At 63.6% G+C, this 109,481-nt stretch carries 114 protein-coding genes and 1 riboswitch (2 of these 115 running past the window's edge); of the genes, 64 read left to right on the top strand and 50 right to left on the bottom strand.

The genetic code is table 11. The annotated features are described in order from the left end of the window. The 4 genes from mltG to fabG form a co-directional block, all read right to left on the bottom strand. Positions 1-1,278: the 5' portion of an endolytic transglycosylase MltG gene (gene mltG, locus EHO51_RS14500; protein WP_124739479.1), read on the bottom strand. Its footprint begins 1,446 nt before the window's first position; 1,278 of the gene's 2,724 nt are visible here — the first part of the coding sequence; the start codon lies at positions 1,276-1,278; its stop codon lies beyond the left edge, outside the window. A gap of 159 nt (positions 1,279-1,437) precedes the next feature. After that, the gene (gene fabF / locus EHO51_RS14495; protein ID WP_124739478.1) at positions 1,438-2,700 is read right to left on the bottom strand and encodes a beta-ketoacyl-ACP synthase II; all 1,263 of its coding nucleotides are present in this window, start codon (positions 2,698-2,700) and stop codon (positions 1,438-1,440) included. A 91-nt stretch (positions 2,701-2,791) separates the two neighbouring features. Then, the gene (locus EHO51_RS14490; RefSeq protein ID WP_014891668.1) at positions 2,792-3,031 is read right to left on the bottom strand and encodes an acyl carrier protein; all 240 of its coding nucleotides are present in this window, start codon (positions 3,029-3,031) and stop codon (positions 2,792-2,794) included. Between the two features lie 299 nt (positions 3,032-3,330). Next, positions 3,331-4,068, bottom strand: a complete 738-nt coding sequence (fabG, locus tag EHO51_RS14485) for a 3-oxoacyl-[acyl-carrier-protein] reductase (protein WP_124739477.1) — start codon at positions 4,066-4,068, stop codon at positions 3,331-3,333. A gap of 424 nt (positions 4,069-4,492) precedes the next feature. Between fabG and EHO51_RS14480 the strand changes: the two genes are divergently transcribed. Next, on the top strand, positions 4,493-5,269 hold the full coding sequence (locus EHO51_RS14480) for an outer membrane protein (protein ID WP_124739476.1): 777 nt from the start codon (positions 4,493-4,495) through the stop codon (positions 5,267-5,269). 99 nt (positions 5,270-5,368) lie between these two features. Here the strand turns inward: EHO51_RS14480 and fabD are convergent, their stop codons facing one another. Then, entirely contained in the window at positions 5,369-6,316 is a 948-nt protein-coding gene (gene fabD / locus EHO51_RS14475) for an ACP S-malonyltransferase (RefSeq protein ID WP_124739475.1), read from the bottom strand. Positions 6,317-6,422: 106 nt separating this feature from the next. On the opposite strand from fabD, the gene EHO51_RS14470 reads away from it, so the two are divergent. Next, positions 6,423-6,998: a nucleoside deaminase gene (locus tag EHO51_RS14470; protein WP_245434611.1), complete on the top strand. Its 576-nt coding sequence runs from the start codon at positions 6,423-6,425 to the stop codon at positions 6,996-6,998. 163 nt (positions 6,999-7,161) lie between these two features. Here the strand turns inward: EHO51_RS14470 and EHO51_RS14465 are convergent, their stop codons facing one another. Further along, positions 7,162-7,377, bottom strand: coding sequence for a hypothetical protein (locus EHO51_RS14465; RefSeq protein ID WP_124739474.1), 216 nt, complete (start codon positions 7,375-7,377; stop codon positions 7,162-7,164). Between the two features lie 220 nt (positions 7,378-7,597). Further along, a complete protein-coding gene (locus EHO51_RS14460; protein WP_124739473.1) occupies positions 7,598-8,173 on the bottom strand; it encodes an SOUL family heme-binding protein in 576 nt (191 codons plus the stop codon). Between the two features lie 276 nt (positions 8,174-8,449). On the opposite strand from EHO51_RS14460, the gene EHO51_RS14455 reads away from it, so the two are divergent. Then, positions 8,450-9,649 (top strand): sensor histidine kinase, encoded by a 1,200-nt coding sequence (locus tag EHO51_RS14455; RefSeq protein WP_124739472.1) that lies wholly within the window; start codon positions 8,450-8,452, stop codon positions 9,647-9,649. Positions 9,650-9,664: 15 nt separating this feature from the next. Here EHO51_RS14455 and acs read toward each other — a convergent pair whose 3' ends face one another. Then, positions 9,665-11,599: an acetate--CoA ligase gene (gene acs, locus EHO51_RS14450; RefSeq protein ID WP_124739471.1), complete on the bottom strand. Its 1,935-nt coding sequence runs from the start codon at positions 11,597-11,599 to the stop codon at positions 9,665-9,667. Positions 11,600-11,784: 185 nt separating this feature from the next. Beyond that, on the bottom strand, positions 11,785-12,417 hold the full coding sequence (locus EHO51_RS14445) for a Crp/Fnr family transcriptional regulator (RefSeq protein ID WP_124739470.1): 633 nt from the start codon (positions 12,415-12,417) through the stop codon (positions 11,785-11,787). Positions 12,418-12,541: 124 nt separating this feature from the next. Here EHO51_RS14445 and EHO51_RS14440 point away from each other — a divergent pair, with 124 nt between their 5' ends. From EHO51_RS14440 to EHO51_RS14415, 6 genes are all read left to right on the top strand, one after another. After that, entirely contained in the window at positions 12,542-13,051 is a 510-nt protein-coding gene (locus tag EHO51_RS14440; protein ID WP_124739469.1) for a DUF2243 domain-containing protein, read from the top strand. A 119-nt stretch (positions 13,052-13,170) separates the two neighbouring features. Beyond that, positions 13,171-13,776: a 3-isopropylmalate dehydratase small subunit gene (gene leuD, locus EHO51_RS14435; protein ID WP_124739468.1), complete on the top strand. Its 606-nt coding sequence runs from the start codon at positions 13,171-13,173 to the stop codon at positions 13,774-13,776. Positions 13,777-13,900: 124 nt separating this feature from the next. After that, entirely contained in the window at positions 13,901-14,893 is a 993-nt protein-coding gene (gene lptB / locus EHO51_RS14430; RefSeq protein WP_124739467.1) for an LPS export ABC transporter ATP-binding protein, read from the top strand. A gap of 277 nt (positions 14,894-15,170) precedes the next feature. Further along, positions 15,171-16,736 carry an RNA polymerase factor sigma-54 gene (gene rpoN / locus EHO51_RS14425; protein ID WP_124739466.1) on the top strand — a complete coding sequence of 522 codons (1,566 nt, stop codon included), beginning with the start codon at positions 15,171-15,173 and terminating at the stop codon, positions 16,734-16,736. Between the two features lie 252 nt (positions 16,737-16,988). Next, on the top strand, positions 16,989-17,582 hold the full coding sequence (gene hpf, locus EHO51_RS14420) for a ribosome hibernation-promoting factor, HPF/YfiA family (protein WP_029651872.1): 594 nt from the start codon (positions 16,989-16,991) through the stop codon (positions 17,580-17,582). Between the two features lie 168 nt (positions 17,583-17,750). Continuing rightward, positions 17,751-18,215, top strand: coding sequence for a PTS sugar transporter subunit IIA (locus EHO51_RS14415; RefSeq protein ID WP_124739465.1), 465 nt, complete (start codon positions 17,751-17,753; stop codon positions 18,213-18,215). A gap of 12 nt (positions 18,216-18,227) precedes the next feature. Here EHO51_RS14415 and EHO51_RS14410 read toward each other — a convergent pair whose 3' ends face one another. Both EHO51_RS14410 and EHO51_RS14405 read right to left on the bottom strand, forming a co-directional pair. Beyond that, positions 18,228-18,506: a general stress protein gene (locus EHO51_RS14410; protein ID WP_014891685.1), complete on the bottom strand. Its 279-nt coding sequence runs from the start codon at positions 18,504-18,506 to the stop codon at positions 18,228-18,230. A 155-nt stretch (positions 18,507-18,661) separates the two neighbouring features. Further along, a complete protein-coding gene (locus EHO51_RS14405; RefSeq protein ID WP_124739464.1) occupies positions 18,662-19,477 on the bottom strand; it encodes a response regulator in 816 nt (271 codons plus the stop codon). 173 nt (positions 19,478-19,650) lie between these two features. On the opposite strand from EHO51_RS14405, the gene EHO51_RS21325 reads away from it, so the two are divergent. The 8 genes from EHO51_RS21325 to EHO51_RS14365 all read left to right on the top strand — a co-directional run bounded on the left by EHO51_RS21325 (position 19,651) and on the right by EHO51_RS14365 (position 28,351). After that, on the top strand, positions 19,651-20,043 hold the full coding sequence (locus tag EHO51_RS21325; protein WP_124739463.1) for a NepR family anti-sigma factor: 393 nt from the start codon (positions 19,651-19,653) through the stop codon (positions 20,041-20,043). Continuing rightward, on the top strand, positions 20,040-20,609 hold the full coding sequence (locus EHO51_RS14395) for a sigma-70 family RNA polymerase sigma factor (protein ID WP_124739462.1): 570 nt from the start codon (positions 20,040-20,042) through the stop codon (positions 20,607-20,609). The genes EHO51_RS21325 and EHO51_RS14395 overlap by 4 nt, the downstream gene beginning before the upstream one ends. Positions 20,610-20,672: 63 nt before the next feature. Beyond that, positions 20,673-22,070: a class II fumarate hydratase gene (gene fumC, locus EHO51_RS14390; RefSeq protein WP_124739461.1), complete on the top strand. Its 1,398-nt coding sequence runs from the start codon at positions 20,673-20,675 to the stop codon at positions 22,068-22,070. Positions 22,071-22,295: 225 nt separating this feature from the next. Continuing rightward, complete coding sequence (locus EHO51_RS14385) at positions 22,296-23,684, top strand: M20/M25/M40 family metallo-hydrolase (protein ID WP_124739460.1); 1,389 nt, start codon at positions 22,296-22,298, stop codon at positions 23,682-23,684. A 45-nt stretch (positions 23,685-23,729) separates the two neighbouring features. After that, a riboswitch (cobalamin riboswitch) is annotated at positions 23,730-23,934 on the top strand. 110 nt (positions 23,935-24,044) lie between these two features. Further along, the gene (locus tag EHO51_RS14380; protein WP_124739459.1) at positions 24,045-26,123 is read left to right on the top strand and encodes a TonB-dependent receptor plug domain-containing protein; all 2,079 of its coding nucleotides are present in this window, start codon (positions 24,045-24,047) and stop codon (positions 26,121-26,123) included. A 24-nt stretch (positions 26,124-26,147) separates the two neighbouring features. Beyond that, a complete protein-coding gene (locus EHO51_RS14375) occupies positions 26,148-26,735 on the top strand; it encodes a DUF7676 family protein (protein ID WP_245434609.1) in 588 nt (195 codons plus the stop codon). A 55-nt stretch (positions 26,736-26,790) separates the two neighbouring features. Beyond that, positions 26,791-27,345: a hypothetical protein gene (locus EHO51_RS14370; protein WP_124739457.1), complete on the top strand. Its 555-nt coding sequence runs from the start codon at positions 26,791-26,793 to the stop codon at positions 27,343-27,345. A 328-nt stretch (positions 27,346-27,673) separates the two neighbouring features. Beyond that, the gene (locus EHO51_RS14365) at positions 27,674-28,351 is read left to right on the top strand and encodes a sensor histidine kinase (protein WP_124739456.1); all 678 of its coding nucleotides are present in this window, start codon (positions 27,674-27,676) and stop codon (positions 28,349-28,351) included. Positions 28,352-28,507: 156 nt separating this feature from the next. On the opposite strand, the gene EHO51_RS14360 is transcribed toward EHO51_RS14365, so the two are convergent. Beyond that, positions 28,508-29,473 carry a LysR family transcriptional regulator gene (locus EHO51_RS14360; RefSeq protein ID WP_124739455.1) on the bottom strand — a complete coding sequence of 322 codons (966 nt, stop codon included), beginning with the start codon at positions 29,471-29,473 and terminating at the stop codon, positions 28,508-28,510. A 244-nt stretch (positions 29,474-29,717) separates the two neighbouring features. Between EHO51_RS14360 and EHO51_RS14355 the strand changes: the two genes are divergently transcribed. The 4 genes from EHO51_RS14355 to EHO51_RS14340 are packed head-to-tail and all read left to right on the top strand — an operon-like array spanning position 29,718 to position 32,608. After that, entirely contained in the window at positions 29,718-30,377 is a 660-nt protein-coding gene (locus EHO51_RS14355) for a DUF938 domain-containing protein (protein ID WP_124739454.1), read from the top strand. Positions 30,378-30,408: 31 nt separating this feature from the next. Further along, positions 30,409-31,155, top strand: a complete 747-nt coding sequence (locus tag EHO51_RS14350) for an SDR family NAD(P)-dependent oxidoreductase (protein ID WP_124739453.1) — start codon at positions 30,409-30,411, stop codon at positions 31,153-31,155. Positions 31,156-31,189: 34 nt separating this feature from the next. Next, entirely contained in the window at positions 31,190-31,813 is a 624-nt protein-coding gene (locus tag EHO51_RS14345; protein WP_124739452.1) for a DUF1326 domain-containing protein, read from the top strand. Positions 31,814-31,816: 3 nt separating this feature from the next. Beyond that, entirely contained in the window at positions 31,817-32,608 is a 792-nt protein-coding gene (locus tag EHO51_RS14340) for a DUF2182 domain-containing protein (RefSeq protein ID WP_124739451.1), read from the top strand. 38 nt (positions 32,609-32,646) lie between these two features. Here the strand turns inward: EHO51_RS14340 and EHO51_RS14335 are convergent, their stop codons facing one another. Continuing rightward, positions 32,647-33,186, bottom strand: coding sequence for a cob(I)yrinic acid a,c-diamide adenosyltransferase (locus EHO51_RS14335; protein ID WP_245434608.1), 540 nt, complete (start codon positions 33,184-33,186; stop codon positions 32,647-32,649). 317 nt (positions 33,187-33,503) lie between these two features. On the opposite strand from EHO51_RS14335, the gene hemA reads away from it, so the two are divergent. Further along, on the top strand, positions 33,504-34,790 hold the full coding sequence (gene hemA, locus EHO51_RS14330; RefSeq protein ID WP_124739450.1) for a 5-aminolevulinate synthase: 1,287 nt from the start codon (positions 33,504-33,506) through the stop codon (positions 34,788-34,790). A 109-nt stretch (positions 34,791-34,899) separates the two neighbouring features. Here the strand turns inward: hemA and EHO51_RS14325 are convergent, their stop codons facing one another. The 3 genes from EHO51_RS14325 to EHO51_RS14315 form a co-directional block, all read right to left on the bottom strand. Further along, on the bottom strand, positions 34,900-35,286 hold the full coding sequence (locus tag EHO51_RS14325; RefSeq protein ID WP_124739449.1) for a YybH family protein: 387 nt from the start codon (positions 35,284-35,286) through the stop codon (positions 34,900-34,902). A gap of 25 nt (positions 35,287-35,311) precedes the next feature. Next, positions 35,312-36,616: a UDP-glucose dehydrogenase family protein gene (locus EHO51_RS14320; RefSeq protein ID WP_124739448.1), complete on the bottom strand. Its 1,305-nt coding sequence runs from the start codon at positions 36,614-36,616 to the stop codon at positions 35,312-35,314. A gap of 148 nt (positions 36,617-36,764) precedes the next feature. Continuing rightward, complete coding sequence (locus tag EHO51_RS14315; RefSeq protein WP_205788967.1) at positions 36,765-39,059, bottom strand: NADP-dependent malic enzyme; 2,295 nt, start codon at positions 39,057-39,059, stop codon at positions 36,765-36,767. Between the two features lie 304 nt (positions 39,060-39,363). Between EHO51_RS14315 and EHO51_RS14310 the strand changes: the two genes are divergently transcribed. Further along, positions 39,364-40,290, top strand: a complete 927-nt coding sequence (locus EHO51_RS14310; RefSeq protein WP_124739447.1) for a hypothetical protein — start codon at positions 39,364-39,366, stop codon at positions 40,288-40,290. Between the two features lie 135 nt (positions 40,291-40,425). Here EHO51_RS14310 and EHO51_RS14305 read toward each other — a convergent pair whose 3' ends face one another. After that, positions 40,426-41,442: a DUF3616 domain-containing protein gene (locus EHO51_RS14305; RefSeq protein WP_164479406.1), complete on the bottom strand. Its 1,017-nt coding sequence runs from the start codon at positions 41,440-41,442 to the stop codon at positions 40,426-40,428. Between the two features lie 123 nt (positions 41,443-41,565). On the opposite strand from EHO51_RS14305, the gene mutS reads away from it, so the two are divergent. Continuing rightward, positions 41,566-44,244 carry a DNA mismatch repair protein MutS gene (gene mutS, locus EHO51_RS14300; protein ID WP_124739445.1) on the top strand — a complete coding sequence of 893 codons (2,679 nt, stop codon included), beginning with the start codon at positions 41,566-41,568 and terminating at the stop codon, positions 44,242-44,244. Between the two features lie 247 nt (positions 44,245-44,491). Then, on the top strand, positions 44,492-44,905 hold the full coding sequence (locus EHO51_RS14295) for a hypothetical protein (protein ID WP_245434894.1): 414 nt from the start codon (positions 44,492-44,494) through the stop codon (positions 44,903-44,905). Between the two features lie 191 nt (positions 44,906-45,096). On the opposite strand, the gene rsmD is transcribed toward EHO51_RS14295, so the two are convergent. Together rsmD and EHO51_RS14285 are read right to left on the bottom strand one after the other, a co-directional pair. Continuing rightward, the gene (gene rsmD / locus EHO51_RS14290; RefSeq protein ID WP_124739443.1) at positions 45,097-45,654 is read right to left on the bottom strand and encodes a 16S rRNA (guanine(966)-N(2))-methyltransferase RsmD; all 558 of its coding nucleotides are present in this window, start codon (positions 45,652-45,654) and stop codon (positions 45,097-45,099) included. 3 nt (positions 45,655-45,657) lie between these two features. After that, entirely contained in the window at positions 45,658-47,664 is a 2,007-nt protein-coding gene (locus tag EHO51_RS14285; protein ID WP_124739442.1) for a pseudouridine synthase, read from the bottom strand. Positions 47,665-47,721: 57 nt separating this feature from the next. Here EHO51_RS14285 and EHO51_RS14280 point away from each other — a divergent pair, with 57 nt between their 5' ends. Continuing rightward, positions 47,722-48,168 carry a nucleoside deaminase gene (locus EHO51_RS14280; RefSeq protein WP_124739441.1) on the top strand — a complete coding sequence of 149 codons (447 nt, stop codon included), beginning with the start codon at positions 47,722-47,724 and terminating at the stop codon, positions 48,166-48,168. Here EHO51_RS14280 and EHO51_RS14275 read toward each other — a convergent pair. Continuing rightward, positions 48,153-49,013 (bottom strand): patatin-like phospholipase family protein, encoded by an 861-nt coding sequence (locus EHO51_RS14275; RefSeq protein ID WP_018406362.1) that lies wholly within the window; start codon positions 49,011-49,013, stop codon positions 48,153-48,155. The genes EHO51_RS14280 and EHO51_RS14275 overlap by 16 nt on opposite strands. Beyond that, on the bottom strand, positions 49,010-49,894 hold the full coding sequence (locus EHO51_RS14270) for an alpha/beta fold hydrolase (protein WP_124739440.1): 885 nt from the start codon (positions 49,892-49,894) through the stop codon (positions 49,010-49,012). Before EHO51_RS14270 ends, EHO51_RS14275 begins: the two co-directional genes overlap by 4 nt. 212 nt (positions 49,895-50,106) lie before the next feature. On the opposite strand from EHO51_RS14270, the gene EHO51_RS14265 reads away from it, so the two are divergent. After that, positions 50,107-50,691: a carbonic anhydrase gene (locus EHO51_RS14265; RefSeq protein WP_124739439.1), complete on the top strand. Its 585-nt coding sequence runs from the start codon at positions 50,107-50,109 to the stop codon at positions 50,689-50,691. A gap of 124 nt (positions 50,692-50,815) precedes the next feature. Here EHO51_RS14265 and EHO51_RS14260 read toward each other — a convergent pair whose 3' ends face one another. The 5 genes from EHO51_RS14260 to EHO51_RS14240 all read right to left on the bottom strand — a co-directional run bounded on the left by EHO51_RS14260 (position 50,816) and on the right by EHO51_RS14240 (position 56,079). Further along, complete coding sequence (locus tag EHO51_RS14260; RefSeq protein WP_029649493.1) at positions 50,816-51,157, bottom strand: rhodanese-like domain-containing protein; 342 nt, start codon at positions 51,155-51,157, stop codon at positions 50,816-50,818. A 17-nt stretch (positions 51,158-51,174) separates the two neighbouring features. Continuing rightward, a complete protein-coding gene (locus EHO51_RS14255; protein ID WP_018406358.1) occupies positions 51,175-51,528 on the bottom strand; it encodes a carboxymuconolactone decarboxylase family protein in 354 nt (117 codons plus the stop codon). Further along, positions 51,525-54,761: an efflux RND transporter permease subunit gene (locus EHO51_RS14250; protein ID WP_124739438.1), complete on the bottom strand. Its 3,237-nt coding sequence runs from the start codon at positions 54,759-54,761 to the stop codon at positions 51,525-51,527. The genes EHO51_RS14255 and EHO51_RS14250 overlap by 4 nt, the downstream gene beginning before the upstream one ends. After that, positions 54,758-55,735 (bottom strand): efflux RND transporter periplasmic adaptor subunit, encoded by a 978-nt coding sequence (locus EHO51_RS14245; protein WP_124739437.1) that lies wholly within the window; start codon positions 55,733-55,735, stop codon positions 54,758-54,760. The genes EHO51_RS14250 and EHO51_RS14245 overlap by 4 nt, the downstream gene beginning before the upstream one ends. Positions 55,736-55,842: 107 nt before the next feature. Beyond that, complete coding sequence (locus tag EHO51_RS14240; protein ID WP_124739436.1) at positions 55,843-56,079, bottom strand: high-potential iron-sulfur protein; 237 nt, start codon at positions 56,077-56,079, stop codon at positions 55,843-55,845. A gap of 160 nt (positions 56,080-56,239) precedes the next feature. Here EHO51_RS14240 and EHO51_RS14235 point away from each other — a divergent pair, with 160 nt between their 5' ends. The 12 genes from EHO51_RS14235 (at position 56,240) to xth (ending at position 65,445) form a co-directional block, all read left to right on the top strand. Continuing rightward, a complete protein-coding gene (locus tag EHO51_RS14235) occupies positions 56,240-56,599 on the top strand; it encodes an ArsR/SmtB family transcription factor (RefSeq protein ID WP_124739435.1) in 360 nt (119 codons plus the stop codon). Further along, positions 56,596-56,796 (top strand): YgaP family membrane protein, encoded by a 201-nt coding sequence (locus EHO51_RS14230; RefSeq protein WP_018406353.1) that lies wholly within the window; start codon positions 56,596-56,598, stop codon positions 56,794-56,796. Before EHO51_RS14235 ends, EHO51_RS14230 begins: the two co-directional genes overlap by 4 nt. 62 nt (positions 56,797-56,858) lie before the next feature. Next, complete coding sequence (locus tag EHO51_RS14225; RefSeq protein ID WP_124739434.1) at positions 56,859-57,548, top strand: Crp/Fnr family transcriptional regulator; 690 nt, start codon at positions 56,859-56,861, stop codon at positions 57,546-57,548. Positions 57,549-57,645: 97 nt separating this feature from the next. Then, entirely contained in the window at positions 57,646-58,929 is a 1,284-nt protein-coding gene (locus tag EHO51_RS14220) for an NAD(P)/FAD-dependent oxidoreductase (protein ID WP_124739433.1), read from the top strand. A 38-nt stretch (positions 58,930-58,967) separates the two neighbouring features. Next, entirely contained in the window at positions 58,968-59,126 is a 159-nt protein-coding gene (gene cydP / locus EHO51_RS14215; protein ID WP_124739432.1) for a cytochrome oxidase putative small subunit CydP, read from the top strand. A gap of 19 nt (positions 59,127-59,145) precedes the next feature. Further along, positions 59,146-60,717 carry a cytochrome ubiquinol oxidase subunit I gene (locus EHO51_RS14210; RefSeq protein ID WP_124739431.1) on the top strand — a complete coding sequence of 524 codons (1,572 nt, stop codon included), beginning with the start codon at positions 59,146-59,148 and terminating at the stop codon, positions 60,715-60,717. Positions 60,718-60,731: 14 nt separating this feature from the next. Beyond that, positions 60,732-61,871: a cytochrome d ubiquinol oxidase subunit II gene (gene cydB / locus EHO51_RS14205; RefSeq protein ID WP_124739430.1), complete on the top strand. Its 1,140-nt coding sequence runs from the start codon at positions 60,732-60,734 to the stop codon at positions 61,869-61,871. Between the two features lie 17 nt (positions 61,872-61,888). Next, positions 61,889-61,990: a cytochrome bd-I oxidase subunit CydX gene (gene cydX, locus EHO51_RS14200; protein ID WP_018406347.1), complete on the top strand. Its 102-nt coding sequence runs from the start codon at positions 61,889-61,891 to the stop codon at positions 61,988-61,990. A gap of 93 nt (positions 61,991-62,083) precedes the next feature. Next, a complete protein-coding gene (locus tag EHO51_RS14195; RefSeq protein WP_018406346.1) occupies positions 62,084-62,269 on the top strand; it encodes a YgaP family membrane protein in 186 nt (61 codons plus the stop codon). 130 nt (positions 62,270-62,399) lie between these two features. Continuing rightward, positions 62,400-64,016, top strand: a complete 1,617-nt coding sequence (locus EHO51_RS14190; protein WP_124739429.1) for a sulfite exporter TauE/SafE family protein — start codon at positions 62,400-62,402, stop codon at positions 64,014-64,016. A gap of 70 nt (positions 64,017-64,086) precedes the next feature. Next, positions 64,087-64,635, top strand: coding sequence for a cytochrome c (locus EHO51_RS14185; protein WP_124739428.1), 549 nt, complete (start codon positions 64,087-64,089; stop codon positions 64,633-64,635). Positions 64,636-64,659: 24 nt separating this feature from the next. Continuing rightward, positions 64,660-65,445 (top strand): exodeoxyribonuclease III, encoded by a 786-nt coding sequence (gene xth, locus EHO51_RS14180; protein ID WP_124739427.1) that lies wholly within the window; start codon positions 64,660-64,662, stop codon positions 65,443-65,445. On the opposite strand, the gene EHO51_RS14175 is transcribed toward xth, so the two are convergent. Next, positions 65,424-66,239 carry a sulfite exporter TauE/SafE family protein gene (locus EHO51_RS14175; protein ID WP_124739426.1) on the bottom strand — a complete coding sequence of 272 codons (816 nt, stop codon included), beginning with the start codon at positions 66,237-66,239 and terminating at the stop codon, positions 65,424-65,426. The genes xth and EHO51_RS14175 overlap by 22 nt on opposite strands. A gap of 132 nt (positions 66,240-66,371) precedes the next feature. On the opposite strand from EHO51_RS14175, the gene EHO51_RS14170 reads away from it, so the two are divergent. Further along, positions 66,372-67,259 (top strand): MBL fold metallo-hydrolase, encoded by an 888-nt coding sequence (locus tag EHO51_RS14170; RefSeq protein WP_124739425.1) that lies wholly within the window; start codon positions 66,372-66,374, stop codon positions 67,257-67,259. A gap of 10 nt (positions 67,260-67,269) precedes the next feature. Here EHO51_RS14170 and EHO51_RS14165 read toward each other — a convergent pair whose 3' ends face one another. Beyond that, positions 67,270-68,157 (bottom strand): tetratricopeptide repeat protein, encoded by an 888-nt coding sequence (locus EHO51_RS14165; protein ID WP_124739424.1) that lies wholly within the window; start codon positions 68,155-68,157, stop codon positions 67,270-67,272. A gap of 393 nt (positions 68,158-68,550) precedes the next feature. Between EHO51_RS14165 and EHO51_RS14160 the strand changes: the two genes are divergently transcribed. From EHO51_RS14160 to EHO51_RS14110, 11 genes are all read left to right on the top strand, one after another. Continuing rightward, entirely contained in the window at positions 68,551-68,928 is a 378-nt protein-coding gene (locus EHO51_RS14160) for a c-type cytochrome (RefSeq protein ID WP_124739423.1), read from the top strand. Positions 68,929-69,085: 157 nt separating this feature from the next. Then, on the top strand, positions 69,086-69,718 hold the full coding sequence (gene queE / locus EHO51_RS14155) for a 7-carboxy-7-deazaguanine synthase (protein ID WP_124739422.1): 633 nt from the start codon (positions 69,086-69,088) through the stop codon (positions 69,716-69,718). 2 nt (positions 69,719-69,720) lie between these two features. Next, positions 69,721-70,095 carry a 6-pyruvoyl trahydropterin synthase family protein gene (locus tag EHO51_RS14150; protein ID WP_124740173.1) on the top strand — a complete coding sequence of 125 codons (375 nt, stop codon included), beginning with the start codon at positions 69,721-69,723 and terminating at the stop codon, positions 70,093-70,095. A gap of 291 nt (positions 70,096-70,386) precedes the next feature. Further along, positions 70,387-72,348 (top strand): acyl CoA:acetate/3-ketoacid CoA transferase, encoded by a 1,962-nt coding sequence (locus tag EHO51_RS14145; protein WP_124739421.1) that lies wholly within the window; start codon positions 70,387-70,389, stop codon positions 72,346-72,348. A 575-nt stretch (positions 72,349-72,923) separates the two neighbouring features. Beyond that, a complete protein-coding gene (locus EHO51_RS14140) occupies positions 72,924-73,934 on the top strand; it encodes an ArsR/SmtB family transcription factor (RefSeq protein ID WP_029649453.1) in 1,011 nt (336 codons plus the stop codon). Continuing rightward, a complete protein-coding gene (gene metF / locus EHO51_RS14135) occupies positions 73,934-74,833 on the top strand; it encodes a methylenetetrahydrofolate reductase [NAD(P)H] (protein ID WP_124739420.1) in 900 nt (299 codons plus the stop codon). The genes EHO51_RS14140 and metF overlap by 1 nt, the downstream gene beginning before the upstream one ends. Next, positions 74,830-78,552 (top strand): methionine synthase, encoded by a 3,723-nt coding sequence (metH, locus tag EHO51_RS14130; protein ID WP_124739419.1) that lies wholly within the window; start codon positions 74,830-74,832, stop codon positions 78,550-78,552. The genes metF and metH overlap by 4 nt, the downstream gene beginning before the upstream one ends. Positions 78,553-78,697: 145 nt before the next feature. Further along, positions 78,698-79,129: a DUF1810 domain-containing protein gene (locus EHO51_RS14125; RefSeq protein WP_124739418.1), complete on the top strand. Its 432-nt coding sequence runs from the start codon at positions 78,698-78,700 to the stop codon at positions 79,127-79,129. Between the two features lie 48 nt (positions 79,130-79,177). Beyond that, entirely contained in the window at positions 79,178-81,271 is a 2,094-nt protein-coding gene (locus tag EHO51_RS14120; RefSeq protein WP_124739417.1) for a carbon starvation CstA family protein, read from the top strand. After that, a complete protein-coding gene (locus EHO51_RS14115; protein ID WP_123174565.1) occupies positions 81,237-81,464 on the top strand; it encodes a YbdD/YjiX family protein in 228 nt (75 codons plus the stop codon). The genes EHO51_RS14120 and EHO51_RS14115 overlap by 35 nt, the downstream gene beginning before the upstream one ends. 52 nt (positions 81,465-81,516) lie before the next feature. After that, positions 81,517-82,359 carry a uracil-DNA glycosylase gene (locus tag EHO51_RS14110; protein WP_124739416.1) on the top strand — a complete coding sequence of 281 codons (843 nt, stop codon included), beginning with the start codon at positions 81,517-81,519 and terminating at the stop codon, positions 82,357-82,359. Positions 82,360-82,569: 210 nt separating this feature from the next. On the opposite strand, the gene ispG is transcribed toward EHO51_RS14110, so the two are convergent. The 7 genes from ispG to EHO51_RS14075 all read right to left on the bottom strand — a co-directional run bounded on the left by ispG (position 82,570) and on the right by EHO51_RS14075 (position 88,693). Next, entirely contained in the window at positions 82,570-83,868 is a 1,299-nt protein-coding gene (gene ispG, locus EHO51_RS14105) for a flavodoxin-dependent (E)-4-hydroxy-3-methylbut-2-enyl-diphosphate synthase (RefSeq protein WP_124739415.1), read from the bottom strand. A gap of 156 nt (positions 83,869-84,024) precedes the next feature. Further along, a complete protein-coding gene (locus tag EHO51_RS14100; RefSeq protein ID WP_124739414.1) occupies positions 84,025-84,435 on the bottom strand; it encodes a VOC family protein in 411 nt (136 codons plus the stop codon). Positions 84,436-84,499: 64 nt separating this feature from the next. Beyond that, positions 84,500-85,345: an SDR family oxidoreductase gene (locus EHO51_RS14095; RefSeq protein WP_124739413.1), complete on the bottom strand. Its 846-nt coding sequence runs from the start codon at positions 85,343-85,345 to the stop codon at positions 84,500-84,502. Continuing rightward, positions 85,342-86,712: a thiamine phosphate synthase gene (locus EHO51_RS21320; RefSeq protein WP_348629943.1), complete on the bottom strand. Its 1,371-nt coding sequence runs from the start codon at positions 86,710-86,712 to the stop codon at positions 85,342-85,344. Before EHO51_RS21320 ends, EHO51_RS14095 begins: the two co-directional genes overlap by 4 nt. Before the next feature lie 3 nt (positions 86,713-86,715). Next, the gene (locus EHO51_RS14085) at positions 86,716-87,507 is read right to left on the bottom strand and encodes a thiazole synthase (RefSeq protein WP_124740171.1); all 792 of its coding nucleotides are present in this window, start codon (positions 87,505-87,507) and stop codon (positions 86,716-86,718) included. A gap of 9 nt (positions 87,508-87,516) precedes the next feature. Beyond that, complete coding sequence (gene thiS, locus EHO51_RS14080) at positions 87,517-87,660, bottom strand: sulfur carrier protein ThiS (RefSeq protein WP_332310760.1); 144 nt, start codon at positions 87,658-87,660, stop codon at positions 87,517-87,519. After that, the gene (locus EHO51_RS14075) at positions 87,635-88,693 is read right to left on the bottom strand and encodes an FAD-dependent oxidoreductase (protein WP_124739412.1); all 1,059 of its coding nucleotides are present in this window, start codon (positions 88,691-88,693) and stop codon (positions 87,635-87,637) included. Before EHO51_RS14075 ends, thiS begins: the two co-directional genes overlap by 26 nt. Before the next feature lie 322 nt (positions 88,694-89,015). On the opposite strand from EHO51_RS14075, the gene EHO51_RS14070 reads away from it, so the two are divergent. Next, positions 89,016-89,612 (top strand): hypothetical protein, encoded by a 597-nt coding sequence (locus tag EHO51_RS14070; protein ID WP_124739411.1) that lies wholly within the window; start codon positions 89,016-89,018, stop codon positions 89,610-89,612. Positions 89,613-89,615: 3 nt separating this feature from the next. On the opposite strand, the gene EHO51_RS14065 is transcribed toward EHO51_RS14070, so the two are convergent. Next, positions 89,616-90,011 carry a cell division protein ZapA gene (locus EHO51_RS14065; protein ID WP_124739410.1) on the bottom strand — a complete coding sequence of 132 codons (396 nt, stop codon included), beginning with the start codon at positions 90,009-90,011 and terminating at the stop codon, positions 89,616-89,618. Position 90,012: 1 nt separating this feature from the next. Then, positions 90,013-90,336, bottom strand: a complete 324-nt coding sequence (locus EHO51_RS14060; RefSeq protein WP_124739409.1) for a DUF4164 family protein — start codon at positions 90,334-90,336, stop codon at positions 90,013-90,015. A gap of 225 nt (positions 90,337-90,561) precedes the next feature. On the opposite strand from EHO51_RS14060, the gene gap reads away from it, so the two are divergent. Further along, positions 90,562-91,569, top strand: coding sequence for a type I glyceraldehyde-3-phosphate dehydrogenase (gene gap, locus EHO51_RS14055; RefSeq protein WP_124739408.1), 1,008 nt, complete (start codon positions 90,562-90,564; stop codon positions 91,567-91,569). 72 nt (positions 91,570-91,641) lie between these two features. Next, positions 91,642-92,847: a phosphoglycerate kinase gene (locus EHO51_RS14050; RefSeq protein WP_124739407.1), complete on the top strand. Its 1,206-nt coding sequence runs from the start codon at positions 91,642-91,644 to the stop codon at positions 92,845-92,847. A 41-nt stretch (positions 92,848-92,888) separates the two neighbouring features. Here EHO51_RS14050 and EHO51_RS14045 read toward each other — a convergent pair whose 3' ends face one another. Further along, positions 92,889-93,374 (bottom strand): peroxiredoxin, encoded by a 486-nt coding sequence (locus EHO51_RS14045; protein WP_124739406.1) that lies wholly within the window; start codon positions 93,372-93,374, stop codon positions 92,889-92,891. A gap of 394 nt (positions 93,375-93,768) precedes the next feature. Here EHO51_RS14045 and EHO51_RS14040 point away from each other — a divergent pair, with 394 nt between their 5' ends. Next, positions 93,769-94,071, top strand: a complete 303-nt coding sequence (locus EHO51_RS14040; protein WP_124739405.1) for a hypothetical protein — start codon at positions 93,769-93,771, stop codon at positions 94,069-94,071. Between the two features lie 10 nt (positions 94,072-94,081). Here EHO51_RS14040 and EHO51_RS14035 read toward each other — a convergent pair whose 3' ends face one another. Both EHO51_RS14035 and tlpA read right to left on the bottom strand, forming a co-directional pair. Then, positions 94,082-94,516 carry a GlcG/HbpS family heme-binding protein gene (locus EHO51_RS14035; protein ID WP_018406311.1) on the bottom strand — a complete coding sequence of 145 codons (435 nt, stop codon included), beginning with the start codon at positions 94,514-94,516 and terminating at the stop codon, positions 94,082-94,084. Positions 94,517-94,608: 92 nt separating this feature from the next. Continuing rightward, on the bottom strand, positions 94,609-95,337 hold the full coding sequence (gene tlpA, locus EHO51_RS14030; protein ID WP_124739404.1) for a thiol:disulfide interchange protein TlpA: 729 nt from the start codon (positions 95,335-95,337) through the stop codon (positions 94,609-94,611). Between the two features lie 24 nt (positions 95,338-95,361). On the opposite strand from tlpA, the gene argH reads away from it, so the two are divergent. From argH to EHO51_RS14010, 4 genes are all read left to right on the top strand, one after another. Then, complete coding sequence (gene argH, locus EHO51_RS14025; RefSeq protein ID WP_124739403.1) at positions 95,362-96,747, top strand: argininosuccinate lyase; 1,386 nt, start codon at positions 95,362-95,364, stop codon at positions 96,745-96,747. Next, positions 96,744-97,355, top strand: coding sequence for a thiamine phosphate synthase (locus EHO51_RS14020; RefSeq protein WP_018406308.1), 612 nt, complete (start codon positions 96,744-96,746; stop codon positions 97,353-97,355). Before argH ends, EHO51_RS14020 begins: the two co-directional genes overlap by 4 nt. Positions 97,356-97,465: 110 nt before the next feature. Further along, positions 97,466-98,344 (top strand): tetratricopeptide repeat protein, encoded by an 879-nt coding sequence (locus EHO51_RS14015; RefSeq protein ID WP_164479405.1) that lies wholly within the window; start codon positions 97,466-97,468, stop codon positions 98,342-98,344. After that, on the top strand, positions 98,341-99,240 hold the full coding sequence (locus EHO51_RS14010) for an alpha/beta hydrolase (protein ID WP_124739401.1): 900 nt from the start codon (positions 98,341-98,343) through the stop codon (positions 99,238-99,240). The genes EHO51_RS14015 and EHO51_RS14010 overlap by 4 nt, the downstream gene beginning before the upstream one ends. A gap of 26 nt (positions 99,241-99,266) precedes the next feature. Here the strand turns inward: EHO51_RS14010 and EHO51_RS14005 are convergent, their stop codons facing one another. From EHO51_RS14005 to EHO51_RS13985, 5 genes are all read right to left on the bottom strand, one after another. Further along, the gene (locus EHO51_RS14005; RefSeq protein ID WP_245434606.1) at positions 99,267-99,698 is read right to left on the bottom strand and encodes a DUF2023 family protein; all 432 of its coding nucleotides are present in this window, start codon (positions 99,696-99,698) and stop codon (positions 99,267-99,269) included. After that, positions 99,677-100,159 carry a flavodoxin FldA gene (gene fldA, locus EHO51_RS14000; RefSeq protein ID WP_124739400.1) on the bottom strand — a complete coding sequence of 161 codons (483 nt, stop codon included), beginning with the start codon at positions 100,157-100,159 and terminating at the stop codon, positions 99,677-99,679. The genes EHO51_RS14005 and fldA overlap by 22 nt, the downstream gene beginning before the upstream one ends. A 380-nt stretch (positions 100,160-100,539) precedes the next feature. Beyond that, positions 100,540-101,658, bottom strand: coding sequence for a M48 family metallopeptidase (locus tag EHO51_RS13995; RefSeq protein ID WP_124739399.1), 1,119 nt, complete (start codon positions 101,656-101,658; stop codon positions 100,540-100,542). A gap of 35 nt (positions 101,659-101,693) precedes the next feature. Next, on the bottom strand, positions 101,694-102,077 hold the full coding sequence (locus EHO51_RS13990; RefSeq protein ID WP_164479404.1) for an endonuclease domain-containing protein: 384 nt from the start codon (positions 102,075-102,077) through the stop codon (positions 101,694-101,696). 140 nt (positions 102,078-102,217) lie between these two features. After that, complete coding sequence (locus EHO51_RS13985; RefSeq protein WP_029648168.1) at positions 102,218-102,778, bottom strand: LemA family protein; 561 nt, start codon at positions 102,776-102,778, stop codon at positions 102,218-102,220. 164 nt (positions 102,779-102,942) lie between these two features. Between EHO51_RS13985 and def the strand changes: the two genes are divergently transcribed. From def to truA, 3 genes are all read left to right on the top strand, one after another. Next, positions 102,943-103,509, top strand: coding sequence for a peptide deformylase (gene def, locus EHO51_RS13980; protein WP_018406301.1), 567 nt, complete (start codon positions 102,943-102,945; stop codon positions 103,507-103,509). Between the two features lie 15 nt (positions 103,510-103,524). After that, positions 103,525-104,451 carry a methionyl-tRNA formyltransferase gene (gene fmt, locus EHO51_RS13975; protein ID WP_124740169.1) on the top strand — a complete coding sequence of 309 codons (927 nt, stop codon included), beginning with the start codon at positions 103,525-103,527 and terminating at the stop codon, positions 104,449-104,451. Between the two features lie 179 nt (positions 104,452-104,630). Next, on the top strand, positions 104,631-105,371 hold the full coding sequence (gene truA / locus EHO51_RS13970) for a tRNA pseudouridine(38-40) synthase TruA (RefSeq protein WP_124739397.1): 741 nt from the start codon (positions 104,631-104,633) through the stop codon (positions 105,369-105,371). Between the two features lie 21 nt (positions 105,372-105,392). Here the strand turns inward: truA and EHO51_RS13965 are convergent, their stop codons facing one another. The 4 genes from EHO51_RS13965 to EHO51_RS13950 form a co-directional block, all read right to left on the bottom strand. Further along, on the bottom strand, positions 105,393-105,608 hold the full coding sequence (locus EHO51_RS13965; RefSeq protein ID WP_124739396.1) for a hypothetical protein: 216 nt from the start codon (positions 105,606-105,608) through the stop codon (positions 105,393-105,395). Between the two features lie 264 nt (positions 105,609-105,872). Next, a complete protein-coding gene (locus EHO51_RS13960) occupies positions 105,873-106,061 on the bottom strand; it encodes a hypothetical protein (protein ID WP_124739395.1) in 189 nt (62 codons plus the stop codon). A 112-nt stretch (positions 106,062-106,173) separates the two neighbouring features. Further along, positions 106,174-106,914, bottom strand: a complete 741-nt coding sequence (locus EHO51_RS13955) for a molybdopterin-dependent oxidoreductase (RefSeq protein ID WP_124739394.1) — start codon at positions 106,912-106,914, stop codon at positions 106,174-106,176. Continuing rightward, the gene (locus EHO51_RS13950; protein ID WP_124739393.1) at positions 106,911-107,528 is read right to left on the bottom strand and encodes a cytochrome b/b6 domain-containing protein; all 618 of its coding nucleotides are present in this window, start codon (positions 107,526-107,528) and stop codon (positions 106,911-106,913) included. The genes EHO51_RS13955 and EHO51_RS13950 overlap by 4 nt, the downstream gene beginning before the upstream one ends. A gap of 130 nt (positions 107,529-107,658) precedes the next feature. Here EHO51_RS13950 and EHO51_RS13945 point away from each other — a divergent pair, with 130 nt between their 5' ends. Next, positions 107,659-108,669, top strand: a complete 1,011-nt coding sequence (locus tag EHO51_RS13945) for an NAD-dependent epimerase/dehydratase family protein (protein ID WP_124739392.1) — start codon at positions 107,659-107,661, stop codon at positions 108,667-108,669. Positions 108,670-108,722: 53 nt separating this feature from the next. Here EHO51_RS13945 and EHO51_RS13940 read toward each other — a convergent pair whose 3' ends face one another. Continuing rightward, on the bottom strand, positions 108,723-108,998 hold the full coding sequence (locus EHO51_RS13940) for a DUF3303 domain-containing protein (RefSeq protein ID WP_124739391.1): 276 nt from the start codon (positions 108,996-108,998) through the stop codon (positions 108,723-108,725). A 280-nt stretch (positions 108,999-109,278) separates the two neighbouring features. Here EHO51_RS13940 and EHO51_RS13935 point away from each other — a divergent pair, with 280 nt between their 5' ends. Next, a protein-coding gene (locus tag EHO51_RS13935; protein ID WP_124739390.1) for a regulator crosses the window boundary here: on the top strand, positions 109,279-109,481 show its 5' portion. The gene runs 226 nt beyond the window's last position; 203 of the gene's 429 nt are visible here — the first part of the coding sequence; its start codon is at positions 109,279-109,281; its stop codon lies beyond the right edge, outside the window.

Below are 109,481 nucleotides of genomic sequence, written 5' to 3'. Positions count from 1 at the left end.
TTCGCCGGGCTTCAGCTTGCCGAGCTTGCCGTCGAGAAGCGTTCCGAACTGCATGAGCGTCGAATTGGCGATGACGCCTTCGCGCTCGAGTTGAGAGATGATCTCAAGCAAGTCGCTGCGCGGCGGAATATAGACGACCTTGTCGGCCGCCAGCGGCCCCGGTTCTTTCAGCTTGTGCATAACGGCGATGACGCCGAAGACGCCGGCGACAAGCGCGACGAGCACGAAACTCAGGAAGCCGCTCGCCACGGAAAGCGTTCCCTCGCGGCGCTTACGCTTTTTCGGCGGAGGCGCGGCTTCTGCCGGCTTAGCGCTTTGACGCGCAGCGCGCCGCCCGAATATGCCGGCGCCCGGCGCCGCGGCGCCCGGCTTTGCCGCCGAGGGCGGGCCGGCAGGTCCGAGTGCTGGCGCTTCAGCCCTGATCACGGGGCGCGGCGGCGGGGTCCAGGACGGGGGAGCCGGCGATGCGGGTCCCGCCGGCGGCGCAGCAGACGGTTTTGCGGTTTCGCTGGCAGGCGCAACGTAGGCAGTCGGCGCGGGCGCTTGCGCCAATGGCGGCTGCGGCGACGCCCCCGGGGCTGAAGCGGGAACCTGCGAAAGGGGCGCCTCGGCCTTCGCCGCAATGGGCGGCTGCGGCGCTGGCGGGGGAATCACGGCGGGTTGGATGGGCGCCGCCGGAACCGGGGTGGCGATTTCAGCCGCTGGCGGGGCGGGCGCTTTCGGAGTCTCGGGCGGAGGCGCTTCGACCTTCGCTGCGACGGGCGGCTGCGGCGCTGCGGGCGGCGGAACGACCGCGGGTTGGAGGGGCGCTGCCGGAATCGTCGCGACGATATCAGACGCTGATGGGGCGGGAGCTTTCGGCGGCTCGGGCAGAGTCGGTTCGACCTTTGTCGCGAGCTGCGGCTGCGGGGTGGGCGGCGGAACCACGGCGGGTTGGAAGGGCGCGGCGGGAACCGGCGTGGCGAGGTCGGCCGCTGGCGGGACGGGAGCCTTCGGCGGCTGGGCCGGAGTCGCTTCGGCCTTCGCGATCGGCGGCTGCGGCATTGGCGCAGACGCGACCGCGGCCGGCTCTTTCACCAGCGCGGCGTCAGGCGGCGAAATTCCAATCGGCGGCGCCCCAGAGTCCTCTGCGGGCGCGTTCAAGCTTGGTTGCGCTGGGAGGTCTTCGCGCTGTAGCGCGGCGGCTTCGGCGTTTTCGGCCGAGGTCGGCGCGCTCGGCGCCGCCGCTACGGCGTCTGTCGGCTTTTCGGGCGCGCCTTTATTGTCCGGTTCGCTCATCGCACTACGCCCATCAAACGCTCGAAGATTTCACGCCGATTATCGCCGAGGACTTACACTATGCCTCATTGTGGCGAATTCAGGAATGCGCCGCTTAGGTTCGCAGGCTCCGGCGCATCGCGCGATAGACGTTCGAATGCGCCGGTTGAGCGCCCCTGCTCAGGAGGCGCGGCGAAACAGCAGCGAGGCGTTCGTGCCGCCAAAACCGAAGGAATTCGACAAAGCGATATTGATTTCCTTCTCGCGGGCTTTGTGCGGCACGAGGTCGATCGTCGTTGCAACTGAGGGATTGTCGAGGTTGCGCGTCGGCGGCGCGACATTCGCCTGCATCGCCAGGATCGAATAGATCGCTTCGACGGCGCCGGCGGCGCCGAGCAGATGGCCGATCGCGGATTTCGTCGATGACATGGCGAGCTTGGGTTCGACGTTGCCCAGAAGACGTTCGACGGCCTTGAGTTCAATCTCGTCGCCGAGCGGCGTCGACGTGCCGTGCGCATTCACGTAATCGATGTCGGTGACGGAAACGCCGGCGCGCTTCAGCGCGGCCTTCATGCAGCGATAGGCGCCGTCGCCATCGGGTGCCGGCGCGGTGATGTGATAGGCGTCGCCCGACATGCCGTAGCCGATAAGTTCGGCGTAGATTTTCGCGCCACGCGCCTTGGCGTGCTCATACTCCTCGAGCACGACGCAGCCAGCGCCTTCGCCAAGCACGAAGCCGTCGCGGTCCCTGTCATACGGCCGGGAGGCGGCTTCAGGACGATCGTTGAAGCCGGTCGACAGCGCGCGGCACGCGGCGAAGCCAGCGACGCCGATGCGATTGACGGGCGATTCGGCGCCGCCGGCGACCATCACGTCGGCGTCGCCCATGGCGATGATGCGCCCCGCGTCGCCGATGGCGTGCGTGCCGGTGGCGCAGGCCGTCACCACCGCATGATTCGGGCCCTTCAGGCCGTGCATGATGGAGACATAGCCCGCCACGAGATTGATGATTCGGCCCGAGACGAAGAAAGGCGACACGCGGCGCGGTCCCTTCTCCCTCAAGGTGACGGAGGTTTCGTAGATGCCGCCGAGTCCGCCGATGCCGGAGCCGATCAGAACGCCAGTGGATTCCTGCTTCTCTGGGGTGTCGGCCACCCAACCGGAGTCTTTTAGCGCCTGGGTCGCGGCGCTCGCGCCATAGATGATGAAATCATCGACCTTGCGCTGCTCTTTGGGATCGAACCAGTCGTCAGGATTGAACGTGCCGTCCGCGCCGTCGCCGCGCGGCACGACCGCCGCAATCTGGCAAGCGAGGTCGGAGGCCTCGAATGTGTCGATACGTTTGAAGCCGCATTCTCCGGCGGCGAGACGGCGCCAATTGGTCTCCACGCCGCAGCCCAAAGGAGATACGACGCCAAGACCGGTGACGACCACCCTGCGCATGGCTCTACTCTCGAACTGTTATGTTGTCGGAAATGGCGGCGTCGGCGAAGCCTCGCGAGAGGATCCGCCGCGCGCTTGGTTCTTCAGTTCGTCAGGCGGCTTTCGCCTTTTCGAGGAACTTCACTGCATCGCCCACAGTGAGAATCGTCTCGGCGGCGTCGTCGGGAATCTCGACGCCGAATTCTTCCTCGAAAGCCATGACGAGTTCGACGGTATCGAGCGAATCGGCTCCCAGATCGTCGATGAAATTGGCTTTGTCGACGACCTTGTCGGCTTCGACGCCGAGATGCTCGACAACAATCTTTTTCACGCGCTCGGCGACATCGCTCATCTTCTTTTATCCCTGTCTGCGTTTGGCGCCTCACGCGCCGTGTGGCGATTTAGAGCAGGCCTGCTGGCGCGCTCCGTGATCGCCCTTCATCCCTTTAACGTGCAATCGCGCGCCGATCGCCCTGATGTGTGCGAGACGCGTTGCGACTTGCTCCACCGGGTTTAAATCGCGGCGACGCCGCCCCTCAGCGGCGAGGTCTGGTAGCATACTTCCCTGAGCATGGCGAGAGGCGCCCCCGCGTTCCCGCGGACGCGGCGAAAAGGTCGCCGCAGACGCGTTTTCCAGGCGATTCGCCTCTCCTAGATCATGGCCATGCCGCCATTGACGTGCAGGGTCTGCCCGGTGACATAGGCCGCCTCGGCGCTGGCCAGATAGACGCAGGCGGCGGCGACGTCGGCGCCGGTCCCGAGCCTACCGGCGGGCACCATGCGAAGGATCGCCTCCTTCTGCGCGTCGGTCAGCGCCTCGGTCATCGGGCTTTCGATGAATCCGGGCGCGACGCAATTGACGGTCACGCCGCGCGAGGCGACCTCGCCGGCCAGCGACTTCGACATGCCGATCATGCCCGCCTTGGCGGCGGCGTAATTGCCTTGCCCGGGATTGCCGGTCACGCCGACGACCGAGGTGATCTGGATGATCCGGCCGAAGCGCTTTTTCATCATCCCGCGCAGCGCCGCGCGCGACAGGCGAAAGGCCGACGTCAGATTGACGTTGATGACGGCGTCCCAGTCCTCGTCCTTGAGGCGCATGAACAACATGTCGCGGGTGATGCCGGCGTTATTGACGAGAATGTCGAGTCCGCCCATCGCCGCCTCCGCCGCCGGCACGAGCTTCTCGGTCTCGTCCTTTTGCGAAAGATTGCAGGGGAGAATGTGCGTGCGGCCGTTCAATTCGCCGGCAAGCGCCTCCAGCGCCTCTTTCCTCGTCCCGGAAAGCGCCACGACGGCGCCGGCGGCGTGAAGCGCGCGCGCGATCGCCGCGCCGATTCCGCCGCTCGCGCCCGTGACGAGCGCAGTCTTGCCGTTGAGATCAAACATGTCTTCCCCTCTCCTCCGTCGCGCCGATGGCGTGAGCCTTATAGCCTCAGTTCGGGGAGTGGCCTTTTTTCAGCCGCGGTTCAACTTCAAACGACCGCCTCCACAACGGCGGACGCCGCCGGCGTCCAATCGGAAATTGGGAGAAAGTGGGCGTCAGTTCGGCTTCGTTTCGCAAGCGACGGATTCGAGACTGAATTGCTCAACAACACATCGGAAGCTGCGTCAAATTCCATTGTGGCGTAACTGCAACAGTCGAAATCTTTTGGGTCTTTTGGGCCCGATTTTACCTTCTGTTTGTTGTTTCCCGCGAGAAATTTGCGCACAGTCCGCCGTGCTTGGGGGTCAGCGTCCTTGAACGTCCGAAAGAGTCACGGGACTGACGCGCACCTATTAATTTAAGTTGGCTCAAATGAAGGATAGAGAGATGAAGACAGCGATCTCGGCCCTGGCTCTGGCGACGGCGCTTTTCGCCGGCGCCGCGAACGCCGCCGATCTACCCTCCCACAAGGCTCCTCCGCCGTACATCCCCCCGCCGCCGATCATGACCTGGACCGGGTTCTACGCCGGTCTTAACCTCGGCGGTGGCTTCTTCGCCAGCAATTCCTCCAATCAGGGTTGGAACTGGGGCTGGAACAACGGCAACAACAGCACCGGCGGTGTGATCGGCGGCGGTCAGATCGGCTATAACTTCCAGGTTACGCCGATGTTCGTCGTCGGCGCCGAGACCGACTTCCAGGGCACCAGCCTTGGTTCGGGCGGCGGCAACAACAACAACTGGTGGTTGTTCGGCGGCTTCGGCGGCGGCGGCGCAGGCACCGCGCGTCTGAACTGGTTCGGCACCGTTCGCGGCCGCGTCGGCATCACCCTGCTGAGCCCGCAACTGCTGGTCTACGGCACGGGCGGCTTTGCCTATGGCGAAGTGCAGCGCAACAGCTGGTGGAACCAGAACTCTGCGGTGCAGACGGGCTGGACCGCTGGCGGCGGCGCCGAGTGGATGTTCTTCCCGAACTGGTCCGCGAAGGTCGAGTATCTGTATACGCAGATCAGCGGCACCGGGAACAACAACAACTGGCTGTGGGCGTTCAACCCGGGTTGGGGCCTCAACAGCACCAACAACCGCACGCGCTTCCACACGATCCGCGCTGGCATCAACTATCACTTCAACTTCGGCTCCCCGGCGCCGGTGTTGGCCAAGTACTGATCTCACTAATCCGACGGATCGACCTTACGGTCGAGAGAATGGGCCCGGTCTTCGCGACCGGGCCTTTTCTTTTTTGGCTCTCTTTTGGTTCTGCAGCCTCTACGCGAAGGCGCGATAGGCGTCGAAATCCGCGGGCGCGCCCACCGAAATGCCCGCTGCCTGCGGCGCGATTCGCTTCAAAAGCCCGGCGAGCACCTTGCCCGAGCCGCATTCGACGAACTTCGTCACACCGTGACTCGCCATATAGGCGACGCACTCGCGCCAGCGCACCGCGCCGGTGACCTGCTCGATGAGCAGTCGGCGAATCGCCTCCGGGTCTTGCGTCGGCTCCGCCGTCACATTGGCGACCACCGGAACGCGCGGGGCGCTGATCGCCGCTCCGGCGAGCGCCTCGCGCATCGCGTCGGCGGCGGGCTGCATCAGCGAACAATGGAAGGGCGCGGAGACCGGCAGCAGCAGCGCACGCTTGATTCCCTTCTCCTTGGCGATGTCGATCGCCTTGTCGACGGCGGCCTTGCCCCCGGAAATCACCACCTGGCCGCCGCCATTGTCATTGGCGACCTGACAGACGCCGTTGGCGGCGGTCGCCGCTTCCTGCGCTACGGTGCGCGCTTGATCGAAGTCGGCGCCGAGCAGCGCCGCCATGGCGCCTTCTCCGACAGGGACCGCTTTCTGCATGGCGTCGCCGCGAATGCGCAGCAGCCGCGCTGTATCGGAAATCGTCAGCGCGCCCGCGGCCGCGAGAGCGGAATATTCGCCGAGCGAATGGCCGGCGACGAAGGCCGCGTCGCGCGGAAGATCAAGGCCGCATTCCGCCTCGAGCGCCCGAATCGCAGCGAGCGACGCCGCCATCAGCGCCGGCTGGGCGTTGGCGGTGAGCGTCAGCTCGGCGTCAGGGCCTTCGAACATGAGTTTGGAGAGCGGCTGCGACAGCGCATCGTCGACCTCGGCAAAAACCGCGCGCGCGGGCGCGAAGGCGTCGAACAGCGCCTTGCCCATGCCGACCGCCTGAGATCCCTGACCGGGAAAAATGAAAGCCTTCTGCATGCGTAACCGTCCCTACTTTATTATTGTTTGGGTCGCCGCGTGTGGCGCAGGGGGGTTCGCCGTGTCAAGTTGGCGCCTGAAGCCGAAACGCGCGCTGGAGCGGGAAATGAGCCAAACGACATGCGGCTGCGACGGCGGCCGCCTCAATCGGCGCGCGGCGCTGGCGACGATCGGCGCAGGTTTTGGGTTCGCTTTTGGCGCCGCGCCGGCGCAGGGCCATGCGAAGCGGGCGCCCGTCCTGCCGGAAGACGAAGGCTTTATGCGCTTGGCGATCGCTGAAGCCGCGAAGGGCGACTTTCCCTTTGGCGCCGTCATCGTGCGCGACGGCAAGGTCGTCTCGACCGGACGCAATCTCGGCGTGACCAACAACGATCCAACCGCGCATGGCGAGATGGTGGCGATTCGCCGCTTCATCGCCGACAATCCGGCCAAGGATCTCAAGGGCGCGACGCTTTACACGTCGGGCGAGCCCTGCCCGATGTGCATGGGCGCGATCGTCTGGTGCGAAATTGGGCGTGTCGTCTACGCCGCGTCGATCGAGCAGCTTGAGAAGCGAATCGGTCAGATCATGATCACCAGCAAAGCCGTGGCGCAGGCCGCGCCCTTCGCAACGGTCGAGATCACCGGCGGCGTCCTGGCGACGGAGGCGCTGGCGCTCTTCGACAAAAAGAGCGGCCGCTAGCGCCGAGCTTGATCATTCCGGCGATTTGCTAAGGCCCCCCTCTTTTGAAGAGGGGCCTAAGGCTTGGAAACAGCTCTAGCCGTTTCGCGAACCGTCACGAATACGTCCTTGCTGCTTATAAGCGATGGGCGGACGCGTGACGGGCGGGGCGCGGCAAGGGCGATTATGAGCCCCTGCCCCATCGGCGCTTCTGCTTGAGGCAGCCGTTGCCGAACGTGCCCCACGACGCCGGATTCTTCTTGCCGCAGCGCCAAGAGAGGGCGGCGTTCTCGGCAGATTCGCCCGGCGCCTTCAACGAAACGCCTATCGGCGCGGCGTTCGCGTCGACGCTCAAAGAGCCGGCCGCGATGGCGGCGGCAAGGAACAATGCGGTCTTCATAAAATTTCTCCATAAATGAGTCTTAACATTTGCGACGAACACCAAGGTTCTGCGCAAACGCTTGTCTTGCGATTGCAAGACGAGACGACCTTACGACTCGACGTGGGGGATGAACGTGCGCCGGCGCACGGCGGCGATGAGATCTGCAAGTGCGTAAAATCCGCCTGATCGACTCGCCAATCGCTGACAGGGAGCGTGCAGACTCGTCAGAGTCGCGCGCTCACTCGCGGGCGATCTCGACCATGACTTCGTTGCGCCGGTTCCAAGGCAGCGTCCATGGCGGGTCGTAGAAGGCGTATTGCGGATCGCCCTTGGGCGAGATCCCCTGGCGTTTCAGATAATCAAGCAGCTTCGCCTGGTTTTCGGCGAGGGCGTCGTCGCCGGCGAGTCCGGAGAAGCGAATCGCCGCCATGCGCTTGCCCGGCGCGGCGGCGAGTTTGACGTCCGCGCTGTTGGGCTTGGGCAAGTTCGCCATGTTGTATTCGGCGGGCATGGTGAAGCGCACTTTCCAATCGCCGCCCTTCCACTCCTGTCCGACAGGGGCGGTCATGGCGATTTTCCGCTGCGGGGAATTGTCGCCGAAAATATAACCGGCGAGGCGGCGGAAGCCTTCGCTAATGGCTGCGCCGCGCTCGCCGGCGACCGTCGTCTCCGCGACGATCTGCGGCGCGTAGTCGCGAATTTCGATGGCCCCTGTCGAGGCGACCACCGAATATCGTGCATGCTCCACATCGGAATCCGCGCGTGCGGGGGCAGCCGCGATGAGCCCGACGAGGATGGCAAGAAAGCGCCGCATCTCCTGGGTCCTCTTTTCTAAAGGTAAGATGAGGCGCGGCAGGGCGTCGGAACAGTCGGCAGGGCGCCAATGAGGGGCGTTTTTTCGCCAGTGTTTGTGGGCTCGACGACATGGCTTGGAGGTCGGCATGATCTGTGCGGGCTCAAATCGGAGGCCGGGCAGTCCGCGACATCGCCCTCGAGCGCGTTGCCGAGCGGGCAATCTGCGCCGCTCATCCGCATTTCGATTTTCACCATCCGAGGCCGGATGTAGAATAGCGCGACCTTGAGGCTGACGATGAAGCTGGAACGGCGGCAAGATTGGGCTATCTCGGACGTCTTCATCACCAAGGAGCTGGATCGCCGCGCTCCGAAGGAGACTGATTCACTTCAAGAAAAGCTGGCGCTTCAAGAACTCGCCGGACGCATGGCCGACCATCCGGCGGAGGTTCTGCCTCGGTTTGTCGACCTGGCGATGGAAATGACCGGAGGCGTATCGGCAGGACTCAGCCTTTACGAGCCAGATCCCGCCCCAGGCGTATTTCGGTGGCGCTATCTGCGCGGGCGGCTGGCGCCGTTCGAGCACGCTACGACGCCACGAAATTCTAGCCCCTGTGGGGTCACTCTCGACTGCAATAGACCAGTGTTATCGTCGCACCCGGAGCGCGTGTATGACTGGATTTCGGATGCCGGCATCGTCGTGCCCGAAGTATTGCTAGTGCCGCTTTATCTTGGCGGCAAGGAGCCGCTAGGAACGCTTTGGATTGTTTCCGACAAGGAACGTCATTTCGACAGCGGCCATGCTCGTGTGATGACTGAGCTTGCATGGTTTGTGGGGATTGCGCTGCGAATGCTGGACTCGGAGCGGCAGCTTAAGGCAGCCCTGGAGCAGCAGGAGAGACTGACCAGCGAGATGAGCCACCGCGTGAAGAACCTCTTCGCGCTCACCGCCGGCATTGTCCGGGTGAGCGAGAAGGCGGCGAAGACTCCGGCAGAGATGTCAAAGATGGTTTCGGGCCGCCTGGACGCGTTGGCGGAAGCCGATGCTCTGGTGCGCCGTAGTTTCGCAAACAAAGCACAGGCCGAAATGGTCGACCTGGCGGAACTGGTCGCCAAGATCATGCGGCCGCATGCGCCGCCCGACACGCGAAGCCACTTCGTTGTGGAAGGTCCACCGATTTTGTTGGGCCAGCGCGCCACAAATGGCCTTGCGCTGGTGTTGCACGAACTTGCGACCAATGCGGCGAAACACGGCGCGCTCAAATCACAAGAAGGCGTGGTGGCGCTTTCTTGGCGTGCTGAGGGGGAGCAACTCGTCCTGTGTTGGTTGGAGCGTGGCGGGCCCAAGATTGCGCGCCCGCCAGAGAGCAGCGGCTTCGGCACACGATTGTCGCAGTCGACTATCATCAGCCAATTCGAAGGCGAGCTTGGCTATGGATGGAATCCTGACGGCTTGGTTGTTTCGATGAAAATTCCTGTCGTCGCCCTGTCTAAGTAGCGCCCTTTCGGGGCGCTATTTTCCCGCCCTCTCCCGCACCAACTCCTCAACCACCCCCGGGTCGGCGAGCGTCGAGGTGTCGCCGAGCGCGCCGAACTCGCCCTCCGCGATCTTGCGCAAAATGCGCCGCATGATCTTGCCCGAGCGCGTCTTCGGCAGTCCCGGCGCGAATTGCACGATGTCGGGCGTCGCGATCGGCCCGATCTCATGGCGCACCCAATGCACCAGCTCCTTGCGCAGATGTTCGCTCGCCGCGACGCCCTGATTGAGCGTGACGAAGGCGTAGATGCCCTGCCCCTTGATGTCGTGCGGATAGCCGACGACGGCGGCTTCCGAGACTTTCGCATGCGCGACGAGCGCGCTTTCGACTTCCGCCGTGCCGAGGCGATGGCCCGAGACATTGATGACGTCGTCGACGCGGCCGGTGATCCAGTAATCGCCATCAGAATCGCGCTTGGCGCCGTCGCCGGTGAAATATTTGCCCGGAAAGGCCGAGAAATAGGTCTGCGCGAAACGTTCGTGATCGCCATAGACGGTGCGCATCTGCCCCGGCCATGAATCGGCGATGACGAGCAGCCCTTCGCACGCGCCTTGCAGAACATTGCCGAGCGGATCGACGATCTCCGGCGCGACGCCGAAGAAGGGGCGCGTCGCCGAGCCGGGCTTAAGATCAATCGCGCCGGGCAGCGGCGAGATCAGCACGCCGCCGGTCTCCGTCTGCCACCATGTGTCGACGATGGGACAACGGCCGTCGCCAACGACGCGGTGATACCATTCCCACGCTTCCGGATTGATCGGCTCGCCAACCGAGCCGAGAAGGCGCAGCGATTTGCGGCTGGTCTTTTTCACGGGCGCTTCGCCCGCCGCCATCAGCGCGCGAATGGCCGTCGGCGCCGTGTAAAAAATATCGACCTTATGCTTGTCGATGATTTCCCAGAAACGCGACACGCTCGGATAATTCGGCACGCCCTCGAACATCAGCGTCGTCGCGCCATTGGCGAGCGGGCCGTAGACAATATAGCTGTGTCCGGTCACCCAGCCGACGTCGGCCGTGCACCAATAGACGTCGCCCTCGCGATAGTCGAAGACGAGTTCATGGGTGAGCGATGTGTAGACGAGATAGCCGCCGGTCGTATGCAACGCGCCCTTCGGCTTGCCGGTCGAGCCCGACGTGTAAAGGATGAACAGCGGATCTTCCGCGTCCATCTCCGCATAGGGACAATCGGCGTGCACGCGCGCCGCTTCTTCCTCATAGCGGAAGTCGCGGCCGGGCTGCATGTCGATGTCGCCGCCGGTGCGCGTCACGACGATGACCGTTTTCGCGGAAACCTTGTCGAGCGCCGCGTCGACATTGGCTTTCAGCGGAATCTTCTTGCCGCCGCGCAGGCCTTCGTCCGCCGTGACGATGACGTCTGACTCCGCGTCGGCGATGCGTCCGGCGAGCGAATCCGGCGAGAAGCCGCCAAAGACCACTGAATGAATCGCCCCGATGCGCGCGCAGGCCAGCATGGCGAAAGCGGCTTCGGGAATCATCGGCAGATAGATGGTGACGCGGTCGCCTTTCTTGACGCCGTGCCTTTTGAGCACATTGGCGAAGCGGCAGACTTCTTCATGCAGCTCGGCGTAAGTGATGTGGCGCGAGACGGAAGGATCGTCGCCTTCCCAGATGATCGCGGTCTTGTTGGCGCGCTCCGGCAGATGCCGGTCGATGCAATTCATCGCGACATTAGTCGTGCCGTCCTCGAACCAGCGTATCGAAACATTATGCGTGTCGAAGCTCGTGCGTTTCACTTTTGAAAAGGGCGTGATCCAGTCGATGCGCTGCGCCTGCTCGGCCCAGAAGCCGTCGGGGTCTTTGATTGAGCGTTCGTAGAGCCGGCGGTAGCTCTCTTCGTCGATGCGCGCGTTCTTTTTCCAGTCGTCGGGGACGGGGTAGATCTTTTGCGACATTCGTTTCTCCATCGACGCATTTCATAAACGCCCGCCCGTCATGGCCGGCCTTGTGCCGGCCATCCACGTCTTTATGGCGACGCAGATTGGGAGAACATGGCGCAGTGTCTCGGCGTGGGCGCCCGCGACAGGCGCGGGCATGACGCGCACCTGAGGGAGCCAGTCGCTTCGCTGCGCAATGACGCTCATCCCTTGCGGGCGCGGGCAAGCTCCACATTGTGCTGCATGCGCTGAACCATGAGCCGCATCAGGTAAAAGCCAAATTGCGGCGTCTGCGCCGCGAGCTGCAAGAGATCGTCATAGCGCACGCAGAGAAGCTCGACGTCGGTGGCGGCGACCGCGGTGGCGGTGCGGCGATTTTCATTGGTGAACATGCCCATCTCGCCAAAGAGCGTTCCTGGCTTCAGCGTGACGTCGGGCTCGCGCAGATGGATCTCACCGTGCACCAAGAGATAGGCTTCCTCCGACAGATCGCCGATGCGATGCAGGACGAAGCCTTCGGACAGCTTTATGGGCCGCATATAGGGACGCAGCCATTCGAAATCGAAATCCTCGGAGGCGGCGGCGCGAATGTCCTGGACGAGCCGCCGGATCTGCCGGAGCCGCACGATGTTGACTGGGACCAGAAAGGCGTTGAGCGCGAAGAGCGGGTAGAGACCCTTGAGGAAAAAGTAGGCGGCGAAGAGCGCATTGGCGAGGATCGCCGCGATCCGCAGCGGGATCATGGTGTTCGACACATAAACGAACACGCTCGCCGCCGCGGCGAGATAGCCGATGACTTCGATAAGCAGACCGTTCAGCGTCGTGGGCAGCGTCATGGCGAGATCGCTCGGACTTCAGCTTCGCCCAACACCTTTAGCAGAAGACTTTGTGCAAATGCGAGGGCGGAACACGTCGCGGCCCCGGGCGTTGCAAAGGTCTAGGGGTTGAGCAGGAATCGCCATGACGCAGTCAGCCAGCATTCGTCCCGCCCGCGCCGGGGGCGGCTTTCCGACGGCCGCCGCGATCATTCTTGGCGTGGGCCTTGGCATCTTTTTTGATGGCATCGTTCTGCATCAACTCTTGCAATGGCATCATCTGGTCAGCAACTGGAGCCCCGCCGGGACTGTCGAGGGCATGGAATTCAACACCTATTGGGACGGGATGTTGCACAGTTTCGCTTATGTCTGCGTCGGCGTGGGACTGTTCCTTCTGTGGCGCGCCTCTCGCCGCGGTTACATGTGGTCCGGCCGCCGCCTGGCGGGCGCGCTGCTGATCGGCTGGGGCGGATTCAACCTCTACGATGGCGTCATCAACCATCTCGTCCTTGGCATCCATCATGTGAATGAACGAGTCGATCGCGCCCAGTGGCCGATCTATGACGCGGGCTTCATCATCTGGGGCGCCGCGATGTTGCTGGCCGGCTTTCTGCTTCTGCGCGGCGGCAAGGCGGAGGCGGGGAGCGAGGCCTAGAGTACGCTCCGACATAGTTAACATTCTGATTTTGGCGACCCCGCGCCCCCCGCGCTTTGCCCTTGCTGCGGCGATTTGGTAAAGGGCGCTAGACTTCCTCGCGCCACACCGAAAGAAACATGGACAAATTCACCACGCTGACGGGCGTCGCGGCGCCGTTGCCGATCATGAACGTCGATACGGACATGATCATCCCCAAGCAGTATCTCAAAACCATTCAGCGCACCGGCCTCGGCAAGGGCCTCTTCTCGGAGATGCGCTATCGCGACGACGGCTCCGAGAATCCCGATTTCGTCCTGAATCAGCCGGCCTACCGCAATGCCCGCATCCTCGTCGCCGGCGACAATTTCGGCTGCGGCTCGTCGCGCGAACACGCGCCCTGGGCGCTGCTCGACTTCGGGCTCCGCTGCATCATTTCGACGAGCTTCGCCGATATTTTCTATAACAATTGCTTCAAGAACGGCATCTTGCCGATCGCGGTGAGCGAGGCCGAACTCGACAGGCTGATGGACGACGCCAAGCGCGGCGCCAACGCCACCCTCACCGTCGACCTCGCCGCGCAGGAGATTCGCGGGCCGGACGGCGGCGTGATCACATTCGACATCGACCCTTTTCGCAAGCACTGCCTGCTGAACGGGCTCGACGACATCGGTCTGACCCTCCAAAAAGCCGAAAAGATCGACGATTACGAAAAGCAGGCTGCGGCGAAGCGCCCTTGGACCTGATAGCAACGTTAGCGCCGCAGCGCGGCGCCGGACTAATGTTTCAAAAGCGGCGCTTCGTACCCCTGACGGGGCGGCGAGCGTCGCCTCCAACCGCTGGACGCCCAGAGCGACGGACAAGGCGCGCTTGAGTTATCTTTCCGCCCTTTCCATGCGATTTCGCGCCGCCGGCCAGTCGCTGGCGCGGCTCGCTTACGGCGTCAGGCGCTCACGTAAGCCCGACGACATCGCGGAAGGCCAATGGCGTGACGCCGGCGCCCAAAACGTAGGCGACGATTCCGACGAGGCGGCGCGCGACGCAAACTTCTGGGGACCCGCGCCAACGAACGAAAAGGCTGAGCCGCCGCCGGCCTTCGCGCCCGGCTCCGCCTATCGGGAACCCGCTGGATTCGACGGCCAGGGCCTGCTTTCGATCCATAATCTGGCGAAGTCTTACAAAGCGCGCCGCGTCGTCGAAGATGTGAGCCTGCATGTGGCGCGGGGCGAGGCGGTCGGGCTGCTGGGCCCCAACGGCGCCGGCAAAACCACTGTTTTCTATATGATCACAGGGCTGGTGAAGCCCGACAAGGGCATGATTTCGCTCGACGGCTATGATGTGACGCCGCTGCCGATGTATCGCCGCGCGCGGCTCGGAATCGGTTATCTGCCGCAGGAGGCGTCGGTGTTCCGGGGCCTCTCGGTCGAGGACAACATCCGCGCCGTGCTGGAGATCACTCAGCCCGACGTCAAAAAGCGCGAGGAGGAGCTGGAGGCGCTTCTCGAAGAGTTCCGCCTCACCCGCATGCGCCACACGCCCGCCGTCGCGCTCTCGGGCGGCGAACGGCGTCGCTGCGAGATCGCCCGCGCACTCGCGGGGCATCCCTCCTTCATGCTGCTCGACGAACCTTTCGCCGGCATTGATCCGATTGCGGTCGGCGGCATTCAGGACCTCGTGCGGCATTTGAAAGCGCGCGGCATTGGCGTGCTCATCACCGACCACAGCGTTCGCGAGACGCTGGGGCTCACCGACCGCGCCTACATCATCTACAACGGCCATGTGCTGACCGAAGGAACGCCTGACGAAATCGTCGCCAATCCGGACGTTCGGCGCATTTATCTTGGCGAAGATTTCCGTATGTAGCCGTCGCCCGGATGTATTTCGCGGCGGGACGCTCGCGCCTAGAGCAGCGCCAAGCGTGGGGCGTAGCGTCCCAACTGGCGGTCCCCCGACAAGGGTCGTCTCGCCCTGTGGACGTTTCGGGCAAGTCTTCGCGTTCGACTGATTGGTGATTAAGGCTTAGGCGGTTTGCCCCGCCGCGCGCTGCTTTTTTGGCCCTGTGCGCGCTTTATCGAAGTGATATAAGCAAGAACCGGGCCGCAAAGCGGCGGCCGATGCGTTTCGAGTGGGCCGAGCGAATATGGCGATTTCCACCAAGTTGATGATGCGTCAGGGCCAAGCCCTGGTGATGACGCCGCAGCTGCTCCAGGCGATCAAGCTGCTGCAGTTTTCCAATTTGGAGCTTGCCGCCTTTTTGCATGATGAGCTCGAGCGCAATCCGCTGCTCGAAGCGCATGAAGGCGATGGCGGCGTCGATGCGGCCGATCCTTCCCAGGGTGGGGAGCCGAGCGCGGCGGAGCCCTTTGAAGGGCCGCAGGAGGGCGACTGGGCGCAGCAGGATCTCGCCGTCGACTCCGCGACGCTCTCCGCCGATCTCGGCGCCGACATGAGCAACTCTTTTGAGCCCGAGGGTCCGTCGATCGGGGAGCGGGCGCGGGATGAGGCCCCTGACGGCGCCGGTCTGTCGGCGACCTCCTGGACCGGGGCCGCTGGCGGTGGGCCGGCTGACGGGGAAGCGCCCAATCTCGAAGCTTATGTCGCCGATCGGCAGAGCCTCCACGAGCATCTCGCCGAACAGCTGGCGCTCGCCTGCCCCGATCCGCGTCACAGAATCATCGGCCAATCGATCATCGATGCGATCGATGAGAGCGGTTATCTGCGAGAGAGCCTGGACGAGATCGCCGCTCGTCTCGAGGCGAACATGGCCGAGGCCGAGCACATTCTGGCGACGATCCAGACCTTCGACCCCTCAGGCGTCGGCGCGCGCGATCTCGCGGAGTGTCTTGCGATCCAGCTCAAGGAGCGCGACCGCTATGATCCGGCGATGCAAGCGTTCGTCGCCAATCTCCCGCTCGTCGCGCGCCGCGATTTTGCGCAGCTCGCCAAGCTGTGCGGCGTCGACGACGAAGACATCGCCGACATGGCGGCGGAGCTGCGCCGGTTGGAGCCCAAGCCAGGCCGAGCGTTCGGCGGCGCCCCGATTCAGCCGCTCGTCGCCGACGTCATTGTGCGCGCCGCCGCGGACGGCGCCTGGCATGTGGAGCTCAACGCCGACGCGCTGCCGCGCGTATTGGTCAATCACAGTTATGCGGCGCAAGTCAGCGCCGTCGCCACCGGCCCCGCCGACAAAAGCTTCATTTCGAGCTGCCTGCAGAACGCCAACTGGCTGACCAAGAGTCTCGAGCAGAGGGCCCGCACCATTCTACGCGTCGCTTCTGAAATCGTGCGATTGCAGGACGCCTTTCTCACGCATGGCGTCGAACATCTGCGTCCGCTGAATCTGCGCACGGTCGCCGATGCGATCGGCATGCATGAGTCGACGGTCTCGCGAGTGACGTCGAACAAATACATGATGACGCCGCGCGGCGTCTTCGAGCTCAAATATTTCTTCTCCGCGTCGATCGCCACGACGAGCGGCGCCGCCGCGCATTCGGCCGAGGCGGTGCGTTTTCGCATCAAGCAGATGATTGATCGGGAAACGCCCGACGGCATCCTGTCGGACGACGCAATCGTCGAAAGGCTGAAGGCGAGCGACATCGAAATCGCCCGGCGCACGGTCGCGAAATACCGCGACAGTTTGCGCATTCCATCCTCGGTCGATCGCCGCCGCGCCAAGCTTGCACAGGCGCGCATGACAACCCATTAATTGTCCTCTGTCGTCCTCGGCTTGAAGCTCCGCCGGGAAGGAAGACTCCATTGACTTCGCTCGCCGAGGCTTCTAACGCTGCGCGGAATTTCCGCTGTCTGGCTAGATGGCGGGCGATTCGCCGACCCCTCAGGCGAATTTCCGGGGCGGATGGGGCGCATTGGGCGGTTGGTCTGACGGCGGCGCGGCAGACGCGCGGCTGGCCCTATCCGCGGCCGAAACTTCGCTCGCAACGAAAGTTCGGATTGCAAAATGTCTCTTAGGGTTTCCGGCAAGAACATCAACATCGGCGAAGCGCTTCGGGCTCATGTGACGCAGAGGCTGGAGACGGCGGCGGCGAAATATTTCGACGGCCGAGTCAGCGGCCACGTCACCATCTCGCCGGAGGGCTCGGGCTTTCGCGCCGACTGCAGCCTGCATCTCGCCTCAGGAATCGTGTTGCAGGCCGACGGCCGGGCGCAGGAGCCCTACGCCTCGTTCGATCAGGCGGCGGAACGCATCGAAAAGCGCCTGCGCCGCTACAAGAGCAGGCTCAAGAGCCATCACGAGCACGGCCACGGCGCGGGCGACGGCGCGCAGGCCGAAGTCGTCGCCTATCACGTGCTTGAGGCGCCCGATCAGGAAAATGAGGCGTCGGCGGAGTTCAGCCCCGCGATCATCGCCGAATCCACCACGCAGTTGCGCCGGCTGTCGGTTTCGGCGGCGGTGCTCGACCTCGACCTCACTGGCGCGCCGGTCGTGGTGTTCCGGCACGCCAACACCGGCCGCGTGAATGTCGTCTATCGGCGCGGCGATGAGAATATCGGCTGGATCGACACGCCCGAGTCGGAAGGCGATGCGCGCTGACGGCAAAAACGTCGTGGGACGCCATAATAACGGCCTCCTCGGCACGTATCTTGCCATTTTCCCACGTCCCTTCGGGTTTTGGCGAAAATAGCGAGACGTTGAAATTTCAAGGATGGTCGGAGCCTTCGGCGGCCCTAGACCTCCCATGAGAAGCAGGATGATCGTCGCATGCGGCCAACGGACTTGGTTTCGCCCGATTCGGTTTGCGCCTCGCTGAAGGCGACGACGAAGAAGCACCTTCTCCAGGAACTCAGCGAGAAGGCTGCGAAAATTTGCGGGCTTCCGGCGCGCGAAATCTTTGATGCGCTTCTTCACCGCGAGCGGCTGGGCTCAACGGGAATCGGCGAAGGCATCGCCATTCCACACGGGAAGCTTGCGAAATTGAAGGGGATTTACGGGGTCTTCGGCCGGCTCGACCGTCCGGTCGACTTCGGCTCTCTCGACGGCGCGCCGGTCGATCTCGTGTTCATGATACTCACGCCCGAGAGTTCGGGCGCTGACCATCTCAAGGCGCTTGCCTGCGCGGCCCGCATGTTGAGGGAGCAAGGCCTCGTAGCGACGATACGCGGAACGCGCGACGACGACGCGCTGTATTCGCTGATCGCGCAGCGCTCGAAGCCATTTGCGGCATAGTTGCGCCGCTCCTTAGAGCGGCGCGCTGCGTTTTTGGGCGCCGCCTCCATGCGAGGCGTGTCCGCCTTTGCGGCCGGCTTCCGAAGCGAGCGCATGATCGCGCGAGAAGCTCCGCTTGGCCGGATTCACGCTTTGACCGCCCTTGCGCCCTGCGCGGGCCGCAAGATCAGGGTTCTGCGAGAAACTTCGCTTCTCGTCAGGAACGCTCTGGCCGCCCTTGCGTGCGATGGCCCGCTGCTTTTCGGGATCCATTGACGCAAAACCGCGACTGGATTTTTTATTCTCCTCCATGGGCCGCCTCTCGTAGTTTCCCAGCACCTTCGGCTATAACTCGCCGGGTCGGCCAATGTTTCTGGGAGGCGGCGATTTATCTTTGCAGTCCCGAACGATCCTTCCGACGGGCAGGCGCGGGGCAAAAAATTAATGTTTGCAATAAGATCAGAGATTCACATGCCGATCTGAGGCGCGCTTTGTTCGCGGCGTCCGGCGCGGCGTTCGAAAAACAGCGCCTGACTGATGACGGCCTTCAGGCTTTCGACATTGAAGGGTTTGGCGATCAGAAAGGCCGGTTCGGGCGGCTCGCCGGTCAAGAACCGCTCAGGGTAGGCGGTGACGAAAATCACCGGGATGGACAGAGAGACGAGGATCTCGTTTACGGCGTCGAGCCCGGAACTGCCGTCCGCGAGCTGGATATCGGCGAGAATCAGTCCCGGGTTGCCTTCTTGGATGGCCGCCAGCGCCTCGGCGTGCGTGCGCGGCATGCCGACCACCCGATGTCCCAGCTCCTCGACGATGCTTCTCAGGTCATGGGCGATCAGGGGCTCGTCCTCGATAATCAGCACGTCGGTCGCGATCTGGTCGGCGATCTCGCCGTTCGCCGCCTCGATCAGGGCGCCAGCCTCGATCTCCGAAACCTTTAGAGTCTGGCCAATCTGGTCGAGATCGAAGCCTTCGAGCGCCTGCAGCAAGAAGGCGATTCGCGGCTTCAGCGAAATGGCGTCGAGATTGCGACGGCCGCTTTCCGCCAGCGCGCCGGAGCGGTCGGTGTGGTCGTTAATCGGCGACGCCGCCCAGACGTCAAGGAACAGACGATATACGGCGATGCGCAGGTCATCGGAATCTGTGATGCGTCCTGGCTCCGCGACAACGGTTTCGAGAGTGGCCAACACATAGGCGTCGCCACCCTCGCGATCGCCGACCAAGGCGCGCGCAAACCGTCTCAAATAGGGAATATGCGCTGAAATTTCCTTTGACGCCGACATGTCTTACAACTCCAGCAGCATCTAGCCTCGCAGAGGAGAGGAGTGCGAGCTAAGCAGATTCAAAACTTGGACAATACGTCAAAACTGCTCGGCATTTTAGGGAACCAATCCTTCAGCGGTGCGTTTTGCCTATCGTCCTTGCGGCGCAGTATAACGCGGCGGCTCCAGAAATCATGCATATTAAAATAGAGGGCTCCATGGGGAATAAGAATCCGGAGAATATAGTTGCGCGCGCGAAAGCAGACGACGATGCTTTCGCAAGCGACGGGCGGTATTCTTCCAAACCGGGCCCTCGAAGGGTGGAGACGTTTGCAGGGTGGGTGATGACACGTGACGAATTCGGCGATCGTCGCCGAGGAGTAGGGGAGGCGCGCTGCGGCGCACAACCGGTCCTGCGACAGCGGCCGGTGGAATTCCAGGACTCGATCGGAAAGGAGCTTCGCAATCTCTACGACGATGTCGCGGCTCAACCGGTTCCCGATCGGTTTCTGAAACTTTTGAACCAACTCGAAACGAATGTGCTATCCTCCCCGGCGACGTCAAGCGCGCCGAGGAAGAGTGAGTGAAGGCAAGCGAAGAAGCGCATTTAGCAGGACAGGGACTGAAGGCTGATCTGATCTCAGCCATCCCGAGCTTGCGCGCCTTCGCGGTGTCGATTTGCGGAAACTCCGATCGCGCCGACGACCTGGTTCAGGAAACATTGGTCAAGGCTTGGGGCAGCCTCGCGACGTTTTCGGAAGGCACCAATCTCACCGCCTGGCTGTTCACGATTCTGCGCAACATCTATTACAGCGAATTTCGCAAGCGCCGCCGCGAGGCGCCCGATCCCGACGGTCTGATCGCCGGAAGATTGGTCGCGCCGGAATCGCAGCACGCGCATATGGATTTTCTCGACTTCCGCGACGCGATGCAAAAATTGCCGCTGGATCAGCGCGAAGCGCTGATCCTGGTCGGCGCGTCCGGCATGTCATATGAGGAAGCTGCTCAAATCTGCGGCTGCGCGCCGGGCACGATGAAGAGCCGGGTGAACCGCGCCCGCAATCGGCTCTCCGAGCTGATGGCGGCGCCTCCGACCGCCGAGCCGCGCGAATGGTCCTCGGCCGAGCAGCTCTCCGCCGCCACGCGCGATTGAACGCTACTCGGAAATGCCGCATAGGGAAGCGCGCGAAACGCGCCCTTTCATGCGAGCCATCCGATGACCGACGATCAGAGAATTGAACGCGACTCCTTCGGCGATATCGCCGTCCCGTCCTGGGCGTATTGGGGCGCGCAGACGGAACGCTCGCGGGAGAATTTTCCGATCGGCGGCGATCTCATGCCGATCGAGATCGTGCATGCGCTGGCGCGCATCAAGCTTGCGGCCGCCAAGGTCAACGCCAGGAAGGGCCTGCTCGAGCCAAAAATCGCCGACGCGATTGTCGTCGCCGCGCGCGAGGTGATCGACGGCAAGCTCGACGAGCATTTTCCGCTCGTCGTCTGGCAGACCGGCTCCGGCACTCAGACGAACATGAACGTCAATGAGGTGATCGCCAACCGCGCCAATGAAATGCTCGGCGCGCCGCGCGGCTCGAAATCGCCGGTGCATCCGAACGATCATGTCAATCTCGGGCAGTCGTCGAACGACAGTTTCCCGACCGCCATTCACATCGCCGGCGCCACGACGATCTCCGGTCGGCTGATTCCCGCCGTCGAGCGGCTGCATATTTCGCTCAACGCCAAGGCGGTGAAATTCGCCAATATCATCAAGATCGGCCGCACCCATCTGCAGGATGCGACGCCGGTGACGCTCGGCCAGGAGTTTTCCGGCTATGCGGCGCAGGCCGAATACGCGGAAAGGCGCATCAGAACGACCCTCGCCGATCTTCTGCAGCTCGCCCAGGGCGGGACGGCGGTTGGCACGGGCGTCAACACCTTCAAGGGCTTTGGCGAAGAGGTCGCCGCCGACATCGCCGAGCAGACCGGACTGCCTTTTGTTTCGGCGCCCAACAAATTCGAAGCGCTCGCCACGCACGATGCGATCGTCTTCGCGCATGGCGCGCTCAATGCGCTGGCGTCGGGCCTCTACAAGATCGCGAGCGACATTCGCCTGCTCGGCTCTGGGCCGCGCGCCGGCCTCGGGGAACTGAGGCTTCCCGAGAACGAGCCCGGCTCGTCGATCATGCCGGGCAAGGTCAATCCGACCCAGGTCGAATCGCTGACCATGGTGTGCACGCGCGTTTTCGGAAACAATTCGACGATCACCTTCGCCGCCTCGCAGGGCCATCTCGAACTCAATGTGCTGAAGCCGGTCGTCGGCTTCGCGCTGCTCGAATCGACGATCCTGCTGGCCGACGGCATCAACAGTTTCGTCGCACGCTGCGTCGACGGCATTGAAGCGGATGAGGCCAACATTAAGCGCTTCCTCGATCGCTCGCTGATGCTCGTCACCGCGCTCGCGCCGAAGATCGGCTATGACGCGGCCTCGAAGATCGCCCGCGCGGCGCACAAAAACGGCACGAGCCTGAAGGAAGAAGCGCTCGCGTCCGGCAAGGTGACGGAAGTCGAATTCGACGAAATCGTGCGGCCGGAGAATATGCTCGCGCCGAGCGCGTGAGCAACCAGAGTAGCTTGCGTAAACACCCTCCCCTTGATGGGGAGGGTCGGCGCGAAGCGCCGGGGTGGGGTGATCGTCTTTCTATCTCTCGTCTCTTAATGTCACCCCCACCCGCGCTGCTGCGCAGCGCGACCTCCCCCCTCAAGGGGGAGGTGAAACACGCGCCGCGCCTTCCCCTCGCCATGCATCCGCATTAGTTTCGGCTTCTCACCGAGGAGCCGATTCATGGCCGCGATCGAAGCCGTCCTCAATACGATAGACGCTAATCTCGACGCTTCGAGAGAACGCCTGTTCGATCTTCTGCGCATTCCCTCCGTTTCGACCGATCCGGCCTATAGCGCGCAATGCCTGCGCGCGGCGAACTGGCTCAAGGATCAGCTCAACGGCCTTGGTTACGAAGCGCAAGTGCGCGAGACCCCCGGCCATCCGATCGTCGTCGGCCACGCCAAGGCGAAGCGCAAGGATGCGCCGCATGTGCTGTTCTACGGCCATTATGACGTGCAGCCGCCGGATCCCTTGGAACTGTGGGAAACCGAGCCCTTCGCGCCGCGGCTGACCGAGGGCAAGGACGGCAAGGACATCGTCGCTCGCGGCGCCTCCGACGACAAAGGCCAGTTGATGACGTTCGTTGAGGCGTGCCGCGCTTTCGAGGCGAATGGCGGTCTGCCCTGCAACGTCACTTTTCTGTTCGAGGGCGAAGAGGAGACGGGGTCGCCCTCGCTTCCAGGCTTTCTCGCCGCGCATAAGGACGAACTCTCGGCGCCCGATCTCGCGCTCGTTTGCGACACCAGCATGTGGAACGCGTCGACGCCGGCGATCACGGTGATGCTGCGCGGGCTCGCGCTCGAAGAGGTGATCATCAAAGGGCCGAGCCATGATCTGCATTCCGGCATGTTCGGCGGGCCGGTGCTGAATCCGATTCATGTGCTGGCGAAAATCATCGCCGATCTGCATGACATCGAGGGCAAGGTGACGCTGCCGGGCTTCTACGCCAGCGTGCCGGAGATTCCCGAAGACATCGCCGAGCAATGGCGCGCCATCGACTTCGATGAGGCCAAATGGCTCTCGGAGATCGGCCTCTCGCGCGTTGGCGGCGAAACCGGCCGCGGCATCATCGAGCAGATCTGGGCGCGCCCGACCTGCGACGTGAATGGAATCATCGGCGGCTACACAGGCGCAGGATCGAAGACGGTGCTGCCGGCGCAGGCGTCGGCGAAATTTTCCTTCCGCCTCGTCGGCAAGCAGGACGCCAAAGCAATCCTGGAAAGCTTCCGTAGTTTTGTGCGCGAGCGTCTGCCAACCGACGCCAAGGCCGAATTCATTTCACATGGCGCGTCGAACGCTTTGCAACTTCCCTTCGGCTCGGAGGCGCTCAATCGCGCGCGCCGCGCGCTTGCGGAAGAATGGGAGAAGGAAGCGGTGCTCGCCGGCTGCGGCGGCTCGATCCCGATCGTCGGCGCCTTCAAGCGCGACCTCAATATGGATTCGCTGATGATCGGCTTCGCGCATGACGATGACCGCATTCATTCGCCGAACGAGAAATATTCCTACGCGTCGTTTCACAAGGGAACGCGCTCCTGGGCGCGGGTGTTGCACGCGCTCGCGGCGGCGTAAAGCGATCGGCTACGGCAAAGCTCTTGACTTGACGTGCGATCGGCACTCTATTTCGCGGCAGACGGTTCCTAACGGGATCAAAAAGGGAATGCGGTGAGCGCGCAGCTTCGTGCGCAATTCCGCGGCTGCCCCCGCAACTGTAAGCGGCGAGCCGACGACCACTAAGCCACTGGAGCCATAAGGCTCTGGGAAGGCGGTCCGAGGCGACAACCCGCGAGCCAGGAGACCTGCCGTCGCTTCGTGGTCACGCGCGAAAGCGTCGGGCGGGGTGCACCGATGCGGCCGATGCCTCTCGCCTTGTCGGCGTGTGGGCAAAGACCTTCGCAGTGACGGCCCACGTCTCGCTGCGAGTCTACGCGCATGCATATCCACATTCAGAGCCCCGCCTTGCGCGGCGCATTTCTGTTGTCTTTATCCCTCTCCGCCTCCGTCGCTTCCGCCCAGCAATCCCTGCCTGTCATCGAGGTCGGCCCGTTAAGTCCGGCGCAGCCAGGCTCGCCCGCCGCCGACGTTGAAGATCAAACCGTCGTCACGCCGACGCGCGTCGAGCAGCCGGCATCGAGCACTGGCGCCTCGGTCAGCGTCATTCATGCGCGTGATATCCAGAAGCGCGGATCGCTCGGCTTCAATGACGTTTTGCGCGGCGTGCCGGGACTTGACGTCTACTCGAATGGCGGGCCTGGAACACAGACCTCTGTCGCTTTGCGCGGCTCGACGCCCGGTCAGACATTGGTGCTGATCGACGGCATTCGCATTGGCGATCCGACGAGCACGGACGGTTCGGTCGATTTCGGCCAGCTCATTCCAACCGACATCGAGCGAATCGAAGTGCTGCGTGGTCCGCAATCGGCGCTCTATGGCTCGGACGCGATGGGCGGCGTGATCAATATCATTACGCGTCGCGGCAAGGGCGCGCCGCAAGGCTGGCTCATGTCGGAGGGCGGCTCCTATGGAACGTCGTCGTCGCGCGCGTCGATCTCCGGCGCCGACGGTCGGGGGTCCTACGCGCTGTCGATCTCCGGCCTGCACGCCGATGGCTTCCCGCGCTACGGCTATCGTCAGCAACGTCCGATCTTCATCGGCGATCAGACGACGCCGCTGCCGCCGCTGCCCGCCAATGATCCGACGAACAATGTCGGCGTCACCGGGCGCATCGGCTATGAACTCACCGAAGATGCGCGGATCGAGGCGGGCCTTGCGGGCTACGACAGCGCTATTCGTTACGACAATCCCTACGCCTTCAGTCCTTTCAGCGTCTTCGATCCTTTCAATCATCAGCATGCGACCTTCATGCAGGGCTATGTGCGGCTCGGCGCCGATATGTTCGACAAGATTCTGCGCAACCGGCTGACGCTCTACGCAAATCGCGGCAATCGCGACGCCTGGATGACACAAGCCTGTTTCGACATGCTGACTTTCACATCGCAGAACTGCCGCTTCGGCTATCTCGGCGGGCGCAGGGGCGTCGAATATCAAAGCGACATCGCGCTGGGGTCGCTCGGTCTCGCGACGCTTGGCGCGCGCGTCGAAACCGAGACGGCGCAGAATTCGCGCGAAGCCTGGATCGTCGATGATTACGCGCCGACGCGCGCCGTCCAGACGACATGGTCCGGCTATGCGCAGCATCAATTCACGCTCTTCGATCGCCTCGATATTTCCTATGGGGGCCGCGCCGATGCGGTGAGCAAGAACCAAACGTTTCTCACCTGGCGGACGATGGCGAATTTCCGCATCGATGAGATCGGCATGCGGCTGCGCGGCTCCGCGGCGACCGGCGCAAAAACCGCTTCGCTCTATCAGCGGTTCAGCCAGTACGGCGATCCGTCGCTCGCGCCCGAACGCGTGCTCGGCTTCGACGCGGGCGTCGATCAGAGTTTTTTTGGCGGCGTCGCGACGGCCTCCGTCTCGGTCTTTGCCAATCGCTACGAAAATCTTGTTCAATTCGGAAAGGCAGAGAGTTGCGCGTCGACCCAGATCTTCGGCTGCTATTTCAACGTCGGGCGCGCGGATACGCGCGGCGTCGAATTTTCGGGCGAAGCTGCTCTCGTGCCCGGCGCTCTGCTGTTGCGCGGAAGCTACACCTTTCTCGCCGCGCGAAATCTCGATGATGACGAGGGCAGCATCTACGCTGGACGCACGCTTTTGCGCCGTCCGCGCCACAAGGGCATGTGGTCGGTCATCTATACCGGCGCGCCGGGTCTCGAACTCGAGGCGCGCGCCAATATCGTCGGCGCCGCGCATGATTTGGATTTCATCTTCAATAAGCGCGTGATGCTCGCGCCCTATGTGCGCCTCGATCTCTTCGCGAATTACAAGCTGACAGACTCGCTGACGCTGCATGGGCGCATCGAGAATGTCGGCAATGCGCTCTACGAGGAAGTCTACAATTATTCGACGACGGCGCGCGCCTTCTATGGCGGCGTGAAATACGCCTGGTGACGAATGAACGGCAGGGAGATCGATATGGAAGCCACTACAGACATAATGCCAAGGCGCGTCGTCGAGCCCGACGGCGCGGCGCTCGACGTCTTCTCGCTGCCGCTAGATACGGCGAGTCTTGAAGAACTGTTTCGCGACCTGTTCGAACATCACTGGCGCGAGATCGTCTTCGGGCCGATCATTCAAGGCGCGGCGTGGGAGATCCACGCCGATCGCGCGCCGACGCGCATCAGGCTGCTCGACGGCTATCTCACCGTCGCCTTCGGCGTCACGCATTTTCACGTCTGCATCGGCGAGAACAAGGGATCGCGCGCGCGGCCGACGTCGCCCGAACTTGCACAGCTCAGACGCACGTCGCGCGCCGAACTCTATCGCCGGCGAAACACAAGCTGCGTGCCGATGTCGTGGGGACTGCAGCTGTTCAACGGCGCCGGCGAACAGCAGATCACCGTGCTGCTGCCCAATCCCTTTCTCGACGCCGAGACGGACAAAGTCCTCAAAGAACCGGATTGGTCGCGCCTCGCGCTGTGGGACAAATTGCGCGCGCGCTGGTTCGGCCTGCACGAACCCGATCCGATCGATCGTTCAGCAGGCCGGTCGCGAGGCGACTGACGCGCCGCGCTAATGAATTCGACTTCCTTAGTGTTCACTTGAAAGGAGAAACCTCATGTCGCTGATGCTTTCCACTCTTACGACGACAAACCGCCGCATCTTCTGGGCCGCGACCTTCATCGCCGCCAGCATTGTTTTCAGCTTCGGTTGGGCGTGCGCCTTGCCGCTCGCGGGCTTCGCCGCCGTCGCGGCGCTCACCACTGCGCGTCGCGAAGCCCTGCTGCTGACGGGCGCGGTCTGGTTCGCCAATCAGACCGTGGGATTTCTTTTCCTGCATTATCCGACGGACGCGATGACGCTGTTTTGGGGCGGCGCACTTGGCGTCATCGCTTTGCTGTCTTGTGAGAGCGCCGGACTGCTTGCGCGCCGTTTTCCTGGTTTCGCCGGCGGTCTCGCCGCTTTCCTTTCGGCCTTCGTCGTCTATGAGAGCCTGATTTTGGCGGTCACGGCGGCGACAGGACCCGGCGTCGATCATTTCACCGCGCCGGTCGTCTCAAGAATCTTTTTCATCAATTTCGGCGCCTTTGCGACGCTGTTGATGTTGAAGGCCGCCGCCGCCGCAGTTGCGTATCGCAATGCCGCGAAGACGTTCGCTTCGCGCCCGATCTAGGCGCGAAGGAGCCATGGACGAAGGGGGTCGCGACCCTGAGCGGATGTCGTGCTGACTGAGTCACTGTCCGCTTCAGGACTTAGTGCGGCTTTGGTTGAGTCGCTGACCGGTGAGGTCCGGGAAGACGAAAAGAACAAGGACCAACTCCCAATGGCCGTGTTCTTTTCGCCGAACAGGGAATCGTAGCCAGCGCGTGCGCGTCGCCTCTGACCCTCTCCACAATGCGACCTACACGACTGAGTTTGCTTCGAAAAATATCTGAACACAAAAGAGCCAAGATGAATTTGCTTGATATCAAAACAACTTACAGGATTGAGGCATAATCCTTTTGAACGTTGCATCAGACGGACCGCCGGAATTGAGGCGGGAAATAGCCTCGCTGAGAGCGCAGCTGGCCGCGTCGCAGCAGCGCTACGAAGAGGTTTGCCATCGGATCAGAAACGAATTGCAGGTCTTATCGGCTCTCTTTGCCGCGCAGCGGAGACAGTGTGGCCATCCGGTACACTGCGACATTTGCGTTTCGCGCATCTGCGCGACCGCCGCGCTCCACGGCGCGCTCGATACGAATGAGCACGAGATTTGCAGCCTCGGCTCTTTCGTTAGGCTTCTCGCTGAAACTCTGCATTCGGCCTTTGACAGCCGTTATGAGAGCATCGTGACCATAGACGGGAATTTCGAAATTGACCGCGCGCGCGCCAAAAGCGTCGGGCTTGTGGTCGTCGAAGCGACGGTAAATGCTCTCAAATACGCCTTCGTCGGTCTCGAGAAGGGCAGGATCGAAACGCGCGTCCGGTGTTTCCGGGGCGAGGTCGAGCTTGTCGTTGAAAACAACGGGGCGCCCTTTCCGATAGGAGCATCGTCCCAGTCGACCGAAATTTCAGGAAAGGGCCTCACGCTCATGCATGATATTGCCGCGCACCTTGGTGGAGCTTTGGAGATCACGCCGAGTCCCATGGGAACTGCCTTGCGGCTCACTTTTCCGGTCGCTCTCCCGCAGCGATGCTAGGGGCTCGATAAGCCAAGGCGATTTGCTCAAGCGCGCACGGCGGACGAGGACCGTTTGTTTCGAAATTTAAGAATGCTGAGCCGTGCGTCGTCACTGGGATTCCGATAAGCCTTCATTGCAGCGCGGCACGCTGAATTACGCTTCGCAAAATTCGTCTTAGTGAATGTGCGCCTTGGCGCCAGCGCCGGCGTTCGCATCGTTGCCGCTATCGCGGGGGCAGGCCATCCGCACGCGTTCCCGCAGCCACATATGCGCGTGATCTTTTTCGTGGCGCGGATGCCAAAGCATCATCAACTCATAGCGCGGCAGGTCGATCGGGATCGGCAGGATTTTGAGCGGAGCCAGCTGTACGAACTGCTCGGCCATCCTTTGTGGCAGACAGAGCATGAGGTCGGTCTTCTCGAGAATCCAGGGCGTCGTCAAAAAGTTCGGCAGAACAAGAAATACGTTTCTACGTAGTCCCAGCTTCGCGAGACTGTCGTCGATCAGGCCCGTCCCGGCTTCCCGCCAGCTGATCAGCACATGCTTGCCTTCCAGAAATTGCGCCAGACTGATTTCATCGCCCGGGACTTGCGCGTTCGATTTTCTTGTGAGGCAAACGATGCTCTCGCCCATCAATGCCTGCGAGCAGACATGTGGCGTGCCGCCGAAGATTGCGTCGAAGCCGATCGCCAGATCGATATTGTCTTTCTCGAGCACGATGTGGGGCGGCCCTGTTATCGGCTGCCGAATATGCACCTCGATATGCGGGGCGATGCGGATCATCGACTCGGCAAGCGTCGGCAACAGGGCGAACCCGACGTAGTCGCTTGTGGAGATCACGAAGCGTCGGCGGCTGGTCGCCGGATCAAATTCTGGCGGCGGTTCGACGATCCTTTCGATCTCCCGAAGCACGGCCGCCGTCGGCTCCAGCAGCGCAAGCGCGCGCGCCGTAGGGACCAAACCCGATGCGGATTTCACCAGTATGGGATCGTCGAGCTGGTCACGCAGCCGGCGCAAAATATGGCTCATGGCGGGCTGGCTCAGACATAGCTTTTCTGCGGCGCGCGACACGTTCTTCTCTTCGAGAAGCGCCTTCAGCGCCAGCAACAGATTGAGGTCGAAAGACTTGAGGTTGACCATCCTGTCGGCGCCTCTTGAGAATTGAGTCTGCTGTTTCGAACGCGTCGACGCAGCACGTCTAGGGTTTTAGTTCCCCGAATGAGTTCATAAGATTTTCGAATTTTACCGCGTCGCAGACAATCGATAAAGCTTCCGGCGGCTTGGGCCGGAACAAGATCCAAAAATGAAGGCCGCGAAGCGTTCGACGCTTCCGCGCAGACGGGCGAAGCGGCGCAAGCGTCGAGGAAAGCCGAGGAGGACCGCCATGTCCATCAATGTGCCTGCAGACCGTCCGCCGATCGATCCGCATCCGCTCAGCCCCTATGTCGCTTGGGCGGGGAATCGAAATCGTGATCCGATTCTCAGCATGTTCAGAGCGATCTTTCCGAACAGCGGCAATGTGCTGGAACTTGCGAGCGGCGCCGGCAACCACATCAACTATTTCGCGCCGCATTTCCCGAATCTGTCGTTTCAGCCTTCTGACTATGACGTCGAAGTGTTCGATTCGATCAAGAAGAAGCGCGACGAAGCGGGCAGCAAGAATATCTTCGATCCCATCAAAATCGATCTGACTGAACCCCAGACCTGGCCCAGCGCGAGCGATCGGCTCTACGACGGCATTTTCGTCGTGAACCTCTTCCAGGTCGCGCCGGTCTCGATCTGTGACGGCATCGCTCAAGTCGCCGATCGCGTGTTGACGAAGGATGGCTTTGTCGCGATCTACGGGCCCTTCAAGGTTGACGGCAGTTATACGACCGAGTCAAACGCCGCCTTCGATCAGGAGATCCTCGCGCCCAAGATCGCCGAATGGGGCCTTAAGGACGTGCGTGATCTCGAACGCGCCGCCAACGCACACAATATCGCGCTCAAAAAAATCATGGACATGCCCGCGAACAACTTCATTCTTCTCTTTGGGCGCGCATGAGGCGAGCGCGGCCGAAGAGAATTGACGCGCCATGACAGAACCGGCGATGGCGAATAGGGGAGTGGCGCTCGTGATTGGCGTTGGCGCCGAGTCAGGTCTTGGCGCCGCGCTGGCGCGGCGTTTCGCGCGCGAAGGGCTCCGCGTCATGGTCGCGGGCCGCACGCCGGAGCGGTTGCGAATCGTCGCCGAGCAGATCGCCGCCACGGGCGGCGCGGTCGCGATCAAAGTCGCAGACGCCACGAGCGAAGCCGACGTCGCCGCCCTCTTCGACGACGCAGACCGCGACGGCGACCTCGCGCTGGTCGCCTACAATGTTGGGAATAATATCGCGGCTACTGCTCAGGACACGACGCCCGAACTCTTCGAGCGCCTTTGGCGCCAAAACGCCCTCGGCGGCTTCGTCGTCGGGCGTGAGGCGGCCCGGCGCTTCTCCCAGCGCGGGCAGGGCACGATCCTGTTCACCGGCGCGACGGCGTCCTTGCGGGCGCGTCCGCCCTTCCTGGCTTTCGCCGCCGCCAAAGCCGCCTTGCGCGCCGTAGCTCAAGGGCTTGCGCGCGAGTTTGGCTCAAAGGGCGTTCATGTCGCGCATATCGTCGTCGACGGCGTGATCGCGGGAGAATATGCGGCGACGAATTTCGCCGACTATGCGCGCTCGAAAGGCGCGGACGGCGTCCTTGCGGTCGACGACATCGCCGACGCCTATTGGGCGCTGCACTGCCAGAAGCGCAGCGCCTGGACTCACGAAATGGACCTTCGGCCCTTCAAGGAGCCATTCTAGGTCCGCAGATTACGGCCGCGGAGAAAGCAAAAAAATGGCGACGCGAACGAAGTGGCGCTTTGTCGGCGACTATCTCGAGAACTGCAATTGCGACATCGTCTGTCCTTGCCTGGTCTCGACCAAGGCCATGATGGCGACGCCGACGCAAGGGTGGTGCGACAACATTTTGGCGTTCCACATCGACAAAGGCCATTATGGCGACGTGGCGCTGGATGGGCTGAATGTGGCGCTTGCGGCGCATGCGCCGGGACCGATGGCGGAGGGCGACTGGACGCTCGCCGTCTATATCGACGAGCGCGCAACCGACGAACAGACCGCCGCTCTGGGCGCAATTTTCGGCGGCGACGAAGGCGGACCGATGGCGGCTTTCGCGCCTTTGGTCGGAACGCATCTCGGCGTCAAGAAGACCTCGATTCATTACACGATCGAGGGCAAATCGCGCGCGGTCGAAATCCCGGGCGTTCTCGCCGTCGCCGTCGATCCGCTCGCGAGCATGCATCCGAGCGGCGAAATCTGGGGCACGACCGGGCATCCGCTCGCGCCGGAGAAAATCGCCTTCGGCGTCGGCCGCGCGGGCAACCATTTCAGCGACCACGGCATGGACTGGAATAATTCGGGCCAGAACGGGCATTACGCGCCGATCGAATGGTCGAATTGACGGATGGCGGCGCCGACACAGACGCGCGTGGACCTGATCGCGCTTCAGCGTAACGCGATCCTGGCCATGCTCATCGGATTGTCGGTCGCGGCGTGGGCGCTTCTGATCTGGCAAGACACGGCGGGTCATGACGCCCATAGCAGCATGGCCTCGCCGTCCATGGGACTCGGCGCGCCGCTGTTCATCGCCGTCTGGCTGGCGATGACGATTGCGATGATGTTTCCGACGTTGGCGCCGATGGCGCTCACCTTCCACAAGACGCAGGCCGCGCGCCGCAAACGGGGACAGGCCTTCGTCGGAACATGGGCCTTCCTCGCCGGCTATCTGCTCGTCTGGATGGCGTCTGGCCTCCTCGCTTATATTGGCGCGCTCGCCGCGGAGGCTGGCGCCGCGCGTCTGGATCTTTCGGCGCCGGCGCAGGGCCGCGTTGGCGGGTTGATCCTTGTCGCCGCCGGGCTCTACCAGCTCACGCCGTTGAAAGAGCTCTGCCTGACCAAGTGCCGCACGCCGATCAGCTTCATCATGACCTCCTGGCGCGAGGGGACGTTCGGCGCCCTGCAGATGGGCGCGCACCACGGCGCCTGGTGCCTTGGCTGTTGCTGGCTGCTTTGCGCGATCATGTTTCCTCTCGGCATGATGAACGTCGCCGCGCTTGCAACGGTGACGGCGATCGTTTTCGCCGAGAAGACCCTGCCGTGGGGGCCCGCCGTGGCGCAGGCCATGGGCATCGCCATCCTCGTCTACGGGCTCTTGATCCTGATCCAGCCTCAGGCGTTTCCGATCTTCCATGGATGACGGGCTTGGCTGGGCGGCGCCGCCCCCGCCCAAACCCCTCACCCGCCCAGCATCCTATCCGCGTGTCCGCTGTGCAGGTCCGCGAGCCGCGCCAGCGCGAACAACAGATCGCTCAGGCGATTGAGATAGGCGAGGGCGCTCTCGGGCGCCGGCGGCTCATCGAGCGCGGCGAGGCTGCGCTCGGCCCGCCGCGCGACGGCGCGCGCCATATGGAGACGCGCGCTCGCCTCGGCCTCTCCCGGATAGATGAAATCGCGCAGCGGCGGCAGCGCGTCGGTGGCGCGATCGATCTCGGCTTCGAGCGCCGCGGTCTCGGCGTCGTCGAAGGCGAGATCGATCTTCCGCGCTTCGGCGCTGACGATGGCGCTGATCGTGTAGAGCGCCTTTTGCGCGCCGCTCAAAAGATCGTTCGCCTCGGGGAAGACGAGGCGCGCGAGCCCGAGGCTCGCCGACAATTCGTCGAGATCGCCGACCGCCGCGACGCGCGGATCGAACTTCGCCGCCCGCCGGCCCGAGAAGAGACTCGTCTGGCCTCTGTCGCCTTTTTTCGTATAGAGCTTCATCGCCGTCACGCGCACCCCCGTCTCTTCGTTACCTCAAGCAAGGCCAGGCGGTCATCCCATAAACGCCGCGCTGGAAAAAGCCCCGGTGAAGGTGGCCCCAAGCACGGCGCGGTTGGGGCGCCGCCGGGCGGCGCCGCCGGCTCGTGGCGCCATTGTTTTTATTGGCGGTGGCCCTGCGTTGCGCAAGAAAAGAGGCGCGGGCGCGTCATTCGGCCACTCGCCTTTGACGCGCGGATCGGCTATGTAAGAAAACGTCCAAACTAGACGGCGGGCTGGACGGGGGCCTGGTCGTCGAACTCTGGGGCAAGAGTAAAAAATCAAAGGGTTCGAGCATGGTCTATCGGCGTTACTTCGAGGCCGCCGTCTCCCGTCTGAAGGACGAGCGCCGCTACCGCGTCTTCGCGCATCTTGAGCGCGATGTCGAAGCTTTCCCGCTGGCGAATTGGCATCGTGAGGACGGCTCGGTCGAGCCTGTGACCATCTGGTGCTCCAATGACTATCTCGGCATGGGCCAGCATCCGGACGTGATCGCCGCCATGGTCGACACGGCGAGCAAAGTCGGCGCCGGCTCCGGCGGCACCCGCAACATTTCCGGCACCAGCCACGCCATTGTCGAGCTTGAGCGCGAGCTCGCCGATCTGCACGGCAAGGAAGCCGCGCTCGTCTTCACCTCCGGCTGGATTTCCAATCTCGCGGCGATCTCGACGATCGCCGACCTTCTGCCCAATTGCGTCATTCTCTCCGACGCCTCGAACCATAATTCGATGATCGAAGGCGTGAAGCGCTCGCGCGCCGAGAAGAAGATCTTCCGCCATAATGATCTTGCGCATCTCGAGGAGCTACTGATCGAAGCGGGCGATCGGCCCAAGCTCGTCGTCTTCGAAAGCCTCTATTCGATGAACGGCAATATCGCGCCCGTCGCCGACATCGTCGCGCTGGCTGAGCGCTATGGCGCGATGACCTATGTCGACGAAGTGCATGCGGTCGGCATGTATGGCGCGCGCGGCGGCGGCGTTTGCGAACGCGAAGGCGTTATGGCCCGCGTCCATGTGATCGAGGGCACGCTCGCCAAGGGCTTCGGCACGATGGGCGGCTATATCGCCGGCGACTCCGTCGTCATCGACGCGATCCGGTCTTACGCGGCTTCATTCATCTTCACGACGGCGCTGCCGCCGGCCGTCGCGGCCGCGGCCTGCGCCGCGGTGCGGCTGCTCAAGCGCCGGCCGGATCTGCGCGCGGCGCATCAGCGCGCCTCACATATCACCAAGCACGCGCTCGCCGCCGCCGGCCTGCCCGTGATGGAAAACGGCTCGCATATCGTGCCGGTGATGGTGCGCGACGCCGAGCTTTGCAAGTCTGCGAGCGACCTGCTGCTCGATCGTCACTCGATCTACATCCAGCCGATCAACTATCCGACGGTGGCGAAGGGAAGCGAGCGGCTGCGCGTCACGCCGACGCCTTGCCACACGCCGGCGCATATCGCGAATCTCGTCGAGTCTCTTGTCGACGTCTGGCACACGCTTGGCATTCCCTTCGTCGAGCCGCCGTCGCATCTGCATGTCGCGGCGAAAAGCGACGAGAAGTGCACCTATCCCGAGATTAAACTCGCGGCGCAGTAGGCGTCGCTCACGAATGCAAAAAAGCGCCGGCCCCCCGTGGCCGGCGCTTTGTTCTTTGTGAGGATGCGGCGCGGTAGCTGCGCAAGACGATGGCCGCAAATCTTTCGGTTCAGGATTTTTCTGTAGCCAAAAGATTCGCGTCTCTGGCAAGCCGCCATTTTCCGTCGGCTTCCTTACGCAGAATCGTCAGCGTATGTCCGCTCCGACGCACCGGCGCGCCGCCCAGAGGCGTCGCCGTCATCTCCATGTAACTGCGCATATAGGCCCAGTCGCCAAAAATGCAGAGCTCCTGGATGTCGCTGCGCGCCTCGATCGCGACGTTCTTCATATTTTCCGAAGCGGCGGCGAAGGCTTCCTTTCCGAATGGCTTTCCACCCGGCGTCATAAAAATCACGTCATCCGTCATCAGATCGAGCACGGCTGAAAGGTCGCCCGCTTTGCTGCAGGCCATCCAGGCTTCGACCAATGCGCGAATGGCTTTTTCGTCGTCCGTCACGCCACAATCCTTCGCGTAAGCCCTCTCACGTCCGTCCGACGCTCACATAGGTGAAGCCGCGTTTGCGCACGTCGCCGGGGCGATAGACATTGCGCAGATCGACGATGATCGGCTGCTTCAAGAGGCTCCTGACCCGATCGAGATCGAGCGCGCGAAACGCGTCCCATTCGGTGACGATGGCGAGCGCGTCGGCCCCTTCAAGCGCCGAATAGGCGTTGTCGTGGAAAGTGACTTCCGGCATCAGCGGACGCGCCTGCGCCATGCTCTCGGGGTCATAAGCGTGCACCTGCGCGCCGTCGCCCGCGAGAGAGGCGACGATGGCGAGCGAGGGCGCGTCGCGCATATCGTCGGTGTTGGGCTTGAAGGCCAATCCCAAGAGCGCGATCTTCTTGCCGCGCACCGAGCCGCCGAGCGCATGGATGACCTTGCGCGCCATCGCCCGCTTGCGCGCGTCATTGACGGCGACCACCGTTTCGACGATGCGCAGCGCCGCGCCTTCGTCCTGCCCGGTCTTGATCAGCGCCAGCGTATCTTTCGGAAAGCAGGAGCCGCCATAGCCGGGGCCGGCGTGCAGGAATTTCGCGCCGATGCGCTTGTCGAGTCCGATGCCGCGCGCGACCTCCTGTACGTCGGCGCCGACCTTCTCGCACAGATCGGCGATTTCGTTGATGAAGGTGATCTTCGTCGCGAGAAATGCGTTGGCCGCGTATTTCGTGAGCTCCGACGTGCGGCGCCCAACGAAGACCAGCGGCGGCGCGTTCAGCGACAGGGGCCGGTAGATTTCCTCCATCACTTCGCGCGCGCGCGGATCTTCGATGCCGATGACGACGCGGTCGGGGCGTTTGAAATCTTCGATCGCCGCGCCTTCGCGCAAGAATTCAGGATTGGAAACGACGGTGAAATCGGCGTTGGGATTGACTTCGCGAATGATGCGCTCGACTTCGTCGCCGGTGCCGACGGGGACGGTCGATTTGTTGACGACGACCGTGAACCCTTCGAGCGCTTTGGCGATGGACTGTGCGACGGCGTAGACGAAGGACAGATCCGCATGGCCGTCGCCGCGCCGCGACGGCGTGCCGACAGCGATGAAAACCGCGTCCGCGCCCCTTACCGAGGACTCGAGTTCGGTGGTGAAGGAGAGCCGGTTCTGTTCGACATTATTGGCGACGAGCTCGTCGAGGCCCGGTTCAAAGATCGGAATCTCGCCCGCCTTCAGGCGCTCGATCTTGTTCGCGTCCGCGTCCACGCAAATGACGTTATGACCGAAGTCGGCGAAACAGGCGCCCGAGACCAGACCCACATAACCAGAGCCAATCATCGTAATGTTCATCAGTGTCAGTCTCTCGCTTCATGTGCGATTACCTCCCCCAGGGGGAGGTCGCGCGGCGGAAGCCGCGCGGGTGGGGTGAGGTGCGGGACGCGCGATTCAGCCCGCCCCGCGCCTACGGCGCGACTCTACCCATCAAGGGGAGGGTGGCTCATCCGCCGACGCCGAAGGCGGCGAGCGCCGCCATATTGACGATCTCCGTGTCCGTCGCGCCGAGTTGGACGATTTGAATCGGTTTGTCGAGTCCGACGATCAGCGGACCGAGAACGGTCGCGCCGCCAAGTTCCTGTAACATTTTTGTCGAAATAGCCGCCGAATGAAACGCTGGCATGACAAGAACGTTCGCCGTCTCGGTGAGTCGCGAAAACGGATAGGCGCTCATCAAATCCTTGTTGAGCGCAATGTCCGCGCCCATCTCGCCCTCATATTCGAAATCGACGCGCCGCTGGTCGAGAACGTTGACCGCCTGGTGCACCCGCGCGGTGCGCTCGCCGGGCGGATAGCCGAATGTCGAAAAGGCCAGCATGGCGACCCGCGGCACGAGTCCGATGCGGCGCGCAACGCCGGCCGCCTCGATGGCGATTTCGGCAAGTTCGTGGGCGTCGGGCATTTCGGTGATCGCGGTATCGGCGACGACGACGACGCGGCCGTTTGCGAGAATGATCGACGCGCCGATGACGCGGTGGCCGGGCTTGTGGTCGATGACGCGGCGCACGTCTTCGAGCGCGTGGGAGAAATTGCGCGTGACGCCCGTCACCATGGCGTCGGCGTCGCCCTGCGCCACCATCGCCGCGGCGAAATGATTGCGGTCCTGATTGATCAGCCGCTGGCAGTCGCGCATCAGATAGCCCTTGCGCTGCAGGCGCTCGAACAGGAACTGCGCATAGACCGAGTTGCGGCTCGAGAGTTTGGCGTTGTGGATTTCGATCTCTGCGGGAAGCTCAAGGCCGGCGTTCGCCGCCGCTTCCATGACGCGATCCTCCCGGCCGACAAGCACGGCGCGTCCGAAACCCTGATGGACGAAGGAAAGCGCGGCCCGGATGACCTGCTCCTCTTCGCCCTCGGCGAACACGACGCGCTTGGGATCACGCCGCACGCGTTCGTGAATCGTCTGCATCAGCCCGGCGATCGGATCGCGCCGCGCCGATAGCTCAGCGCGATAGGCTTTCATGTCGACGATGGGGCGTCGCGCGACGCCGCTGTCCATCGCCGCCAGCGCCACGGCGGGCGGAATGATGGAGATGAGGCGCGGGTCGAAAGGCGCCGGAATAATATAGTCGCGGCCGAAACGCGGCCGGGCGCCGCGGTAAGCGTTGGCGACCTCGTCCGGCACGTCCTCGCGCGCGAGATCGGCGAGCGCCTTCGTCGCAGCGATCTTCATTTCCATGTTGATCGTCTTGGCGCGCACGTCGAGCGCGCCCCGGAAAATATACGGAAAGCCCAGGACGTTATTGATCTGGTTGGGATAGTCGGACCGGCCTGTGGCGATGATCACGTCGGCGCGCGTGGCGCGCGCTTCTTCCGGCGTGATCTCCGGGTCGGGATTGGCCATGGCGAAGACGATCGGATTGTCCGCCATGCTGCGAAGCATGGCGGGCGTCAGGGCCCCCTTGACGGAAAGGCCGTAGAAGATGTCGGCGCCTTCCAGCGCCTCAGCGAGCGTTCGCGCCGTGGTGTCGACGGCGTGCGCGCTCTTCCACTGGTTCATCCCCTCCTGGCGACCGCGATAGACGACGCCCTTGGTGTCGCACAGGATGACGTTGCGCGGATCGAAACCCATCGCTTTGGCGAGATCGAGACAGGCGATGCCGGCGGCGCCGGCGCCGTTGCAGACGAGTTTCGCTTCACGGATGTCGCGGCCCGTCAGCAGCAGCGCGTTGAGCATGCCGGCGGCGGAGATGATCGCTGTGCCGTGCTGATCGTCATGGAAGACCGGAATGTCCATGAGATCGCGTAGCCGCTCCTCGATGACGAAACACTCCGGCGCCTTGATGTCTTCGAGATTGATGCCGCCGAACGAGGGGCCGAGATAACGCACGGCGTTGACGAATGCATCCACGTCCTTCGTATCGATCTCGAGATCGATGGAATCGATGTCCGCGAACCGCTTGAACAGCGCGGCCTTGCCTTCCATCACCGGCTTCGCCGCAAGCGCGCCGAGATCGCCAAGCCCGAGGATCGCCGTGCCGTTGGTGATCACGGCGACCATGTTGCCGCGGGTCGTGTAATCGAACGCCGCTGAAGGATCCTTGGCGATGGCGAGCACCGGCGCGGCGACGCCCGGCGAATAGGCGAGCGACAGGTCGCGCTGAGTCGCCATCGGCTTCGAGGCGATGACGGCGAGCTTGCCGGGCCGGCCGCGCGAATGAAACAGCAGCGCCTCCTTGTCCGATATCGTCGCGCGCTGCTCTCCTTCCGCCCGATTTTCCGCCATGTCGTCGGCCATCTCCGCCCCTTTGCTTGTTGCGACGCAACACGAGCGACCATACCCGGAGCGTGGCTGCGTCCACAAGCGCTATGCCCAAGGCGGCCGCGCCAAGCGTCACGAAACCAAGCGTCACGGAACAATGACGCCGCGCCAGAGTTTTAGGGCATGCGCGGCTGTCCACGCTGCGGCTTAGGTCGTGATTCCGGGCAGCACAGCGGTCGAAGCGGAGGTTTCAATGAGTGGCATCATTTATCTCGTCGGACTGATCGTCGTCGTTCTGGCGATTTTATCATTTCTTGGCCTGCGCTGAGGAGATGGCAGAATGACTGATTTCGTGCAAACGGGACTCGGCGTCGGGCCGTCGCGCGGCGCCGCCGCCGCGGCGGCGGCAGCCCAAGACATGTCCGGCCGGTCGACCAATACCGATTGGGCCGCCATCATCGCCGGCGCAACGATCGCCGGCGCAATTTCCTTCATCATGGGGGCCTTCGGTTCGGCGATCGGCCTGTCGATGACATCGCCTTATGGCGGCGCGTCGTTGGTTGTTCATCTGATCGCGTTGACGCTCTGGGTGCTTTGGATCACCGTTTCGAGCTTTGCGGTCGGCGGCTATGTCACGGGAAGGCTGCGCCGGCGCTCCGGAGATGTTTCGCAAGAAGAGGTGGAAGTCCGCGACGGGGTCCACGGCCTCGTGCTCTGGGCCGCGGCGATCGTGGTGTTCGCGCTGATCGCAGGCGCTTCTATCTTCCAGCTCGCAAAGACGGGCGTTTCCGCGGCGGCGTCTTCGGAAGGCGCCAGAACCGAGACGTCAGCGCTTGCGCCCACGGTGACTCCGGTCGAGGAGCGGGTCGATTTTCTGTTGCGCGGCGATGGCGACGTGAACGCACGGGGCGTGACGATGCCGGCAGAATATCCGCGCGCGATCGTGAAGCGCATCGTCGAGCGCGGCTTGGCGACAGGCGAAATCTCCGGAGAAGATCACGCCTATCTTGTCAATGTTCTCGCGTCGCGCTCCGGCCTCGCCCCGCAGGAAGCCGAACGGCGCGTGGATCTGAGCGCCGAACGCCTGCGTGAAGATCAGGCGAAGGCGAAGGAGACGGCCGAGACGGCGCGCAAGACTGGCATCCTGCTCGCCTTCCTTTCCGCGGCGACCATGCTCATCGGCGCGGTGGCGGCTTGGTATGGCGCAACGCTCGGCGGGCGCCATCGCGATGAAAACGTCGGCGTCGCGGCGTTCTCTCGCTTCTAAATGGAGGTATGAAATGTTCCGGTCTGTCTTGCTGTGGATGCTCGGGATTCCAATACCCATCATCATCCTTCTGGCGTTCTGGCGCTAACACGAGATGCGATAAAGCCCCGGAAGAACGCTCTTCCGGGGCTTTTCTTATGGCTTGCGGGGAATGTTGAAGACCAGCGGCGCGCCGTCGTCGCCTCCGTCCGAGAGCACGAGCAAGCGATAGCGTTTTGGGTCCAGCTCAAGCACGGCGATGGCCTCCGGCTTGATGAGGCTGCCTTTCTTCCCTAGCGGAGCATTCTGCAGGTCGATCGTTGCGAGTTCTTTAGGCTGCACAGCTACGCCGGTCGTCAGTCCGCGCAATTCGACGATCGAATAGTCGGCTGGCGATAGAGCGTCGCTCGGTCCAACAAGAGCGAGCGCCACGCCGTCCGCGATGGCGAGATCTCGAAAGCCCTTATTGGCGCCCAACCGAACCGTTGCAAGAGAGGGCTTAAGATCGCCTCCCTCAAAAAGAGCCTTTGCATCGACGCTGACGACGTAACCGTTTCCTTCCACATTGGGCGCGCGCAAGGCGAAAAACAGCCGCCCATTCGCCGCCCCCATGCCCTCGATGTCGATGCGGTTGCGACCCGGAGCCCTGTCGCAGCGGCAGTCGCCGGGAACGGCATAGGGCGCAAGTTCGGGAAGGCTGCGCATCGCGTCCCATAAGCGCTCGCTGTGCGTCATCGTTCCGATATGGCCGCTCTCGTCGGCCGTGAGCCGGTAGACTCGTCGGCTGTCAGAATTGTCGCAGCATGTTTCGCGCTTTGCGGCGTGTGATCCGGCCACGTAAAAATAGCCGCCGTCGACGGCCGCAGCTTCCGCGTCGAGCTCCTTCTCCACGCCGCTGAATTCGAAGGGCTCGCCCACATATACGAGCCGCTGGCCGTTGATGCGCATGAAGGCGCCCTGTCGGCCCTCATCGACGGCGAGCACACACATGCCGCTCGTTCCGCAGGCAAAGCCGCTGAACGCTTCATTCGCCTTTTTCGCCGCAAAGCGGTGCTTGTCGACCTGCCAAGGGGTTGGCGATTCCGGCGCGACACGCTCAATGGCGAACGCGGCCGAAGAAAGCCAAGCGGCGGTCAAAGCAAACGCGAGAATACGATTGATAAGGAAAATCATCGATGTCTCCAATAAAAGCCAGGCAAATCGACACGCCAATCTAAGCCCGGGCGGACGCGTCGTCCACATGCAAGCGGATGCCCCGCGTGGCGCTTGCGCGGCGAGGCCGTTACACTGGCTGCCATGAAACACGCAGCGCCCGTACCTGCTCAAAATCTCAACCAGGCGCCGACGCGCGTGACCCCGATGATCGCGCAATATATCGAGATCAAGGCGGCGAACGCCGATTGCCTGCTCTTCTATCGCATGGGCGATTTCTACGAGCTGTTTTTTGAAGATGCGCAGACGGCGTCGCGGGCGCTCGGCATCATGCTGACGAAGCGCGGCAAGCATCTAGGCGAAGACATTCCGATGTGCGGCGTGCCGGTCGAGCGCGCCAACGACTATCTGCAAAAACTCATTGCGCTCGGACATCGCGTCGCCGTCTGCGAGCAGATCGAAGACCCGGCCGAAGCCAAAAAACGCGGGGCGAAATCGGTGGTGCGGCGCGACGTCGTGCGGCTGGTCACGCCCGGCACGATCACCGAAGACGCGCTGCTCGATCCCGCCAGGCACAACGCCTTTTTGGCGATCGCCCGCTTGCGCGGGGAGGACGGCCGCTGGCGATACGGTTTGGCGAGCGTCGATATTTCGACGGGCGCGTTTACGGTCTGTGAGCGCGAAGAGAATGCGCTCGGCGCCGAGATCGCGCGCCTGGAGCCGCGCGAAATCATCGCCGTCGACGCGCTGTGCAGAGACCCCTCGCTAGCGGCGCTCTTCGAGGGCGCCGGCGCGCCCATCGCGCCGATCGGTCGCGACATCGGCGACGGCGCTGACGCGGCAAGACGCCTCATGGCGTTCTACGCTGTGGCGACGCTCCACGGTTTTGGCGCCTTCAGCGACTGCGAACTCGCCGCCGCCGCGACGGCGATCCTCTATGTCGAGCGCACGCAAAAGGGACAGCGCCCGGCGCTGTCGCGTCCGACAAGTCTGCGCGCGCTGACAACGCTTGAAATCGACGCGGCGACGCGCGCCAATCTCGAACTGACGCGCACGCTGTCCGGCGCGCGCGAGGGCTCGCTGCTTTCGGTCGTCGACCTCACCGTCACGCCTGGCGGCGCGAGGCTCTTGGCCGAGCGGATCGCGGCGCCCTTGACGGACGCGCGATTGATCGCAGCGCGTCTCGACGCCGTCGCCTTCTTTTTCGAAAAGCCAGATCTGCGCGCCGCGCTTCGCGCGAAGCTCGCGCGCGCGCCGGATCTTTCTCGCGCCTTGTCGCGTCTTTCGTTGGAGCGCGGCGGCCCGCGCGATCTCGCAAGCGTCGGCGTCGCGCTGGACGCAGCGCGCGACGTCGCGGGTCTTTTCGCGCAGCTCGATCCTCCATCGGACATCGCGGCGGAGGCTCAATCGCTTTCTCGAGCGGACCTCGTGCTGGCCGGCGAAATCGCCGCAGCCTTGAAAGACAGCCTGCCGCTCGACAAGCGTAACGGCGATTTTGTTCGCGAGGGGCGCGACTCCGAGTTGGACGAAGCGAGACGCCTACGCGACGCAAGCCGCAAGGTGATCGCCGAGCTGCAAGGACGCTACGCCGAGTTCACTGAGACGAAGCTCAGGATCAAGCACAATAATTTTCTGGGGTTTTTTCTCGAAGTCTCGCTGGCGAACGGCGAAAAGCTGCTGCGGCCGCCGTTCGACGCGACCTTCACGCATCGCCAGACCATGGCCGACGCGATGCGTTTCTCGACGCGCGAACTCGTCGAGCTCGAAGCGAAGATCGCTTCGGCGGCCGATCGCGCCCTGGCGCGGGAACTCGCGATCTTCGACGCGCTGGTTGCAGACGTTTGCGCGCGCGCCGAGGACTTGCGGCGTCTCGCCGAGGCGTTCGCGCGGCTCGATCTTTACGGCGCGCTCGCCGAAGTCGCAGAGAAGCGCAGCTGGACGCGGCCAATGATCGACGCCTCGCTCGATTTCGAGATTGTCAGCGGGCGCCATCCTGTCGTCGAAGCTTCGCTACAGTCGCAAGGCAAGGCTTTCGCCGCCAACGATTGTGATCTTTGCGGAACGGAGGGCGGCCGAATCGCCGTCGTCACCGGGCCGAACATGGCCGGCAAGTCTACCTATCTGCGTCAGAACGCGCTCATCGCGCTCCTGGCGCAGACGGGCTCCTACGTTCCTGCGCAGTCCGCCCGCATTGGCGTCATCGACAGGCTGTTCTCGCGTGTCGGCGCCTCTGACGATCTCGCCCGTGGTCGCTCGACCTTCATGGTCGAGATGGTCGAAACCGCGGCGATCTTGAACTGCGCGAGCCCGCGTTCGCTCGTCATTCTCGATGAAATCGGTCGTGGCACGGCGACATTCGACGGACTTTCGATCGCCTGGGCGACGATCGAACATCTGCACGAAGTGAATCGCTCGCGCGCGATCTTCGCCACGCATTTCCACGAATTGACGCAGCTTGCGAAGCGGCTGCCGCGCCTCGTCAATCTGACGATGAAGGTGACCGATCACGCCGGCGATGTGGTGTTTCTGCATGAGGTGATCAAAGGCGCGGCCGACCGCTCCTATGGCGTGCATGTCGCGCAGCTCGCGGGACTGCCGGCGAGCGTCGTCGCGCGTGCGCATGCGATCCTCGCAGAGTTGGAAGCGGCCGACCGACGCGCGCCGGTCGAGACCTTGATCGACGATCTGCCGCTCTTCGCACGCCTCGCTGAGCCGTCGGCGCCGAAGGATTCGTTGCGCGACGCGCTGCACGAGATTGATCCGGACCAGATGACGCCGCGCGAAGCGCTCGCCGCGCTCTACGAATTGAAGAAAAAACTCTGAAAGCGTTTTTGCGGTTTGAAGCCAAGACTCCAGCTCGTGACTAAGTCGCAGACCGCGGCGCGTTTGGCGCACACACTCAAATCCATCGAGCCCCGTTGCGTTCGTCCGATGCCAAGACGTGTCGAACGAAGTCGCAAGGATCGGGGCTGTACGCCGGCGCCGCCTGCGGCCTTCGCTGCGCATGCCCGTCTCTCATTCGACGGCGGCGCCAAACTACTCTGACATCGGAGAACGGGTCATGATTCTCGTGTTGATTTTCGTCGGCGTCGCTTTGGCGACAGGCAGCGTGCTCTCATTGATCGACGGACAGTTTAAGGTCAGCAAGGTGACGGCTGTCATGGCCTTCGTCGGAGGAATGATCATGGTCGTTGGCGCTGAAGCAGGATTGATCGGCTCCAGTTCGTCCTTTTTCAAAGCGCAGCAGATTAAAACGTCGGCCTGCGAATTGGACGGCGAGTCCGCATATCCTGAAAATCGCCGCTTGGATCCAGATCACCTGATCCGCAAATATATTTTGGGTTGCATGGCGCAGTCAGGCTATGCGTGGACTAACGATCACGAGCACTGCAAAGAAGCGCCGCTCGCCACAAATCCTTTGTGCTATCTGCCGACCGGCCTTTTCGATCGCGCGGTGACGAAAGTCCAAGTCGCCTTTGAGTGATACAAAATCCGTTTGAACGGAACGGCTGTCATTCCCGACGCGCGACGCGCATGATCGGGAATCCAGCGCACGACCAGCGTTCTTGGATTGGCTCTGGATTCCCGGTCAGGCCTTCGGCCTGCCGGGAATGACAAGGTCCAAGCGACGGATCAGGCCAATTCCAACTGAGAGTGTGACGCCTCCTTTGAACGCTAACGGATATAGCGCGCGAAGACGAATTGCGTGTCGCCATAGCGGCGTTCGTCTTCGCGCAGCAAATTCGGCGGCAGGTTGATTTGCGCCTTGGCGCTTTCTTCGACGACGACGATGGCGTCCGGCGCAAGCCAGTCGCCATCGACAAGCGCGAAAAGCGCTTGTGTCGCGAGATCCTTTCCATAGGGCGGATCAAGGAAGGCGAGCGAAAATGTTTCGCCCGCCGGCGCGGCGCCGAGCTTGGTGGCGTCCCGGCGAAAGATGCGCGTGACGCCGCCAAGTCCCAGCGCTTCGATATTGGCGCGCAGCAGCGCGCGCGCCTCCGCGCCGTCGTCGACGAAAAGCGCCCGCGCCGCGCCGCGGGACACGGCCTCGAGTCCGAGCGCGCCGGCGCCGGCGAAGAGATCGACGACATTCGCGCCCGCAACCGGATCGCCGAAGCGATGCGCGAGAATGTCAAAAACGGATTCGCGCAGCCGTTCGGACGTTGGTCGAATGGCCTGCGAACGTGGTCCCGAAAGCGCCCGACCCCGCAGGGCGCCGCCGACGATGCGCATGGTCTATGCGCCGCGCGGCTTGCGTGGTCCCTTCGGCGGCCCTTTGCGCGGTCCCTTGAAGGGTCCTTTGGGCGGTCCTTTGCGCGGCGCGCCTCGACCGCCCGCGGGACCTTTGCCCGGTCCGCTGCGGGGACCTTTGTGCGGGCCTCGAGACGGTCCGCCGCTGCGCGAGGGCCGCGCGTCTCCGCCCGAGCGGGGCTGATCGAATTTGCGCTCGCGAGGCGCGCGGTCGCCAGCCGAAAAGTCGCGCTCGCCGCTGCGCGCCGGGCGTTTGTCGAATGTCCGCGGCCGCTCCTGGCGCGTCGCGCTGGCGCCGCGCGTATCGCGTCGGGCCTCGTCGCCGTCGCGACGCGGCGGACGCTTGTCGAACCGCGTGTCATCGCGATTGGCCGTGCGATAATTTCTCTGACCGCTCGCGCGGTCGTCTGGCCGCTTCTCGAATCTCTGCGTGTTGCGCGTGCGTTCGTCGCGCCCCTCGTCGCTCCGCTCGCGCGGCGCTCGCGTCGGGGGACGCGCCCCGCGCTGTTCGTCGAAGCGCGGCGCACGGCGCTGCTCGGGCGCGGCCCGCTCGTCGCGACGGCGTCCGTCCTCGCGCGGGAAACGCTCGCCGCGCGGCTTGCTATCGCGCGATGGGCGTTCCGATCGCGCCTTCGGCTGGTGCGGCGCGCCATCGGCGCGCATCGCCTCGAAACGCCGGGCGTTGCGCGACGGCGGCGCCGCCGTCTCGTCGCGCCGCCTCGTCGGAGTCCTCGTCGGAGTCACACGCTCGACGGCGACGGCGCGGCCCTTGCGGTCGGCGACCGCGCCGCGCGTCACGCGCGCCCGCGGTCCGGCGTCGCGTCGCTCGTCCTGCTCTTTGCGCAACGTGGAGACATGTTTGCGCGGACCCTTCTCGGCGCGCTGACGAATCTCCTGCTGCTCCGCCGGCTCCTTCTCGCGCAGCGGCGCGGCGAAATCGACGCCGGCGAGTTCGGCGAGCGATTTGCCCAATTGCTCGCGCAGCATTTTCAATCGCACTTCTTCGACAGCGCCTTCCGCGAGATCGCCAAGCTGGAAGGGCCCGTATGAGATGCGAATGAGCCGCGTTACGTCGAGCCCGAGATGCGCCATGACGCGCTTGATCTCGCGGTTCTTGCCTTCCGTGAGGTTCATCGCGATCCAGACGTTCGCGCCTTGCTCGCGTTCGAGCCGCGCCTCGATCGGCGCATAGTGGATGCCGTCGATCGTCACGCCGTCGCCCAACGAATCGAGCTGCGCCTGATTGATCGCGCCATGCGCCCGCACGCGATAGCGCCGCGTCCAACCCGTCGCGGGCAGTTCGAGCGTGCGCGCGAGGCCGCCGTCATTGGTGAGCAGCAGCAGCCCTTCGGTATTGATGTCGAGCCGGCCGACGCTGACGAGCCGCGGCAAGTCCGGATGGCGTTCCTCAAGATAAGAGAACACCGTGGCGCGGCCTTCTTCGTCGCGCGCGGTGGTGACATAGCCGGAGGGCTTGTGGAACAGAAAGAGTCGCGTGCGCTCGCGCGCCTGCATTGGCGCCCCGTCGACCGTGATCTTGTCGCTGTCGCTCACATTGAAGGCGGGACTCGTTTGCACGCGGCCGTTGACGGCGACGCGGCCTTCCGTGATCCAACGCTCCGCGTCACGGCGCGAACAGACCCCGGCGCGCGCCATAACCTTGGCGATGCGATCGCCTTCAAAGGCGCCTTCGCGGGGCGCCGGCGCCGGCGCGCCGACGCGCTGCTTGGCGGGCGACTTTGCGGGGGGCTTGGCAGGCGGCTTACCGGGGCGCTTGCCGCGCGCGCTGTCGGCGTCGCGCGCGGCGGGCTTGTCCAAGCGAGGTTTGTCGAAGCGAGGTTTGTCCGAGCGCAGTTTGTCGAAGCCGGGCTTCGTTGGCCTTGCGTCTTGGCGTGCGGCGGCGTGCGGCGCGGCGGTCTTCTTGGCGGGCCGGCGCAAGGGCCGATCGCCGCCGGGGGAGCCGGCGCGGGTATTTCGGTTCTTTTCGGTCATGGGTTCTGATAGCAGGCGGCAAGCGCGCTTTGAAGCGCGATCGCTGAAGAGACGCAAATGAATGGCAATGACCCTTTCAGCGCCGCTTTCGAGCAGGCGCGCGCGGCGGCGGCGGCAGGCGAAGTCCCGGTCGGCGCGGCGCTTGCGCGCAATGGCGAAATCATCGCTGCCGCCGGCAACCGCACGCTGCGCGATCGTGATCCGACGGCGCACGCCGAGATGCTCGTCATTCGGCAAGCCTGCGCCGCGCTCGGCTCGGAGCGCCTTGTCGACTGCGATCTCTATGTGACGCTCGAGCCCTGCGCCATGTGCGCGGCTGCCATTTCCTTCGCGCGCATTCGGCGGCTCTATTATGCGGCAAGCGATCCGAAGGGGGGCGCCGTGGAGCACGGGCCGCGATTTTTCGCGCAGCCGACCTGCCATCATCGTCCTGAAGTCTATGGCGGCATTCGCGAAAGCGAGGCGGCGCTGCTCCTTCGCGACTTCTTTCAGGCGCGGCGGTGAGCCTCTAACCGCAGCGCCGCCTGCGCCAGTCCCTGGCGCAGCGTGTCGCGGCAGGCGTCGCCGGCGGCGAAAATGCGCGAGGCCTTAAAGAGGTCCAGCGCGAGATATTGATGCACTTCCGGTCGGATGAGCACGTCGGGCGGCCGCTCGGCGATCATGCGCGAGCTGATCGCGTTCATCATGATCTGGCTCGCGACGATCATCGTCTCGAAGGCGGACGGCGGCCCCTTGCCGGTCTCGACGCCGAAATTGCCGGAGACGTCGACGGCGATGACGATGTCGGCAAGACCCCAGAGATGGTCATAAGGAAGGGGATTGACCAATCCGCCATCGACGAAATAGCCGTGATCGCTCGTGGCGGCGCGCACGATGCCTGGAATAGCCATCGACCCAGCCACGGCGGGACGCAATGGTCCCGTGGCGAAAACCGCTTCGATGCGGCGGCGAAAATCAGTCGCGACGACCTGCAGCGGAATGCTTAGATCTTCGAAGCGTTCCGGCATGCCTTCGGGCCAGAAGGCGTGAAGAAAGCGCTCGCCGTCGAATAGCAGCGGATGCGCGACGCGGGAAAGAAGCCGCTTTCGCCCCCGCGCCCGCGCATGAAGCAGCCGGCGCGCGAGTCCGATGCGGTTCTTGAGAATGGCCTGAGTGTGGGCGCGCAGCTCCGCGCCCGAGAAGCCCGCAGCATAAGCGGCGCCGACGATGGCGCCGATTGAGGCGCCGGCGATGGCCACCGGACGCACGCCCAGTTCGTCGAGCGCCTCGAGCACGCAGATATGCGCAAGCCCGCGCGCGCCGCCGCCGCCAAGGGCGAGCGCGACGGTCTTGCCGCGATAGAGGCTCACAGGAATTTCTCCAGGGCGGCAAGCGTCTCCGCCGGCGCCTCCTCCATTGGATAAAGGCCGGAGTCGACGCGCGCCTCGGCGACATCATCGCCCCATTCGCCCCAGGCGGCGACGAGCGAGGGGCCGTTCGCGGGAAAGGTCGCCGCGCCGGCGACGATGAGCGTCGGCATGACGAGCTTCTTGCCCTCCGCCTTGTCCTCTGCAAGGCGCTCGCGATCGATGGTCGCGCCGGCGCGGAAGTCCTCGCAGAAGGCGTGAATGCGCGCCGGATCGTTGAAGGCTTGGCGATAGGCCGCGAGCGCCTCCGCGCCGAACGGCTCCAGCGACTTCGCCTTGGTTGCATTCATCAGCGCATCGTCGAGAAAGCCGATCGGATCGAGGCTGAGCAGCTCTTCCGGCTTGGGCGCGTCAGCCGCCAGGAAGCGCGCGCGTCCGACTCGCTGCAAATCCGCGTCGCCAAACTCATCGTTGATCGGCGCGATATTGATGAGCGCAATCTTATCGAGCCGACCGGGCTGATCGAGCGCAAGCCGCTGGCCGACGCGCGCGCCCCTGTCGTGACCGATAAGCGCGAAGCGCACATGGCCGAGCGACTCCATGACCGCCACGACATCGGCGGCCATTTCCCGTTTGCTATAGTTCTCGCCCTTCTCGCTCGCCGGAACCGCCGACCAGCCATAGCCGCGCAGATCCATCGCAACGACCGTGAAGCGTTTTGAGAGCGCCGGCGCAATATTACGCCACGCGACATGCGTCTCGCCGAACCCATGCAACAGAACCAGAGGCCGGCCCTCGCCGTGGACGCGGGCGAATATCTTTCCAGCCGGCGCATCGATCCAATGCGAAGCGAAACCAGGAAAAAACTCTGCGGAATCGGACATTCGCTACAACATCTCCCTTAGACCTGCGCGTCTGCGCGAACGTTATACAGTATCAGCGCCGACGCTCCCGAAATATATATCGCTGATCGTCAAGCGACTATGTCACGAAGATCGAGCGTCTTGTCTGCTTGAAAAGGAAGCTGAAGCGCTTCAATGTTGAGGAAGGTCAAAAAAGCTTTTGCAAAAGCAACACGGCAACACGGGAGAGAGACATGGCAAGCCAGATCGTCAACGAGGTCGTGACCGCGAACAATGCTTACGCCGCCAATTTCGGAAGCAAGAGCGAATTGGCGCTGCCGCCGGCGCGGGGTTTCGCGATCCTGACCTGCATGGATGCGCGTCTCGATCCCGCGAAATACGCGGGCCTGTCGGAAGGCGACGCGCATGTGATCCGCAACGCCGGCGGCCGCGCATCAGATGACGCGATTCGTTCGCTCGTCATTTCTCATAAGCTGCTCGGCACCAAGGAGTGGTTTGTCATTCACCACACCAATTGCGGCATGGAGCTCTTTTGCGACGAGATCATGAGCGACTTGCTGGACGACAGCCTGGCGACGGCGAGTTTCGACGGCGAGAACTGGTCGAACCCGCAACATGGCGGCGGCTGCGCGGCCGGCCACTTCATCAAGTGGCACACGATCGAGAATCAGGAGGAAAGCGTCGCGCAGGACGTCGCGCGCATCCGTTCGCATCCGCTGGTGCCGAAAAACATCCCGATCTACGGCTACATCTATGATGTGAAGACCGGCAAGATCAACGAGGTCTCGGAAGCGACCAAACTCGGCAAGGCGGCGTAACCCGCATTGGCGTAGCTCGCAACGCTTCGCTCGGCGAAGCGATCGCGACGACGTGATATCTGGATCCCCGATCGCGCTATGCGCGTCGGGGACGACAGATCGCGATGTCTACCTGAGTGGTTTTCTATTCCACCGCGCCGCCGCTCGCGCGCCAGCCGCCGGTGCCGGGCGCATAGTGGCGAAGATCCTTTCGTCCGGCGCCCTGCGCCTGGGCCAGCGCCTTGGCCGAACGTCCGCCCGCCTGGCAAATGAGGACGACGTCGCCCTTCGGAAGCTTTGTCGGATCGAAGCTCGAGAGCGGCATGTTCTTGGCCCCCGGCACATGCCCGGCGCCATATTCATGCGGCTCGCGCACATCGACGATGGCGCAGGATTTATCCGCGACGACGCGGCAGAAATCATCATGCTCGATCGTCGGCGCCGCGCCGCCGCCCGCGAGTTTCGATAAGAGAGAGCCCAGAGCCATTGTTCGTTCCTTTCGTCTCAGGCCTGCTTTTCGGCGTCGAACTGGGTGAACGCCGCGAGCGCGTGGCTCGCATACATCACCGACGGTCCGGCGCCCATGTAGATGCTCATGGCGAGCGTCTCCATCACCTCCTCGCGCGTCGCGCCGCGCTGTGACGCGGCTTTGGCGTGGAAAGCGATGCAATCGTCGCAGCGCACCGCAACGCTGACCGCAAGCGCGATCAGTTCCTTTGTCTTGGGGTCGAGCGCGCCTTGCGCGCCCGCCGATATCGCCATCGCCGAAAAGGCCTTCATCACCTCAGGCGAGCCGACCCGCAATTCTCTGATGTCGGCCGAGAGCTTCTTGGCGAGCGCCGCCCAGTCTTCGATCATGACGCACTCCTTGGGATTTCGTCGTCGCGCAGGACGACATAGATCGCGGGGATGACAAGCAAGGTCAGCGCCGTCGACGAGGCGAGGCCAAAGACCAGCGAAATGGCGAGGCCCTGAAAGATCGGATCGGTAAGGATAAAGGCCGCGCCGATGATCGCCGCGGCGGCGGTGAGAAAGATCGGCTTGAAGCGGACGGCGCCCGCCTCGATCAGCGCCGCGCGCAAGCTCATGCCGCCGGCGCGCAAATGCCGGATGAAATCGACGAGCAGGATCGAATTGCGCACGACGATCCCGGCGAGCGCGATGAAGCCGATCATTGATGTTGCGGTGAAGGCGGCGTTGAACAGGATATGGCCGATGACGATGCCGACGAGCGTCAACGGCACCGGCGCGAGGATGACCAGCGGCAGTTTGAACGAGCCGAACTGCGCGACGACGAGAAGATAGATGCCGAGCAGCGCCACCATGAAGGCGGCGCCCATGTCGCGGAAGGTGACATAGGTCACCTCCCACTCGCCGTCCCAGAGCAGCGTGGGTTTGGAATCATCGAGCGGCTGGCCGTGATATTTGATCGTCGGCGGGCCCGAGGCTCCCCAATCGATCTTGTCGATCGCGTCTTCGACCGCGAGCATCCCATAGATCGGCGCTTCGAAACGTCCGGCGACCTCGGCGCTGACCATTTCGGCGAAGCGGCCGTTATGGCGGAAAATCGGGTAGGAGCCGAGTTCGCGCGTCGCCTTGACGACGTCGCCGAGCTCGACATTGGCGCCCTGACGCGCCGTGCCGCCGGCAGGGAGCGGCGTCGACAGGATGCGCTCGCTGGGCGTCATGGCTCCGCGCGGCAACGCCACGGAAATATCGATGGGCTTGGCGCCGCCGCCCTTTTGCGAAAAGCCGATTTTCACGCCGCCGACCAGAGCGCCGATCGTGTCGTAGACGGCGCGCTCTTCGACGCCGTGATATTCGAGCGCCTCCTGGTCGATCTCGAAGCGCAGGCGCTCGGCGCGCTGGCCGAAGCTGTCGTCCGTATCGACGACGAAATCGACCGCGTCAAAAGCCTTGCGCACTTTCGCCGCGAGATCGCGCCGCGACTGCGCGTCCGAACCATAGACTTCGGCGAGCAGCGTCGACAGCACGGGCGGACCCGGCGGCACTTCGACGACCTTGATCGCGGTATGCTCCGGCGCGGGCAGGGCTTCGAGCCGCTTGCGAATGTCGAGCGCGATCGCATGGCTCGCGCGGCGGCGCTCGGATTTCGGCTGCAGATTGATCGCCAGATCGCCCATCTCCGGCGCCTTGCGCATATAATAATGCCGCACGAGACCGTTGAAGTTGAACGGCGCGGCGGCGCCCGCATAGGATTGAACCGAGGTCAGCTCCGGAATGTCTTTCAGCCGCTCGGCCGCCGCCGTCAGCACCCGATCGGTTTCTTCGAGCGAAGCGCCACGCGGCAGATCGACCACGACCGCAATCTCCGACTTGTTGTCGAACGGCAGCAGCTTTACGCGCACGGTCTTCGTTGCGAAGAGCGCCATGGAGAGAAGCGTCGCGAGGCCGACGGCCGCAAGAAACCATTGCGAGCGCTTTCGGCCCTGCAGCAAGGGCGTCGCCACGCGCACATAGAAATTGCCCATGGGGCCGCGTTCATGCGCATGATCGACGCCGTCGCCGCGCTCCTGCGCGAAACGCTTGCCGGCGACTTTGAGCAGAAGCCAGGGTGTGATGGTCATGGCGACAAAAAAGGAAAAGATCATCGCGAGCGAAGCGTTCGCGGGAATAGGGCTCATATAGGGCCCCATCAGACCCGAGACGAACATCATCGGCAGCAGCGCGGCGACGATGGTCAGCGTCGCGACGATGGTCGGATTGCCGACTTCCGCCACGGCTTCCACAGCCGTGTCGATCAGGCTCCGGGAGCCGCGCATTTGCCAGTGGCGCACGATGTTTTCGACGACGACGATGGCGTCGTCGACCAGAATGCCGATCGAGAAGATGAGCGCGAAAAGACTGACGCGATTGATCGTGTAGCCCATCAGCCATGAGGCGAAGAGCGTGAGCAGAATGGTCGTCGGGATGATGACGAAGACGACGACGCCCTCGCGCCAGCCGACCATCACCACGATGAGCGCGACGATCGAGACGGTCGCCAGCGCGAGATGGAAGAGCAGCTCGTTGGCCTTTTCGGTGGCCGTCTCGCCATAGTCGCGCGTCACCGCGATCTCAATATCGTCGGGAACGATGCGGCCCTTGACGGCCTCCAGCCGATGCATGACCTCGTCGGCGACGATCACGGCGTTGGCGCCCTTGCGCTTGGCGATGGCGATGCTGACGGCGGGACGCTTATCGAGACCGCCGGCGGCGTTGCGGGTCATGGTCCAGCTGAGCCGGTCGGGCTCGGCGGCGCCGACGCGCACATCGGCGACGTCTTTTACATAGACCGGCCGTCCGTCTCTCGTGGTGAGCAGCAGCAGACCGACATCGGGAACGCCCTGCAAGGTCTGGCCGGCGACGACCGGCACGGCGCGATTGGCCTCGCGAAACGCGCCGACGAGAAAGGAGCGGTTGGCGTTGGTCAGCTTGTCGATGAGCTGATTGAGCGTCACCCCAGATTGCGACAGGCGCTCTGGATCGGGTTCGACGCGGATCTGATTGGGGCTGCCGCCGACGATGTAGCTCAGGCCGACGTCATTGACCTTGGTGAGGTCGTGCTGCAATTCCTCGGCGACCTGATAGAGGCCATTGTCGGTCCATCGGTCGGCGCGTTCCGGCTTCGCCGACAGCGTCAGCACGACGATCGCCACGTCATCAATGCCGCGGCCGATGATCAGCGGCTCGGGAATCCCTTTCGGCAATTCGCCGATATTGGCGCGAATCTTGTCGTGAATGCGCAGCACGGCGTTGTCCTGCGGCGTGCCGACATAAAAGCGCGCCGTGACGACCACATTGTCGTCGCGCGTCTGCGAATAGACATGCTCGACGCCATTGACGCCCTTGATGATGTCCTCAAGCGGGCGCGTGATGAGTTCGATCGCGTCCTCAGCCTTATAGCCGTTGGCTGACACCATAATGTCGACCATCGGCACGGAGATCTGCGGCTCCTCCTCGCGCGGCAGCGAGCGCAGCGCGATCAGTCCGACGAGAATCGAGGCGATCAGCAGCAGCGGCGTCAGCGGCGAATTGATGAAGGTGCGGGTCAGCGTTCCCGAAATGCCGGGGCGAAACTCTGCGCTCATGGCGTAGACACCACGTCGCCGTCATGGAGCCCGGACAGGATTTCGACGCCGTCGCCGTGCGCTTCGCCAAGCTGAATGACGACCTCTTCGCCGGAGGCGAGTCGGACGAAATCCACGCCGGCCCGTCGGTAGACCGCGCTGCGCGGTATGATGATCGTGTCGCGCTTGCCCGTCGTGACGTAAACACGCGCGCGTTCGCCGACGAAATAGTCGCCCAGCCCTACGACGTCGACGTCGGCGATGACGCGGCCGCCCTGAATTTCGGGATAGACGATGCGCACCCGACCCTGCTTGCGCCCGCCGCCCGCCTCTTCATGCAGGCCGCGCGCGCCAATTTCGACCTTGTCGCCGGCGCGCATGAAACGCGCGTGGCGCTCGGGCAATTGCAGACGCAGGATATATTTGTCTTCGGCCATCGTCGCGATGGTTTCGCCGGGCATGACGACGCGGCCGATGGAAACCGGAATGGTGAGGATGCGCCCTGGTCCCGGCGCGCGCACCGAGCCTTCCGCCGCCTGCTGTTCGATCACGCTGCGATCGGAGCGCAGCGCCGAGAGGTTGCGGTCGGCGACGTCGAGCGCCGTCTTCGCCTGATCAAACAGCGCCTTGGTATAGACGCCGCGCCGAAACAGTTCCTGCGCGCGATCGAAATCGCCCTGCGCCTTCTCGCGCTGCGCCTGCTGCGAGCGGATGCGCTGATCGAGCGCCTGCATCTGGAGAAAAAGCTTCTGATCGACGACTGAAGCGATTTCGGCGCCGCCGGCGACGTCATCGCCCTCTTTGATCTTGAGCGCGCTCACGGTGCCGCCGATGCGCGCCCGCGCCGTCAATTGATGCGCAGGCTCGACGGACGCCACCACGGCTTTAAGGTCCTCGACCGGGGCGACTCGGATCGTGACCTCTTCGGCCTTGACGCCCGAGGACAGGGCAAGCGCGGCGAGGAGCGCCGTCGGCGCAAAATGGTAGCGGCACATTGGTCTCATGCAGCCCAGTTATATGCGTAAAACTTAAATTAGCAATAGCGAATTTAAGTTCGGGGAAAAGAGGGCGGCGCGCGGCCGCCGAATTCCCGCGGTCCGCGTCAGCCCCAAAGATTGCACCAGCCTCGTGCGCTGACGGGCCCGCTCACGACGCCGCAGCCCGATGGGGCGTTGAACCAGGAGCAGTTGGCGCAACTTTGCCGGCCGTTCGGCGCGCCGCGGTAGGCGGCCGCCGATTTGCTCGACTTTGCTTGCGCGCTCGTTGCGCTCAGCCCAGCGGCGGCCGCGCCCAACAGCAACATCAAGGAGCGGCGCGTGGGCGCGAGACATTCAGCCATTTCACTCTCCCTTCGCAATTCGTCCGTTCTCGGACGATTCCATTAAATTAGAATTGCGTAATATACTGGATTCTTGTTGGCTTGAATGCGACATAAGCGCTCTTCGGAGGAGCCTCTGGCGCGCTTGACAATTATATTCGATAATCGTAATTTAGATATCATGAATGTAAATCTGCTTGCGCTCGCGCCGAAAGCTGCGGAGGCCGAGAGCTTTCTCAAGGCGCTCGCCAATCGCCATCGGTTGATGGTGCTCTGCCAACTGCATGGGGGCGAGCTCTCCGTGACGAAGCTGCAGGAGGCGATCGGGCTCAGCCAATCGTCGCTCTCGCAGCATCTTGCGCGGCTGCGCGAGGACAAGCTCGTCAAGACCCGCCGCGAATCGCAGACGATTTACTATTCCTTGTCCGATGGAAACGTCTCGCGGATCATCGGACTGCTCTATGAAATGTTCTGCGCCGAGCAGTGCGGCAAGCCGGCCAAACCGCGCGCGCGCGCCAAATCGAAGGAACTCACCCGATGAGCATTGATCGCATCATCATGGCCTTCGCCGGGACCATGATCCTCCTGAGCCTGCTTTTGGCGCAGTTGTTCAGCCCGTGGTGGCTCTTGCTCACCGCTTTCGTCGGCGTCAACCTGTTGCAGGCGGCCTTCACGGGCCTCTGCCCATTAGCGATGGCGCTGAAGCGGTACGGCGCCAAATCGGGCGCCGCCTTCTAGACGTCATCGACGATCAGCATGGGTGCGTTATTCGCAGCGCGCCTGAGTGAAGACTTTGGATCGTGAGCGACGAAGGGCAGACGATGCCGTCTGATTGGATCGACGAAACGCCCTCCTTGCGCAGCCTCGACGCGGCGACCAAGACGCTTCTGCGGGACTCCGCCATGCGTAAGCAAATTCCGCGCGGCGCCGTGCTGTTTCGACCCGGCGATTATTGCGCGCACTTTCCGCTGATTGTTTCGGGCTCGGTGCGGGTGCAGCGGGTGACCGAATCGGGGCGGGAAATCGTGCTTTACCGGGTCGGCGCGAACGAAACCTGCATTCTGACGACAGCCTCGCTGCTCTCGGACGACGCCTACGCCGCCGAGGGGGTCGCCGAAACCGACGTCACCGCCTATGTCGTGCCCGCCGATCGGTTCAACGCGCTGATGAACGCGTCGGAAAGTTTCCGTGCGCTGGTGTTCGACGGCTACGGCAAGCGTCTTGCCTCGCTGATGTCGCGTATCGAGGAGATTGTCTGCACGCGCATCAATGTTCGCTTGGCCGAACGTCTTCTCGCGCTGCGCGGCGCCGGCGACAAGATCGCGGCGACGCAACAGGCGCTGGCCGCGGATCTCGGCACCGCGCGTGAAGTCGTCGGCCGTACGCTGAAAACGTTCGAGCGTTCTGGCTGGGTGAAATTGTCGCGCGGCGGCGCCGAGATCGTCAATCTCGCGGCGTTGCGTTCGCTCTGCGACGCTCAACGTGACTAAGTCGCGGACATGCGCGCGATAAGCGCGCATGTCGTCGCCAATGAGCGCAACCGTCAGCGCAAAACTTAATGCGCGCAAAGCGCAAAGGGGGACTGAAATGGCTCATATCGTCGTCATGGGCGCGGGGATCGGCGGCGTCGCCGCCGCGATCGAACTCCGCGAGGGACTTGAAAAACAACATCAGGTCACGGTCGTTTCGGAACTCGAGAATTTCCAGTTCACGCCGTCCAACCCGTGGCTCGCCGTGCAATGGCGCAAGCCGGAAGAACTCAAGGTGCCGCTCGCGCCGGTCTTCAAGAAGAAGAAGATCAATTTCATTCCGGTCGGCGCGAAGCGCGTTCTGCCTGACGAAAACCGTCTCGAACTGCAGAATGGCGAGAGCGTCGCCTACGATTATCTCGTTATTGCGACCGGTCCCAAGCTCGCTTTCGAGGAAGTGCCGGGCCTTGGACCGCATGGCGGACATACGCATTCGGTCTGCACGTTGCAGCATGCCGAGACGGCGTCGAAGGCCTATGAGGAGTTCTGCAAAAATCCCGGTCCCATCATCGTCGGCGCCGCGCCCGGCGTCTCCTGTTTTGGTCCGGCGTATGAATACGCCATGATCCTTTCCACCGATTTGCGTCGGCGCGGCATCCGCGACAAGGTGCCGATGACGTACATCACGTCCGAGCCCTATGTCGGCCATCTGGGTTTGGGGGGCGTCGGCGATACGAAAGGGATGCTCGAGTCGGCGTTCCGCGATCGCGACATCAAATGGATCGTCAACGCCAAGACGACCGCCATTGAACCGGGACTTCTCAAATGCGCCGAGCTTGACGATCAGGGGCAGATCAAGAAAGAGCACGAAGTGCCGTTCAAATTCGCCATGGTGATGCCGGCCTTCAAAGGCGTCGACGCGCTGATGGGCGTCGAGGGACTGGTCAATCCGCGCGGCTTCGTCATCATCGACAAGAATCAGCGCAATCCGAAATATCGAAATGTCTTTGGCGTCGGCGTCTGCGTTGCGATCCCCCCCGTCGAGGCGACTCCGGTGCCGACGGGCACGCCGAAGACCGGCTACATGATCGAGTCGATGGTGACGGCGACGGCGCATAATATCGCCGCGCTGATCGCTGGGCGCGAAGCAAAGGAAGAAGGCACGTGGAATGCGGTTTGCTTAGCGGATTTTGGCGACAAGGGCGTCGCCTTCGTCGCAAAGCCGCAGATTCCGCCGCGTAACGTCAATTGGTCGAGCGAGGGGCGGTGGGTGCATCTCGCGAAGATCGCCTATGAGAAATACTTCCTGCGCAAGGTACGCAAGGGACAGAGCGAGCCTGTCTATGAGCGGTACATCATGAAACTGCTTGGCATCGAACGGCTGCGCCGCGCCTTGTCATAAGGCGGCGCCGCAGCCATGCAACGCTAGGGGATGGGTCGATGCGCACAAGACCATTAGGACGCGAGATCGCCATCGCGCTTGGGTTCAAGCTGCTGGCGCTCATTGCGCTTTACATCGCGTTCTTCGGTCCCGCGCATCGCATCAAGGTGACGCCGGCGCAGATGGCGGAAGCGCTGTCCGCCACCGCGCCGCGCTGACATCGATCAGGAGCTCAGAATGTTCGAATTCGACGTCGTCACGCTCTCGCGCCTGCAATTTGCGCTGACGGCGATGTATCATTTCCTTTTTGTGCCGCTGACGCTGGGCCTCGCGCTGCTGCTCGCCATCATGGAGAGCGTCTATGTGATGACCGGGCGAAAAGTCTGGAAAGAGGCGACGCAATTCTGGGGCACGCTGTTTGGCATCAACTTCGCCATGGGCGTCGCCACCGGCGTCACGATGGAATTTCAGTTTGGCACCAACTGGGCCTATTACTCGCATTATGTCGGCGACATTTTTGGCGCGCCGCTCGCGATCGAAGGCCTGATGGCCTTCTTCCTTGAGGCGACCTTCGTCGGCCTGTTCTTCTTCGGCTGGAATCGCTTGAGCAAGGTGCAGCATCTCGTCGTCACCTGGCTCGTGGCGCTCGGCGCCAATTTTTCGGCGCTGTGGATCCTTGTCGCCAACGCCTGGATGCAGAATCCGGTCGGCGCCGCGTTCAATCCGCAGACGATGCGCATGGAGCTCACGTCCTTCTCCGAGGTGTTGTTCAATCCGGTGGCGCAATCGAAATTCGTGCACACGGTCAGCGCCGGCTATGTGACGGGCGCGATGTTTGTCATGTCGATCGCCGCCTATTACATATTGAACCGTCGTCATGTCGATATCGCTCGCCGCTCGCTGACGGTCGCGGCGAGCTTCGGCCTCGCCTCCGCGCTTTCGGTCGTCGTGCTCGGCGATGAGAGCGGCTATACGGCGGGCGAGAACCAGAAGATGAAGATCGCCGCGATCGAGGCGATGTGGGAGACGGAGCCGCCGCCGGCGTCCTTTACGGTCTTCGGCTTTCCCGATCTCAAGAGCGAAACGACGAAAGACGAAATTCGCATACCCTATCTCCTGGGTCTGATTGCGACGCGCTCGCTCGATAAGCCGGTCGAAGGCGTGAAAGCGCTGGTCGAGCGCGCGGAGACGCGCATCCGCAACGGCATGGCCGGCTATCAGTGGCTTGCGAAAGAAGGCGGTCATCCCAACGCCGTCGTTCCGCCGGAACTCGAAGCCTCTATGCGCGACGTCGGCCATTCGCTGCTCGTCAAGCGCATCAGGCCCGATATCGAGAATGCGACCGACGCGCAGATCCATGAGGCGGCGATGTCGACGATCCCCGACGTGCCGGTGCTGTTCTGGTCGTTCCGCATCATGGTGGCGCTCGGTTTCTATTTCATCGCGCTCTTCGCCGTCGCCTTTTACCTCTCGAGCCGACGACGCTTCGGGAAACCCTGGTTCCTGCGCATGACCATGTATAGTTTGCCCTTGCCATGGGTCGCCGCCGAACTCGGCTGGATCGTCGCCGAATATGGCCGGCAGCCGTGGATCATCGACGGCACGATGCCGACGTTCCTCGGCGTCTCCAACATCCCCGCGTCGAATGTCGCGGCGAGCCTCGCGGCCTTCGTGCTGTTCTACAGCGCGCTCGCTATCATCGATGTCGCGCTGATCGTCAAATATGTCCGCATCGGCCCACAGTCGGATGAGTCTCATCCCTCCGGCGCGCCCGTGTTTCCCGCGCCGGCGCCGGCACAAAACCAATAGGAAAGGCGAAAGCGATGTTCGACTATATGACGCTTCGTCTCATCTGGTGGGCGCTGCTTGGCGTCCTGCTCGCGGGCTTCGCCGTCATGGACGGCTTCGACATTGGCGTCGCCATGCTGCATCCCTTCATCGCCCGCAACGATGCGCAGCGGCGCGTGACGCTGAACACGATCGGACCCGTCTGGGAGGGCAATCAGGTCTGGTTCATTCTCGGAGGCGGCGCCGTTTTCGCCGCTTGGCCGCCGCTCTATGCGGTGTCCTTCTCAGGGTTTTATCTGGCGATGCTGCTCGTCCTCATCGGCTTCATCCTGCGGCCGGTCGCCATCGTATTTCGCGGCAAGAGGGAAGAGAGCGGCTGGCGTGAGACCTGGGACTGGCTGTTCTTCGTTTCGGGATTTGTCCCCGCGCTGATTTTCGGCGTCGCCTTCGGCAATCTTCTGCAGGGCGTTCCCTTTCATTTTGATCAGACGCTGCGCGCGACCTATGAGGGCGGCCTTCTCGGCCTCCTCAATCCCTTCGCTTTGCTCTGCGGACTCGTCAGCGTGACGATGCTTGCCATGCAGGGCGCCGGCTGGCTCAGCGTCAAGAGCGAGGGCGATGTCGCCGTCCGCGCCCGCCGATATGGCGCGCTCGCCGCGATCCTGCTTGTTCTGCTCATTTCGGCCGCTGGATTGTGGACGATGCTTGGCGTCGAAGGTTATCGGATCGTCGGCGTCATCGACCACGCAGGGCCATCCAATCCATTGTCGAAGACGGTGACGCGGGAGACCGGCGCCTGGCTCGACAATTACCGCGCCTATCCCTGGATGATCGCTGCGCCCGCGCTGGCTTACACGGGCGCGCTTGTCGCCGCGCTCGCCTTCGCCTTGTCGGTGAAAAGACTAGCGCTTATCGCGAGCAGCCTGTCGGTTGCCGGCGTCGCGGCGATGGCGGGCTTCAGCATGTTCCCTTTCCTTCTGCCGTCATCGACGCATCCGAGCCAAAGCCTGACGGTCTGGGACGCGTCGTCGAGCAAAGTGACGCTCTCGCTCATGCTCGTCGCGGTGATCGTCTTTCTGCCGATCGTCCTAGCCTACACCAGTTGGGTCTACTACGTGCTGCGCGGCGCAGTGAGCGAGGCGGCGATCCGTCGCGGCGACGATTACTACTATTGAGCGGGAGAAAACGCGGCATGTGGTATTTTTCCTGGATATTGGGGCTTGGGCTTGCCTGCGCCTTCGCCATTCTCAACGCCATGTGGCTCGAGCTCGACGACGACGACAGGCAGAAATAGCAGTCGCGCCTCAAGCGAGACTTAGTCGCTGTGCGATCTCATGCGAGGCGATAGCCTGACATTACGATCGCCGCGAGAGAAGGGAGATTAGTCATGGTAGCCAATATCGGAAGGACCGATCGGATCATCCGCATCGTCGCCGGACTCCTCTTGCTCAGCCTCGTCTTCATCGGTCCGCAGTCGCTATGGGGACTGGTCGGGCTCATTCCGCTGACCACGGCCTTCGTCAACTTCTGCCCTGCTTATAAGCTTCTGGGCATGGATACGCTCGGCAAGTAACTCGGCAAGTAACTCAGAAAATAACTCTGTTCCTCTCGCACAGGCCACGGCGCGAAGATGGAATGAGCAGCGCGGCCGACGCCGGAGCGTCGGTCGTGGTCCGACGCTGCGCGGCGAGGCGTTAACCTAGATGAATGAAACGGCGATCACTTTTCACGCACGCGGCATGCATTGCCACGGCTGCGAACATGTCATCGAGGCTGCGGTTAGAAAGCTCGCCGGCGTGCGCAGCGTCTCCGCCAGCTATCCCACCGAGACGGTCGTCGTCGACTATGACGCTGATGCGACCAATTTCAGCGCCATTCGCAACAGCGTCGAGCAGAACGGCTATCGCGTCGTTCTAACGGAAGAGGCGCAGCGTCGGCGTTCGCCTTTCATCAGATTGGCGATCATCGTCGCCGCGCTTGCCGGACTCGCCGGATTGATTCTGTTCGATACGCGCTGGATCAGCGCAGAGGGCGAACCTGACATCGCCCAGCATATGAGTCTCGGCCTCCTGTTTCTGTTGGGGCTCCTGACAGGCTTCCACTGCGTGGGCATGTGCGGCGCTTTTGTCGTGAGTTATGCGGCGGCCGACGCGCGGGCGGGACGCTCGTCCTTCGTCTCGCACCTCTCCTATGGCGCCGGAAAGACGCTGTCCTACACGGCGATCGGCGCGGCATTCGGCTGGCTGGGCGCCTTCATCGCCTTTACGCCAATGCTGCGCGGCGTCGCCGGAGTCGCGGCGGGCGCGTTCCTGCTCATCTTCGGCCTCAACATGCTGGGGCTCTTCGCGCCGCTGCGCCGCTTCCGGCTCGGACTGCCTGGCCCGCTGCAGAACTGGGTGAACCGCGAGGCCGGCGGCGCGCGCCATCGACCGTTCGTGATCGGTCTTCTCAACGGTCTGATGATCGCCTGCGGACCGTTGCAGGCGATGTATGTCATGGCGGCCGGGACCGGCAGCCCCGTTGAAGGCGCGAAGACGCTCTTCGTCTTCGGCCTTGGAACCTTGCCAGTGATGCTCGCCTTCGGCGCGCTGACGACAGTGCTCTCGGGGGCGGTGACGCATCGTCTGCTGACCGCGTCGGGCGTGATCGTCGTCGCGCTTGGCGCGGTGATGATCAATCGCGGACTGATCCTCACAGGCTCGGGCGCCGATCTCGCGTCGCTGATGACGGACTGGCGAAACCCGGCGCCCGTTGAGTTCGACCAATCACCGCAGGATTCTGCCACGCCGAAGACTCAAACCATCGAGATGGAGGCCAATGGCCTCGGCTTTGCGCCCAGCCGCTTCACGCTGCTGCGCGGCGTGCCGGTCAAATGGGTGATCAATGCGACGCAAGTGACGACCTGCAATAATCGTATCCTGGTTCCATCCTTGAACCTCGAATTCGACGTCAAGCCGGGACGGCAGACGATCGAATTCACGCCGGAAAAGACAGGCGTCATTCCCTGGAGCTGCTGGATGGGCATGTTGCGCGGGGAGTTCGTCGTCGTCGATGCAAAGCCGGCCGCGCCATCTCAGCCATCCGCCCCTGTCGCCTCGGCGGTTCAGGGCGCGCCTCAAGCGACGCAAAGCGCTCCAGCCTCGGCCGCCGTGCCGAAGACCTATACGGTGCGACGCGGCGACACGCTGCGCGCGATCGCCAAACGGCTCTATGGCGACGAAAAACGCTGGCGCGACATCGCCGCCGCCAATCCGGCGCTCAATCATAAAAAGTTGCGCCAGGGCCAAATCATTACTTTGCCCGCTGGCGCGCCGCCGTGACGATTCGTCCCGCGCGCGGCGGCGCCTGGCGCGCTACGCTCGCCGTTGTCACATAAAGGGGGAGGCCAGAATGAGAAGACTTTTCTTCGCTGCGGCATGCGGGCTCTCGTTGTTCGGCGCCGCCGCTATCGCGGGCGACGACACAGACGATCACGGCGCGCATATGAAGCAGATGAATATGGAGCACATGAAAATGTCGCCGAAGATGCGCGACACGCGCCAGGAGGTCGACCTTCCGGCGCCGATGCGCGCGCACATGCTCGCCAATATGCGCGGGCATGCCGAGTCGGTCGCCGAGATCCTGGCGGCCTTGGGCAAGGGCGACGGCGCGGGCGCGGCGAAAATCGCCGACACGCGCCTCGGCATGGCGTCATCCGGCGCCGCGGCGTGCAAGCCGAACGCCAAGAGCGGCGAACTCGGCGATATGCCGGCGATGATGGCGCATCACATGCCCGACGAGATGCGCGCGCTTGGTCTAACGATGCATGAGCAGGCGAGCAAATTCGCGCAGGAGGCGGCCAAGATCGGGCCCGGCGGCGACATGCGTCCCGCGCTTGCCGAACTGTCGCAAGTCGTGCAAGCCTGCAACGCCTGCCACGCCACATATCGTCTCGATTGACGCGCGCGGCGTTGGGAGCCGACGGTGCGCATCGCGACTTGGAACGTCAATTCTGTCAGGCAGCGTCTCGCGCCGCTTCTTGCCTTTCTGCGCGAGGCCGCGCCGGACGCGCTCTGCCTGCAGGAAACGAAGTGCGAGGATCACGTTTTTCCGCGGCTCGAAATCGAAGACGCCGGATATAACGTCGCTGTCCACGGGCAGAAGGGATTCAACGGCGTCGCGATCCTCTCCAAATCGCCGCTTCAGGACGTCACTCTCGGTCTGCCGGGCTTCGACGGCGAGGCGCAGTCGCGCTACATTGAAGCGGTCATCGCCGACGGCGCCGGCGGCGTCATGCGCGTCGCCTCGATCTATGCGCCAAACGGCAATCCGCCGAACACGCAGAAATATCTCTACAAGCTCGCCTTCATGGAGACGCTGACGCGCCATGCGGAGGCGCTGCTTCGCCTCGAAGAGCCGACGGTGCTTGCCGGCGACTACAATGTCATCCCGGAGCCGCGCGACGTCTATGAGGCGTCCGCGTGGCTCGGCGACGCATTATTCCTGCCGCAGACCCGCGCCGCCTATCAGCGCCTGGTCAATCTCGGCTATGCCGACGCGCTTCGAGCGACGTCGGATGAAGGCGGGCTCTATACGTTCTGGGATTATCAGGCCGGCGCCTGGCAGAAGAACAAGGGGCTTCGCATCGATCATCTTCTGCTCTCGCCGCAAGCAGCTGATCGGCTGGCGCGGGTGGAGATCGTCAAATCGATGCGGGCCGGCGAGAAACCTTCCGATCACGTCGCGATCTACGCCGATTTCGCCGCGTGATCGAGTAGACCGAGCGCACCGCCGCTGCGCCAGAGAACATAAAGCGCCACCGCGAAGATGACCGTCGCGAACACGGCGCTCAGCGCCCCGCGCATCTTCGACAGATGTCGCGCCGCCGCAGCCCCGATCAATCCGCCAAATGCGCCGCCGAGCACGAGCGTCCCGGCAAGCTCCCAGTCCACGAGGTCTGAAGCAGCGTAGTTGGCCGCAGTTGTCACCGCGAAGGCGGCGACGGCGACGAGCGACGAGCCGATGGCGTTCAAGATCGGCATGTCGGAAGCAAACATCAGCCCCGGCACGATCAGGAAGCCGCCGCCGATGCCAAAGAAGCCCGAAAGCGCGCCGGCCATGGCGCCAGCGCCGACGAGCCGGGGGAAATTCTCGCGATTGAGCCTGACCGCTGGATAGCCCAGCGCGCCCCGGCGGCGCAGCATCAGATAGGATACGACGACCATCAGCAGCGCGAACAGCGCGAGAAGCTTCTCGCCGTCAATGATCTTGCCGAGCGTCGATCCGCCGAATGCGCCAGCAACCCCGAAAACTGCGAAGACAGAGGCGCAGCGCCACTTGATGGTCCGTGCGCGCGCATGATTGGCGAGACTCATCAGGGCGTTGACGGCGACGGCCGCGGCGCTTGAGCCGATCGCGATATGGGGATTGGGCACGCCGACAAGATAGACGAGAAGCGGCACCGCCAGCACCGAGCCGCCGCCGCCGACGAGCGCCAGCGTAAAACCGACGAGTCCGCCGGAAATCAGACCAAGCACGGCGTCCAGAGGAAGAGCCGTCAGCATGTCGCTCCTTCGCGCGTATAATATTAGCTATTGCTTATTTAGCTATAGCGCATATATCTGACGACGCAAGCAGGAAAAGGCGAAAGCACGAACGAAGAGAAGCGCTTGAGCGCTGCAATGAAGGAGAGATCGATGCCGCAGGCGCCGTCCGTCAGGGCCTTCTTTGACGAGCCCACCAACACGATCACCTATATCGTCAGCGACCCCGCAACGAAGCGCGCGGCGATCGTCGATCCCGTGCTCGATTATGATCCGGCGAGCGGCGTCGCCGATTCGCATTCAATCGACGCGATCCTCGCCGAGGCGGCGCGGGAACGATTAAAAATCGATTGGGTTCTCGAAACTCATGCGCACGCCGACCACCTTTCCGCCGCTCAGATTGTCAAAACGGCGACGGGCGCGAAGATCGGCATCGGCGAACACATCGACAAGGTCCAGGCGATCTTCAAGCCGGTGTTCGGGGCTGAGGACGTAACGGCCGACGGCGGCTGCTTCGACCATCTCTTCAAGGACGGGGAGCGATTCAAGATCGGCGAGCTCGAGGGCGAAACGATCTACACGCCCGGCCACACGCCGGCCGACGTCGCCTATAAGATCGGCGATGCGGTGTTTGTCGGCGACACGCTGTTCATGCCCGACTATGGGACGGCGCGCGCGGATTTCCCCGGCGGCGACGCGCATGCGCTTTACCGATCGATCCGCCGCATTCTTTCGCTGCCCCCGCAGACGCGGCTCTTCATGTGTCATGACTACAAGGCGCCGGGACGAGACGTCTACGCTTGGGAAACAACCGTCGCCGAGCAGCGCGCCAAGAATGTGCAGATCAAGGACGGCGTCAGCGAGGAGGACTTCGTGGCCCGGCGACAGAAGCGCGATCGGGAGCTTGCCGCGCCGCGGCTGCTGCTCCCCTCAATTCAGGTGAACATTCGCGCCGGCAAGTTTCCGCCGCCGCGCGGCGATGGCGCGCGCTTCTTGAGTATTCCGGTGAAGTTCAAGGGCGCTGCGGCCCAAGCCGGTTGAAATCTGAACGTCAGTTGCGTTCGCGCAAATAGCCTTCGAGCATGGTGACGGCCGCGCTACGGTCGGCGTCGCTGGCGGAATTCAGCGCTTCGGCGTGCAAATCCGTGATCCATTGGTCGCGAGTGGCGCCGCCCGCAGCGTCGCGCGCCAGGGTCAGATACATGAGTCCGCGCGCACGCTCCGGCTCGCCGCTCGCCTCGCCGGTGAACATCATCCGGCCGAGCATCGCCTGCGCCTGCGGGTGGCCCTTGCGCGCCGCGAGCTCCAGCCAATTCACGCCCTGGCGGACGTTCTTCTTCACGCCGGCTCCCTCGAGATACATGCGCGCCAGATTGTATTGCGCGTCGGCGTTGCGGAAATAGGTCGCGGCGTAACGGAACAGATCGAATGCGCGATCGAGATCGGGCTTGATCTTTGCGGTTGAAACGCCGTCACGCAGATAGACGCCCACGGCGACAAAGGCGCTCGCCGCCATCGACCGCTCGCGCGGATCCGGCTCGTCGTCGGCGTAGTGATCGACGATTTGGGCAAAATATTCATAAGCCTTGGCGTCGTCGCGAATGACGCCGTCGCCTTCGGCGTACATCCTGCCAAGCTTCCACTTCGCCAGCGGCTCGCCGCCTTCTGCGGCATAGCGTAGCGCCGTCACCGATGTCGCGGCGTCGCCGGCATGGTAGCTTTCGACTCCGGCGCGCAGCGCCTCGCGCGGATCCTTGAATATCGGCAGAGGTTGCGACTCGGCTCTCGCGGCCGTTCGAGGCGCGTCAAGGGCCGGCGCCGGCGCGACAAAAGCCGTCACCAGCATGCCCAGGCTCGTCGCGAAAAGGCAGATCGGCAATGCCGCGCGCTTCTTGCGCCTGAAGGCTGAAATCACGCCCGTATGAACGCTTCCGACCATAATGTTCCGACTTCCTTCAACCCTGAAGACGCCCGACGTCTTTGAGGCCCATACGCCAGCCGTCACCGCCGATCAGCGAGAGGGAAAGAAGGAACCTGCGGCCGAAAGGGAAATCTTTCGGCGCCTGTCTCCGCATCTCGAATGAGCTTGTGACCCGATCACCTTAGCTCAGCTTTTGTGTCTGAAAAGGGGCTGCAGCAGCGACAATCGTGGGCAAGATGTTAATCCGCCGTACTGTTGCAATCAGAACACATGTCTGTTGCAAAAATGCAGCAGCGCCCGCGGACACGCGTCGTCCTGACGCAAGCTTGCAGAAGAGGCGCCGATACCCAGCGAGCCGCGCTTGTGCTTTCATGCGAAGCGAATCGACGGCTCCCGCTTAAGGAAAACCACATGCAGCTTCGACGTCTTACGCTCGCTATGGCCCTCGTCGGCGGGAGCGCCGCTTTCGCAAATTTGGCGATCGCGGCGGGCGACGCCCAGCGCGGCGCGATCGTCGCGAAGCGATGGTGCGCGTCCTGCCATGTGGTGACGTCGGATCAAACCAGCGCCTCGGCCGACGCGCCGTCCTTCTTCGATATCGCCCAGCGCCGAACCGACAAGAAGAAGCTTGGCCATTTCCTGATGGACCCGCATCCGCCGATGCCCGACATGCATCTGTCGCGCAAGGAGATCGAGGATATCGTCTCCTATATCCGCAGCCTCGACCCGCGCCCGCAGCCCGCGCCCGAACCTGACGGCAAGGACAAGGAGCTTCCCAAGAACGGGTAAGAGGCGGCCTCGCTTTACGCCGCGCGGCGTCCGCGCTAGAGCGCGCTGCGAAAAAGTGGATGCCGTTTCGCGTCAAGCGCGCTCTAGAACTTTGAGATCGATCACGTTACTGCATTTGGGCGATTTCGCCCAAATGCAGCGTGATCTAGAGCGAACAATGGCCTACATCGTCAAGGAAGCCTTCAAAACGCTGCAGGGCGAGGGCGTCAACGCGGGCCGCGCCGCGGTCTTTTGCCGCTTTGCCGGCTGCAATCTTTGGAGCGGGCGCGAGGAGGATCGCGCCGCCGCGCAGTGCCAGTTCTGCGACACGGATTTCGTCGGCTTCGCGGGCGAGGGCGGGGGAAAGTTCGCCGACGCCTCGGCGCTTGCCGACCATTTGGCGAGGCTGTGGGGCGAAGGCCGCGAACGACGCTTCGCGGTGCTGACCGGCGGCGAGCCGATGCTGCAGATCGACGAGGCCTTGGTCGCGGCGCTGCATGGGCAGGGCTTTGAGATCGCCATCGAGACGAACGGCACGCTGCCCGTCATCTTTGGGATCGACTGGATCTGCGTGTCGCCCAAGGGCGGCGCGCCGCTGGCCCAGACGCGCGGCGCGGAGTTGAAGCTCGTCTACCCCCAGCAGGGCGTCGACCCCGCCGCTTATGAGCGGCTCGACTTCGCGCATTTTCTACTGCAGCCCATGGACGGGCCGGATGTTTCGCGCAATACGGATGCCGCGGTCAGCTACTGTCTGGCGCATCCGCGCTGGCGTCTGTCTGTGCAAACCCACAAGGCGATCGGGGTGAAGTGACGGTGTCGAGTTTCGAGGTCTTTCGGGAGTTTTACTTTGAGGCGGCGCACGCGCTCTATGATCCCGAGGCTCCAGAGGGCGGCAAATACCGCAATCTGCATGGCCATTCCTTTCGCGTGCGCGTGACCCTGCGCGGCGCGCCCACCCTCGAAGAGCAATGGGTGATGGACCTCGGCAAGCTTGGCCGTAGGCTCGCGGAACTGCGCGAAAGCCTCGATCACTCGTTTCTCAACGACCTCGAAGGCCTCGGGAAGCCGACGCTCGAAAATCTCTGCGCCTACATCTGGCGCGACCTCTCGCCGACATTGCCGGGTCTTGCCGAAGTTGGGGTCTTTCGCGACAGCTGTTTCGAGGGCTGCGTCTACCGAGGCGACTAGAACAGGTTCCGAAAAGGTTGACAGACTTTTTCGATGAGAACCTGCTCCAATACTTAGATCTTGAGCGGTTCCTTATCGATCACATGATTTCATGTGATCGGTAAGCGCTCTAAGGGCCAATCTCCCGCGCATTGGCGAGCTTGCCGCCGAACTGCGGCGCATCGCCGCTATTGCGCAAGAGCGGCCCGGTCTCTACGGTTGAGCGCTCATTTTGTGCAAAACGCCCACCAGAGCGGCGACGTCAACAGTCCGCAACCAATAAAGAGTGGGGAGCGAGGGAACCCTGAGGACATGGCGAACAACAAAGTCATTACCGCCGACGAGGCGATTGCGCTCATTCGCGACAATGACGTCGTAACCACCACCGGCTTCGTCCAGAGCTGCATTCCCGAGGCCTTGCACGCCGCTTTGGAAAAGCGCTTCGTCGAGAGCCAGCATCCGCGCGACCTCACGCTGATCATGACCGCGGGCGCCGGCGACTCCAAGGGCCTAGGCACGGGGCGCTTTCATCACGAAGGATTGCTGCGCCGGGTCATCGCCGCCAATTTCGGCCGCATGCCGAAGGTCGCCCAGGCGGCGCAGGAGAACAAGATCTGCGGCTACAATCTCCCGCAGGGCGTCATCTCGCAGCTCTACCGCGCCTGCGCCTCCGGCCAGCCTGGACTCTTCTCCAAAGTCGGTCTTTATACCTATGTCGATCCGCGCTTTGGCGGCGGCAAGGTGAATGACCGCACCAAGGAGGACATGGTCAAATACCATAACATCATGGGCGAGGAGTGGCTCTTCTATATCGCCACCAAGATCGACGTCGCCTTCATTCGCGGCACCTCAGCCGATCCTTCCGGCAATATTTCGATGGAGCGCGAGGCGCTCGTCCTCGACAATCTCGCTCAGGCCATGGCCGCGCATAACAATGGCGGTCTCGTCATCGCGCAGGTCGAGCGCATCGTCGAACAGGGCTCGATCAAGCCGAAAGACGTGCATATACCGGGCATTCTCGTCTCGGCCGTCGTCGTCGCCGATCCGCCGGAAATGCACCGCATGAATTATGGTGTGATCCACAATCCGGCGCTTTCGGGCGAAGTCCGGGTGCCGGTCGAAAAGTTCGCCAAGATGCCGCTCGACGAACGCAAGGTCATCGCGCGCCGCGCGAGTTTCGAGCTGCCGCCGAACGGCGTCGTCAATCTTGGCGTCGGCGCGCCGGAAGGCATCGCCGCCGTCGCCAACGAAGAAAAGATGACGCCCTACATCACGCTGACGACGGAAGCCGGCGCGATCGGCGGCGTGCTCGCTTCGGGTTCGAGCTTCGGCGCCGCGACCAACGCCGACGCGATCATCCAGCAGAATCAGCAGTTCGATTTCTATGACGGCGGCGGTCTCGACATGACCTGTCTCGGCATGGCCGAGTGCGATCTGCAGGGCAACGTCAACACCTCGAAATTCGGCGGCCGCCTCAACGGCTGCGGCGGCTTCATCAACATCAGCCAGAACGCGCGCCTCGTCGTTTACGCCGGCACCTTCACCAATGGCGGACTGCGCGTCGAAATCGCCGACGGCAAGGTGAACATTCTGCAGGAAGGCCGGAACAAGAAGTTCCTCAACGCCGTCGAGCAGATCACCTTCTCCGGCAAGTTCGCGCAAAAGCGCAAGCAGCCGGTCTATTACGTGACTGAGCGCTGCGTGTTCAAACTCGTCGACAAGGGGCTTGAACTGATCGAAGTCGCGCCGGGGATCGATATCGACAAGGACATCCTGGCGCATATGGACTTCAAGCCCATCATCGAACACGCCGAACTGATGGATAAGCGCATCTTCATCGACGAGCCGATGGGGCTGCTCGCCGACCTGATCAATCTCAACATGTCCGATCGCGTCACCTACGACGCGGACCGCAACATCCTTTTCGTCAATCTCGAAGGCTGGCACGCGCGAACCAAGAAGGACATCGACGATCTGCGCAAGACGCTGATCGAGGCGTCGGACAAGGTCGGCAAGCGCGTCAACTCGGTCGTCAATCACGACGGCTGGAAGATCAATGAGGCGCTCTACGACGATTACGCCGAAATGATCGACTATATGAGCCAGCGCTACTATCTGACGACGACCCGCTATGCGACGAGCGCCTTCGCGCGGCTCAAAATGAAAGAGGCGCTCTCCAAGCGCGGTCTGCAGCCGCATGTCTTCGAGCGGCGCGAGGCGGCGGAGACCTTCCTGGAGGTCGTCAGCAAGGAAGAAGAGAAGGCGCCGGCATAGTCGGCCCAGCGCCTGGTTCCGAGCCTCGCCTTGAAAGGCGAAGGGCCGACCGTTGTGTTAGGCTTTCGCCCGGAACCCATTTTTAGCTGATGGAAAATAAAACAGGCCCCGTGGCGTAAGCTCACGGGGCCATTTGCTTCTCTTGGAAGCTAGTCTGGATTGTCCAGTCTGTGAACGGGCGCCCGACGCTTGGCCTTTGCTTTCGGCCGCCCGGAAGATTGTCGATTGTCTCGGAGGATGGACGGATCAGGCAGCTGCTCCTGCCCGCCCAGTGACCGGAACCAAACGCCGGTCAAATGGTCTGACCCGGTGGCGTCATGCTCCTCTCGCAACACTGCTGCTCGGTTCGGCCCATCAACAGGGGGTGTCTGAGCCTATCCTGAATCGCATTCGCGTCGAGGTCCCGCCCGAGCGAACCTGCCGATCATGCTGTCGGATCGACAGGTGCGATGTAACGAAAAGATGAACCCGGTTTGGGATTCGGTCAAGACCATTCCGCCGTCAAAAAACGGCGACCATGGTTGCGCTCAACCAATTTGACGTATATAGATATCTTTATGTCTCACGGAGCGCTCATGAAGTCCGTCGCCAAATTGGCCCTCGACCCGACGCTCGCGGCGCTGAACGCCGCCGGAGAGGAGACGCGCCTGCGTCTTCTGGCGTTGCTCGCCCAGTCGGAGCTGACGGTCAGCGAGGTCGTGGCGATCCTGGGCCAGTCTCAGCCGCGCGTCTCGCGCCATCTCAAGCTCCTCGTCGAGGCCGGCCTTATCGAACGCCGGCGTGAAGGGGCCTGGGCGTTCTTCCGGCTGTCGCCGGCCGGGCCGGCAGGCGCCCTCGCGCGCGCCATCGTGGGCTGGCTCGAGGCCGACGACGCCCTTCTCGCCGGCGATCGCGCCAGGCTCGCCCAAGTGCGTCACGCGCGCGCCGAGAACGCCGCCCGCTATTTCGCCGCGCATGCCGAGGAGTGGGATCGCATCCGCGCGTTGCACGTTTCCGAGGAGCGCGTCGAAGAAGCGATGCGTCAGGTCGTCGGCGACAGACCGGTGCGCAACCTGCTCGATCTTGGGGCCGGCGCCGGCCGAATGCTTGAGCTGTTCGCGCCCCAGGCGGAACGCGCCGTCGGCGTCGATCTTTCCTCCGCCATGCTCGGCGTCGCGCGCGGCCGCCTCGAAGAGACCGGCTTCGACAATGTGCAACTGCGCCAGGGCGACATCTATGCGCTGCCGACCGAGCGCAACTCCATCGACCTCGCGATCATGCATCAGGTTCTGCATTTTCTCGACGATCCGGGCCGCGCCTTGCGCGAGGCGGCGCGGGTGCTCGCCCCCGGCGGCCGTCTGCTTGTCGTCGACTTTGCCCCGCATCAGGAAGAGGCGCTCCGCGACAAGCACGCGCACCGCCGTCTTGGCTTTTCCGACGCCGAAATCACCGGGCTGCTGGCGCAGGCGGGGCTTGACGTCGTTCAGCGCCGCGAATTGGCGCCCGACGCAAACGAGGGGGCTAAGCTCACCGTATCCTTGTGGCTGGCGCGCGATCCGCGCGTCATCGCCGATCCCATTCCCACTGCATCTTATGAGACAGCCTGATGTTTAACGCTCTTCATCCCACGGCCTCGCCCAATCAGTTTGCGATCTCCTATGAATTCTTCCCGCCCAAAACGCCGGAGATGGAGACGCAGCTCTGGCAGACGATCAATCGACTTGCGGCGCTGAGGCCGCATTTCGTTTCCGTGACCTATGGCGCCGGCGGCACCACCCGCGAGCGCACCCATTCGATCGTCGCGCGCATCGTGCGCGAGACCGAAATGAAGCCTGCCGCGCATCTCACCTGCGTTTCCGCCGCGCGCGAAGACATCGACGCGATCCTGCGCGACTATTGGGACGCCGGCGTTCGCCATATCGTGGCGCTGCGCGGCGATCCGCCGACCGGCGTCGGCTCGCGATTTGAGGCGCATCCGAAGGGCTACGCCCATTCGACTGATCTCGTGAGAGGCATTCGCCGGATTGGCGATTTTGAGATTTCGGTCTCGACCTATCCTGAAGGCCATCCTGAAAGCGCCTCGATCGAACAGGATCTCGACGCGCTTCAGGCGAAGGTCGACGCTGGCGCGACGCGCGCCATTACGCAGTTTTTCTTCGACAATGACGTCTACTTCAAATTCCTCGACAAAGCGCGCGGGCGGGGGATCACCATTCCGATCGTGCCGGGCATCATGCCGATCCGCAATTTCAAACAGGTTGCGGGTTTTGCGCAAAAGGCCGGGGCGAGCGTGCCGCGCTGGCTCGCCGAGCGCTTCGACGGACTCGACGAAGACCCGGAGACGCGCGCGCTCATCGCCGCGACGACCGCCGTCGAACAGGTGATGAGCCTGGCGCGCGCCGGCGTGAATGAATTCCACTTCTACACAAATAATCGCGCCGACCTCGTCTTCGCCATTTGCCACTTGCTCGGCGTTCGTCCTCTTCGCGAAAAGGCTCTTGCATGACCTTCGAGACATCTCACGGCCCGAATATTTTGAAAGCTCTTGACGAGGCGGCGTCGCGCCGGATCCTCATTCTCGACGGCGCGATGGGCACGATGATCCAGCGCCACAAATTCGAGGAGGGCGATTTTCGCGGCGCGCGCTTCACAGATCACGCCAAGGATCTGCGTGGCAACAATGACCTGCTGACGCTGACGCAGCCCGACGCGATCAAGGCGATCCATGTCGCCTATCTCGAAGCCGGCGCCGACATCATCGAGACCAACACGTTTTCGTCGACGACAATTGCTCAGGCCGACTACGGGCTTGAGCATCTCGCGTTCGAACTCAATTGCGAGGGCGCGCGGCTGGCGCGGGCGGCGGCCGACGAAGTCGCGGCGAAGACCGGCGTGCGCCGCTTCGTCGCCGGTTCGCTTGGCCCAACCAATCGCACCGCGTCGATCTCGCCCGACGTGTCGAATCCGGGCTTCCGCGCCGTCACCTTCGACGAGCTGCGCGCCGCCTATAAGGAAGCGGCGCTCGGCCTCCTCGAAGGCGGCGCCGACATTCTGCTCGTCGAAACCGTTTTCGACACGCTGAACGCCAAGGCGGCGCTCTATGCGCTCGAGGACGCGTTCGACGAGGTCGGAACCCGTTTTCCGATCATGATCTCCGGCACCATCACCGATCTCTCGGGCAGGACCCTGTCCGGTCAGACCGCGGTCGCCTTCTGGAATTCGCTCGCCCACGCCAGGCCTTTTTCGATCGGCTTCAACTGCGCGCTCGGCGCCCGCGAGATGCGTCAGCATATCGCCGAGATCGGCCGCATCGCCGATACGCGCGTCTGCGCCTTCCCCAACGCCGGCCTCCCCAATGAATTCGGGCTTTATGACGAAAGCCCCGAATATATGGCGGAGCTCGTCGGCGAATTCGCAACCGCCGGTCTTGTCAATGTGCTTGGCGGCTGCTGCGGCACGACGCCGGACCATATCGCCGCGATCGCCGGCGCCGTGAAAGGCGTCGCTCCGCGCGTGATCCCGATCATCGAGCCGATGCTGCGTCTTTCTGGATTGGAGCCCTTCACGCTCACCAAGGACATTCCCTTCGTCAATGTCGGCGAGCGCACCAATGTCACCGGTTCGGCGAAGTTCCGCAAGCTCATCACCAACGGCGACTATGCCGCGGCGCTCGATGTCGCGCGCGATCAGGTGGCGAACGGCGCGCAGGTCATCGACGTCAATATGGACGAAGGCCTGCTCGATTCCGAACGCGCCATGGTGGAATTCCTCAACCTCGTCGCCGCCGAACCCGACATCGCCCGCGTGCCGGTGATGGTCGATTCATCCAAATTCGCGGTGATTGAAGCCGGCCTCAAATGTCTGCAGGGCAAGGGCGTCGTCAATTCGATCTCGATGAAGGAAGGCGAAGAGAAATTTATCGCCGACGCGCAGAAAGTGCGCCGCTATGGCGCCGCCGTCGTGGTCATGGCCTTCGATGAAAAGGGCCAGGCCGACACCTTCGCCCGCAAGACCGAGATTTGCACGCGGGCCTATAAAATCTTGACCGAGATCGTCGGCTTTCCGCCCCAGGACATCATCTTCGATCCCAATATTTTCGCCGTCGCGACGGGCATCGAGGAGCATGAGAATTACGGCGTCGATTTCATCGAAGCGACGCGCGTCATCAAGCGCGACCTGCCGCATGTGCATGTGTCGGGCGGCGTGTCGAACCTGTCCTTCTCATTCCGCGGCAATGAGCCCGTGCGCGAGGCGATGCATTCGGTGTTCCTCTATCACGCCATTCAGGCGGGGATGGATATGGGCATCGTCAACGCCGGCCAGCTTGCGGTCTATGGCGAGATTGATCCCGAGCTGCGCGAGCTTTGCGAAGACGTGGTCTTGAACCGCCGTAAGGATTCGACCGAGCGCCTCGTCGAAATTGCTGAAAAATTTAAGGGCGCCGCCGGCAAAACCCAGGAAAAGGACGCCGCCTGGCGCGAGAACACCGTCGAGAAGCGTCTCGAATATGCGCTCGTGAACGGCGTCACCGATTATGTCGAAGCGGATGTGGAAGAGGCGCGTCAGCGCTCCACGCGCCCGCTTGACGTGATCGAAGGCCCGCTGATGACCGGCATGAATGTCGTCGGCGATCTCTTTGGCTCGGGCAAAATGTTCCTGCCGCAGGTCGTCAAGTCGGCGCGCGTGATGAAACAGGCGGTCGCCTATCTCATGCCCTTCATGGAGGCCGACAAGAGCGAGCGCTCCACTGCCGGCAAAATCCTGCTGGCGACGGTGAAGGGCGACGTTCACGACATCGGCAAGAATATCGTCGGCGTCGTGCTCGGCTGCAACAACTTCGAGGTGATCGACCTTGGCGTGATGACGCCTTGCGCAAAAATTCTCGAAGTCGCCAAGAAGGAAAAGGTCGATCTCATCGGTCTTTCCGGCCTCATCACGCCATCGCTTGACGAGATGTGCTTCGTCGCCTCTGAGCTTGAGCGCGAAGGTCTCGACACGCCGCTTCTCATCGGCGGCGCGACGACGAGCCGCGTGCATACGGCGGTGAAGATCAGTCCCAATTATCGACGCGGCCAGGCGGTCTATGTCACCGACGCGAGCCGCGCCGTTGGCGTCGCGCAGGCGCTCGTCTCCGACAAGACGCGCCCCGATTATGTCGCGCAGACCCGACTTGAGTATGAGCGCCTCGCGGAGGCGCATGCCCGCGCGCAGGCCGACAAGCTGCGGGTGCCGCTCACGCAGGCGCGCGCCAACGCTTATAAAATTGACTGGGCCGCCTATGAGCCGCCGAAGCCCTCCTTTAGCGGCGCGCGCGCCTTTGCGAGCTATGACGTTGGCGAACTCGTTCCCTACATCGACTGGACGCCGTTCTTCCAGACCTGGGAATTCAAGGGGCGCTATCCGTCGCTGCTCGACGATCCCGAGCGCGGCGAGGCGGCGCGCACGCTGTACGACGACGCCCGCGCCATGCTGAAGCGGATTGTCGAGGAGCGCTGGTTCACGCCCAAAGCCGTCATCGGCTTCTGGCCAGCGAATTCGGTCGGCGACGACATCGCGCTCTACAATGGCGAGTCGCGCAATGAGCGGATCGCGACGCTGCACACGCTGCGCCAGCAATTGCCCAAGCGCGACGGGAAGGCCAATCTCGCGCTCGCCGATTTCGTCGCGCCCGAGGAGAGCGGCAAGGCCGATTACGTCGGCGCCTTCGTCGTCACCGCCGGCGCGGAAGAAGAAAAGATCTCCGCGCGCTACGCCCGCGCCAATGACGACTATGGCTCGATCATGGTCAAGGCGCTCGCCGATCGTATCGCCGAGGCCTTCGCCGAGCGCATGCATGAGCGCGTGCGCAAAGAGTTTTGGGGCTATGCGCGTGAAGAGAATTTCGCGCCCGAAGCGCTGACCACCGAACCCTACGCCGGCATTCGTCCGGCGCCCGGCTATCCGGCGCAGCCCGATCACACCGAAAAGGCGACGATCTTCGATCTGCTCAGCGTCGAAAAACGCACCGGCGTGAAGCTGACCGAAAGTTACGCCATGACGCCGGCCGCTTCCGTCAGCGGGCTCTATGTGGCGCATCCGAGCGCGCATTATTTCGGCGTCGCCAAGATCGAACGCGATCAGGTCGAAGATTACGCCCGCCGTAAGGGCATGGAGGCGCGCGAGGTCGAACGCTGGCTCGCGCCCATTCTCAACTACACGCCTTTAGCGGCTGAAGCGGCGGAGTGACGCGGAGTACTTTGTCATTCCCGGCGGACCGAGGTCCGACCGGGAATCCAGAGCCAATTCAAGAATGTTAGTCTTGCTCTGTATTCCCGATCGCGCGCGTGGCGCGCGTCGGGAATCACATCGGCGTTGATCAAAGGATTTGGTCATGACCGGCGCCTCGGACGATCCTTACAACCTCGCCCGCTTCGTCGTGGCGCAGGATCCGATCTATGCGGCCGCGACGGCGGAACTCGCCGCCGGCCGCAAGCGCAGCCACTGGATGTGGTTCGTTTTTCCGCAGCTCGAAGGCCTGGGCGCAAGCGCCATGGCGCAGCGCTACGCCATCCGCTCGCTGACCGAGGCGCACGCCTATCTCGCGCATCCCCTATTGGGCGCCCGGCTCAAAGAATGCGTCGGACTCGTCAACAAAGTCGGGGGCCGCAGCGCGCATGAAATCTTCGGCTCTCCCGATGATTTGAAGTTTCATTCGTCGATGACGTTGTTTGCGGCGGCGGCGCCGCAAGAGCCGCTTTTCGGCGAGGCTCTGCACAAATATTTCGCCGGCCGCCGCGATCCCTTGACCCTCGCAAAATTATAAGTTTCGTTGAACTCGATGCGCCGAGAGTGCGCGCTAATCGGGGTCCTAATGTCGATCATCAACATCGCCGACAGCCGTCAGACGTTGAAGCTGTTTCCCTGGGCGCTTGTGTTCGCCCTCGTGCTGTTCTCGCTTTACACGCTCGCGGTCTCACGCGGCGAGAACGTCAACGCCATGTGGCTCGTCACGGCGGCGATCGGAACCTACGCCATCGGCTATCGCTTCTATTCGCGCTTCATCGCCGAGCGGGTGCTGGGGCTCGATGCGCGCCGCCGCACCCCCGCGCATCGGCGCAACGACGGGCTCGATTATGTGCCGACCGACAAATGGGTGTTGTTTGGCCACCATTTCGCGGCCATCGCCGGCGCCGGCCCCCTAGTGGGGCCGGTGCTCGCGGCGCAAATGGGCTATCTGCCCGGAACCTTGTGGCTTTTGACCGGCGTCATTTTCGCCGGCGCCGTGCAGGATTTTCTCGTCCTGTTCATCTCGACGCGCCGCGACGGGCGCTCGCTCGGCGATCTCATCAAGACCGAGATGGGCCGCGTGCCGGGCGTCATCGCCATGATCGGCATTCTCACCATCATGATCATCCTGCTGGCGGTGCTGGCGCTCGTCGTGGTCAAGGCGCTCGCGGATAGTCCCTGGGGCGCGTTCACCGTTCTGGCGACGCTGCCGATCGCCGTTTTCATGGGCGTCTACGGCCGCTATCTGCGGCCCGGGCGCATCGGGGAAATGTCGGCGATCGGCTTCGTTCTGCTGCTCCTGAGCATCGCGCTCGGCCGCACCGTGTCGGAGAGCGCGTTGCTCGCGCCGCTCTTCTCCTTCAAGGCCGAGACCCTCGCCTTCATGCTCATCGGCTATGGCTTCGTCGCCTCCGTCTTGCCGGTGTGGCTGTTGCTCGCGCCGCGCGACTATCTGTCGACCTTTCTGAAGATCGGCACGATCCTGTCGCTCGCGATCGGCATTTTCATCGTCTGGCCCGACCTCCAGATGCCGGCGGTCAGCCGCTTCATCGACGGCACCGGCCCGGTCTTCGCCGGCAGCGTCTTCCCGTTTCTGTTCATCACCATCGCTTGCGGCGCCGTGTCGGGCTTTCATGCGCTTGTGTCCTCCGGCACGACGCCTAAGATGATCGGCGACGAAACGCAGACCCGCTTCATCGGCTATGGCGCAATGCTGATGGAGTCCTTCGTCGCGGTCATGGCGCTGATCGCCGCAAGCGTGCTGGAGCCCGGCGTCTATTTCGCTATGAACAGCGCGCCGGCGCTGATCGGCGCGACGCCGGACTCCGCCGCGGCGGCGATCTCTTCATGGGGCTTCGCGGTCACCCCGGAGACGCTGTCGGGCGTCGCCGCCGAAGTCGGCGAGAAGACGATTCTGTCGCGCACCGGCGGCGCGCCGACGCTCGCCGTCGGCATGGCGCATATTCTCTCTTCCGCCGTCGGCGGCTCGGCGGCGAAAGCCTTCTGGTATCATTTCGCGATTCTTTTCGAGGCGCTGTTCATCCTGACCACGATCGACGCCGGCACGCGCGTCGCGCGCTTCATGATCCAGGATCTCTTCGGCGCCTTTTTTCCCGCCTTCGGGAATACGCGCGCCTGGGCCCCGAACCTCGCCGCCACCGCCATCGCCGTGAGCGGCTGGGGCTATTTCCTCTATCAGGGGGTGATCGATCCGCTCGGCGGGATCAACACGCTGTGGCCGTTGTTCGGCATCGCCAATCAGATGCTCGCGGCGATCGCGCTGACGCTGTGCGTCGTCGTGCTCTATCGGATGAAGCGCGAGCGCTACGCCTTTGTCGCTATCGCGCCGACGGCGTGGCTCTATATCTGCACGCTGACGGCGGCCTTCGAGAAAATCTTCCATGAGGATCCGCGCATCGGCTTTCTGGCGCATGCGAGAAAATTCGCCGCCGCCGCCAATAAGGATCAGCTGCTGGCGCCGGCGAAGACTCTCGCCGAGATGCAGCGCGTCATCTTCAACGACTATGTCGACGCGACGCTTTGCGCGATCTATGTCGCGCTGGTTCTGGCGATGCTCGGCTTCGCCATCAGAGCCATCCGCGCCGCGCGCGCCGCTGAGCATGTCACCACGCGGGAGACCGAGGATGAATTGCACGATCTGCAGCCTGCCGGGGCTTGATCTCAATCGTCTCGCGCGCAAGCTGCGCGACGGCGCGAAGCTGATGGTCGGGCAGGGCGATTACGACGCCTATGTCGCGCATGTCCGCGCGCTCCACGACGGCGAGGCGATCATGACGCGCGACGAATTTTTCCGGGCGCGCGAGAATGCGCGTTTCGGCGCCGGCGGCGAGCGCGCGTTTCGCTGCTGTTGAGGCTGCTGAAACGAGGCCATGACGGCTTTCGCAGCCTGCGGTAATGTCGCTCATGGCTCCATCTTCCACGCCTGAAACCCGCGCCGCGCTCCGGGCGCTTCTCGACTGGTATGTCGAGAGCGGCGTCGATCTTGGGCTCGACGAGACGCCGCACGACCGCTACGCCGATAGCGCGCGGGCTGCCGTGGCGCAGCGCCCCCAGGCGTTGGACACAAGAGCGCCGCCGATCCCGTTACAGCCACAGGGCGCCGACCCCCCGCGCCGCGCCGCGGCGCCGATCGCCGCGCCGGATGAGGCCGTTCGCGCCGCGGAGCAGGAGGCGTCCAGCGCGCGCGATCTTGACGAACTCGCCGCGCGTCTCGCCGATTTTCCGCACGCGCCCTTTCGCGACATGGCGCAGCATTTTCTGTTCGGCGCCGGCGCGCCGGCAGCGCGACTCATGGCGTTCGACGCCGCGCCGGGCGTGACGGAAGAAACAAGCGGCGAGGCGTTCAGCGGGCTTTCGGCGAAACTCCTCGACAATATGCTGGCGGCGATTGGCTTCGATCGCTCAAGCGCTGCTCTCGCCTATGTCTCGCCCTGGCGCCCGCCCGGCGATCGCGCGCTCAGCCCGCACGAAGCGGCGATCTTCGCGCCATTCGCGCGACGCCGGGTCGAATTGGCGCGGCCTGACGTTCTGCTGATTTTTGGCGAAGCGCCGGCGCGGATCATGCTGACGACCAACGAGCCGGTGGGAAAGCTGCGCGGCAAGGCGTTTGAAGCGCGCTGCGGCGCGCATGTCGCGCGCGCCTTCGTTTTTTCCAGTCTTGAGGCGATGCTGAAGAGCGCGGCGTTGAAGCCCGCCGCCTGGCGCGATCTGCGACGGGTCGCGGCGGCGCTGCAAGAGCATTGCTAGCGCCCCCTCCCTGTCCCTCCCCCGCTTGGCATACCGGGTGTTCCCGGTTTGCGCATCGACGCCGAAGTCGGCAACAGCCGACTTCGGACGGGAGAGGGGACGCAAACGATCAGCATTACGCGAACTGGATCGCGCAGCCTTTTGCGAAATCGGGATGATGGCGCAGTCTGCTCCCTCTCCCGCGAAGCGGGGGAGGGCTGGGGTGGGCGCCTACTCCGCCGCTTCGCCCTTCGCGCCGCCGCCAAAGCGGCGCACGATGTAATCGTCGACGATGCGGGTGAATTCCTCGGCGATGCCCTCGCCGCGCAAGGTCATCGCCTTCTTGCCGTCGATGAAGACGGGCGCGGCCGGAGTCTCCCCGGTGCCGGGCAGCGAAATGCCGATGTCGGCGTGTTTCGACTCGCCGGGACCGTTCACGATGCAGCCCATCACCGCCACATTGAGCGTCTCGACGCCTGGATATTGCGCGCGCCAGGCCGCCATCCGCTCGCGGATATGCGCCTGGATGTCGCGCGCGAGTTCCTGAAAGACGGTCGAGGTGGTGCGCCCGCACCCGGGGCAGGCCGCGACGAGCGGCACGAAGGTGCGAAAGCCCATGGTCTGCAGAATTTCCTGGGCGACGCGCACTTCGAGCGCGCGGTCGCCGCCGGGTTCGGGCGTCAGCGACACGCGGATCGTATCGCCGATGCCGTCCTGCAGCAGCACGCCGAGCGCGGCCGAGGACGCGACGACGCCCTTCGAGCCCATGCCGGCTTCGGTGAGGCCAAGATGCAGCGCATAGTCGCTGCGCGCCGCCAGCATGCGATAGACGGCGATGAGGTCCTGCACGGCCGAGACCTTCGCCGAAATGACGATGCGGTTTTTCGGCAGGCCGATTTCTTCGGCGCGCCGCGCCGACATCAGCGCCGAGCGGACCAGCGCCTCGCGGGTCACGGCCCGAGCGTCGAGCGGCCGGTCCGAGGCGTGGTTCAAATCCATGAGATAGGTTAGTAGCTCCTGGTCCAGCGAGCCCCAATTGGCGCCGATCCGCACCGCCTTGCCGTGCTTGGCGGCAAGTTCGACGATCGAGGCGAACTGCTTGTCCTTCTTTTCCTTGAAGCCGACATTGCCGGGATTGATGCGGTATTTGGCGAGCGCCTCGCCGCAGGCGGGATGATCGGCGAGAAGCTTGTGGCCGATGTAATGGAAATCGCCGACCAGCGGGACGTGGCATCCCTTCTGCGCGAGCTTCTCGAAAATATGCGGCACGGCCGCCGCCGCCTCGTCGCGATCGACGGTGATGCGCACCAGCTCCGAGCCCTGCTGCGCCAGCGCCAGAACCTGCGTCACGGTCGATTCGACATCCGCGGTGTCGGTGTTGGTCATGGACTGGACGACGACCGGCGCGCCGCCGCCGACGATCACCGCGCCGGGGCCCGCGCCAATAGCCACCGCGCATGTGCGCCGGCGGGGCGCCGGTTCGGCGACGACGGGGTCGGGCAGACGGGTCTCTGATGCGGCTTCGTTCATGGCGGTCGTTTCGGCGGTCGTTGCGGACGCCGATAGGTCGCCCGTAACGGCCGCAAGGTCAAGCGCTCCGGAAATAGACGACGGCGGCGATGACGACGCTTTCTGATCTTCGCGCCGCGAGCATGCCCTAGACGGCGATGAGGTCAGACCTTCCGCCTAGGCGCTAGGCGGTTTTGGCGTCATCCAGGCGACGAAGGCGCCGCCCGGCTGTTGCAGCACCGCCATGCGGCCGACGCCGGGGATCTCCAAGGCGTCCTTGCAGATGATGGCCCCGGCGGCCTTGGCCTTCTCCAGGCGGGCGTCCACGTCATCGACGCCGATATAGGTCAGCCAATGTTCTGGAACGCCCGCCAGTTCCGGGCCTTTCATCTCGAACATGCCGCCGACCCGCGCGCCCTGCGAACTGATGATCCAGTATGTGAAGCCCTCCATCGGGATGCCCTCGAAGCTCCAGCCGAGAGTTTGGCTGTAAAACTTCTTCGCGCGCTCGACGTCGCGGACATTGAGTTCGTTCCAGCAAACCGCGCCATGTTTCGGCGGCGCGCCACAGTCATCGGCGTTGGACATAGCCTCTCCCTTTCAGATCACATGGTTGCGGACGATCGGAAGGATCCGTCCCCGGGCGGGTTGCCTATTTCGGCAGCAGGCCGAGCCGGCGCGCCGTCAGCCAGTCGACGAGCCGCGCCGGCAATAGGCTGCGCAGCGTGTAGTCAGTAAAGCGATTTCTTAACACTGGGATACGGATGGGCGGGCGCGGGGCCGTCAGCGCCCGCAACACGGCGCGCGCGACGACGTCGGGGCCTGGCGCGTGGCGGCCTGCCTCCACAAGCCATTTCAGCATCCTCCCCCCAGGCGCGGCATAGGTCGTGCCCTCGAACATAGCAAGATCAGTCTCTTCGGCCTTGTCCCAGATCGGCGTGGCGATCATCCCCGGCTCGATCAGGACGACATCGACGCCATAGACGATCAGCTCGCGCCGCAGCGCGTCCGACATGCCCTCTAACCCGAATTTCGATGCGGCGTAGGCGCCGAGAAAAGGCGCGGCGACGCGACCGGCGACCGAACTCATATTGACGATGCGGCCGGGCGCGCCGCGCCGCTGCGCGCCGAGCAGGGGCGCAAATGCCTGGATGATTCGAAGCTGGCCGATCAGATTGACCTCGATCTGGCGCCGAAAGTCGTCGATCGGCAGATGCAGCAGCGGGCCGGGAACGGCGACGCCGGCATTGTTGACGAGGCCCGCGAGCGTTTCGTCGCCGAGCCGGGCTTCGACGTCGCGCGCCGCGGCCGCGATGGAGTCGGCGTCGGTCACGTCGAAGAACAGCGGAATGACGGACACGCCGTGTCGAGCCGTGAGCGCGGCGGCGTCGGAATCCTTACGGACCGATGCGAAGACGAGAAACCCCTTCTCGACCAGTAGGCTGACGCAGGACGCGCCGATCCCGGTCGAGGCGCCGGTCACGACCACGGCCTTCATACCCGTTCTCCCAATGTCGCGAGGAGGTTCGCCAGCGCCACGCGCGTTTCGCCGTCGGCCCGGCCATCGACTTGGGTGGGGCGGAAGTGGCGCTGAAACGCCTCGACCGCCTGGACCGTCTGGGCGTCATAGACGCCGGTTTGCTCCACGCGATAGCCGTAAGCCGCGAGGTCGCGCTGGAGCGAGGCGACCTTGGCGCCCGCGTCGCCGAGCGAGACTGTCGTGGCGCCGAGACCCGGGTTTTGCTCGACAACCCGCCCGACGCCAAGGCGGGCGAGTTCCTCCCAAGGGAAGAACTCGCCGGGGTCGCGTTTGCGGCCAGGGGCGATGTCGGAATGGGCCAGCACGCGTTCGGGCGGTATCGCATGTCGCCGGCAGATGTCCTTGGCGAGCGCCGCCGTCGCCTCGATTTGCGCGGCCGGATAGGGACGCGGGTCGTCGTGGCCGGGGTGAACGATCTCGATTCCAATCGAAGAGGAATTCATGTCGGTCTCGCCGGCCCAGAAGCTTATCCCGGCATGCCAGGCGCGCCGCGCCTCCGGCACGAGCTGCAATATGCTTCCGTCTTCGTTGACGACATAATGCGCCGAGACCTCGGAGCGCTCATTGCAGAGCAGGGCGAGCGCCGATTCGCCCGTCGGCATTCCCGTGTAATGAAGCACCAGCGACGAGATCGGCCGCAGGCGCTCGCCGTGATTAGGGGAGGGGCATACGCGCGCATCGGCGTAGTCCAGCGAGAAGAAACCTTCGCCGTCGCGCCATGGCTGCGTCGCAGACAGCCATTCCCGCGCGCGCGCCTCGGGTTCGGCGTTGCGCAAAATGTCGGTGACGACGCAGGCGCTGTCGGCGCCCGCGGCAAGCGCGGCGATGGCGCGTTCGGGGGTCAGTCCGCCGATCGCCACTAGAGGCGTCTCGCCGATCTGCGCCTTCCAGGCTGCGAGCCGGGCGAGACCCTGCGGCGCAAAGGCCATTTGTTTCAGCAGCGTGGGATAGACCGGCCCCAGCGCGACATAGTCCGCCTCGAGCGACAGCGCCCGGTCAAGTTCGGCTTCATCATGCGTCGAAACGCCGATCCTGACGCCGGCGCGGCGCAGCGCGGCGATATCGGCGCTATCGAGATCCCCCTGTCCGAGATGAACGAAGTCGCAGCCTTCCTCCAACGCGAGCCGCCAGTAGTCGTTGACGACGAGCTGCGCGCCATGTCGCGCGCACAACTCCCGCGCCGTCGCGATCTGCGACCGCACGTCGGGCTCGGCGCGATCCTTCACCCGCAGCTGCACGAGCTTAACGCCCTGCGGCAGCAGGCGGGAAAGCCAGTCGGCGTCGTCGACGATGAGATAGAACGGATCGAGCCTCAGCGCCGCCACCCGCTACGCCAGTCTGTCGAAGGGACGGCCGATAATCGGCGTCGAAGGTTCCGCCATGTCGCGCGGCGTCATCGGCTGCGCGCGGAAACCGGCGCGGCCGGCTTCGATCGCGAGGGCGAAGGCCCGCGCCATCAAGACGGGGTCGCCGGCCCGGGAAACGGCGGTGTTGAGCAGCACGGCGTCGTAGCCCATTTCCATGACGAGCGCCGCGTGGGACGGCGCGCCAAGCCCGGCGTCGACGATGAGGGGCGTATCGGGAAAATGCGCGCGCAGCGCCCGCAAGGCGAAAGCGTCATTGACGCCCCGCCCGGAGCCGATCGGCGCCGCCCAGGGCATCAGGACGCGGCAGCCGGCGTCAAGCAGCCTTTCCGCCACGACGAGGTCGTCGGTCGTGTAGGGAAAAACCTTGAAGCCGTCGTCCGAGAGCGCGCGCGCCGCCTCGACGAGCCCGAAGACGTCAGGCTGTAGCGTATCTTCTTCGCCGATGACTTCGAGCTTGATCCAGTCGGTCGCAAAGACTTCCCGCGCCATTTGCGCGGTCGCGATCGCCTCCTTGGCGGTGCGGCAGCCGGCGGTATTGGGGAGCACGCGGACGCCGACGGCGCGGATCAGGCTCCAGAAAGCCTCGCCCGCGCGCGCCCCGCCCGCCTCCCGCCGCAGCGAGACGGTGACGATCTCGCATCCCGACGCGCGAATCGCTTCCGCCAGGATCGCCGGCGACGGATAGCGGGCGGTGCCGAGCAGCAGCCGCGAGGCCAGCGGGACGTCGTAAAGCGTCACCGGGTCAGTATGCATCACACTCGCTCACCCGCCCTGTCTCGGCGTCACGATCTCGACGGCGTCGCCTTCGCGAAGCCGCGTCTCGGCGCGGTCCCTGGCGCGCACGAATTCCTGGTTCAAAGCGGTGCCGACGGTCTTCTCATCATACCCCAGTTCGTCCAGCAGCATTTGCAACGTCGTCGCGCTCACATCCTGCGGCCGCCCGTTGATTTGAATCAGCATCCATCACCTCTGGGAAATACGCGTCATTTACGACGACCTCAGCCGCGCGGCGCGCCAGCGCCGGCGCAAGCAGGAACCCGTGGCGGTAGAGCCCATTGATATAGAGTGTGTGACCCCGCTTCAAAAGGCGGGGCAGATTGTCGGCGAAGGCGGGACGGAGGTCCGAGCCGGTTTCGACAATTTCGGCCTCGGCGAAGGCCGGGTGGACCGCAAAGGCGGAGTTGACGAGTTCGACGACCGACCGCGCGGTGACCCGCGCGCGCTCCTCATTCTCGATCATCGTCGCGCCGACCATGAACAGCCCCTCGCCGCGCGGAACGACATAAACCGGCCGGCGCGGATGCAGCATGCGCACCGGACGCGCCAGGGAAATCTCGTCGCTACGCAGAATCAGCATTTCGCCCTTGACGCCGCGCAAGCCGGGAAGCGCGTCGCGCGCCGCAAAGCCGCGGCAGTCGATGATCCAATCGGGGATCGTCGCCAGTGCAGCGGCGTCCTGCTGAACATGCAGCGTCACATTCGGCGTTTGCGCGAGGCGCCCGGTCAACGCACGGAGCGCCGCGCGGGGATCGAGATGCGCTTCTTGTCGAAAAAACAACGCCGCCTCGAAGCGGCCGGCGAGATCTGGCTCAAGCGCCGCGATATCCTTTGCGTCCAGCGAGTCGAAATTGCGCGTGCGCCGGGCGAAGTCGGCGAGTTCGGCGCGCTCGCGGGCGGGCGCCACGACAAGACTGCCGGCGACCGTCGCGACTCCAAGCTCGCGCGACCAAAAGTCGAGCGCCTCTTCGCCGAGCGTCGCGACTAGGGGCTCGGCGCTTTGCAGTTCGCACCAGGGCGCGATCATGCCGCCGGCGAAACGCGAGCAGCCGAGGCCCGGCGCAGACTCGCGCTCGACGATCTCCACCTCCACGCCCTTCCGCGCCAGCGCATAGGCGGCGCAGAGTCCGGCGACGCCGGCGCCGATCACGCGCGCGAGCATGAGCGCCGTCTTTCGGGAAAATTCGCTGACACCATCCCTCCGCCAGTCTCAACTGGATCAGGTTCGAAGGGTCGCCGCCCCCGCGTTTCGCGCGTCCTGCGGCCTCTCAGCCCTGTGGCGGCGTCGTTGGAGCGCCGCCGGGCGGGCTCCCCCGGCGGACATAGGCTGACGCGAAGCGCTGAGGCAGTCAAGCGCTGCGCCCAGTCCTTTATTCGCCGCAGGGCGCCGGGACTTGGCGCCGGGGCTTGCCAGACGTCAAACGATGGCTCAGTTTGCGCAAAGAAAAGCGCGCGAAAAAAGCGCAGCATACCGGGAGAAAATCATGAGATTCATCAGCAAAACGGCCAGCGTCCGCAGGACGTTGGCCGGCGCCGTTCTTTGTGGCCTGCTCGCCTGCGCGATTTCAGCGGCGCCGGCTGACGCGGCGCAGCTCGGCGAAATTTTTCCCATTCCGAATTCGCTGAGCCTCAGCGGGGTTCCGCGCGACTCGCTCCTGAAGATCCAGTCGAAATGGCTGCAGAACGGCCTCGACAATCTCAAGAAGGCGCGCGCTGAAGCCGAAGCGGCGCTTGAAAAAGCCAAGTCCGACGCTCCGGACAAGGTCGCGGCGGCGGAGGAGAAGGTCAAGAAGCTCGATGCGACGATCGCTGAAACTCAGGAAGAACTCGCGCTGTCGGAGAACAGCGATTCGTCGCATGAGATTCAACAAGCGCGCAAACGCAACTTGCTGCTCGCTCTCAATCAGTGGATCAATGAACTCAATCGCCTCGCCACTGAGCAGATGAAGATCGCGATTATGAAGGACGGCGCCGAGGCCATGGCGGCGCAAAACCGGAATTATCAATTGTCGGAACAGGCGGACAATCTCGAAAAAGCCAAGCGCGATCCGAGTTTCGAAGATTGGGGCGTGACGAAGTAATCTTTAGCGGGCAAGCTCGAGACCATCGTCCGGCGACGCGGCCGGCGGCGACAGTTCGCCATTGAGCTTCAAGATCCGACGCGTCGCGTCGCCAAGCGCCTTGGCGGCGAGCGCCGACGCCGCATCGTTCGCCTTGCGCGCGGCGTCGAGTTCGGCGCGCAGCGCAGCGAACTCGGTTTCCGTCGCCTGCGCTTTGGCGCGTGCGTCCGTCGCCTCGTCGGCGATTGCGAGCGCGGCCATTACGATGATGCGCTGCTCGCCGATCTCGCCGAAACTCTCGCGCATCGACTGGATCTTGCTTTCCACGTAACGCGCGAGTTCTTCGATCCGCTGCTCCTCGCCCTCTTCGCAGGACATGCGATAGGTGCGACCGGCGATGGCGACGACGACGGCGGCCATGTCAATCCTCTTGGGTCGAGGCGACGCCTGCCGCGCCGAGCGCCGCGGCGACGCCTTCGCTTGCCGCTTCAAGCCTTCGCAGCACCTCGTCGCGGCTTTTCTCCAGGGCGTTCTGCCGCGCAAGCGCGGCGTCGAGATCGAGGGCGAGACGCGACCGATCATCTTGCATGACGGCGAGTTCTTCTTCGAGTTCGGCGCTGGACAGCTCGTCTTCGAGCTTTGCGGCGACCGTGCGCTCCAGCTGAGCGAGCGCCGTCTGCAGCTCTGCGACGGCGGCCTCGAGCCTCTTGGCGTTTTCTTCGTCGCGCTTATCTGAGTGGTTCATCGCCGGTCGCAGAATGTGCATGGCTTTGCGGCGCGGCGAACGCGCCGAACGATTCGCTTGCCAGCCTGTTCCTAGCATGAATCGCGCAAATCGAAACCGCGCCAATTGGCGCGACCTCGGCGCGTTGACAGGGGGGCGCGAGGTGCTATCACACGCTCGCCTCCAGAGCCCACAGGCTCGATGGCGAGGGCCGCGGAGTTCCGGCGGCGCAAGGAGATTTTCCAAATGACCGTGAGAGTGGCGATCAACGGATTCGGGCGCATCGGCCGCAATATCCTGCGCTATATCATCGAGACCGGACGCACGGACCTCGAAGTCGTCGCCATCAACGATCTCGGCCCGGTCGAGACCAATGCGCATCTGTTGCGATATGACTCAGTGCATGGCCGCTTCCCGCATGAGGTGAAAGTCGCCGGAAACACGATCGACGTCGGCCGCGGCCCCATCCAGGTGACCGCCATCAAAAATCCGGCCGAGCTTCCCTACAAGGACCTCAAAATCGACATCGCGCTGGAATGCACCGGGCTTTTCACCGCGCGCGACAAGGCCAAATTGCTGCTCGACGCGGGCGCGAAGCGCGTATTGGTTTCAGCGCCCGCCGAAGGCGCCGACATTACGGTCGTCTATGGCGTCAATCACGACAAGATCACCAAGGATCATCTCGTGATCTCCAACGCGTCCTGCACGACGAACTGTCTCGCGCCGGTCGCCAAGGTGCTGCACGAAGCGATCGGCATCGAGAAGGGGATCATGACGACGATCCACTCCTATACCGGCGATCAGCCAACGCTCGACACGATGCATAAGGATCTCTACCGCGCTCGCGCGGCGGCGCTGTCGATGATCCCAACCTCGACGGGCGCGGCGAAGGCCGTCGGACTCGTGCTGCCGGAGCTGAACGGCAAGCTCGACGGCTACGCCATTCGCGTGCCGACGCCCAACGTCTCGGCGGTCGATCTGAAGTTTGTCGCCAAGCGGGCGACGACGAAGGACGAGGTGCACGCCGCGATCAAGGCCGCCGCCGACGGTCCGCTCAAGGGCGTGCTCGGCTACACGGACGAAAAGCTTGTGTCGATCGACTTCAACCACAATCCGCTCTCGTCCTGCTTCCATCTCGACCAGACCAAGGTCCTCGACGGCAATCTCGTGTCGATCCTGTCCTGGTACGACAATGAATGGGGCTTCTCCGGCCGCATGACCGATGTGGCGAGCGCGATCGGCAAGCTTCTTTAAGCATTGTTCCGCCACGCCGGCGCGGACCCATGGGTCCGCGTCTCTTTTTCAAGCCGCGATTGGACGCTCGACATGACCGCTTTCCAAACTCTCGACGACGTCGACGTCAAAGGAAAGCGCGTGTTGCTGCGTGTCGATCTCAATGTGCCGATGGAGGATGGGCGCGTCACCGACGCGACGCGCATCGAGCGCGCGCTGCCGACAATCAACGAGATCGTCGACAAGGGCGGCAGAGTCATTCTGCTTTCGCATTTCGGCCGACCAAAGGGCCAGCGCGTCGACGCGGAGTCGCTGCGCCAGGTCGTCCCGACGCTCGAACATGTTCTGAAACGCAAGATCGCCTTCGCCGACGATTGCGTCGGCGACGCTGCGGCGAAGATCGTCGACGGGCTCAAGGACGGCGACGTCGCCTTGCTTGAGAACACGCGCTTCCACAAGGGCGAAGAAAAGAACGCCGCCGACTTTATCGACGCGCTCGCCAGGAACGGCGATATCTTCGTCAGCGACGCTTTCTCGGCGGCGCATCGCGCGCACGCCTCGACCGAAGGCATTGCCCACAGACTGCCGGCCTATGCCGGCCGCGCCATGCAGGCGGAACTCGAAGCGCTCGAATCGGCGCTCGCCAATCCGCAGCGGCCGGTCATGGCGATCGTCGGCGGCGCGAAAGTGTCGACGAAGCTCGAACTCCTGGGCAATCTCGTCGCGAAGGTTGAATATCTCGTCATCGGCGGCGGCATGGCGAACACCTTCCTTGCGGCGCAGGGCAAGCCTGTCGGCAAATCGCTGTGCGAACATGATCTCGCGGGGGCCGCGCGGGACATCCTCGTCAAAGCAGAGAAAGCCGGCTGCGACGTCGTGCTGCCGATCGACGCCATTGTCGCGCAAAAATTCGAGGCGCATGCGCCGTCGCATATCGTCTCGGTCGATCATGTCGGCGAAAACGACATGATCCTCGACGTCGGGCCGAAATCGATCGCCCATATCGAGTCGCTGCTCGCTGCGTGCAAGACGCTGGTGTGGAACGGCCCGTTCGGCGCGTTTGAACTGCCGCCCTTCGACGAAGGCACGAACGCCGTCGCGCAGACCGCGGCGCGGCTCACCGTCGAGGGCAAGCTGCTGTCGATCGCCGGCGGCGGCGACACCGTGGCGGCTCTCAACCAGGCGCATGTCGCGCAGGAATTTTCCTATGTGTCGACGGCCGGCGGCGCCTTTCTCGAATGGCTCGAAGGAAAGACGCTGCCGGGCGTCGCGGCGCTCATGCAATCTTCACAGCGCTGAAACGGCGTACGCTTGGTCCGCGTTTCTTCTGGAAGAAGCGCCTAGAGATGGGCGAGCGTCGCTTCGGCGGTCGAGACCTTGGCTTCGCTCGAATTCTCCTCGACATTGATCCATTTCACGACGCCGTCGTCGATCAGCGCCGAATAGCGCTTGCCGCGCACGCCAAGCCCCGCGTCGGTCAGATCGAGTTCGAGTCCAAGCGCTTTGGCGAAGGCCGCCGAACCGTCGGCGAGCGCGTCGATCTTGTCGCCGCCGCCCGACTCCTTCACCCAGGCGTCGAGCGCGAAAATGTCATTGACCGCCGTGACCGCCACGGCGTCCACGCCTTTGGATTTGATTTCATCCGCCTTGGCGATGAAGCCCGGCAGATGTTTCTTGTGGCAGGTCGGCGTATAGGCGCCGGGAACGCTGAAGAGCGCCACCCTGCGTCCCGCAAAATAGTCCTTCGTGGCGACCGGCTCCGGTCCATTCTTGCCCATGACGGTCAGCTTCACGTCGGGGAGTCGGTCTCCAGCTTTAATGGTCATGCACGATCTCGCTCTGATTTAGGGTAAGGCCCAGACTAGATAGCGCGCTTCCTGGCTTTGTGTCGCGTGCGCGGCGCGACTTGCTTGTAGCGCACTTGTGAGCTTCGCCGAGGCGAGGCAACATGCGCAAGTCGCCAGCGCAGACGATTCGCCTCTGGAGGACGGGCTAATGTCGGATTCTTCGAATGGAGGCGGCGGCGAGACCCCGCCTTCCGCATGGGTGTGGAGCCAGTATCGCGCCGTGTCGCCTGATTCGTCTGATTCACCTTCTCGACGCGCGCCGGTCCTCACAAAGAGGAGCGTGCAAACGCCGCCGCCGCGACCCGCATCTGATCCGCCGCCGCCACGACGCTCCGGCGGGAATGGGGGAGGAGGCGGAGGGATCGCCTTCCTGGTGGCGCTCGCGATTTTAACGCTCGCCGCCGCGACATGGTGGTTCGCCGCCTCGCGGTCGCAGCCTCCGGCCGCTCCCGATGCGCAGCCCGTCGAAGAGAGCGGCGCGCCGAGCGCGCCGCCGCCCGAACCCGACGCCGCCGCGCCGCCGCCCGAATCCGTTGCGCCGTCTTCACCGCAGGAGGCCGCCCCATCGGCGCCGCCGCCTGCGCCAGCTGCGACGCCGGTTGAGCAGAGGGCGACGCCGAGCGCAACGACGGCGCCCGGCGCGAAGCGGAAAAAGCCGAAGAAAAAGCCTCGATAACGCGCGCGGCTCAGGTCCGCCAGGGATGCTCGGGGAGGTCGCACACGCCGAGCGTATCGACGCCCGCCTGCGCGACCGCATGATCATTCTCCACGGCCGAACCGCTGACGCCGATGGCGCCGATCATCACGCCGTCAGCGTCGACGATGGGGAGTCCGCCGGGAAAGGTGATGAGCCCGTCATTCGAATGCTCGATGCCATAGAGCGGTCCGCCGGGTTGCGACAGCTTGCCGATCTGTCCGGTCGGCATGCCGAAGAAGACGGCGGTCTTCGCCTTTTTCATTGCAATGTCGATGCTGCCGACCCAGGCGTCGTCCATCCGCTCGAACGCCTTCAGAACGCCGCCGGAATCGACGACGGCGATGCACATCTGAGTGCCGAGCTCGATGGCCTTGCGGCGCGCCGCGGCAATCGCTTTGTCCGCCTGTTCAATCGAAACATGCATTCGCCGATCTCCTTTTTTTAAAAACAGCCGCCTCTGGGGTCGTCGATCGCGAAATTAGAGTGGTGGCGACCCGAGGGATGGCGGCTGTGCGACTAATCCGAAGGCGTCTCGAGCGCGCGGGAGATCAGCGCCTTGGCGTCCGCGCTGTCCCAGGCGGCGGGACCATTCATCAGTCCGATCTGGCAGCCGTCAGCGCCGATCAGCGCCGTGGTGGGGAGACCCAGGGCTTTGCCTGACTGCTTCATCTCATAGAAGATGTTGGCCTTTGGGTCGCCATAATAGGTCAGCGACTTGACGCCGGTCTCAGCGAGAAACGCCTTCGCCCTTTCAAGGCGGGTCGTATCGACGTTGACGGCGACGACTTGAAAGTCCTGTCCGGCGAAGGCCTCTTGCAGCCTGTCGAGCGCCGGCATCTCGGCGCGGCAGGGCACGCACCAGGTCGCCCAAATATTGAGGAGCGTCGTCTTGCCCTTGAGAGAGGCGAGCGAAACCGGGGCGCCGTCGGGCCCGTCAAATGCGTAGTCCGGCATCGGCTGCGGCTTTGCGGCGATGATCATCGCCGCGACTTCGCCCTTCGCGAGATCTTTGAGAGCGGCGGCGATCTTGGCCGACGTCGCGCAGGCTGCGTTGACGTCGGGCGCCGGAGCGGCGCTCTGATCGGCCGCGCCTGCGGGAGCGCCTTCATCCACGGCGCGTTCAGGCGGTTTCTTGCCGCCCATGCTGCCGATCACGTATAGAAACGCCACGCTTGCCGCGATTGTTATCGAGGCCGCCTTCACGACAAGTAGGAAAGATCGCGGGGGCGGTGGCGATTTGGCCATGAGGCGTGGGCTCCGAGGTTAAAAATGACGAGCAAGATATGGGGCGGACGCTTCAAAAGCGCAACCGACGCGGTTCTGGAGGCGATCAATGTCTCGATCGACTTCGACAAGCGCCTGGGCCTGCAGGACGTCCGCGGCTCGCTCGCCCATGTCGCCATGCTCGGCGAAACGGGGATCGTGTCGCGCGACGACGCGGCGAAGATCGCCGATGGATTGGAGCGAGTCAAAGCGGAAATCGAGAACGAGCGCTTCCATTTTTCGCGCGCGCTCGAAGACATTCACATGAACGTTGAGTCGCGCCTTGCCGAGCTGATCGGCCCGGCGGCGGGGCGACTGCACACGGCCCGCTCTCGCAACGATCAGGTGGCGACCGATTTCCGCCTCTACATTCGCGATCAGATCGACGCGCTCGATGCCGAACTCGCCGATCTGCAGCTTGCGCTTGCGACCCGCGCCCGGGAAGAGGCGGCAAGCGTCATGCCCGGCTTCACGCATCTGCAATCGGCGCAGCCGGTGACGCTCGGCCATCATCTCCTCGCCTATGTCGAAATGATCGCCCGTGATCGCGGACGTCTTCGCGACGCGCGCGCGCGGCTCAACGAATGTCCGCTCGGCGCAGCGGCGCTGGCCGGGACGAGCTTTCCGATCGACCGCGCGATGACGGCGCGCGCGCTCGGCTTCGATCGGCCGACGGCGAATTCGCTCGACAGCGTCTCCGATCGCGACTTCGTTCTGGAGACGCTGAGCGCGGCGGCGATCTGCGCCACGCATCTGTCGCGCTTCGCCGAAGAGATCGTGCTGTGGACGACGCCGCAATTCGGCTTCATCACGCTGTCCGATAAATTCACCACCGGCTCGTCGATCATGCCGCAAAAGCGCAATCCCGACGCCGCCGAACTCGCGCGCGGCAAATCGGGCCGCGTCATCGGCGCGCTTGTCGCGCTGCTCGTCGTCATGAAGGGCCTGCCGCTCGCCTATTCGAAGGACATGCAGGAGGATAAGGAAGGCGCCTTCGACGCGCTCGACACCTTATCGCTCTGCATCGCCGCCATCGCCGGCATGGTCCGCGACATGCGCGTCGACCGCGCGCGGATGAAGATCGCCGCCGGCGCGGGCTATGCGACCGCGACCGACCTTGCCGACTGGCTGGTGCGGGCGCTGTCGCTGCCGTTTCGCGAAGCGCACCACGTCACCGGCCGCATCGTCGCGCTCGCTGAAACGCGCGGCGTGGGTCTTGAGGATTTGACGCTCGAGGACATGCAGAGCGTCGAACCGCGCATCAACGCCGATGTTTGCGCCGTGCTTGGCGTCGAGAAGTCGGTGCAAAGCCGCAAAAGCTTCGGAGGCACGGCGCCCGACAATGTGCGCGCCGCCGCGCAAGTCTGGCTCGACAGATTGAAGGACAAATGAACGACATTTCGCCGCGACTCTACCTCGCGACCCCGCCGCTTGCCGACGCGGCGGCATTCGCGCCTGCGCTTAACGAGGCGCTGGCGGCGGGCGACGTCGCAAGCCTGCTCATTCGTTTCGCCGATGCCGACGAACGCGGCCAGGAAGCGATCGTGCGCGCTCTGGCGCCCGGCGCGCAGGATAAAGGCGTCGCGGTCCTTGTCCAGGCGGCGCCCAATGTCGCGCTGCGCGCCGGCGCCGACGGCGTCCATGTCTCGGGCTGCGGCGAGGATCTCGCCGACGCGATCAAGAAACTCTCGCCGCGCTACATCGTCGGCGCCGGAGATATCGAGACGCGCGACGACGCTATGCGCGCGGGCGAGTTAAGCGCCGACTATGTGATGTTTTCGGATCTTGACCGCGAAGCGCTTGTTGAGCGCGTCGCCTGGTGGGCGGAGCTTTTCAACACGCCCTGCGTCGCTCGCGCGGAATCGCTCGACGACGTCGCGCCGCTGGTTCAAGCGGGCGCCGACTTCGTGCGGCTCGACGACGCCGTCTGGAGCGACGCGCGCGGTCCGGCGGCGGCAGTGGCTGAGGCGCAGGCGAGGCTTAAGGGAGCAGGCGCATGACTCAAAGCCGTCCCCATCATCCGGAAAGGGACGCGTCATTGCGAGGCGCAAAGCGCCGAAGCAATCCAGGAGCCGAACGATGCTTGCGGGATTGCTTCGCTTCGCTCGCAATGACGGCGTTTATCGCAAGTTGCATGCTCTTTCTCGCGCCTGCCGCCCGCGCCGCCAATGATGCGCCGCCCGCGCCGGACTTCGCCTTCGGCGCCTATCAGCGCGGCGATTATCTGGTCGCGATGAAGGAAGCGAAGAAGCGCCTCGCCGCCAATCCCAAGGACGCCGCCGCGCTCACCCTTATCGGTCAGCTTTACCTCGAAGGCGCGGGCGTGGGCCGTGACCTCTCGACCGCGATGCAATGGTTCAAGCGGGGCGCCGACGCCGGCGATAAAGAAGCGGCCTATCTCTACGGCGCCGCGGCGCTCAATGGCGCCGGCGCGCCCAAGAACCGCGCGCTCGCCCGCGCCTATCTGGAGAAGGCCGCGGCGCAGGATCATCCCGCCGCCCTCCATCTGATCGGGGAACTCGCCCTCGAAAATGAGGGCGCCCCATCCGACTTCGGCAGAGCGTCTGACTATTTCCGCCGGGCCGCGGCGAAAGGGGACGCGGATTCGCTCTACGCGCTTGGCGTGCTCTACAAGACCGGCAGAGGCGTTCCCAAGGACGAGCGGGAAGCCGCGGAATGGTTCAGGCGCGGAGCCGAACTGGACTTCCCGCCGGCGATGGTCGAGTTCGCCGTTCTTCAGTTCAATGGCGTCGGCGTGCCGCGCGACCGCGCCGGCGCCGCGCAATGGTTTCGCAAAGCGGCGGCGAAGGGCAACGCCGTGGCGCAAAACCGTCTCGCCCATATTCTTGCCGAAGGCCTCGGGGTCGAGGCCAATCTCGCAGAGGCGCGCGAGTGGCGCGACAAGTCGCGCGAAGCCGGGCTGAACGATTCCTCGCTCGATTATCTCTCGAGCGCGTCCACGCCGGCGAAGCCGACCGCGGTAAAATGAGCGCCGGCGGCGCGAGCGCGGCGACGCGGCGGACCGTCGCGTTCCTTCGCCGTTTCGTTAAGCCGCGCATCCTATCGTTGACGGCGCCTTTGCGCGGCCTTCAGCGGCTCGTCGAAATGCTGTCTCCCGAACGGCGCGCGCCTTTCGCGGCAGAGATTCCTGGCGATTGGACTCCTGCTTCAGGCGGCGCGATTGCAACGCTGTTCTATCTTCACGGCGGCGCCTACCTCATCGGGTCGCCGCGGCTTTTTCGCTATGCTTCGTGCGCGTTCGCCCGCGCGGGCTTCGATGTCTTCGCGCCAGCCTATCGGCTCGCCCCGGAGCATGTTTTTCCCGCCGCGCTCGAAGATGTCCTGCGCGCCTATCGGACACTCGTTGAGGCGCGGCCGGGACCCTTCGTCATTGTCGGCGATTCGGCTGGTGGCGGGCTTGCGGTCTCGCTCTTGCTGCGCATCCGCGATGAGGGCTTACGGCCGCCCGTCGCCGTAGCGCTGTCCTCGCCCTGGGTCGATCTCGCCGCGACCGGCGCCTCGATGCGCGAGAATGAAGAACGTGACCCCCTGTTCACGCGCAAGGACATTCTGCTCGGCGCCCGCGCCGTGCTGGGACGCCAAAGCGGCAGAAATCCGCTTGCGTCGCCGATCTACGCCGATCTTTCCGGGCTGCCGCCGCTGCTCGTTCACGTCGGCGCGGACGAAGTGCTGAGAGATGATTCGACGCGGCTCGTGGCGCGCGCACGGCAGGCGGGGGTCGACGCGCAGCTTGAGATCTGGCCGTGCGTGCCGCACGCCTGGCAGCTGATGAGCTTTCTTCCCGAAGCGCGCGACTCGCGGGCGAAAGCGATCGAATTTTTGAAGGCGCGGGTCGCTCAGGCGCCCTTCAGCGACGCCGGCTGATCAGGCCTGGCGCCCACCAGATCCCATCATTCGGCCGCCAGAGGCAGGTCCTCCGGCATGCCCCGACCCGAACGCGTGAGAAAGCGGCGGCACTGCTGCTCGCGATCGTAGCCGAGCAGCGTGCCAAGCATGAAGTCCTCCTCCGCCGTGAGCGCGTTGAGCGGACGCGTGACGATGGAACGCGCCACGGCGACGTAGGCGGGCCGGCCAAAGAAGAGGTTCACCTTGAACTGATTGAGCTCCTGGACGAAGTGATGGATGCCTTGCCTTTCTAACTTGCCGAGCGTCACTTCCAGTTCCCGACGGCTAAGGGTCATCAGAAACAGGCCGCGAACGCCCCTTCCGTATTCATAGATGTTGTGATGAAAGAGCCGCAGCACCGGCGCTGCATCGGCAGAGCGACAGCGCGTCGACAGGGGCTGAACGCTCTCGTCGATCAAAGTAACTGGCTCAGCCATGCGGTCACTCTTTTTTCGGTCTTGCCGGATTGGGTATCCTGGTCGAGGGCGAGGCCCACGAACTTGCCATCCCGCTCGGCGGTGGAGCCGACATAGTCATAGCCGGAGGTTTCGGTGAAGCCGATCACCTTGGCCCCGAGCGCCGACACTTCGTCATAGAGGATGCCCATCGCGTCGACGAAGGAGAGCGGATAAGTCTGCTGGTCGCCAGTGCCGAACAAGGCGACTTTTTTGCCCTTCAGGTCGGCGCTGCGCAGCTTGTCGATGTTCTCTTCCCAGTCCGTTTGCAGGGTGCCGTCGCCATAGGTCGGAGAACCCAGGATCAACAGGTGACAATTTTCGAAGTCGTCGGTCGTGGCGTCCTTGATGTCCACGGACCGCCCCTGGCACTTCTTCGAGATTTTTGAAGCAACCCCCTTCGTCGCGCCGCCGTCGGAACCGAAGATGACCGTGATGCTCATGCCCGCGCCTCTTCCGCGAATTGGACGATGAAGTCAGCGGTTAAGCTAAGAAAAGCCCAAAGAGCCGCTCTAAGTAAGCACGCGCTGCTGATGCGCCGTGTATAGCGCAAATCTATTGATCATAAAATGACTATATATTGGAATGTGTGTAATTGTAGGTATTGTTACTTTGTATTTATTGTAATTACGAAGCACAGTATTTCTTCGAAGAGACGAGCGATGCGGCAGCGTCGAACTGGCCGGCAAATGCTATGGCTCTCCAGAGTCGGCACACAGACGGGCGTCATTGGGCTGCTGGATTGGATGGCTGACGTCGAAGATCGGCGTCGCCGAATAGACGGCGCTCTGAAGCTTCGCTTCGAGCCGAGGCCGCGCGCGGCTCAGCGTCCGGCGCTGCCCCAGGGACCGCGCGGCGGCCAGAGCGGATGGCGTCCGTCCTTGGGCAGGAAGGCGGCCTCGTCCTCTCGCGGCGCATCGATCGCCTCGCGTTCTTCTCCTAAAGCCGCGACCGATACGTCCCGGCCGCCGCCGAATTCGACGAGCGCCGCGACGCGCGCGTCGACGCTCGGATGGGTCGCAAGCCAGCCAAACTCCGGATGCAGCGCCGGCGATTCGATGAAGAAATACTGCATGCGCGAGGGCATGTTCGGAATCGCCGCATGCGCTTCGATCTTGCGCAGCGCCGAGATCATCGCGTCGGGGTTCTTCGTCAGTTCGACGCTGCCGGCGTCGGCGAGGAATTCGCGCGAGCGCGACAGGGCGAAGCGGATCAGCACGGAGGCGCCCCAGCTCAGCGCGATGATGAACAGGGCGATGAGAATGGCGAGCGCCGCGCCGCCATTGCCTCTTCGGCCATTGTCGCTTTCGGGGCGATGCGGCGAGAAGCCGAAAGGAAAATCCCAGCGGCGGATCGTCAGATCGGCGACGAAGGCGAAAATGCCGGCGAAAATCACGGCGATCACGAGAAGCTGAACGTCGCGGTTGCGAATGTGGGTCAGCTCATGCGCGAGGACCGCCTCGAGCTCGGCGTCGGTCAGATAGCGCGTCAGACCGCGGGTCACCGCGATCTTGTACTGTCCCTCTTTGAGCCCGGAAGCGTAGGCGTTGAGCGCGTCGCTCTCAATCATCTGCAGGGCGGGAATCGGGACGCCCCGAGAGATGCAGAGATTTTCGAGCAGATTGTAGACGCGCGGCGATTCGGCGCGCGACAGGTTCGCGGCGCCGGTGGCGAAGTCGATCATCTTCTGATGGAAGAGATAGGCGATGACGAACCAGGCGCCCGCCGCGACGACGCCGATCGGCCAGCCGCGTTTCAGATCATCGACCGCCAGCGCCAGGATGTAATCGAAAGGGGCGCCGGGCCGCGCGCTCATCGCCTCGATCAGCAGCGCGAAGGAGAACATCAGCGCAAGAAGCAGAACGACGAAGCCCGCGAGCAGAAAGGCCGAGCGCAGTTCGTTGGCGCGAATGTGGGAGTAAAGGCCGTAGGCTTTGAACATCGAATGGCCTTGCTTTGCCAGCGCGTTGCGAGGATTTAGGGGCCCACCTTCTCCCCTTGCGGGAGAAGGTGGCCGGCGGAGCCGGCCGGATGAGGGGGAGTTCGCTTCGCCGCTTCGATGACTTTTTGGACCGCGAGTTCGGGTGAGCCTATCACGAGGTCATTTTCCAGTCGCAAAAGGAAGAAGCCTCGGTCGCCGAACCAACGTTCCTTGGCTTTATCGCGCTTCTGTTGTTCTTCCCTGTCGTGCGATGGCCCATCGACCTCGACGACAATCCGGCGCTCGAAACAAACGAAATCGGCGATATAGTCGCCAATCGGAACTTGACGACGAAATTTCAATTGTTCTTTGCGCGCGCGTAAAGCGCGCCAAATAATCGTCTCCGCTTTCACTGCATTGGCGCGCTGAACTTTCGCCAATCGTAACATCACGTTTCGTGGAATAGGGGACATGATTTGCTTCGGTTCCTCTGCTCACCCCTCATCCGACCCTCGCTGCGCGAGGGCCACCTTCTCCCGCAAGGGGAGAAGGCGCCAACGATAACGCACGTTGACAACCCTTAGAACTCCACCTTCGGCGGGGTTTCGACGGCCTTCTGCTGCGCTTCGTCCAGCTCGAAATAGTCGAGCGGCTCGAAGCCGAAGCGCTGCGCGATGAGGAAACCGGGAAAGCCCTCCCGCGTGGCGTTGTATTCGGCGACGGTATTGTTGAGGAAGCGCCTCGCCGCGGAAATCTTGTTTTCGATGTCAGACAGCTCGCTCTGCAGCTGCTGGAAATTCTGGTTCGCCTTCAGATCCGGATAGGCTTCCGACAGCGCGATCAGTCGCGAGAGCGCGCCGGTCAGCGCGCCCTCGGCCGCCCCTATCTGCGCCGGGCCTTGCGCGGTCACAGCGGCGTTGCGCGCCTTGACTACGTCATCCAGCGTGCTTTTCTCATGGGTGGCGTAGCCCTTCACCGTCTCGACCAGATTGGGCACGAGGTCGTGGCGCTGCTTGAGCTGCACATTGACGTCGGAAAAGGCCTGCTTGCCGCGCTGGCGCAACGACACGAGGCCGTTGTAAACGCTGACCAGCCAGAAGGCGACGGCGGCGACGAGGCCCAGAATAATCAGCAAAGACATGGCGCGCGCTCTCCAGGCGCCGCTCCGCGCGGCGGCGATCATTTTTTACCCGTGCATGTTAGCCGCGTTTGGCGCTTAGGCAAGGACGCGGGCCCCCTTTCGATTTGACGGACGCGTCGGTCGCGCCTATCTCATGGAAACGCAAAGAGCCACGGCGAAACACAATGGCCATTCTGCCCATCATCACGCTTCCGGATCCGCTGCTGCGAAAGATTTCCGAACCTGTCGACCGTGTCGACGCGGAGGTGCGGCGTCTGCTCGACGATATGCTGGAGACCATGTACGAGGCGCCCGGCGTCGGCCTCGCGGCGATCCAGGTCGCCGTGGCCAAGCGCATCGTCGTCGTCGACACGGGCAAAACCGAGGAGACGCGTTCGCCGCTCTTCCTCATCAACCCGGAAATCATCTGGGCGTCGGAGGAACTGAGCGTCTATCAGGAAGGCTGCCTGTCCGTGCCCGACTATTTCGAGGACGTGAAACGGCCGGCGCGGGTGCGTCTGCGTCATCTCGACCGCGACGGCGCGGTTCAGGAATTCGACGCCGAAGGCCTGCTCGCGACCGTGGTGCAGCACGAACTTGATCACCTCGAAGGCGGGCTCTTCATCGACCATCTGTCGCGCTTAAAGCGCGAGCGCGTGGTCAAGAAGTTCAACAAGGCGGCGCGCCATGACGAGATCGCCGCCCAGCATCGCGCCGCCACGGAGCGTCAGTCGGAACAAGCCGGAGCCTGACGATTGCGCGACAGAATGCGCGTCGTCTTCATGGGCACGCCGGACTTCGCAGCCCATCTGCTCAAGGAAATCGTCTCTCGCGGCCATGAGATTGCGGCGGTTTACACGCAGCCGCCGCGACCGGCGGGACGCGGCATGGCGGAGAAGAAGTCCGCCGTCCACCTCTTGGCGGAGAGTCTCGGCCTTACCGTTCGTTCGCCGAAAAGCCTGAAGAGCGCCGACGCGCAGGCGGACTTCGCGGCGCTCGACGCCGACGTCGCCGTCGTCGCCGCCTATGGGCTGCTGCTGCCTCAGCCGATCCTCGACGCGCCGCGCTACGGCTGCCTCAACCTGCATGGCTCGCTGCTGCCGCGTTGGCGCGGCGCCGCGCCGATTCAGCGCGCGATCATGGCGGGCGACGCCGAGAGCGGCGTCATGGTGATGAAGATGGAGGCCGGTCTCGACACCGGCCCGGTCGCCTTGACGGCGAAAACGCCGATCGGCGCCGAGATGACGGCGGGCGAGCTGCACGACCGACTCGCGGAACTCGGCGCGCCGTTGATGGCCGACGCTCTCGATCTGCTCGCAAAGGGCGAACTGCGCTTCACGCCGCAGTCCGAAGACGGCGCCTGCTATGCGCAAAAGATCGAGAAGGCTGAAGCGCGGATCGATTGGCGTCGATCGGCGCAAGACCTCCATGATCTCGTGCGCGGCCTTTCGCCCTTTCCCGGCGCTTTTTTCGAAGCCGATCTCGGCCGTGGCTCCGAGCGCGTGAAGGTTTTGCGCGCGCGGGTCGATGAGGGGGCAGGAGCGCCAGGCGCTGCGCTCGACAACGCCGGGCTCATCGCCTGCGGCGCGGGCGCGCTGCGGCTGCTGCGCGTGCAACGCGCCGGCAAGGGCGAAATGGGGATTGAGGAGTTTTTGCGCGGCCGCAAGCTTGTGAGGGGCGTGACATTGGCATGAGTCTAATGCTCGACTTGCGCCTATCACCCTCCCCTCGAGGGGGAGGGTCGGCCCGCTATGCGGGCCGGGGTGGGATGAACTCCACGTTCATTCGGCCGTCACCCCCACCCGGGCGCCTTCGGCGCCCGACCTCCCCCCTCGAGGGGGAGGTGAGGTCGCGCCATGCGCGAGCGCATTGAATGCCCCGCTTCGCGCTGACGATCGAATATGACGGTGCGCCTTACGTCGGCTGGCAGCGGCAGGCGAATGGCGTTTCGGTGCAGCAACGCCTCGAGGAGGCCGTGGCCGCAATCAATGGCGGCCTGCGCGCCGTCGTTCATGGCGCGGGCCGCACCGACGCCGGCGTGCATGCGCTGGGGCAGATTGCGCATATCGATCTTGCGCGCGATTGGCGCGTCGATCGGCTGCGCGACGCGATCAATGCGCATCTCAAGCCTGATCCGATCGCGGTGCTCGCGGCGCGCGCGGTCGGCGAGGATTTCGAGGCGCGCTTTTCCGCGATCCGCCGCCATTATCTCTATATCATCGACAATCGCCGCGCGCCTTTGGCGCTGAACCTCGGCCGCGCCTGGCACGTCAAGCGGCCGCTCGATGCGCAAGCCATGCATGAAGCGGCGCAATCTCTCGTGGGCCGTCACGACTTCACGACCTTTCGCGCCTCGGAATGCCAAGCGAATTCGCCGATGCGTACGCTAGAGCGTCTTGACGTGCACCGTGAGGGCGAGCGCATCGAGATCGTCGTTTCGGCGCGCTCCTTCCTGCACAATCAGGTGCGCTCCATGGCCGGCTCGCTGGAGCATGTCGGCAGCGGCAAGTGGCGCGTCGAGGATCTGGCGCTGGCGCTCTTGGCGAAAGACCGTGCGCGCTGCGGACAAGTCGCGCCGCCGCACGGTCTTTACCTTGTTGCTGTCGATTATTAGCGATTTGCGCGAGGACGCCGGCTACTGCTTGTCGCCCGCGCCTCCCTCGTCAACCGGCGTCGGTTTGCTCGCGTCCTGCTTCGGCGCTTGCGGCTTCGCCGGCTTCTTCGCGGCATGTTTCGCGGCGCCGGGCGCGTTCGCGGATCTGTCTTCCTTGGCAAGCGCGCCGTGAATGGGAAGGAAGCTCGCCGATAGCACGGCAGCCAATATGCCGTTCACGCAGGGTCGCTGATTCATCACTGGTTGGTCCCCTCGAAGTGAGAGCCCCCCGCCGAATCAACCGGCCCGCCCCACAGTCATCAGGCGGGCCAACCATGATGATGTTGCGTCCCGCCCAAGTCCGAGCTGCGATGATTTTATGACCAAAAACGCGCCGTTTAAGGTCGTTCGTCCGATTGGTAAATGATGTCTGAATCGAAAGCGCCGCCAAATTCGGCGGCGCAGATTGGTCCCTGCGGTGGCGTCAGGTCCAGCGTGCCGTCAAATCGCCGCAGGCGCTTCCTATTCTTCGCGCTCTATCGCCTCTTCAGGCGCGGGTTCAATCTTGACCGGCCAAATCCCAGGCAGCCTCGCGGCCGGCCCAGGCGCGGCAAGCGCCGTCTTTTGCGCGAGAGCGCCATGGATGGAGATGATGCTGCCCGACAGAACGGCGGCCAGAATGCCGTTCACGGAGGGTCGACGATTGGTCATATATGCCTCGCTTGAAGCCTCGGCGCCGACTCATCTACCCGCCCGAGCGTGACTGACAGTCATATATAGTGGCGAGAAAGAGTCGAGACGAATCTTCTTGCCGGGCGCCCGGTTAAGAGCCACTGAACCAATTGTAGCCTTTGTCCTCCCAGTAGCCGCCCGGGTAGTCATTCGTTACAAAGATCTCGCCGATGAACTTCGGATTTTTGAATCCGAGTTTCGTCGGAAGGCGCAGGCGCAGCGGATAGCCGTATTTCGCGTCGGTGAAATCGAGCGCGAGCAGCGTTTGCGGATGCAGCGCGCTCGGCATGTCGATGCTTGAGTAATATTTGTCGGCGCATCTGAAACCGACGTAACGCGCCGTCAGGTCGGCGCCGATCCGCTCAAGAAAATGGCGGAAGGCGACGCCTTGCCATTTGCCGATCGCGCTCCAACCTTCGACGCAGACGAGTCGCGTAATCTGGCTCGACTGCGGCAGCGCGCGCAATTCGGCGAGGCTCCACGGCCGTTTGTCGGCGATGAGGCCTGAGAGCTGCAGTCGATAGTTCTCGCCGTCGATGAGGGGAACATCCTTCTCTTCGTAATAGGCGTTGAAGGGGAAAGGCGTCGTGACGTCCGCCTCAGAATAGGTCGGCGCGAGCTTCGCGGGATCGAAAAGCGCCGCCTGGATTTTATCGTTGAAGCGCGACATCGTCGTAAGCAGCCGATCGACGGCGTCATCGTCTTTCAGGGTGCAGCCCGAAAGGAGCGACAGCGCGCCAAGCGACAGGCCTTGCTTGAGAAAGAGACGGCGTTCGAGCCGCGCGATCTGCGGCCGAAGGGCGGAAAGACGTTCGCTGCGGGGCGGCTTCATCGCGGCGCCTCCGCGCGGCCGGTGAACATCGGGGCCAGAATGCCTTTGACGCTCACGGCGAGTCCGATGTGAACGATAAGGAAAGCGACGATCGCGGCCATGGCGAAGAAATGCACCCGTCGCGCCGTTTCAAATCCGCCCATCACCGCCGTCAGCGTTTGAAGCTGCACAGGCTTCCAGATCGCGAGGCCCGACAGAATGGCGACGATCACGGCAAGAATGACTCCGACGTAAAATACGCGCTGAGCGGCGTTGTAGCGGCCGGGCGCATGATCCAGGAGGCCTCGCATCGCGAGCAATACGTTGTCGAACGCGCCGCGGAGCGAGATCGGCATGAAGCTTCTTCGGAAGTGGCCCGAAACCAGGCCGTAAGCGAGATAAGCGAATCCGTTGATCGCCAGGAGCCACATTGCGGCAAAATGCCAAGCGAGCGCGCCCGCGAGCCAACCACCCAAAGTGAAATCCTTAGGAAACTCGAAGCCAAAGAGCGGCGAGGCGTTGTAGATGCGCCAGCCGCTCAGCACCATGACGAAGATCGCGAAAGCGTTCACCCAATGCGTCACCCGAACAAAGAGCGGGTGGATCGTCCTCGGCCTATCGGCGCCGGCAACCATGACGGTTTCTCCTCTTTGCGCCAACATATGGCTTGAGGCGGCGAAAACGAAGGCCTCGCACGCCCGTTGACAGGCCGGTCGCCTTCGCCCATGAGGGCGAAGCTTTCATCACGCGGGAATATGGCGGCTCATGCGCGTCTTCGTGACCGGCACGGCAGGCTTCATCGGCTTCCACTTGGCGAAGCGCCTGTTAGAGGCCGGGCATCTGGTGGACGGCTATGACGGGATGACGCCTTATTACGATCCTGGTCTGAAGGAGGCGCGCCGCGCCATTCTGCTGCGCAGCAACGGCTATCGCGACACGATCGCCATGCTGGAGGACATGGAGGCGCTGACGCGCGCCGCGGAGGAGGCCGCGCCGGACGTCATCATCCATCTCGCGGCGCAGGCGGGCGTGCGCTACTCGCTGCAAAATCCGCGCGCCTATGTCGACGCCAATCTCGTCGGCGCCTTCAACGTCATGGAGATCGCGCGACTGCTGAAGCCGCGGCATTTTCTCTGGGCCTCGACAAGCTCGGTCTATGGCGCGAGCCCGACCGTGCCATTTCACGAGAGCGACCGAACCGATTTCCCTTTGACCCTTTACGCCGCGACGAAAAAAGCCGGCGAAGCCATGGCGCATTCCTATGCGCATCTGTGGTCGATCCCGACGACGATGTTTCGCTTCTTCACCGTTTACGGCCCGTGGGGCCGACCGGACATGGCGCCGTTGAAGTTCGTCGACGCCATCGAGAACGACCGTGTCATCGACATCTATAACCATGGCGACATGTCGCGCGACTTCACCTATGTCGCAGACCTCGTCGAAGGCGTCGTGCGGTTGATCGACTGCGTTCCCCAGCGCGATTCAGACGACGATAGCGTGTCGCCTGTGGCGCCGTATCGCGTCGTGAACATCGGGCGCGGCGCGCCGGTGCAGCTTCTCGACTTTATCGAGACGATCGAACGAGCGCTCGGCAAAAAGGCCAAGCGCAACTATCTCGACATGCAGCCCGGAGACGTGCCGCGCACCTTCGCCAGCGCCGATCTCTTAGAGCGGTTGACCGGCTATCGCCCGCAGACGTCGCTTGAGGAAGGCGTCGCGGCGCTCGTCGAATGGTATCGCGACTATCGCGGCGCTCACGGAGAGTTGGCGTTCTGAACGGCGGCCACGACGCTCGGCGTGGTGGCCTTCCAGTCGCCGCAGCGCGTCTGTCACTTCTTGTTGGCTGAGAGAAAACTGTGCGCGGAGTCTTCGTCGAAGACCGGCGTGATGTGATTGACGTTGAGGTCCGTCCAGGATTGGAAGAGCTTGCCGAGGTCGGCGATGTCGTTGGCTTCGACGATGCTCCAGCCCTCGAGCAGCGTGACGGAAAGCCAGTTTCCGACGACTTTCATACCCTTCGGGGCGGCGTCGCCGAATTTCTGAAAGCGCTTGAGAACCTCGTCGCGACGTTCGGGCGTCATCTCATAATAGATCGCAAACAACATCGGCGTTTCTCCCGGCGGATTGGAAAGCGAAAGACGACTCAGCGCGTTTTTTCAAGATTTGCGGCTGGCCGCGCTCGAGGCTGCCTCAATTCGAAATTCCACACAAGGGCTCGGTCATTGCCGCGAGTCATTGCCCTGAGCGGACGCTTTCGTGCGCCGCCGCAGTGTCCGGCGTTACGTCAGGAAAATTGCCCAAGTCCCATTGGGCCAGCGTCCTTCTCGGGCCGCTGCGGCTCCTGTCATATTGGCGCGTCTTCACTGATGAGAGAGAGCGCGCATCATGTCGCAGTTTAGCTTCAACGACGGCAATATTCCATGGAAGCGCCTTGAGGGATTCGATCATCTGCTTTTTTCGGTCCTCGATATCGACGATCGAAACATCCTCCATGTGCTGTTCAAGTTTTCAGCCAATCAGCGGATCGTGCTTCACCGACATTGCGCGCTCAACAAGACATTTGTCATTCAGGGAGAACATCGGCTCTA

This window comes from Methylocystis rosea, from assembly GCF_003855495.1.
GTDB lineage: Bacteria > Pseudomonadota > Alphaproteobacteria > Rhizobiales > Beijerinckiaceae > Methylocystis > Methylocystis rosea_A.
This window is presented reverse-complemented; position numbering and strand designations above follow the sequence as displayed.

What these genes read in the sequence shown, in the direction of transcription:
- fabF (WP_124739478.1), bottom strand. Translation starts at nt 2,700, where the DNA reads ATGCGCAGGGTGGTCGTCACCGGTCTTGGCGTCGTATCTCCTTTGGGC.
- EHO51_RS14490 (WP_014891668.1), bottom strand. Translation starts at nt 3,031, where the DNA reads ATGAGCGATGTCGCCGAGCGCGTGAAAAAGATTGTTGTCGAGCATCTC.
- fabG (WP_124739477.1), bottom strand. Translation starts at nt 4,068, where the DNA reads ATGTTTGATCTCAACGGCAAGACTGCGCTCGTCACGGGCGCGAGCGGC.
- EHO51_RS14480 (WP_124739476.1), top strand. Translation starts at nt 4,493, where the DNA reads ATGAAGACAGCGATCTCGGCCCTGGCTCTGGCGACGGCGCTTTTCGCC.
- fabD (WP_124739475.1), bottom strand. Translation starts at nt 6,316, where the DNA reads ATGCAGAAGGCTTTCATTTTTCCCGGTCAGGGATCTCAGGCGGTCGGC.
- EHO51_RS14470 (WP_245434611.1), top strand. Translation starts at nt 6,423, where the DNA reads ATGAGCCAAACGACATGCGGCTGCGACGGCGGCCGCCTCAATCGGCGC.
- EHO51_RS14465 (WP_124739474.1), bottom strand. Translation starts at nt 7,377, where the DNA reads ATGAAGACCGCATTGTTCCTTGCCGCCGCCATCGCGGCCGGCTCTTTG.
- EHO51_RS14460 (WP_124739473.1), bottom strand. Translation starts at nt 8,173, where the DNA reads ATGCGGCGCTTTCTTGCCATCCTCGTCGGGCTCATCGCGGCTGCCCCC.
- EHO51_RS14455 (WP_124739472.1), top strand. Translation starts at nt 8,450, where the DNA reads ATGAAGCTGGAACGGCGGCAAGATTGGGCTATCTCGGACGTCTTCATC.
- acs (WP_124739471.1), bottom strand. Translation starts at nt 11,599, where the DNA reads ATGTCGCAAAAGATCTACCCCGTCCCCGACGACTGGAAAAAGAACGCG.
- EHO51_RS14445 (WP_124739470.1), bottom strand. Translation starts at nt 12,417, where the DNA reads ATGACGCTGCCCACGACGCTGAACGGTCTGCTTATCGAAGTCATCGGC.
- EHO51_RS14440 (WP_124739469.1), top strand. Translation starts at nt 12,542, where the DNA reads ATGACGCAGTCAGCCAGCATTCGTCCCGCCCGCGCCGGGGGCGGCTTT.
- leuD (WP_124739468.1), top strand. Translation starts at nt 13,171, where the DNA reads ATGGACAAATTCACCACGCTGACGGGCGTCGCGGCGCCGTTGCCGATC.
- rpoN (WP_124739466.1), top strand. Translation starts at nt 15,171, where the DNA reads ATGGCGATTTCCACCAAGTTGATGATGCGTCAGGGCCAAGCCCTGGTG.
- hpf (WP_029651872.1), top strand. Translation starts at nt 16,989, where the DNA reads ATGTCTCTTAGGGTTTCCGGCAAGAACATCAACATCGGCGAAGCGCTT.
- EHO51_RS14415 (WP_124739465.1), top strand. Translation starts at nt 17,751, where the DNA reads ATGCGGCCAACGGACTTGGTTTCGCCCGATTCGGTTTGCGCCTCGCTG.
- EHO51_RS14410 (WP_014891685.1), bottom strand. Translation starts at nt 18,506, where the DNA reads ATGGAGGAGAATAAAAAATCCAGTCGCGGTTTTGCGTCAATGGATCCC.
- EHO51_RS14405 (WP_124739464.1), bottom strand. Translation starts at nt 19,477, where the DNA reads ATGTCGGCGTCAAAGGAAATTTCAGCGCATATTCCCTATTTGAGACGG.
- EHO51_RS21325 (WP_124739463.1), top strand. Translation starts at nt 19,651, where the DNA reads ATGCATATTAAAATAGAGGGCTCCATGGGGAATAAGAATCCGGAGAAT.
- fumC (WP_124739461.1), top strand. Translation starts at nt 20,673, where the DNA reads ATGACCGACGATCAGAGAATTGAACGCGACTCCTTCGGCGATATCGCC.
- EHO51_RS14385 (WP_124739460.1), top strand. Translation starts at nt 22,296, where the DNA reads ATGGCCGCGATCGAAGCCGTCCTCAATACGATAGACGCTAATCTCGAC.
- EHO51_RS14380 (WP_124739459.1), top strand. Translation starts at nt 24,045, where the DNA reads ATGCATATCCACATTCAGAGCCCCGCCTTGCGCGGCGCATTTCTGTTG.
- EHO51_RS14375 (WP_245434609.1), top strand. Translation starts at nt 26,148, where the DNA reads ATGGAAGCCACTACAGACATAATGCCAAGGCGCGTCGTCGAGCCCGAC.
- EHO51_RS14370 (WP_124739457.1), top strand. Translation starts at nt 26,791, where the DNA reads ATGTCGCTGATGCTTTCCACTCTTACGACGACAAACCGCCGCATCTTC.
- EHO51_RS14360 (WP_124739455.1), bottom strand. Translation starts at nt 29,473, where the DNA reads ATGGTCAACCTCAAGTCTTTCGACCTCAATCTGTTGCTGGCGCTGAAG.
- EHO51_RS14355 (WP_124739454.1), top strand. Translation starts at nt 29,718, where the DNA reads ATGTCCATCAATGTGCCTGCAGACCGTCCGCCGATCGATCCGCATCCG.
- EHO51_RS14350 (WP_124739453.1), top strand. Translation starts at nt 30,409, where the DNA reads ATGACAGAACCGGCGATGGCGAATAGGGGAGTGGCGCTCGTGATTGGC.
- EHO51_RS14345 (WP_124739452.1), top strand. Translation starts at nt 31,190, where the DNA reads ATGGCGACGCGAACGAAGTGGCGCTTTGTCGGCGACTATCTCGAGAAC.
- EHO51_RS14340 (WP_124739451.1), top strand. Translation starts at nt 31,817, where the DNA reads ATGGCGGCGCCGACACAGACGCGCGTGGACCTGATCGCGCTTCAGCGT.
- hemA (WP_124739450.1), top strand. Translation starts at nt 33,504, where the DNA reads ATGGTCTATCGGCGTTACTTCGAGGCCGCCGTCTCCCGTCTGAAGGAC.
- EHO51_RS14320 (WP_124739448.1), bottom strand. Translation starts at nt 36,616, where the DNA reads ATGAACATTACGATGATTGGCTCTGGTTATGTGGGTCTGGTCTCGGGC.
- EHO51_RS14315 (WP_205788967.1), bottom strand. Translation starts at nt 39,059, where the DNA reads ATGGCCGACGACATGGCGGAAAATCGGGCGGAAGGAGAGCAGCGCGCG.
- EHO51_RS14310 (WP_124739447.1), top strand. Translation starts at nt 39,364, where the DNA reads ATGACTGATTTCGTGCAAACGGGACTCGGCGTCGGGCCGTCGCGCGGC.
- EHO51_RS14305 (WP_164479406.1), bottom strand. Translation starts at nt 41,442, where the DNA reads ATGATTTTCCTTATCAATCGTATTCTCGCGTTTGCTTTGACCGCCGCT.
- mutS (WP_124739445.1), top strand. Translation starts at nt 41,566, where the DNA reads ATGAAACACGCAGCGCCCGTACCTGCTCAAAATCTCAACCAGGCGCCG.
- rsmD (WP_124739443.1), bottom strand. Translation starts at nt 45,654, where the DNA reads ATGCGCATCGTCGGCGGCGCCCTGCGGGGTCGGGCGCTTTCGGGACCA.
- EHO51_RS14285 (WP_124739442.1), bottom strand. Translation starts at nt 47,664, where the DNA reads ATGACCGAAAAGAACCGAAATACCCGCGCCGGCTCCCCCGGCGGCGAT.
- EHO51_RS14280 (WP_124739441.1), top strand. Translation starts at nt 47,722, where the DNA reads ATGAATGGCAATGACCCTTTCAGCGCCGCTTTCGAGCAGGCGCGCGCG.
- EHO51_RS14270 (WP_124739440.1), bottom strand. Translation starts at nt 49,894, where the DNA reads ATGTCCGATTCCGCAGAGTTTTTTCCTGGTTTCGCTTCGCATTGGATC.
- EHO51_RS14265 (WP_124739439.1), top strand. Translation starts at nt 50,107, where the DNA reads ATGGCAAGCCAGATCGTCAACGAGGTCGTGACCGCGAACAATGCTTAC.
- EHO51_RS14260 (WP_029649493.1), bottom strand. Translation starts at nt 51,157, where the DNA reads ATGGCTCTGGGCTCTCTCTTATCGAAACTCGCGGGCGGCGGCGCGGCG.
- EHO51_RS14255 (WP_018406358.1), bottom strand. Translation starts at nt 51,528, where the DNA reads ATGATCGAAGACTGGGCGGCGCTCGCCAAGAAGCTCTCGGCCGACATC.
- EHO51_RS14250 (WP_124739438.1), bottom strand. Translation starts at nt 54,761, where the DNA reads ATGAGCGCAGAGTTTCGCCCCGGCATTTCGGGAACGCTGACCCGCACC.
- EHO51_RS14245 (WP_124739437.1), bottom strand. Translation starts at nt 55,735, where the DNA reads ATGTGCCGCTACCATTTTGCGCCGACGGCGCTCCTCGCCGCGCTTGCC.
- EHO51_RS14240 (WP_124739436.1), bottom strand. Translation starts at nt 56,079, where the DNA reads ATGGCTGAATGTCTCGCGCCCACGCGCCGCTCCTTGATGTTGCTGTTG.
- EHO51_RS14235 (WP_124739435.1), top strand. Translation starts at nt 56,240, where the DNA reads ATGAATGTAAATCTGCTTGCGCTCGCGCCGAAAGCTGCGGAGGCCGAG.
- EHO51_RS14230 (WP_018406353.1), top strand. Translation starts at nt 56,596, where the DNA reads ATGAGCATTGATCGCATCATCATGGCCTTCGCCGGGACCATGATCCTC.
- EHO51_RS14220 (WP_124739433.1), top strand. Translation starts at nt 57,646, where the DNA reads ATGGCTCATATCGTCGTCATGGGCGCGGGGATCGGCGGCGTCGCCGCC.
- cydP (WP_124739432.1), top strand. Translation starts at nt 58,968, where the DNA reads ATGCGCACAAGACCATTAGGACGCGAGATCGCCATCGCGCTTGGGTTC.
- EHO51_RS14210 (WP_124739431.1), top strand. Translation starts at nt 59,146, where the DNA reads ATGTTCGAATTCGACGTCGTCACGCTCTCGCGCCTGCAATTTGCGCTG.
- cydB (WP_124739430.1), top strand. Translation starts at nt 60,732, where the DNA reads ATGTTCGACTATATGACGCTTCGTCTCATCTGGTGGGCGCTGCTTGGC.
- cydX (WP_018406347.1), top strand. Translation starts at nt 61,889, where the DNA reads ATGTGGTATTTTTCCTGGATATTGGGGCTTGGGCTTGCCTGCGCCTTC.
- EHO51_RS14195 (WP_018406346.1), top strand. Translation starts at nt 62,084, where the DNA reads ATGGTAGCCAATATCGGAAGGACCGATCGGATCATCCGCATCGTCGCC.
- EHO51_RS14190 (WP_124739429.1), top strand. Translation starts at nt 62,400, where the DNA reads ATGAATGAAACGGCGATCACTTTTCACGCACGCGGCATGCATTGCCAC.
- EHO51_RS14185 (WP_124739428.1), top strand. Translation starts at nt 64,087, where the DNA reads ATGAGAAGACTTTTCTTCGCTGCGGCATGCGGGCTCTCGTTGTTCGGC.
- EHO51_RS14175 (WP_124739426.1), bottom strand. Translation starts at nt 66,239, where the DNA reads ATGCTGACGGCTCTTCCTCTGGACGCCGTGCTTGGTCTGATTTCCGGC.
- EHO51_RS14170 (WP_124739425.1), top strand. Translation starts at nt 66,372, where the DNA reads ATGCCGCAGGCGCCGTCCGTCAGGGCCTTCTTTGACGAGCCCACCAAC.
- EHO51_RS14165 (WP_124739424.1), bottom strand. Translation starts at nt 68,157, where the DNA reads ATGGTCGGAAGCGTTCATACGGGCGTGATTTCAGCCTTCAGGCGCAAG.
- EHO51_RS14160 (WP_124739423.1), top strand. Translation starts at nt 68,551, where the DNA reads ATGCAGCTTCGACGTCTTACGCTCGCTATGGCCCTCGTCGGCGGGAGC.
- queE (WP_124739422.1), top strand. Translation starts at nt 69,086, where the DNA reads ATGGCCTACATCGTCAAGGAAGCCTTCAAAACGCTGCAGGGCGAGGGC.
- EHO51_RS14145 (WP_124739421.1), top strand. Translation starts at nt 70,387, where the DNA reads ATGGCGAACAACAAAGTCATTACCGCCGACGAGGCGATTGCGCTCATT.
- EHO51_RS14140 (WP_029649453.1), top strand. Translation starts at nt 72,924, where the DNA reads ATGAAGTCCGTCGCCAAATTGGCCCTCGACCCGACGCTCGCGGCGCTG.
- metF (WP_124739420.1), top strand. Translation starts at nt 73,934, where the DNA reads ATGTTTAACGCTCTTCATCCCACGGCCTCGCCCAATCAGTTTGCGATC.
- metH (WP_124739419.1), top strand. Translation starts at nt 74,830, where the DNA reads ATGACCTTCGAGACATCTCACGGCCCGAATATTTTGAAAGCTCTTGAC.
- EHO51_RS14125 (WP_124739418.1), top strand. Translation starts at nt 78,698, where the DNA reads ATGACCGGCGCCTCGGACGATCCTTACAACCTCGCCCGCTTCGTCGTG.
- EHO51_RS14120 (WP_124739417.1), top strand. Translation starts at nt 79,178, where the DNA reads ATGTCGATCATCAACATCGCCGACAGCCGTCAGACGTTGAAGCTGTTT.
- EHO51_RS14115 (WP_123174565.1), top strand. Translation starts at nt 81,237, where the DNA reads ATGAATTGCACGATCTGCAGCCTGCCGGGGCTTGATCTCAATCGTCTC.
- EHO51_RS14110 (WP_124739416.1), top strand. Translation starts at nt 81,517, where the DNA reads ATGGCTCCATCTTCCACGCCTGAAACCCGCGCCGCGCTCCGGGCGCTT.
- ispG (WP_124739415.1), bottom strand. Translation starts at nt 83,868, where the DNA reads ATGAACGAAGCCGCATCAGAGACCCGTCTGCCCGACCCCGTCGTCGCC.
- EHO51_RS14100 (WP_124739414.1), bottom strand. Translation starts at nt 84,435, where the DNA reads ATGTCCAACGCCGATGACTGTGGCGCGCCGCCGAAACATGGCGCGGTT.
- EHO51_RS14095 (WP_124739413.1), bottom strand. Translation starts at nt 85,345, where the DNA reads ATGAAGGCCGTGGTCGTGACCGGCGCCTCGACCGGGATCGGCGCGTCC.
- EHO51_RS14085 (WP_124740171.1), bottom strand. Translation starts at nt 87,507, where the DNA reads ATGCATACTGACCCGGTGACGCTTTACGACGTCCCGCTGGCCTCGCGG.
- thiS (WP_332310760.1), bottom strand. Translation starts at nt 87,660, where the DNA reads ATGCTGCTGGACGAACTGGGGTATGATGAGAAGACCGTCGGCACCGCT.
- EHO51_RS14075 (WP_124739412.1), bottom strand. Translation starts at nt 88,693, where the DNA reads ATGCTCGCGCGCGTGATCGGCGCCGGCGTCGCCGGACTCTGCGCCGCC.
- EHO51_RS14070 (WP_124739411.1), top strand. Translation starts at nt 89,016, where the DNA reads ATGAGATTCATCAGCAAAACGGCCAGCGTCCGCAGGACGTTGGCCGGC.
- EHO51_RS14065 (WP_124739410.1), bottom strand. Translation starts at nt 90,011, where the DNA reads ATGGCCGCCGTCGTCGTCGCCATCGCCGGTCGCACCTATCGCATGTCC.
- EHO51_RS14060 (WP_124739409.1), bottom strand. Translation starts at nt 90,336, where the DNA reads ATGAACCACTCAGATAAGCGCGACGAAGAAAACGCCAAGAGGCTCGAG.
- gap (WP_124739408.1), top strand. Translation starts at nt 90,562, where the DNA reads ATGACCGTGAGAGTGGCGATCAACGGATTCGGGCGCATCGGCCGCAAT.
- EHO51_RS14050 (WP_124739407.1), top strand. Translation starts at nt 91,642, where the DNA reads ATGACCGCTTTCCAAACTCTCGACGACGTCGACGTCAAAGGAAAGCGC.
- EHO51_RS14045 (WP_124739406.1), bottom strand. Translation starts at nt 93,374, where the DNA reads ATGACCATTAAAGCTGGAGACCGACTCCCCGACGTGAAGCTGACCGTC.
- EHO51_RS14035 (WP_018406311.1), bottom strand. Translation starts at nt 94,516, where the DNA reads ATGCATGTTTCGATTGAACAGGCGGACAAAGCGATTGCCGCGGCGCGC.
- tlpA (WP_124739404.1), bottom strand. Translation starts at nt 95,337, where the DNA reads ATGGCCAAATCGCCACCGCCCCCGCGATCTTTCCTACTTGTCGTGAAG.
- argH (WP_124739403.1), top strand. Translation starts at nt 95,362, where the DNA reads ATGACGAGCAAGATATGGGGCGGACGCTTCAAAAGCGCAACCGACGCG.
- EHO51_RS14020 (WP_018406308.1), top strand. Translation starts at nt 96,744, where the DNA reads ATGAACGACATTTCGCCGCGACTCTACCTCGCGACCCCGCCGCTTGCC.
- EHO51_RS14015 (WP_164479405.1), top strand. Translation starts at nt 97,466, where the DNA reads ATGACGGCGTTTATCGCAAGTTGCATGCTCTTTCTCGCGCCTGCCGCC.
- EHO51_RS14010 (WP_124739401.1), top strand. Translation starts at nt 98,341, where the DNA reads ATGAGCGCCGGCGGCGCGAGCGCGGCGACGCGGCGGACCGTCGCGTTC.
- EHO51_RS14005 (WP_245434606.1), bottom strand. Translation starts at nt 99,698, where the DNA reads ATGGCTGAGCCAGTTACTTTGATCGACGAGAGCGTTCAGCCCCTGTCG.
- fldA (WP_124739400.1), bottom strand. Translation starts at nt 100,159, where the DNA reads ATGAGCATCACGGTCATCTTCGGTTCCGACGGCGGCGCGACGAAGGGG.
- EHO51_RS13995 (WP_124739399.1), bottom strand. Translation starts at nt 101,658, where the DNA reads ATGTTCAAAGCCTACGGCCTTTACTCCCACATTCGCGCCAACGAACTG.
- EHO51_RS13985 (WP_029648168.1), bottom strand. Translation starts at nt 102,778, where the DNA reads ATGTCTTTGCTGATTATTCTGGGCCTCGTCGCCGCCGTCGCCTTCTGG.
- def (WP_018406301.1), top strand. Translation starts at nt 102,943, where the DNA reads ATGGCCATTCTGCCCATCATCACGCTTCCGGATCCGCTGCTGCGAAAG.
- fmt (WP_124740169.1), top strand. Translation starts at nt 103,525, where the DNA reads ATGCGCGTCGTCTTCATGGGCACGCCGGACTTCGCAGCCCATCTGCTC.
- truA (WP_124739397.1), top strand. Translation starts at nt 104,631, where the DNA reads ATGCCCCGCTTCGCGCTGACGATCGAATATGACGGTGCGCCTTACGTC.
- EHO51_RS13965 (WP_124739396.1), bottom strand. Translation starts at nt 105,608, where the DNA reads ATGAATCAGCGACCCTGCGTGAACGGCATATTGGCTGCCGTGCTATCG.
- EHO51_RS13960 (WP_124739395.1), bottom strand. Translation starts at nt 106,061, where the DNA reads ATGACCAATCGTCGACCCTCCGTGAACGGCATTCTGGCCGCCGTTCTG.
- EHO51_RS13955 (WP_124739394.1), bottom strand. Translation starts at nt 106,914, where the DNA reads ATGAAGCCGCCCCGCAGCGAACGTCTTTCCGCCCTTCGGCCGCAGATC.
- EHO51_RS13950 (WP_124739393.1), bottom strand. Translation starts at nt 107,528, where the DNA reads ATGGTTGCCGGCGCCGATAGGCCGAGGACGATCCACCCGCTCTTTGTT.
- EHO51_RS13945 (WP_124739392.1), top strand. Translation starts at nt 107,659, where the DNA reads ATGCGCGTCTTCGTGACCGGCACGGCAGGCTTCATCGGCTTCCACTTG.
- EHO51_RS13940 (WP_124739391.1), bottom strand. Translation starts at nt 108,998, where the DNA reads ATGTTGTTTGCGATCTATTATGAGATGACGCCCGAACGTCGCGACGAG.